The organism is Kribbella pratensis, assembly GCF_004366075.1.
GTDB classification, from domain to species: domain Bacteria; phylum Actinomycetota; class Actinomycetes; order Propionibacteriales; family Kribbellaceae; genus Kribbella; species Kribbella pratensis.
Window position 1 is genome coordinate 1,240,758 of sequence record NZ_SODU01000002.1, and the last position, 115,343, is coordinate 1,356,100.

Consider the following 115,343-nt stretch of genomic DNA (forward strand, 5'->3'; position numbering starts at 1 on the left):
ACCGCAGCGAGCGTGGCCTCGGAGCGGCCACGCCTGCGGAGCAGTTCGGTGAGCCGCCTGGGGCGGAACGGGATCGGCCTCACCCGCTCAGACTAGGCGATCAAGGTCCAGAACCGGTCCACAGTCCGTCCAGCGTCATCCACTGCAGGTGGCACCACGGATGGCCCTCGGCTCGCTCTCGAACTTGTCCACGCCGTCGGTGCCCTGCACGAGGAAGCAGTACTTCAGACCGCTGCTGACCTGTACGGTCAGCGAGGTCATCGTGCCCCGCAGCGTCGTCTGCGGCTGCTTGGCGCCCTGCTCCGCGACGATCACGGCGTACGTCAGCCTCGGCGGGCCCGACCAGGTCAGGACAACCGAGGTGCCCTTGTCCACCGGCGGATTCAGCTTGATCGTGGCCTGTTTCGGCGGTGTCGTAGGAGGCGATGCCGGCGTCGGGGTCGGCGTACCGACGGCAGGTGGTGGCGCGGCCGCCCGACCGGCCGGGTCGTCGCCGCCCGGCCGGAACACGACCGGTACGACGGCCACCAGCGCGACTGCCGCGCCCGCGCCGAGCAACAACGGTTTCCGGGATTTTCCGGGTACGGGTTTGGCGGCCTTCTGCTTCGCGGGCGGCTTCTTCTTCGGCGCCTCGACAACGGCCAGCGGAACGCTCCGGCCCGCGGCCAGTTCGTCGCGGAAGTCGTCGAAGTCCAGATCGTCCTCCGGCACCGCACCCGCCCCGGCCAGTAGCGCCTCGAACTCGCCGACGACGGCGGCCGCCTCCGGACGGGCCTCCGGTTCCTTCGCCATCATCCGCAGCAGCAGCGCCGACAACGCCGGCGGCACATCCCGGCCGGTCACCTCCGCGGGCGGTTCCCGCAGGACCCGCAGTACGACGCCGTCCGGCGGCTCACCGGTCCGCGCCGGGAACGGCGGTCGCCCGGTCAGGGCCAGATACAGTACGGCGCCCAGCCCGTAGACGTCGGCCGCCTCGGACAGCTCGCCTTCCCGCAGTACCTCGGGAGCCGTGTACGCCGCGTCGCTCATCAGATCGCGCGGGAACCGCAGCCGCAGCGCCATCCCGAAGTCCGACAGCGCGGGCTGCCCGCTGGACCGCTCGAGGACGTTCGCCGGCGTCACCCCGCCGTGCACCAGCCCGGCATCGTGCGCCTCCGCCAGTACCGAGCTGAGGATCTGCCCGAGGACGATGACGTCCCCGATCGGCAGGGGTCCTCCGTTCGCGACCAGATCCGGCAACGACTGCGGGCAGAACTCCATCCGCAGCGCGGTCCGCCCGTCCGGCAGGTCGTCCAGCGACTCCACCCGGACGATCGACGGCGCCGACCGCAACCCGGCCAGCTTCGCCTGCTCGACCTCGATCCCGTTGTAGGTCCGCCGATCGAGCGGCTGCGGATAGACCTTCACCGCGACCGTCCGCCCGCCGGGAGGCGCCAGCAGGTACACCGTCGCCACTGGCCCGGTGGCCCGCGGCACCAGCGCATCGGGGGAGATCTCAGCCATCAGGGTCATCTTGTCATCCCGCAACGTCCAGGTACGCGCATCCGCGTGCCACCAGGAACCGCAGGTCGCCGAGGATCTCGGCCAATGCAGCCTCCGGATCGGTCCGTCCGGACGGTTCCGCGGTCACCGTCGCGCGAACCTCGCAGCTGTGCCACAACGTCGGCGCCACCGAGCCCCATTGCCACAACTCGTAGCAGTCCGGGTCGAGGATCGCTGCGGTCCCGAGACCTGGAATCCCGACCGCATGCCCTTCCAGCCGGTCCGGAGCGTTGCCGAGGCCAACGAACATGATGTCCAGCCGGTGCCGCTGCGCGAACTGCCTCCCGTCCTCGACGACCACTATCAGCCCCGCGTCGGAGAGCCGCTCGACGTACTCGGCCGGTTCCGCGACCCCGGCCCGCTGAGCATGTAGGACGACATCGTCGACGGTCCACGCACCCTTGCCGACCTCGGGCAACCCGTGCGCCAGCACCCAGACCACGAACGCGTCCGCGTCGAGCCGGTGCTGACTCCACCCGACCCGAATCACCTGCTCCTCGTCCCGGACGCCGTTGTAGTGCCCGATCGGGAAAACCGTCACCGCACCCTCCGCCGGTCGAAGTACGCCGCCCGCACACAGAGCAGACCGTGAACCTGCCCGAGCACCCCGGCCAGCACCTGCCGCGGATCCGTCTCCTCCGGTGCCGTCACACCAGCCTGTACGGCGACCTTCGCGGCGTCGTTGCACCCGGTCCACAGCTCCGGTGCGAGCTGCGCCCACATCAGTACGTCGTACACGGCGACCGAGACCTGCGCCACCGGATGGTTCAGAAGCCCGACCGTCTGCATCCACGGCTGATCCGGATCCGGCCCGAGCCCCTGCAGCAACGGGAACAGCTGGTGCTCCTCGGCGAACCCGACCGCGTCGTCCGCCGCAGGATCTACCGCCACCAGCAGCCCGTCCCGGAGGAACCGCTCGACCACGTGCTCCGAATCCAGCCCGAGGCTTCCGGCCCGCTCCACCAACGACGACCGCGTCGGTCGGTCCTGGTCGTCAACCCCGTGCGCCAGCAGCCACACCGCGAACTCGCGGTCCGCCAACTCGGCCACCTCGACCCCCACCCGCACCTGCTGCCGCCGCTGGCCGGCCCCCGAGTACACAACCCCAAGATCGTGCCCCACCGGGATGAGCAGCTGTCGATCAGTCGTCACACCCAGCACGCTAGGTCGCCGCACCGCCCCCGATCCGCCGGCGGCAGGAACCTGTCGCGTCCCCTCCCGACCACGCCGGCGCCGCGACAGTTGCCCCATGAACATCACAGGTCTGGTCCGGGTGACGGTCGTGGCGCCCCAACGCCGCATCGACCTGGCTCTCCCGGAGCAAGCGGCGATCGCCGAGATCCTCCCCGGCCTGCTCACCAAGGCCGGCGAACACCTCGCCGACGAAGGCGTCGCGGACGGCGGCTGGATACTGCGACGGCTGGACGGCGCGGAGCTCGTCCTCGGACGCACACTCGCAGCGCATCGCATCCGGGACGGCGAGATCCTGCATCTGGTCCCACGGACGACGGAGTGGCCGGAGCTCGAGTACGACGACCTCGTCGACGCCGTCGCCCGTGGCTCGGGCCGCCTCGGCGCTGCGTGGTCCGCCTGGCACACCCGCGCCGCGGGGCTGACGATCGCCGTGGTGGCGGCCGTGGTCAGCGTCGTCACTGTCCTGCGTCTCGGTACGCCGTGGGCGAATCCGGCGGGGTGGCTGCTGTTCCTCGCGGGCCTGTTCATCGTGGCCGGTGTGACGCTCGCGAGGGCGGTCGGGGACTCGGGCGCCGGTGTCGTACTCGGCGGACTGTCCTTGGTCACCGGCGCTCTCGGCGGTGGACTCGTGCTGGCCGGGGACGCCGCGGCGCCGGAGATCGGAGCCCCGCAACTACTCGCGGCTTCGGCCGCACTGCTCGTGGCCGGCGTGGTCTGCTCAGTAGGCATCGTCGACGGTGCCACGCTGTTCGCCGCGGCCGCGACGCTCGGCGCGCTCGGCATCGCCGGCAGCTGGATCGGATCCGCCGAGCGGCTCGACGGTACCGATGCCGCGGCCATCACGGCGGCCGCGGCGATCGCGTTGTCGCCGGCGCTCGGCTCGTTGGCGATCCGGCTCGGGCGGGTACCGATGCCGATCCTGCCGCGCACCACGGCCGACCTCGTGCGAGACGATCCGCAGCCGCCGCGGCGGCAGGTGTACGGCGCGGTGGTCCGAGCCGACAGTCTGCTCACCGGCCTGTTGATCGGCACCGGGACGATCGTTGCCGTGGGCATCGTCATGCTCGCGCTCGCCGGCACCCGATCGGCCACGATCCTCGCCGTACTGCTGAGTGCGGGCGCGCTGATCCGCGCCCGGCTGTACCCGATCGTCAAGCAGCGACTGACGTTCCTGGTCGCCGGCGTCGTCGGTGTGGCCGCCCTGCTCCTCGGGCCGCTGAGCTCCGGCGGCACGAATCCACTGACACCGGTAGTCCCGGTCAGTCTGCTCGTCGCGGCCGGCGCCGTCCTGTTCGGTCTGCGATACGCCGTCCGGCCGCCGACGCCGTACTTCGGGCGCGCCGCGGAGATCCTGGAACTACTGCTGGTCCTCGCGCTGGTGCCGGTGACCTGCGCGGTGCTCGGGCTTTACGGTCTGCTGCGCGGATGGGGCGGATGAGATGGCGACCCGCAAGGATCAACTGCAGTCGCACCAGTTCCTCGGGCAGCGGATGGTGTCCGCGCTGGTCACCAGGGACTCCGATCCGGAACAGCCTCCGTTCCGGCGCCCGCTGAACGCCGCGATCGGAAGTTTCGTGATCGCGTTCCTCGCCCTTGCCGTGGTGGCTGTCTACGGGCTCGTCGTGCCCGGCGGGAACAAGGCCTGGCAGAGCGGTGAGGTGGTAATCGTCGAGAAGGAGACCGGGACCCGCTACGTGTACCTGGACGGGCGGCTGCACCCGGTGACGAACTACGTCTCCGCGTTGCTTGCTCTGGGCAAGAACTCGGCCACCAAGCAGGTGTCGCGGAAATCGCTCGCGGAAACGGCGCGCGGTCCGCGGATCGGCATTCCGGACGCGCCGGACGCGCTGGCGCCGGCCAGCCGGTTGCTGACCGGCGGATGGACGCTCTGCTCGCAACCGATCCGGACGTCCGCGGGTGAAGCGGACAGCGAGTCGGTGCTGCTCGTCGGCTCCCGGCCCGGCACCGCCCAGCCGCTCGGCACGAAAGCGCTGCTGGTCGAGGTGATCGAGACCGGCGACCGGTATCTGATCAGCGACGGTCTAAGGCACCGGATCGACAAGTCGGACGCGGTCGCGGTCGGGCTGGCGCTCCGCACCGAGCCCTGGGCCCGGGTCGGCAGCGCGTTCGTCGCGGCGCTTCCGGAAGGCCGGCCGATCGCGCCGATCAAACCGGCCGGGATCGGTACGCCGTCGACCGCGATCCCGGACCGCCCGGCGACGAAGGTCGGTCAGCTGTTCGTGGTGAAGACCTCCGGCGGCGGACGGCAGTACTACCTCGCCGCGAAGACCCGGCCGGTGCCGATCTCCGAGCTGCAGTACGACATCCAGACCGCCTACCGGCCACTGGCCGCGGCGTACGGCGGTAAGGCGCCGGTCGCGATCGAGCTCGGCCTGCTGTCGGTCGGACGCTCCGATCCGCTTCCGGACTCGACCGGCGACAGCAGCGTGCCACGCAGCCGGCCCGAGTTCGCGGCTCCGAACGGCGGCAACGGGACGGTCTGCGCGACGTTCGCGCCCGGTAGTACCCGGCCGGTCGTCGCCATCGACGCCGTACTGCCCGCTCGGGACCCGATGATGATCACGCCGAAACGCGGACCGCGGGGTACCGCCCTCGCCGACCGGATCGTCGTCCCGCCCGGCACGGCCGCGGTCGTTGAGGCGATGCCGTCGGGTCGCGCACCGGCCGGAACGGTGGCACTGGTCACCGACCTGGGTCGTGCCTATCCGCTCGCCGACCCGAAGCTTCTCGACACCCTCGGGTACGCCGGCACGCGGCCGGTCCGACTGCCCGCGGACCTGGTCGCGCGGATCCCGCAAGGCCCGGGCCTGAGCCCGGCGAGCGCGATGACCGCCGCGCCCTGACGACCCCTGGACACAGCAGATGTCCCCGGCCGGAAGATCCGGCCGGGGACATTCTGTGTGCGTCTCCGATCAGGTGGCGAGGCGCGGAGTGGACGGCTTGACGTCGGTCTCCGGCTCGACCGACCACAGTTCCTCGTCGAGGATCTGCAGCGTCTCCGGCCGGTCGTGGTCCCGCTTGGCGGTCGACTTCGCCGCCGGGGCCGCGGGGAACATGGGCTGCTTGCCCGCCCGGCCGCGAAGCCGGTCCGGTACGCCGGGAGCCGGGCCGCCGGTGCGACTCCGTTCCCGGCCCGCCGGGCGGATCGCGCCCGTGCCGGGTTTGCCGCCGCGACCAGCACCGGCGCCTGCGGCCGCACCGCCCATCGGCGGCATCATCGGCGGCACGCCCGAGCCCGCTCCGGCGGCTCCACCGGCCGGTGCCGCGCCGGTCGAGCCGGGGAGTGCGGGCGCCTGGCCGACGGACGATGCGGTCTGCGCCTGCCCGCCGCCCTTGACCACGGACGGGATCTGCTGGTCACCGACGCCGAGCGGCTTGATGCCACCTAGCTTCGACCGTCCGGCGGCACCGAGGCCGGCACCGCCGATCCCACCGCCGGAGCCGATACCGGAACCGATACCGCGCCCGGCGCCGCCGCCGATGTACCCGCCGGCTCCGGATCCGAGCCCGTGCGAACCGACCGGGCTGAGCGGACCGATCGAGGTTGCGGGGGTGGCCGCGTGATCGATCGGCAGCAACGGCGCGATCGGCTTCAACGGCGTCGGCGTCGCCGACGGCAGCCCGGTCAGGCCCATACCGCCGGAGCCGCCAGGTGTGCCGACGCCTCCCGTGCCTTCCGCGCCTTCGCCGGCCCCGCCGGCACCCGCCTCGCCACCGGCAGCACCGCCGGCGCCACCGCCCGCCTCGTCACCACCCGGAGCCCCACCGGGAGTTCCACCAGGAGCCCCACCCGGGCTGCCGGCCGGCACACTTCCGGGCGTACCAGGACCAGTACCAGGGGTGCCTTCAGGACCAGCGTCACTGTGCGGCCCCTGCCAGCGCACCCGGTCGGCCATGCCGCGGGCCTGCTGGCCGATCATGACGTACTGCTGTCCGACCTGGTCCAGCCCCTGGCCGACGGTGATCAGATCCTGCTTGAGCCCGTCGAGCGGGTTGAATCCCCCTGTCGCCTCGGCGATCGCAAGGCCCTGCTCAGCGCCGGACTCCTTCATCAGCGTCTGCTGGACGCGTGCCTGCGCCGCGACCCGCGTGGCGTTGGCGGCCGCTGTGTTGATGTTCTGGATGACGACCGGAATTTGCCGCCCGAGACTCGCGCCGTTGACCCGCCCGCTCAACTCGTCGGCGCTGTCGGCGAGTGACTTGGCACTCTGCTCGGCAGCCTGCTCGAAGACCTTGGACTCCACCTTGCTCCGCCAACCGGTGAGCAACGAGGCCGCGGCCTGACGGAACTGCGTGTGCGTGGTGCTGAGTGCCTGCGAGGCTTTCGCGAACCGCTCCGGCAGCTTCTCCAGGCCGGGTGCGGTTTCGCGTTGCTCGCCGAGCGCCAGTTGCTCGAACTTCTCGGCCAGTGTGACGATGGCCGCGATGCCGGTGCCCACACCGGACGCCTCGGCGGCGTAGCTTGCCTGACCATCAGTTGGCTCGGCCATCAGTTCCCTCCTGTCGTCTCGCCGGCGTCGTTGATCACGCCGCCCAGGACCTGCGTGGACAGCTCCCGGTGGCGCTTGTACAGCTTGCCGACCTGCGAGCTGACGGATCCGTAGGCCCCGACTCCCTGCGCGGCCTCCGTCATCTTCTGCCCGGCGGTCGTCAGCGCCGTGTTGATGTCGTTGGCCATCTGCGTCCGGCCGGTGAAGACACCCGGCGTCACCGGTCCTGGCTGACCCATCTCGGCGCCCGCGGTTCCGAGTTCGCCGGACTGGCGCCGGTAGCTTCCCGCCGTCGTCTCGAAGTCGTCGGGGTTGTCGGAATCGAGATCTGCCATGTGCTGCTCCTTTCTGCTGTCGGTGTTCGTCCTGCGCCGTACGGCGGTCAGGTCTGGGGTGGAAGGGTGAGCTGGACCAGCTGCGCCGTACCCTGACGGCTGATCAGGCGGCCGCGGCCCGGAGGCAACGGCTGCGGGCGGACGCCGCCCAGCAACGGGCCTTCCTCGCGGCTGCCGGACAGCATCAGGCCCGGGGACGCGATGTCCCGGAGGCGAGCAAGGACCGGCTCGAAGAACCCGCGGCCGGCGCCACCGGTACGGCGGGCCACCACGAACCGCAGCCCGATGTCCGCGGCCTGCGGGATGAACGGCAGCAACGGCATCAGCGGATGCCCCTCGGTGGTGGCGACCAGGTCGTAGTCGTCGACGAGCACGTACAGGTCGGGCCCCTGCCACCATGAGCGGTCGCGGAGTTGTTCGGCGGTCACGTCCGGGCCGGGCATCCGCTGCGTCAGGACCGCACACACCTGCTCGACCAGAGTCTCGGTCGCATGGTGGTTGCTGCCGTAGCCGACCAGATGCTCGCCCTCGAAACCACCGAGCAGACTCCGCCGATGGTCGATCACCAGGATCCGGGCCTGGTCCGGTGTGTACGCCTCCTGGATCCGCCGGCCGAGGGTGCGCAGGAATCCGCTCTTCCCGGAGGCGGTGTCGCCGAGCACGATGAAGCACGGGTCGGCGGAGAAGTCGATCCGGACCGGGGAGAGGTCCCGTTCCGCGACGGCGACGGCAAGGCCACGTTCGGGATCGCTCTCGCCGTCGAGGCGGTCGGCGGGAACCTCGGCGGGCAGCAACAGGACCGGTGGCGCGGATTCGCCGGTCCAGGCCGCCGCGATCTGCTCGACGAGCCGCCCCAGGCCGTCAGCGGTCCGCTCGCCCTGGTCGGCGGCCAGCAGCGGCCGCGCCGACAGGAACTGATGCCGGCTGCCGGTGATGCCGCGCCCGGGTGCGTTCTCCGGGACCAGCAGCGCCGTGCGGCGGTCCAGGAAGGAGTCGATCGGATCGCCGATCTTCAGTTCCAGCTTGGTACCGCACAGGTCGCGGATGTTCATCCGGATGTCGAACCAGCGCGCCGCGCTGATGATCAGGTGCACGCCGTACGCGAGACCGCGGGTGGCGATGTCGCCGAGCAGAATCTCCAGATCCTCGAAGTCGTTGCGGATCGTCAGCCAGCCGTCGATCACCAGGAAGACGTCACCGTACGGCGACGGCGGGACGGTCCCGGCCTGCCGGCGCTCCCGGTACGCGGCCATCCCGTCGATGCCGAGCTCGGCGAACTCGCGCTCGCGCTGGGAGATCAGGTTCATCACCTCGGCGATCGTCCGTCGTACCGAGTTGGTGTCCTGCCGGCCGGCCAGCCCGCCGACGTGGGGCAGGCCGCGCAGACCGGTCAGTACGCCGCCGCCGAAGTCCAGGCAGTAGAACTGCGCCTCTTCCGGCGTGTGGGTGAGTGCCAGCGACATGATGGTTGCTGCGAGCAAGGAGCTCTTGCCGCTGTGCGGGCGGCCGACGACGGCGACGTGCCCACCGCCGCCGGACAGGTCCAGTTGCAGCGGGTCGCGTCGCTGTTCGAGCGGCCGGTCCACGATGCCGGCGCGGGCGGTCAGGCTCCCGGCCAGACGCGGCTCGCCCGCGGTGAGACCGCGGCCCGGCTCGACCCGGACCGGTCCGAGGACGTCGTCGAGGGCCGGTGACGCGTCGAGCGGCGGCAGCCAGATCTGGTGCGCGGCGTCGCCGCGGCCCGTCATCCGATCCACCAGGATGTCGAGCAACGTCTCGCCGACGCTCTCGTCGAACGGGTCCTCGGACTGCTGCTCCTCGTCGTCGGTGGCCACCGGCGGGGCGACGTACCCGCTGATGTAGTCGTGCAGGACCAGCGAGTTGCCGGGTGTCATCGGCAACTGCCCGGCCGTCGGCCGCCGGTGGACGCCGGAGACGTACGCGGCCCGGAACCGGTCGAGCTGCTCGGTACCGACCCGCAGGAACCCGTGACCAGGTGCCCTGGGCAACAAGAACGCGTCGTTCACGCCGAGGACGGTGCGGCTGTCCATGTCCGAGAACGTCCGCAGGCCGACCCGGTACGAGAGGTGCGCCTCGAGACCGCGCAGCCGGCCCTCGTCCAGGCGCTGGCTGGCCAGCAGGAGGTGCACGCCGAGCGATCGCCCGACCCGGCCGATCTGCACGAACATGTCGATGAAGTCCGGCCGGTCGCTCAGCAGTTCGCTGAACTCGTCACACACCACGAGCAGTGTCGGTACTTCGGGAAGCGGCGCGCCGGCCATGCGCGCCTTCTCGTAGTCCCGCAACGAGGCGAAGTTGCCCGCGGCCCGCAGCAGCTCCTGCCGGCGGATCAGCTCGCCGTTGATCGCGTCCGTCATCCGGTCGACCAGATGCAACTCGTCGGCCAGGTTGGTGATCACCGCGCTGGTGTGCGGGAGCTTCTCCAGTGTCGCGAACGTCGCGCCGCCCTTGTAGTCGATCAGCGCGAAGTTCAGCGAGCGCGGCGGGTGGGTGATGGCGAGGGCAAGCACCAGCGTGCGCAGCAGCTCGCTCTTGCCGGAGCCGGTGGCGCCGATCAGCAACCCGTGCGGCCCCATGCCTTCCTGGGCGGACTCCTTCAGGTCGATCTCGATCGGCAGCCCGTCGGCGCGCAGACCGAACCGCACCCGCAGCCGGTCGCGGCTGGGCCGCTGCACCCAGGTGACCGCGGGATCGAAATCGTACGGATCGCCGAGTTCGAGCAGCTCACCGAGTCCGAGGTCCGCGCTCAGCGGCTGGTCGCTCTGCGCGCCGGCGGTGAGCCGCAGCGGTGCGAGTTGGCGCGCCAGGCCCTCGGCCGCCGCCCGGGACAGTTCGTCGGCGCGGCCGAGCCCGGCCTCGTCGTCCATCGTCTCGCTGGTCAGCGTGCCGTCACTGCCGACGTCGAGCACGATCGCGCTCGCGTCGAGCGCCCGCGGCGGCAGGGTGGCGAGGTCCAGGACCGTGACGCCTTCCAGTCCGCGATCGGCCAGGAGGTGATCCGAGCCGCTGGTATCGCCCCCGGCGAGTACCACGACGACGTGCGGGCCGGCCGCCGTACCGCCGCTGTCCGGATCGAACCGCGGCCGGCCGGTGAGCAGGTCGTCCAGCATCGCCTCGATCGAGATGATCGTTGGAGCAACCAACCGTAGTGGCCCGAGCGCATCGGTGCGCTCCGGGTGCAGTGCGTGCGGCAGCCACTTCACCCAGTCCCAGTCCGCCTCCTGATCGTGGTCGGTGACGACGGCGATCCGCAGGTTGTCCGGCGCCTGCAGGGTGGCGAGCTGGGCGAGCATCGCGCGGACCAGGCCGCCCGCCCGCTCGCGGTCCCCGGTGAAGTGGATCCTCGCGAACCCGGTGATCGCGATCGCGATCGGCAGGTCCGGCACGGTCGCGTACGTCGAGACGAAGCGGCGCAAGGCCAGCGCGGACAGGGGTTCCAGGCGCTCCAGCGGCTGCGTGTCCGGAGGTACGACCGAGATCGCCGGTGCCTGCGGTCCGACCCCGATCCGGGTGATGCCGAAGTCCTCGTCGTCGCGGCGACGTTCCCAGAGCCGGTGACTGGCGGCCAGCGTCCACAGGCTCTCGGGCTCGGGGTGGTGGTACTGCAGGGCTGCGCGCTGGTTGCCGACCGATCTGGTCAGCCGGATCCGTTGCTGCGCCAGCTCCCGCAGGTACCGGCGCCGGGCGTGGCCCATCTCCGACTTGCCCGCCCCGGAGCGCATCAGCAGGCCGGCGAAGATCATGCCGACGATCGCGACGCCGAACAGCGCGAAGACCGCGATCCGCAGTCCACCGCCCAGGCTGCCGGAGAACGACAGCAGCATCGCGCCCATCATCGCCACCATGGGCAGCACCATCAGCAGTTGCGCCCACTGCCGGCCGCCCGGCTCGGGGACCTCGGGCGGCGCCTCCAGCAGCAGTTCGCCGCCCGGCACGTCCGGGCCGGGTCTGCGGTCCGGCCGCCGCACCACCATCGTCGCCATCACGATCACCTCTCCTGGGAATCCACGCCGATCGTGGCCCGTCCGGACGGGGTGCCGGCGCCGATGGCAGGAACGTGCCGCGCGGATCTCCGGCAGCGGTGCCGGCTCCTAGCGTGGATCGTCAGGCAATCCACGAGAGAAAGGAGTCTGCCGATGTCGATGCCCTTCATCGAAGGTGTCGGTAGCGACATCTACACCGGGTTCGGTGTGCAGTCCGACCAGTACGGCGACCAGTCGGACTTCAACCTGCGCCGCAGTGACGAGACGATCAACGCCGACCTGTACGACGCTCTGGGCGGCTCGCCGTACCTGGCCGCGGTGCAGAGCAACCAGGCGATCGGCGATATCACCCGGAAGAACATCGAACACGCGCGGCTGCAGGCCGACACCGGTATGGCCATCGGTACCCGGTTCGACGCGACCCGGGACCAGGCCGCCAGCACGCTGACGATCGGCGACGTGACGGCCTGACCCACCGGTCCGGCCATCTCATTGCAGCAGGCAACGAACAGGAAGGAAGCAGATGGACAACAGGCTGTTCATGAACTTCGGGAACTTCGAGCAGAACATCGGGCTCCAGAACGCCAACGCGGACGGCAAGGTCACCGAGGTCGGCGATCATGTGGCCAACGTCTCGCGGCTGGAGGTGAGCTGGCGCAGCGACGACTTCCGCGGTGCGCTCGAAGCCCTCCGCCAGCACGAGAACCGGGTCGTCGAAAACGCCCAGATCCAGCACGACCTGGCTCGCCGGGGCGGAGTCACGCTGGGCGACGGCATGGAGACGGCCAAGTTCTCCCAGGCCGCGGTCCAGGGCCTGATGGGGGCCTGACCGCGGACGAGCTGAACCGCACGACAAGAGCCCCGGCCGCCGGCCGGGGCTCTTCTGCGTGTGCGCTAGGAGAAGAGATGTTCCGGCAGGGCGTCGGTCGGCGATTCCGTACGGCGGATGTTCGAGCGACCGGCCGCCCAGCGGCGTCGCCGTCCTGCCGCCAGCACGCCCGCAATGAGCAGCAGCACCAGAGCCGCGCCGACCGCGATCCCGGTCAGGCCGCGCGCTTCGAGTGCCGCCGTACGCCACCAGGCCTTCACGGCGAGCTGTTGCTGGTCCGGTGGTACGTGGGCTGCGGCCGGTACGGCGACGGCTTTGCTGGTCATCCCCTCGGTCACGGCGCGGTACGGGTCCACGATGCCGGCGCCGTACTCCCAACTGCCCTTGCCGCCGCGGGCCGGTGATGCGGTCGCCTGGAGGCGCTGGATCACCTGTGCGGCGGTCAGTTTCGGCCACGCCGACCGGACCAGTGCGGCCGCGGCCGAGACGAACGGTACGGCGAAGCTCGTCCCGCTGACGTACGCGTGACCGGTACGGCGGGTCGCGGCCAGCACGCCGTCACCCGGGCCGACGAGGTCGACGTACGGACCGATCTGGGAGGCTCCGAGCCGTGCGCCGTTGATGTCGATCGCGCCGACGCCGAGCACGCCGGCGTACGCGGCCGGGTACGACGGCAGCACGCCCGACCCGTCCGACTGGCTGTTCCCGACGGCCGCGACCACGACGACGTCCTTGCGCACCGCGTACGCGATCGCCTTCCGGACGGCGGCCTCGTTCCGGTCGCTGGTCATCGACAGGTTGATCACCTTCGCGCCCTGGTCGACGGCGTACACGATGCCGCGGGCAAGGACTCCCGGGTCGATGACCTGGCCGGTGTTCGAGTCGGTGGACTCGCGATCGGTGACCCGGACCGGCAGGATCCGGACGCCCGGTGCGATCCCGTGGAAGCCGATGCCGGTCGCCGGGTCGGCGGCGATGATGCTCGCGACGCCGGTGCCGTGCGAGATGCAGTCGTAGTTCCCGGGCAGCCGCCCGACCAGGAAGAAGTCGCGTCCGGGCAGCACCTTCCCGGTCCGCCGGAGCTGCGGATGGTCGGCGTCGACGCCCGAGTCGATCACCGCGACCGTCACGCCGGAGCCGGTGCTGTGCGGCCACGCCCGCTCGGCGCCGAGCAGATCCTGGGCCCAGGGCAACGGCCGCACGGCCGGACGCCCGGGCTCCGGATTGGTGCAGGCGCCGCGCGGCGGGGCCGCGGCAGCCGTCGTCGGCAGGCAGGTCGCGGCCAGGCTCGTCGCGATCACCGCAGCGAGGCCGGCGAGCCGCCGGCCGGTCCCACGTCCTCGTCCGTCCACCCCCCGATCCTTTCCGGCAGCGGACCTGGCGCCGGCGCGCTGGCCGGAACAGGACAGCGCGCGAGAACGGTCGCCGGCGGACCCGAAGGTTGGTGAACGCAGCGGGCCCAACGGAAGGAGCGTCATGGGGACAGGGATCGGGCGGCTGGCCGACGTCCAGCGACTGGAGAACGAGGTCCGGCAGGCCCAGCAGGCGGTCGATGCGGCCACCGGAACCGCGGAGGCCGGTGAACAGCTGATCGAGGCCACCGTGACGGGGAACGGCGAACTCCGCGAGCTGGTCCTCGATCCGCGCGTGTACCGCGAGTTCGCGCCGGAGGTGCTGGCCGCGGAGATCGTCACCGCCGTGAACGAGGCCCGCGCGGCCGCCCACCAGAACGCCCTCGACGCCTGGATCGAGATCCTGCCGGCGGACGCCGGGGACGACGTCACCTTCGAGCCGATGCTGGCCGAACTGCGCCGGATGCGGGAGACGGTCGCTGACGGAGGCCTGCGATGAGCCCGGCCGGCGATCTGGACATGGAGGCCGGGCCGACCTCGCAGGCGCTGGCCGGGATCGAACAGCCCATCGACGGCTGGGGTACGGCGTGGCCGGCGAAGCTGGCCGCGATCCACGCGGCGGAGCGCGCCGCGAGCACCGGATTCGACGACATCAGCGTCGCGTTCCGGGACGGGTACAACAAGGTCGAGCCGGACCTGAGCACCCGGGCGAGCGCGCTCGCCCCGCGCGTGAAGCTGGCGGTCGGGACCGGTCGCCGGATCCTCCGACGGTACGGCGTGACGTTCCAGAACGCCGCCGACAACCTGAACCTGCACTGAGACCGGACGCCGCCGGTGATCCCCGAACCCGACACGATCCTGTGGCCGCCGCTGCGCAAGGCGATCGACACCACGTTCCCGATCTGGGTCGACGAGGACGCCGCGTTCGAGCTGCGGGACCTGTGGAAGAGCGCTGCCGACGACCTCCAGACGGCCGTCACCCAGGCGAGTGCGGCGAACGGGCAGCTGCCCGGTGTCTGGCGGGATCCGCAGGGTATCGGGTTCCACCAGAAGATCGACCAGCTGCTCAACTCGCCGTACACCGGGACCGCCGAGCTGATCACGGCGATGCGGGAACTGTCGGCGATGGCGGGCGAGTACGGCCGGCAGATCGTCTGGGTGAAGGACCAGATCTACGCCGAACTGGCCGCGAACGTGATCGCGTTCGCGCTGAGCTTCGGGCTGCCGCCGGGGATCGGTGACTTCGTCCGCGCTCGCATCATCACCGGGATGGCGGGCCGGATCGCTACGTTCATCGCCGGCCGGGTCGCGCAGATGGCGGCCTTCGCGAGCCGCATCGGCCGGCTGACACCGGCGATCGTGAAGGAGACCGCCTGGGAGATGATCGAGGAGCCGGCGATCAACATCGGCGCCAACGTGATCGACATCTGGCGCGGACAGCGCGACAGCATCAGCTGGCGCGACACTGTCATCGCCGGTACGGCGGGTGGGGTCGGATCGATCGGGTCACGCGTGCTCGCCCCGGTCGGCTGGGTCGCGTCGGTTCCCGCCCGGGTGGCGTTCCGGTCGCCGGGCCGGCTCCGGGACGCGGCGATCAAAGGCTCGTCCGGCTTCGTCGTCAACGGCATCACGTCGCCGGTGTCCGGGACGTTCGTCCAAGCTGTTGCCGACGGCAAGAATCCGTGGACGCAGGACTACGGCAAGGCGCTCGTCGAACAGGGGCTCGGTGCCGGAACGCTGGCCGGCATGCGGATCGGTGCACATGAGCTCGGGCACGCGCTCGCCGGCAATCACAGCCAGACCCAAGCAGGTACGACGGACACCGGCAAGCCCACCGGCACCGCCGAGGGGCCGGCCGACAACCCTCCCGACGGGCCACCGCCCAACACCCCCGCCGAGGCCACCGGGAACTCGACATCGCCCTCCACCTCGGCGGCCGGACAGACCGCCACCGCCCAACAGACCGCCACCGCCCAACAGACCGCCACCGGCACCGACCCGTCGGCCGCCGCCGCGACGGACACCAGCCAGGCCGTCGATCAGTCCTCGGCCAAGGCCGACCAACCGTCCGCCCAAGCCGGCACCGACCAGTCCGGAGGCCAGTCCCTCGCCGGGACCCACCCGCCGCTAACAACGGCCGCAGCCGGACCTCCCGCGGCGACGCATGCACCCCCCACTGCCGCTCCCACCTCTACTCCGGACGTCACCAGCACCCCACCCGCACCCTCCGCGGCATCCACTCCCACGACCGCGCCCGCCGCATCCACGAACCAGCCGGCCTCGGCCCCAACCACCGCCACCAACCCCAACGCATCCGCCCAGCACCAGACCCCCGCCCAGAACCACCCGGCACCGAACCAATCCGCTCCGAATCAGTCCGTGCAGAACCAGCCGGGGCAGAACCAGTCCGCGCAGAACCAGCCGGGGCAGAACCAGTCTGCGCAGAGCCAGAATGGTCAGGGGCAGGCGGCCCAGAACCAGGTCGGGCGGGGCGAGTCCGCCGCCAGACCCGGCAACAGCCCATCGCAGCAAAACGCCGTACCCGAGGGCAAGAAGACCGGCTCACAGGACACGGCAGACGACGCGCCAACCACAGACACGACCGACGCGACCGACGCGACCGACCCGGTCGGCTCCGGGCGTGGGGAGGGTGGGCAGTCGGAGGTGCAGGGAGTGGGGCCAGTGCTGTTGGCAGGGTCGGCTGTCTCGGCGTCTGAGGCGAACACTGCGAGCGAGGCAACCACACGTCCACAACCACGCGAAGAGACAGCGCCGTCCGAGCCGGCGCTGCCAGTTCTGACCCGAGTGGACGGGCCGCCGGCCGAGGGGTCCGCGTCGAAGGGGAGTCCGGTGGGGCCGCGGTTGTTCCGCCCGGTGGAGGAGGCGGGTGAGGACTTCGGGCGGGTCGATCCGGATGCCTATGCGGCGCTCCGGGAATACGCGGACTCGCTTGTGCGGAAGGGATTCGAGGTTTCGCTGCGGGCGGTTCGGGTGCCTGGGTCGGCGGCGGGCGTGGTGCTCGAGGTTACGGCGGTGGACGGGACGACGGAGACGATCACCGGTACAGCCTGGGACGTTCTCGATCAGGTGAGTCCGATCCCGCCTGTGGTGGTCGACGCGGCGGCCGTCGCGGCTGCGGGCTCGGTTGCGGGTGCTGCCCAGCAGGAGCTGGTGAAGCAGCTGAACGAGCGGGCCGCCGACGGCTCGCTGACTGCGCTCGCCGGCAGGATGCGCAAGGCGTTCTACCAGGTCGGGCCGGACAGCAGGCCGCGGATCGGGATCCTGTCGCGGCGCGCTGGACGAACCGAGGCCGCGCCGGATCGCACGTTCAAGGTCCGGTTCGGCGACCAGGACCTGTCGGTGCGACTGCCCTGGGTCGAACAGCGGTCAATCGACAACCAGGAGGCCGGCCGGAACCACCGCCGTACCGATCTCGCACTCGCCGCGGTGATCGACGGTCACCCGATCGGCAGGGCCCGCGTCGACCTCTCCGACCCGATACTGGATGTCTCGCAGGCGGTACTGGACTCGCTGACAGCCACTGTCGAGGCCTGGCAGGACGGCGCATTCCACGTAGGACCGGAGCAGGTCGGCGACGAGTTCGCCCGGACCATCGAAGGCTGGCTGGCCGCCAGGCACGCCGGCGACCGTGTCTTCCGCGTGTACCTGACGCTGTCCGGCCGCGGCGGCTTCGACCAGATCTACGTCCGGCTGAGTGCCGACGGGACGGTGACCGGCTTCGCGGTCGTCGAGGCGAAAGGACCGAACGCGGACCTCGGCGCCGGCCTCGGTACCGACGGCGAAACCCGCTACGCGCAAGGCCACTGGGACTATGTGCGTGAACTCCTCGCGCAGTTGAGCGATCCGGCCCGCGAGGATCGTGCCGGGGTGCTGACGGCGGAGATCGTGGAGGTCCACACCTCGGCGGAGGAGCGCGCCGACCAGTACGCATCCCGTACGGTCGCCGAAACCGAGCACCGCATCGCCGAGTTGCGCGAGGCGTACGCCGAACACATGGCCGACGAAGCCGTCGCCGACCGGGAACTGTCCCACCGCGAGGCGCAAGTGCTTGCCAAGAAGGCGGCCCGCGACGCCGGCCTGACGGTCAAGGACGCGAAGAACGCGGGCTCGGCCGCCTATCGGGAGGCGAAGAACGCGACGCGCGAAGCGGCTCGTGCGAAGGCTCTGGAGGAGTTCGCGCGGCGCGACCTGGGCACCGTCGTGGAGGCTCTGGAAGCCCACGCCGCCGACCTCACCCGGAAGGAACCAGCCGCCCCGAACCCTCGGCCGAATGCAGCGAACGACGCGTGGAAGAAGTACGTGGACAGCGCGTGGAACGCGGGAAAGGCAAGGGCGCTGGCCGATTGGGCCGCCCGCAATACGGAGACCGTACGCGAGTTCCTGGCCGATCCCGACGCTGCCCGGCGAGCGTGGTACGACGCCGCGTACGAGGCCGCCTCCGCCGACGACGGAAACGCCGGTCCACGGACCAGGGTCCCGCTCAAGCCGGAGATCCGGACGCCTTTCCAGGACAGCGCCGCGCTGGCCGCCGCGCTCCTGCCTTTCCTGGACAACGGTTCGCTCGAGTACTTCGTCGTACGCGCCCTGATCGCTGCGGACGAGAGCGGTGTCGCTCGGCCGCAAGGGATCGAGATCACCGAGTACTCGATGGACCCGAACCGTACGGCCCAGCACGATCACACCGGCGGGCGGCGGATCAACCAGGAAGCTGTTGATCGCGGCGATGGGCTGGAGCGTACGGCGGGGACGGTCGAGGAGGTCGCGGCCGCGGCCGGTGTGGATCTGAGCGAGATCGATGTCGTTGTTCTCGACGACGCGGCCGATTACGCGTACCTCGACGACACGGGGGCGATGGCGAGTGCGCAGCAGTTGGACGACGGTACGGTCCGGGTCCTGCTCGGCCCTGCGAGTTTTGCCGACCGGGAGACGCTGGCGAAGACGCTGGCGCACGAGAAGACCCATGCGGACCAGTTCCGGGCCGGCCGGGTCGCCGACGGCAACGTGCCGGAGATGGAGCGCGAGGCGCACGCCAGTGAGGCGGCCGCGGTAGAAAGGTTGCGAGCACATGACCAGGTTCACGATCGAAGCGACGTACGACCTGCCGAGCCGGCCCGGCATCGTGACCCCTGGGAGGATCCACGACGGGGCGGTCCGGGCCGGCATGGTCCTCCGGATCGAGGGCACGAACCGGGACGTGCGGATCCGGGGCGTCGAACTGAGCTGTTCCGCCGGGACGACCCGGACGGCGCTGCTGATGGACCGCGAACACGCCCCGATGCTCCGGCCGGGGACGGTTCTCGTCAGTCCGGCCTGAGCCCGGACAGGCCCGGTACGCCGAAGCGCAACGAGGTCCTCGTCGGCGGAGACGGCGAGGTGACCGTCCGAATTCGCAGCCTCGGGTCGCCGCGTCCCACGTCCGCCGGTGGTGTGCGTCGACTGGTTGTCGAGGCGATGCTGGCGGGTTGGGGTGGCTTCCGGGGCACGGGCGAGGGTGTATTCCCGGCGGACGCGCGGGTGCCGTGGGAGGACTTCGTACGGCTCGAGGAGGCGGTCGACTCCGCCGTACGGCGCGGTCTCGAGGTCGACCTGACCCTCGTGATGAACCCGGAAACGAAGTGGCTGGAGGCAACTGCCCACGTCACCGACCCGGTCACCGACGAGAGCGTCACCTACCGCCGAGCACCCGTCGCCGAGATCGCCAACCGCCTCCACCCAACCGTCGCCCGCACCGCCGACCCGACCCAACCCCCACCACCCACCCCACTCGGGGCCGTGGGGGACAGCGTTCGTATTGGTGTTACTGAGCATGGACTGTCGGCAGTGTTGCCGGCTGAGCTTGTCGGCGATCCGGAGGCGTTGGCCCAGCTCGAGGCGCGGTGGGTCGCGCTCGTGCGGGCCGGCTACCAAGTCGAGGTCACGGTGACGAAGGTTGCCGGTCGGCATGCCGTGGTTGATGCGTTGGAGTTCACGGTTGCGGTGACGGATCCGCACAGCAGCGTGGCGGCTGAGGCGCGGGACGTGTACGGGCCGGCCGGCGTACGGGCGCTTGTCGAGCAGATGATCACCGAACAGCAGTCCCCAGGAGGGCGCCACCGCCAGCCCGACGGCGCGCCGACCGAAGACGGGCCGAGGTATCTCACGCCAGCGGCGTTCGATCCGACGGGCGGTCCGGTGGTGGGGGAGGTGCGGCCCAACGACTCGGCGAACCGGGCCAGGTGGAGTTTCGGTACGCCGGGACGCGCCGACGAGGTCGTACTGGAGCTGCACGAAGTCCGCCCGCCTGAACGCCTGCTGAACCCTGGGGGGAAGTCGGAGGCCCTGCCCCGGATCCCGCTCGACTGGGCGTTCGCGCGCGGTCGGGCCCGTGGTCTGATTCCGCCGGGCGTGCGGATCTCGGAGCAGGAGTTCGCGGCGTTGGAGCAACGCGTGCAGCGACTGATCGCGGACGGGCACGTTGTGAGCGTTCGGCTGCGGGTCCTGAACGGGCGGCTGGTCGTCGACGCGTACGTGCGGGAAACGGCGACCGGGCGCAGCGCGCTACACGAGGATCTGTCGCTCCCGGACCTGGTCGTTGCCCTGGACGACCAGGTGCTGGCAGCGCCGCCCGGAGTCGCTGAGGTCGCCGTACGCGCCGCTGCCGCGAACCTCGGCGCGATCCACCTCCAGGACGGCAGTCTCCGCGTGGCGACGGCCGATGGGCGGCAGGTGGTGATCCCCGCGGAGGTCCTCGCTCGCATCACCGCCGAGCTCGGTCAACCGGGAGCCACCCAGGAGGCCCTCGACGCCGAAGCAATACGCCGAGTTGGTGAGCACCTCGGCGTGGTGAACCCTGGACGTGCCGCGCGGTCTCCCGCGGACGTCCTTCGTGCCGCAGCCCACCGCGTAGCCGCCGCCGAAATCACCCGCCGCGCCCAGGAGCTGTCCGGTGGGCACCAGAACGAGCAGCCGCACAGGACGCAGGAGGGCAGCCCACGTGCCGATGGTGGGCGAGGGTTTGCCGCGCGGGCACTGGCGGCCCTCGAGAGTGTGCTCGGCTCGGATCTGGGTGGGTTGACTGTTGGGGATCCTTCTGTGGTGGGGCAGTTGGTTGTGGTTGATATGCAGCACTTCCGGGTCAGGGTGGGGCGTGTGCGGCGGGGGAAGGCGGCGTCGACCGAGGTGCGGGCGGGGACTGCGCAGGATCCGCATGTTGTGACGTTCGCGGCGGGTGTTGCGGACAGCCAGTTGGCTCGCGTCTGGGTGCATCAGCTCAGCCACACGCTGCAGGAATTGCGAGCGCCGGAAGGCGGACCGCTGCGTCGGCTGTGGAGCCGCCTCACCGGCACCGGGCGGAATGCCTGGGTCGACGCCAAGTTCAACGAGTTCCGCCACCTCCAGCGCCAGTGGACGAGGGGCGACCGGCCCGAACTTCGGCAAGACATCGAAAGGCTTGTCAATGCGATCCGTAAACGCGGCCACGTCCCGCCGACCCTGCCGTGGAACACGCCGATCCCGCTCGACGCGCGGGCGGACCTGAAGGCCGCGATCACCCGGCAGCTCGTCGGCCTCGACGAGACCATCGCATCTCTCCACGCTCTGATCGCCAGTAAGGACTCGGCCGCCGAGGAAGCGATCGACGCAGCCCGCAAGGAGGCCGAAAAGCGCCGTCAAGTTGCCAAGGACGACGGAGCGATCGCACGCCGTCGCGCGGCCGAGGCCGAGGGACGAAAGCAGATCGAGCTCGCCTACTGGCATCGTCAGATCGCCGCCCAGTACAAGCAGGCACTTGCCAAAGTGACCGCAGCACGCGCGGGCTACGCTCAACTCCTTCAGAGCGCCGCAAATGCCACGCCACGTCACCTCGTCGCCGAAGCGCACAAGTCCGCTGCCGAGGTCGCGGCGTACCAGACAGCGCTGGAGAACCTCGCCCCGCCGATCCCCGCGCTGCCGAGCATGCAGCCGACCGGTCGTCTCCCGCACCTCACCGCGCTCACCGAACGTATCAACGCCGCCTTGGTGGCGAACGGCATCGACCAAACGTTCACGGCCGACGAGCTGCAGCAGTTGCTCGGTGCGGAGTTCGGACGCATCCTGACCGACGACGGCGTCGTACTGCGCGTCGGTAGCAAACACCCCGCCGACCTCCGCATCAAACTCAGCGTCGACGAGCTGGTCGAGGTCCGCGATCCGAAGGTCAAGGCCTCGGAGATCATCAACGGCCTGTTCCCGCAGGGCGGCCGGCGTCTCGCCACGGCTGCGACGTCCCGCTTCGATGCGGCGATCACGGTGCCGTTGACGGCGCTCCTGAAGGTCCTCGGCGCGGTCATCCGCCAGCCCTGGCTCAGCGACCTCACGCTCAAGGTCGAGGTCGGCGGCGGACGCACCCGCGCCGTCACCGGGAACGCCGCCGAGTACGCCCAGACCGGCGCGGTCGAGGACAATCGCGGCGAGTCCGTCCTCTATACAGGCAAGGCGTCCTGGCAACTCGACGTGCGCACCGACCGGAGGTGGTCGGCCACCGAGACGGTTGCTGAGGGCAACCCGGAGGATGCGACCGAGCTCCGTGCCTGGGTGTCGCACGCGTATACCGTCGACCCTGCCCAGGAGACGCGGCGACTCGATCACGCGAACGGTCTGCTGCCCGCGCACCTCCTGACCTCGATCACCGGGCTGGAGCAGCTCACCGACGACGTGATCGAGTCGAACGAGGACCGCCTTGCCAAGCTCGGCTCCGGCCGCACGCAGGTCGAGGAACAGTTGCACGCGGTCCTGAACAACGATCTCCCGAGCCGGTTGGCCGAGTCCACCGACCATCCCGTACTGCGGCCGCTGACCGTGGACGGAAAACCGGTCGGGCATGTCGAGGTCACGACCCGGATCCGCTACGAGCAGGTCGAGCTGGTTGGCGCGCAAAGCACGACCCACTGGCAGGAGTCGGTCCGGATCGGCTTCAGTACCACCAGTGCGCAGCAGTCCTTCGGCGCCTCGGCATCGGTGTCCGCGAAGGCCGGGTACGACGGGGCCGCGGTGCACGACATCGACCCGGACGGCACCGATGTCGGCCCGACCGTGAGCGGCGGTCGTACGGCGACGCGGTCGGAGGCCCTGTCCGGCGGGGGTACGTCGATCCACGTCGGCGTACACCGCTTCACCGGGCCGACCCAGGCCTACAGCATGGTGCTGTCGCACGTCGTGAAAGTCGTTCTGGACGGCAAGGCGGCGACCACGCCCCGGGACAGCACGGTCGTGGCACGGGTGCGGGTCAAGGACGCGTACCGGTACGGGCTGCCGGTCGATCGCAGCGCGGTGCACAACGGCGGGCAGATCGTCGACGGAGAGGTCGACCCGAATGCCGTCGTACCCGGCCGGAAACTGGAGTTTCCTGCGTGGGCCAAGGACGCCGCCGGCCGGCTCAACACGGCCGGGCCGTGGAACGTGCAGGCCGTCACCGGTGGGAAGGCGGCCTTCGAGGCGATCATGGCGCGGCTGGCCGGTCGCGGATTCGTACCGCCGCTGGACCGCAACGGAAGTCCGGACCTCACCAAGCTCTCGACCGATCCGATGGAGCGGCACTCGCAGCTGCTCAACCTCGAAGAGCTGCGCGAACAACTGTCGACCGAGCGCCTGGAGGCCGGGTACGACATCGCTGTCCGGGACGGGATCCTGATCACGCTCACCCGGGCGCGGACCAGGCAGCCGACGGAAAACGTTGTACTTCGGATCGGCATCGAGCCGCACGCCTCGAGACCGCTCGGCGTCACCGACCACGAGTCCGTCGTACTGCTCAACATCGGCTCCGAGACCGCCGGCCGGACCTCGTCGCGGTCGAAGGTCTGGCCGTGGCGGGCCGATCCGCTGTCGATGAGCTCGACGTCCGGCCTCGACGGAAAGGCAGCGCTTTCCTACGGCCGGCAGGCGCTCGGTAGCGTCCTCGCCTGGTTCACCGGCGGCACCGTCAACCAGGTCACGCAGGTCGAGAGCACGTCGCCGGTCGCGGTCTTCGCGGTGCAGCACACGCTTTCCGTCGCGGAGGGCGAAGAGACGTTCTACACCAGTTCGCCGAGCGAGACCGCGCACATCCTGATCGACAGCGACCTCCTGCCGTACGACGACGCGCTGCCGCCGACCCCGCCCACGGGACCCGTGCGACCGTCCGTTCTCCAGCGGATGACCTTGCTCGCGCTCGGTGCTACGGAGTTCACCGCGAAGTTGCCCAAGGCAATCAGGAACGAGGCGACCGCGCTCCAGCAGCTCGGAGTCTTCCTCAATCCGCGGAACCTGCTCGCCCACCCGGAATGGATCGGCACCGGCTACCGCACCACCCTTCTGGTGCCCGGCATCGGTGGGATCTCGAGACGGATCGCGGTCTCGCTCACCTGCCGGTTGCAGAACCCGCAGCTGGTAGCCGTGACCGAAGGCGTCAGCGGCGACATCAACCTCGCGCTCGGAAACCACGGCTCGGGAACCGGACGCCCGTACGGCGGGAGCACCCAAGCGTCCGCTGGGGTTTCCGAGAATTCGGCCGGTGGCGGGTTCAACGCGTCACTCGGAACCAGCGGCTCCACGGGCCGGACCGATCAGGACATCTGGGGCGTCGAGCGACTGACGATCGAGACCGGGCGGCACTACGTCTTCACCGCCGACGCCGAGGTGTCGCTTACGGTGGGCAACCATCAGCCGACGGAGTCGAAGGTCGGCACCGTCTTCCAGCTCGCCGAGCGGGAAGCGCTCCGGTTCTACGCGCAGAACGAACTCGCGCTGCCGCTGCAGCAGGTCGCCGACGCCGTAGAACGTTTTCTGCACGGGCACCTGAAGCTCGACCGCCGGGCCGCGACCGGTGTGGTACGTCGCTACCGTGCGGAACTCGCCGCAGCCCGCGGACGTGGGACGCCCGTACCCGCGCTGTCCGCCGATCACACCGCGCAGGCTCTCGCCGCGAAGCTCCGTCCGAGCCCGCGACCGCAGCCGGGGACTCCCGAGCAGCGGTTGGCCGAGATCCTCCGCGATCAGCCGCCGCCCCGGATCGACCTGCCGGAGCACTACCGGCAGCACCTCGGGTTCAGCCTGATCGAGAGCACGGAGCTCGACGGGAACCACGAGCTACTGGCCGAGGTGTACGACGTACTGCGCAGTGAGTTCGATCTCGATCCGGCGCAGGACCTGGCGTTGGCTCAGGCGCTGTTCGTCGACCTCGCCGGGAAGCGGTGGTGGGGGCGGCTGGAGGACATGCTCGGGCGCAGCGGGTTCGCGCGGACCTATCCGGTGGGGCGTCCGGGACGACTGTCGGCGGAGCAGGTGACGCTGCGGATCCGGGCCGAGTTCGCCGACGAGGCGGAGAGGTTGGGCGAGGCGAAGGATGTCGTCGGGATCGTGCAGCGGTACCTGTACGGCGATCGGAGCCGGTCGCGGAGCAGCGGGCGGTCGACCGGCCTCGGGGCGGACGGTTCGGTCGATCCCACGCGGTCGGGGTCGGCGAGCACGGATCGGAGCGAGGGTACGTCGACGAGCGCCGGCGATCAGGTGACGCGGTTGGAACGGATCGCCGGGTTCGACGGGATGACGCGGGTCGGGCGGCGGATGCGGTTGCGGATCGAGGTGGAGCACGACGTGGCGGCGCCGACGCGGACTCCGCTCGGGCAGCGGTTGTCGCCACGGTTGTCGGTGACGCGGACGGCCCGGGAGCTGACCGGGAAGGTCGTGCAGCTGATGCCGACCGCTGCGATCGGGCGGAAGGTGCCGTCGGTGCCGGTTGTGCCGGGGGAGGTGGAGTTGCCGTCGATGTACCACGTCGAGGGTGTCGGGCCTGTTGACGGTCGGGCCGATCTGTTCGACGTGGTCGTCGACGAGTTGGCGGACGAGGAGCTGCTCGGGGTTGACGGCGTACGGGCGCAGCTCGCCGGACTCGAGAACAAGCTGTCGGCTTCGGCGCTGAACGCACAGTTCAGCCGGATGGCGTCGGAGGAGGGGTTCACCCTTGCTCCGTTGGAGGTTCCTGGTTCGAAGCAGGACACGGTCGAAGTGACGATTCGCGCGCGGGTTTCCACTGTCGAGGTCGTTTCGGCGCCGTTCGCCGGGGAGCTGGGTGAGGTCAACCGGCACCAGGAGACGGCCTCCACCACGACGACGACGGGCCGGATGCTCCCGGTCGCTGGGTCCGGGACGTACGCCGCTGTGGGCGCCGGCATCGGCGACCAGGTGTCGGACGCCACGACGGACCTCCGCGGCGCCCGCACCGAACGCAGCCACTTCGAGAAAGGCAACCTCGTCACGGTCCGCGTCCGGGTCGCCTACGACCTCACCATCACCCGCACCCACCACACCCCAACCGGCACCACCCGCCAACGCTCCATCAACCACGTCCCCGCCGCCACCACCGGCCGCGCCTACCTGACCCTCCACGAATCCGACCACCAGAACCTCGTCCCACCCACTCCACCAACCCCACCAACTCCACCAAGCCCACCCACGCCGACCCCACCAACCCAGCCCACCGTTCCGGTGCCGCCGGACCCTCCCACCGTGCCGATGCCGCCAACTCCTCCCTCCGCGCCGGCGAGTGTGGAGGACGGGAACGTTGAGGCGGGTGTGGTGTCTTCGCGGTGGCAGCCCATTCATACCGGGGCTTCTACGTTGCTGGCGTTTCAGCGGGCTCGGCGGTTGGCCGAGGAACGATGGAAAGCGGAATGATGTTGCCTGTAGCAAGAACTCGTGACGAGGCCCGGCTCTACCTCGATCTGACCCCGTGCGCCTGCGGCGAAGTGGACGCGGACTGGCAGCACGCAACCGGTCTGCTCGACGGCGAGCTGGTCAGCGTGTACGACGCGACCTGCCCGAACTGCGACGCCGAACGCGAGTACACCTTCGGCCTCCCCGAGCACGAGACCGCCGCCGAGTTCCCCAACTTCGGTGGGCCCGAGCCGTCACAGCTCATCGACCCGGGCCGCTGGATGGCGCTGGCCGATCACCTGGCCGGCAACCTCCCCGCCGACGACCCGGGAACAGTCACCCACGCCCTGCAGTTCGCTGCCGCCGCAGTCGCCGAGGTCATCAAGTTCATTCCCCCGGGTGAAACCGCCGTACCAGCCGACGCCTTCTGGACCCCCGAAGGTCGAGCCGCCTACGAAGCCGACCCGGGCCGCTTCCACCGCACTCGCCTCGGGATCACCCAACAGACCTACCGCACCACCTGAACCGTTGGCATGAAGCGGTCAACGGCCGATGCCGGCGCGCGCCCGTCGTCACGCTGTGGGGAAGGCGAGCTGAGGAGACGTCATGAGTGCCAGTCCGTACGTACCGCCGAGTCGGAGTGGAGCGATACCGACAGGCCGCTTCCGGCAGAATCACAACCTCGGGATCGCGGCGTCGGTGGCGGTGGGAGTTGTCGTCCCCGCAAGCGCCTTCACCTCGTACACCGACCTACACCTCGCCGCGGCGGTTCGGGATTACGCGTACACCGGCGGCGACGTGGCGGCGCTCAACGACGCGGACCGGCTGAGCCGCCTGGGCTCACTGGCCAATCTGGTGCTGTTTCTGGTGGCAGGCGTCCTGGTCATCGTCTGGCTGTGGCGGGCGCGGGCGAACGCGCAGTTCTTCTGCGATGCGCCGCACCGCCACCGCCGGGGCTGGGTCATCGGTGGCTGGATGGTTCCGATCATCAGCCTCTGGTTCCCCGTGCAGGTCGTCGACGACGTCGTCCGCGCGAGCAGTCCGTACGTCTGGCCGCGGGACGGTTCGCTTCAGGCTGCCCCACCGGCCAAGGTCGTCCGCAGGTGGTGGGGCACGTATCTGGGGATGAATCTGACCAGCCTGTTCGCGACCACCCAGCAGTCCAACGGGTTGGCCGCCCCGAGCGCCTCGGCAGCTCTGCGCGGTCTTGACACTGGAGCGTCTCTGTCGATCGTCAGCACCGTCCTGGCTGTTCTGTCGGCGATCTTCATGATCCAGTTGATCGCGCTCGTCGATCGCCTGCAGAGTTCGCGGCCGCCGATTCCGTGGTGGCAGACGCCGCTCAACCCGCCCGTCCCAGGGCCTGCGCCCTGGTGAGGAATGCGAACTGAGCCGTCTTGGTGCTGCCGTCCGGTTGGGTGATCTTGGCCTCGGGACCGAGGGTGAATCCGCTGCGTCGGAACCGGTCGATCGCCCGGGTGTTGCGTACGTCGGGCTCGACCACGATCCGCGGATTTCCGAGTTCCTCGAAGACGAATTGGGCGAGTGCGTCGACCAGTTGCCCCGTGAACCCGCTCCGCGTTTCGCCGGGTGCGATCAGCAGATGTACGCCGAGATCGCCCGCCGCGACGTCGTACGCGGAACCCGCGGGATCCGCCTGCGGGTCGTAGGTCTGCAGGAGAGCGACCGGTACGTCGTCCAGCCGCACGACGTACACGTGATGCGTCGGCACCGAGTCCAGGAACTGGTACGTGGCCGCGATCTCGTCCCGCGACAACGCGGCCATACCCCAGAACGCCGCCCGCTCCGCCGTCACCCACTCGTAGATCAGATCGAGGTCACGCGACGGATCCGCCTCCTCGATCCGCACGGTCCCGAACCCGTCGACGGCGACCGAGTACGTGCGATCCTCCCGGACCACCGCACCGTCGGCCGGCACGAGCGAACCGCGCAACCACGACGGCAACTGGTCGTGATGGTGCGGATCTCCGAGTACGCCGGACGCGCCGAGCGGCACCACCCACCGGCTGGCCGAGCGGTCGGCGAGGTCCCAGGCGTACCGGGCCGCGGATGCGCGGATGCAGACGTCGGCGAGCCCGGGCAGGCTCGACGTCGACATCACGCAATGGTGGTCCCCGGACAGGCTGAGGTCGTACGGCTGCTCACCGGGCGCGAACACCGCGCCGCGCAACGCATGCAGCGGTGTGAGCTGGTGGGTCTCGCCCCAAGGCGGGCGCGGGCTGTTGGCGGCCACCTCTTCCAAGGCCTCGCGGGCAAGCCATTGGATGTTGACGTGCGGGATCAGGTCGGTGGCGAGGAGGTTCTCGAGCGCATACGAGACATGCGTGAGCGGGTCCATCCACGGGATGAAGATCTCGGCGACGTCGGCGTTCTCGAGCATCGTGAAGTGGTCGGTGAGGCGGGAGACGAGCGCCTTGCGGACCGCGGCGTACGACGAGGCCGTCGTACTGGTGGCGTCCATGTGGCGGTCCCAGGCGAGCAGTTCGGTGCGGAGGGCAACTGCTTGGGTGGAAAGATCTTCGAGGTCGGTCAGTAGGTCCAGGACGGAGCCGGCCGAGCCGAGGTATGTGTCGCGGTGGATGGTCGGCATGTCGTCGAGCTTCCAGTCGTCGCGCGCTTCCACGAGTTCGCGGATGCGGTCGGCGCGGTGGGGTGCGGCGAACTCGACACCCAACGGCGTCGCCAGTCCCCGCGCGTTGGCCATCACCGCCGGGCCGTCCACGTCCGCCCGCGGCATCTCGTGCCAGCCGTCCCACGCGTGCTCAGCCTCCCAGGCCGGTACGACGCGCAACCTGTTCGCCCGCGCCCGTCGAGGCACGACCCCGGCTGTTCGATGGAGGAGCCCGCCTGCAGTATCAGCCGCGAGTACGACGTTCACCGGCTCAACCCAGTTTTCAAATGCCGAGTCGACATCCCTCACGGTGGTTGCTCCCAGCAACCGCCGCATCACCTCAAACCCGAGCCGCCCGGTGACACGCGGAGGGTAACGAAGAGAGGTCACCCGCTCCACCCCGCCGGCGCCCTCGGCGTCCGGCATGATCACCGGTCCGCGTTCGGTCTCGATCACTTCGATCTCGACGGGATCGGCGTCGGCGACCTCTACCACCTCGGTGTGGTGAGAAGCCGGTTCCCAGCCGGTCGGGCCGAGCGCTTCTACGCCCGACTCGGTTCGACGGAGTTGTTCGGCGTACAGGTCCTGGTAGTCAGCCATCGCGTTGGTGATGGACCAGGCGACGCTGCCGGTGTGCCCGAAGTGCGCGAGCCCCGGAATCCCAGGAACCGCAAGCCCGAGTACGTCGTACTCGGGGCACGTCAGCCGGATCTGCTGATACACACCAGGGCTCTCGATGTACCGATGCGGATCGCCAGCGACGATCGCCTGACCACTGGCGGTGTGCGATCCCGGGATCAACCATCCGTTGCTCCCCGCCCCATGAGGACCCTCTGACGAGAACAATTCCAGCGACGCCTCCCCGAGTCGCTGCGCGACATGGGTGCGCCAAAGCTTCGAAGGGAACCCGGCGAACAGGATGTGCACCGCCAACCAGATCCCGAGCGGCGCCCACGGCTCCCACTTCTGCAAAGTCAGCCCCGTCTGGGCGAACTCCGGCGCGCGCAACGCACCACCCGGCAGCGCGTGGTTCACCCCCTCGACGTACGCCGTGACCCACTCGCGCGTCTCGTCGTCGAGCGACTCGAAGCACCGCTGCGCCGTGTCCGCCAACCGCGCCTGCCGCGCGAACACGTCCCACCCGGTCGCCTCCGCCCCGAGGAACGCCGCGCTCGTCCCGAGGTACCGACGGCGCTCCAGCTCGATCTGCCAGGCGCGGTCCCGCGCGGCGTTCACGCCTTGCAGGTACACCAACGCGAGCGGATCCCCGGCCTGCAGGTGCGGTACGCCGTACGTGTCCCGGAACACCCTCGCGTTCACAAACAGTCCCCACTTCAGTTAGGTTAGGCTGCACTAACTTACGCGGCAGTGTCCTGCCGCCACAACCGCATTCTCGCTGGAGGTCCATCGTGAGGCATGGCTGGGAAGGCGTCGTGCTCAAGCTGTTCCGGGCGAAGGACTTCACCTTCACCGTGACCGGCGCCGAACAGGTCACCGAGCGCTACCGCCGCGTGCACTTCACCGACGGCGGTCTGCTGCAGACGCTCGGCGTCCACCCGACCATGTGGGTGCGGCTGTGGTTCGACAACGCAGGCAAGCCGCACCAGCGCGCGTACACGCTGGTCGATCCGGACGTCGGGGCCGGCACGTTCAGCCTGGAGTTCGCGCTGCACGACGGCTGTGCGAGCGACTGGTCCCGCAAGGCCGAGCCCGGCGACACCATCGAGGCGACGGTGCAGGGGACCGGGATCGACGTACCGGATCCGCTGCCGCCGCGGATGCTGGTGGTCGGCGACCCGGCCTCGCTGCCCGCGATCAACTCGCTGCTCGCCGTCGCCCCGAAGCTGCCGGCCACGATCTGGTTCGAGACCACACACGACTCCGACGACAAGCTCCCGTTCCGGATCGAGGACCACCACGACCTGCGGACGGTTCCGCGGCCGAAACTGGTCGAGCAGGTGAAGGCGGATCTCCAAGAGCTCGTCACCGCGGACACCTTCGTGTGGATCGCGTGCGACACCACGACCACGCGCGAACTCACGTCGTACGTCCTCAAAGATCTCGCCGTCCCCAAGCATCGAGTGAAGTCCCTCGGCTACTGGAAGGCCGCGTAATCTGACACCCGTGATCACGCCGCTCGACCTGACCGACCGCGCTCTCGCCGAGCGAGTGCTGACGATCCAGCACGCCGCGTACGCCGTGGAGGCCGAGCTGATCGGCTTCGACGGCATCCCGCCGCTCGAGGAAGACCTCGACGGCCTGATGTCCTCGACCGAACTCTGGCTCGGCCGGTACGACGGAACACACCTCGTCGGCGCGGTCGCGTATGAGCTGCCGGACGACCGCACTGTCGAGATCTCCCGCCTGATCGTCGACCCCGCGCGCGCCCGCCGCGGGCACGGCCGAGCCCTCCTCGACCACCTCGACCGGATCGAACCGCGACCGGTCAGCCTGGTCTCCACCGGCTCGGCCAACCTCCCGGCCGTCAACCTCTACAAGTCCCGCGGCTACGCGCCGGCCGGCGAGGTAGAAGTTGCCCCCGGCATCTACATTACGCAGTTCCGCCGCGCGTCCTGACCTGCTCGAACCCGTAGTACAGCGCCAGCAGGAACACGAGCAGCAGGGTCAGCTGGGCGGAGACGAACGAGATGCCGATGCAGGCTCCGTAGATGACGGTGCCCAGCGAGTAGCGGATCAGCGACTTGCGCATCTCCGCCTTGGACATGTCGTGGTCGACCAGGTGGTTGCGCAGCACGTACCACCAGATCAGGCTGAAGGCGATCGCCGCCAGCGTCAGGTTCGCGCTGTAGACGGCGGCCGCGACGTGCGCGTTGCTCGACTCGTCCTCGAGGTGCTCCGCGAACAGGCTGGTGGGGAACGGCAGCAGCGTCGCCCACAGCAGCAGCAACAGGTTGAGAAACATCAGCCCGCGGTCCGCGCGCTGGATCTGGCGGAACATCGAGTGGTGGTTGACCCACATGATGCCGAGGATCGCGAAGCTGGTCAGGTACGCCGCGAACTGCGGCCACTCGTGCAGCAGCGCCGGCCACAACCGCTCACCCTCCTCGAGCTCGGGGCTGCGGAGTTCGAGGACGAGGAGGGTGATCGCGATCGCGAAGACGCCGTCACTGAAAGCTTCGAGACGACTCGTCTCGGCAAGGTCGGACTGTGTGCTCACGGAGACACAGTCTGAGCCAGCGTCGTCAGTTCGTCGACAGAGAAAGCGCTGTCCAGCTGATCGCCGGTAGCGTAATCGTCAGTTTGCCGTCGACGAGCCGGGCGTCGGCCGGTTGGGGGGTGACGCGGTCCGGGTGGGCCGCGGTGTTCGTCGCCAGCCCGTCCTCGTCGTGCACGATCACCGCCTCGTCGACGGTCGTCACCCCGCTGCGGCTGACATCGACCGTGACCTCGATCGGACCGTCGGTCGACCGGTTGACCGCGAAGACCGCGAGCTTGCCGTCGTCGTACGTCGCGACCGCGTCGACAGCGGACACCTCGCCGTACTTCGCCGTGGTCACCACGGGCGAATCGGTCTCGACGCGGAGCACCTGGCCGGCCGCGAGCCGGGACGTGATCGCGAACGGGTGGAACGTCGGCTGCCGCCAGGACGCGCCGCCGGGCTCGGTCATGATCGGTGCGATCACGTTCGCGAGCTGCGCGAGACAGGCCACACCGACCCGGTCGCTGTGCCGCAGCAACGAGATCAGAAGGTTGCCGACCACCACCGCATCGGTGACGTTGTACTCGTCCTCGATCCGTCGCGGCGCCACCTCCCACTGATCGCCCGGTCCGTCGGTACGGCGGGAGCGTTCGCCGTACCAGACGTTCCACTCGTCGAACGAGATGCCGATCTTCTTGCTGCTCTTGAGCTCCGCTCCGACGTGGTCTGCGGTCGCCACCACGGACTCGATGAAGTGGTCCATGTCCACCGCGGACGCCAGGAACGAGGCGGTGTCACCGTCGTCGTTGCCGTAGTACGCGTGGCACGAGATGTACTCGACGAACTCGTACGTCTCCCGCAGTACGTCGCGCTCCCAGGTCCCGAACAGCGGCATCTTCGACGACGACGAGCCGCACGCGACCAACTGCAGGTCCCGGTCGATCATCCGCATCGCCCGGGCGGTCTCCGCCGCGAGCCGCCCGTACTCCGTCGGGGTCTTGTGCCCGACCTGCCACGGGCCGTCCATTTCGTTGCCGAGGCACCACAACTTGATCCCGTACGGCGACGCGCCGTGCTGCTCGCGCAGGTCGGACAGCGTCGTACCGCCCGGATGGTTCGTGTACTCGAGCAGTTCGAGCGCCTCCTGGACACCGCGGGTCCCGAGGTTGATCGCCATCATCGGCTCGACGCCGGCCTTGGCACACCAGCGGCTGAACTCGTCCAGCCCGAACTCGTTCGTCTCGACACTGTGCCAGGCGAGGTCGAGACGCCGGGGCCGGTCGGCGCGCGGGCCGACGCCGTCCTCCCAGCGGTAATTGGAAACGAAGTTTCCGCCGGGATAGCGGACCACGGAAACACCCAGCTCACGGGTCAGTTCCAGGACGTCCTTACGGAAACCGTCCTCGTCGGCGGTCGCGTGGCCGGGCTCGTAGATACCGGTGTAGACGCACCGGCCCATGTGCTCGACGAAGGTTCCGAAGGTTCGGCGATTCACGGGCGCGATCGTGAACGCGGGATCGATGGTCAGATTGGCAGCGGGCACCAGGTTGCTCCTGTCGTGTGGCTAGCCCTTGATTCCCGCGTCACCCACACCGCGGACGACGTGGCGCTGGAACAAGGCGTAGACGATCAGCAAGGGAAGGCCGCCCAGCACGGCGGAGGCCATGATCTGGGCGTAGCGCAGGCCGTACGAGCCCTGCACGTTGGCGAGGCCGACCGGGATCGTCATCATTGACGGGTCGGTGGTCACGATGAAGGGCCAGAGGAAGTTGTTCCAGGCCCCGATGAAGGTGAAGATGCTGACGGCAACGAGGATCGGCCGCGACATCGGAACCATCACGCTCCAGACGATCCGCCGGCGGGACGCGCCGTCGACCCGGGCGGCGTCCTCGTAGTCGCGGGAGATACCGTCGAAGAACTTCTTCAGTACGAACACCATCACCGGCGCGACCACCTGCGGCAGCACCATGCCCCAGTACGTGTCGACCAGGCCGAGCCCGGTCATCTCCTGGAACAACGGCACGATCAGCACCTGCGGCGGCACCAGGATGCCGGCGATGATCAGGCCGAACAGCACCTTGCGCCCCGGGAACTTGGTCCGGGAGAAGCCGTACGCCGCCAGCACCGACACGACCAGCGTCAGCGTCGTCACGAGGACCGACACGATCGTGCTGTTGAAGAACCAGCGGATCAGGTCGCCCTGGTCGATCACGCTCCGGTAGGCGTCGGCGGTCGGCGCTTCCGGCAACCAGGTGATCGGAGCGCGGGTGGTCTCCGGCTCCGGCTTGAGTGAGGTGTCGAGGGCCCAGAGCAACGGAACGAGCCAGACGACGGCCAGGATCACCGCCCCGACGGCGCTCGCAGCTTTCGGGAAGGTCCAGCGCACTGGACGGCTGGACTTGGTGGCCGCAGGCAACGTAGCGGTTGTCATTCCGCCTCCCCTCGGCCTGAGAACAGTTTGAATTGGGCGACTGCGACGATCACGATGATCGCGAAGAACAGGTACGAGATCGCGGACGCGTAGCCGATCCGATAGCTGGTGAAGCCGGATTCGTAGATGTACTGGATGATCGGCCGGGTCGCGTAGTTCGGGCCGCCGTTGGTCATCAGGTAGATCTGGTCGAAGATCTTCAGCGACGCCACCAACTGCAGTACGACGATCAGCCCGGTGGTGCGGCTCAGCAACGGCAGCGTGATCCGGAACAGTTGCTGCCGGCCGTTCGCTCCGTCGATCTGGGCCGCCTCGTACACCTGGGCCGGAATCCCTTGCAGGGCGGCCAGATAGAGCAGGAAGTTGAACCCGACCGTCCACCAGACGGTCGTGATCACCACGGCGAGCATCGCCCGGTTCTCGGTGTTCAGCCAGTCGATCTCGGCGAACCCGCCGGCCGTCAGCAGGCCGTTCACCAGGCCGAACCCGGGCTGGTAGATCCACACCCAGATCAGCGTCACGACGGTGGCCGGCAGGACGAACGGAGCGAAGTACGAGAAGCGCAGCAGCCAGCCGAGCAAGCCTTTGCGGTTGGCGAGCAGCGCCATGATGAGCGCGATGATCACCAGCGGTGGCGTACTCATCGCGGTGAAGACGAGGGTGTTCTTGAGCGACGACCAGACGGCCGGGTCGCCGAACAGGTCCTGCCAGTTCTGCAGGCCGAGGAACTCCTGCTTGACGCCGGCAAGGCTGGTGTTGAAGAAGCTGTTCCACAGGCCGGAGACGATCGGCCAGAGCATGAACAGCACGAACAGCAGCAGGAACGGAGCCACGAAGAACAGCCCGCCCCAGCGTTCCTTCCAGGGCTGTCCGGTCCCCGCCTTCGCCGCGGTCGGCGACGTACCGGGGGTGACGCGCGATGGTGTTTCTACGGCCATGACCGACCTCCTTAAACCGGTGACGGGGTGTCGAGGAGCTTCTGGGTGGCGGCCTTGAACTGCGCGAGCGCGGCCTTCGGCGTCGCCTGACCGGAGAAGACGCCGCTGAACGCCGCGGCGGCCTCGTTCTGCAGTTGCGCACCGGATCCGCTGAACCAGGCGTCCGGGTCGAACAGCACGTCCGGCGCGACGCTGCGGTACTCCGCTTGCGGCTTGAGGTTCAGGTACTCCTGACTCTTCGCCACGGGCTGGTATGCCGGAACGTGGCCACCGGCCGCCCATTCCGCGCTGTGCTTGAGCATCCAGGCGATGTACTCGACCGTCGCCTTCGTGTCGTCCTTGTTCCGGTTGCTCTGGTGCGGCAGCACGAACGTGTGCGCGTCACCGGCATACTTCGGTACGTCGTACACGACCGGGAACGGCGCCATACTGAACGGCATCTTCGCGGTCTGGTACGTCGTGACTTCCCACTCCCCGTTGAAACTCAGGCCGGCCTCACCGTTGCTGAACTGCGCAACCAGGGCCGAGTAGTTGGACGACCGCGGCGTGAGCCCGTCGGCGGCGAGTTTCGCCATCAGGCTCAGGGCTTCCAGCGCCTTGGCGTCGTCGAGGATCAGCCGCGTGCCGGTCTCGTCGAAGAACTTTCCTTCGAGCTGTCCGTACAGCGTCCACCAGAGCCGCCAAGGGTTGGTGGTCTCGACCGAAGCGCCGAACTTGCCGGTCACGTCCTTGACCGCCTTCAGCATGTCGAAGAACGCGTCGACGCCTTTGACGGTCTTGATCTTGCCGTCCGCACCGAGGAGCCCGGCCTTCTTGCAGATCTCCGTGTTGTAGTAGAGGACGAACGGATGCGTGTCGAGCGGTACGGCGTACAGCTTGCCGTCGACGATCGCGCGGTTCCAGGACGTCGGCAGGAAGTCCGACTCGGTGACGCCGGCATCGGCGAGCAGGTCCACCGGGATCGGGTCGAGCATCGTCGTCGGGCTGAAACCCTTCAGCCGGGACAGGTGCAGGGTCGCCACCTCGGGCGCCCGGCCACCGGCCGCCGACATCGCGAGCTTGGTGTAGAACGGCGGTCCCCAGGCGAGCGTGTGCGCCTCGAACGCGACGTCCGGGTGCTCGGCGACGTACTGCTGGTGGATCTGCAGCAGGCGGGCACCGTCGCCGCCGCCGAACAGGTTCCACTCGCGGACTTTGGGCTTGGAGCCGAGGGTGCCGCAACCGGTGAGGGCGAGAGCGCCGAGCAGGCCACCAAGTACTGCTCGACGCCCGGGACGGAACAGGGCGGGGTCAGGGGGCATCTGTCCTCCAGGCGGAATGGAGCACCGATTTACATCGGTGTACTACATCGGTGTAGAAGATCGCACGGGCCGTCTGGAGCCGTCAAGACCTCAGGGCTGCGTTAGTGGAGACCTAGCGTCGATTCGCGGGTGTGCAGCTCGTAGCGGGCGGCGATCTCCTCGTGGTCGGAGTCGTCGCCGGCCATCCGCCGGACCAGCAGGTCGACGGCCTTCTTCGCGATCTCCGTGCGCCCCGGATCGACCGTGGTCAGGCTCGGCGTGCTGTAACTGGCCTCGTCGATGTTGTCGAAACCCGCCACCGCGACGTCGTCCGGGACCCGGATGCCGTGCTGGGCGAGCACCCGCAGCGCGCCGAGCGCGAGGGTGTCGTTCAGGCCGAGGAGGGCGTCGAACTCCAGGCCCGACGCGAGTAGTCGCTCGGTGGCCTCGGCTCCGGTCGAGCGGTGCCAGCGGCCGGCCGGAAACGCCAGCTCCTCCGGTACCGGGAGGCCGTGCGCGGAGAGGGTTTCGGCATACGCGCCGTACCGGATGGCCGCGGTGCCGACCTTCTCGCCGGGGTGGACGCCGAGGACCGCGATCCGCCGGCGTCCGAGGGTCAGCAGGTGCTCGACCACGGCCTTCGTGGCGGGGAAGTTGTCGATCATCACGTGGTCGACCGGGCTGTGGAAGATGCGCTCGCCGAGCAGCACCATCGGCGTGTTCACCTTCAGCTGATCGATGTCGTCCTGCCCGAGTCCGAGCGGGCTGTACAGCAGGCCGTCCACGAGGTGGCCGCGGGGCCGGTGCAGGACGGTCAGCTCGCGGTCGCGGTCCGCGCCGGTCTGCTCGATCATCACGGTCAGGCCGTGCTCGTCGGCCGCCTCGATCACCTGGTCGGCGAGTTCACCGAAGTACGGCAGGCTGAGTTCCGGGACGGCCAGCCCGATGACGCCGGTCCGGCCGGACTTGAGGTGCCGGGCGGAGAGGTTCATCCGGTAGCCGAGGGCATCGATCGCGGCGAGCACCTTGGTCCGGGTCTCCTCGCGGATGTACGGGTACCCGTTCATCACGTTCGAGACCGTCTTCGGGGACACGCCGGCCTTGCGCGCGACATCGCGCATCGTCACCGCCATGGCGTCATCCCCATCATGAGCAGCCACGGTAATGCACCGGACCGGGACAAGCTGCCGGTTGCAAATGACATGAGTGAGTCATATGAATGAATCATGTCCGAAGCGAACATCTGGGCCGCCTGGACCCTGCACAGCCATGACGCGCTGACAGCTGCCGTGGACCGGGTGACACCGCCGGGACTCGGGCCGCGCGACCTCGCCGCGCTGACGCTGCTCGGCAGTCACGAAGGGTGTTCGGCCGATTGGTTGTTCGCCCGGATCGGCCTCACGCAGTCCGGCACCGTCCGGCTGATCGATCGCCTCGAGAGCCTTGGGTACGTCGACCGCGCGCGCCGCGGGCGGGTGCTCGCGCTCGGACTGACCGAGGCGGGGCGCGGTCTGCTCGCGGCCTGGACCGCCGCGCGGGATGCGGCGAGTGGAGAGGTGCTCGGCGCACTGGCGCCGGCCGAACGGCGGCAGTTGAACGAGCTGCTCTCGACGGCATTGCGCCGTACCTCGCGGGCTCGCGATGCCGCGGACGTGACGTGCCGCTTCTGTGACTGGCCGGCCTGCGCGGCGTGTCCGGTGGACCAATCGGTGGGTGGATCGCCATGAACCGCCCGGGCCCGGTCGCCGGGTTGGCCGTCGCGTGGACGCTGGCGTCGACCGCGGACAACTTCGTGATGTTCGTCCTGCTGTGGATCGCGGGACCCCAGGGCTGGTCCGGAGCAGAGACGGCCCTGCTGGTCGTCGCCGCGAGGGTGCCGACGGTTGCCGGCGGCCTGATCGGCGGCCGGGCGGTGGATCGGTTCGGGCCGGTGCCGATGCTGATCGTCGACGCGCTCGCTCGAGCGGGGCTGATGGGTGCCTTGGCCGTTGCCGGATGGGGTCAGCACCCGTCGATCTGGGTGGTGCTCGGTCTTTGCGCCGCCGCCGGTACGACGCCTCCGCTGGCCTACTCGGCTTCGCGGACGCTGGTGCCGCGGTTGGTCGACGACGAGTTCCTGCCGCGGGCCAACGCCTGGCTCGGCATCGGCGATCAGCTGCCGATGGTTCTCGGTGCCTTGCTGGCGGGCCCGGCGCTCGGTCTGCTCGGTCCGGGCCGGGCGTTCCTGGTGCCGTTCGTGATGATGCTCGTCGTGGCCGCCATCGCCGTACGCCTGCCACGCCGCCGTACGGCCGGTCCGCGGCGGGTCTCCTCGTCGCGCACCGGTTGGGCCTCCGGGCCGGTGGTCGGCCTGATCGCGCTGTCGGCCGTGTACTACTTCACGTACGGGCCGTTCGAGAGCGTGCTGCCGCATTTCACTCGGCAACAGCTGGGCAGCGACGTGGCGGGTTACACCGTCCTGTGGGTGGTGTTCGGGGTCGCTGCGTTGTCGACGGTGCCACTGGCGTCGTGGCTCGGGCAGCGACGGCCGGGGTTGGTGAATGCGGTCGGCGCGCTGGTGTGGGGACTCGTCACGCTGCCGGTCGTCGCGGTTCAGAGTCTCCCGCCGGCGGTGGCGATCTTCGCGATGTCGGGAGCGGTGTGGGGCCCGTACTCCGCGATCGAGACGACCGCGCTGCAACGGTGGGCCGATCCCGCGGGACACGGGTCGATGTTCGGGACGCAGCGCGCCCTCCTCGCGATCGCTTCACCGCTCGGCGCGGCGGCAGGGGCGCTGGCGGTCGATCACGCGAGTCCGGCGAGCATTCTCGCCGTCTCGGCGCTGAGCTGCAGTGTGGCCGGCGCAGTGGCCGCGTGGCCACTGCGCCGGGATCGGTCCGTCACCTGGACGTCGCTCCAAGCAGGCAAGTAGTCAGCGGTCGGACAGGGGGCGGCGGCGCTGAGTGACGTCGACGAGGGACTGCGGTTGCCAGGCGGCGTCCGCGCGGTACACGTCGGTGCCGGGCGGGACGATCTCGTCGATCCGGTCGAGGGTCTTGTCGTCGAGCGTCAGGTCCGCGGCGGTGATCAGGCCCTCGAGTTGCTCCATCGTGCGCGGACCGGAGATCACCGACGTGACCGCCGGATGCGTGGTGACGAAGGCCATCGCCAGCTGAGGCAACGTCGTACCGATGCCGTCGGCAACTTCCACCAGTTGCTCGACGGCGTCGTACTTCGCCGCGTTCGCGGGCAGCGCCGGGTCGAAGCGGTCGGGAGCGAGCGCGGCCCGGGCGGACAGGTCGAGCGGCTGGTTCTTGCGGACCTTCCCGGACAGGAATCCGAAGGCGAGCGGGCTGTACGTCAGCACGCCCATCCCCAGCCGCCGGCAGGTCGGCAGCACGGAGCGTTCGATGCCGCGGGCCATCATCGAGTACGGCGGCTGGTTCGTCCGGAACCGCCCGTACCCGCGCCGGTCGGCGACGTGGTACGCCTCGACGATGTCCTCCGCCGGGAACGCCGAGCAGCCGAACGCGCGGATCTTGCCCGCACTGACCAGGTCACTCAGCACCCACAGCGTCTCCTCGATGTCGGTGGTGTGGTCCGGCCGATGGATCTGATAGAGGTCGATCCAGTCCGTGCCGAGTCGGCGCAGGCTGTCCTCGACCGCGCGGGTGATCCAGCGCCGGGAGTTCCCGCTCCGGTTCCGGCCCTCGGTGAACGGGAAGTGCACCTTGGTCGCGAGGACGACGTCGTCGCGGCGGTCCTTCAGCGCCTTGCCGACGATCGTCTCGGACTCGCCCGCGGAGTACATGTCCGCGGTGTCGACGAAGTTGATCCCCTGGTCCAGGGCGGCGTGGATGATCCGGACGCACTCGTCGTGATCCGGATTCCCGACCGCCCCGAACATCATCGCCCCGAGACAGTGCGTACTGACCTCGATCCCGGTCCCACCCAGCATCCGATAACGCATGAACAGCTCCTCTGTAGTCGCTGCCCTGCACGCTAGAAGCTAGAGCGCTCTCTAGGTCAACCCCGCACTTTGAGCCCCCACCAATCAAATCGGGGCCCCGAAAACGGTTGGTGAGGGCTCAAGGTGGAGTCCGTAGGGTGGGGGAGTGGACATTGCGGAGCTTTGGGATGCGGAGCCGGGGTGGTTGAACACTGCGTCGTACGGGCTGCCGCCGCGGCCGGCGTGGGAGGCGTTGCAGGCTGCGCTTGCTGATTGGCGGGTCGGCGCGACCAGTTGGGAGCCGTGGGACGCGTCGACGACGCGGACCCGGGAATCGTTCGCGCGGCTGGTCGGGGCGGCGGCGGAAAACGTGTTCGTCGGCAGCACGGTGTCCGCGGCGCTGGCGCCCGTCGCGGCCGCGTTGCCGGACGGTGCGAAGGTGCTGACCGACGACGTCGAGTTCACGTCGAACGTGTTCCCGTGGCAGGTGCACGCGGACCGGGGCGTCGAGGTGATCGCCGTACCGGGCGACGAGGTGGTCGCCGCGATCACGCCGGGAATCGATCTGGTCGCGGTGAGTGCGGTGCAGTCGTCGACCGGTGCCGTCCTGGACCTTCCCGCGGTAGTTGCCGCCAGCAAGCAGATCGATGCGCTCGTGGTGATCGACGCGACCCAGGCGGTCGGCTGGCATCCGATCACGGTCGACGGTGTCGACGCGCTGATCGCGCACAGCTACAAGTGGTTGATGTCACCGCGCGGCGCGACGCTCGGGTACCTCTCGCCGCGGTTGCAGGAGCGCTGCCGGCCGTCGGCAGCGGGCTGGTACGCCGCACGCGACATCCACGGGTCGTACTACGGGCCGGTGATGGAGCTCGATCCGGCCGCGCGGAGGTTCGACCAGTCGCCGGCCTGGTTCAGCTTCGTCGGCGCGGCGCCGGCGCTCGAGCTGATCGAGGAGATCGGCATCGAGACGATCAACCGGCACAACCTCGCGCTCGCGAACGAGTTCCGTGCCGGGCTCGGGCTCGCGCCGTCGAACAGTGCGATCGTCAGCACGAGCCTGCCCGGGGCGCAGGAGGCGTTCGCGTCGGCCGGGATCCGGGCCGCCGTACGGGACGGGAAGCTGCGTGCGTCGTTCCACATCTACTCGACGCAGGACGACGTACAGCGGGCTCTGTCCGCGCTGAAGCCTTTGATCCGGGGTTAAGGTGCCGACATGGGTGGACTGAGCATCGGGCAGGTCGCGGAGCGGACCGGGTTGAGCGTGCACGCGCTGCGGTTCTACGAGCGTGAGGGCCTGCTGGCAGACCCGGTACGGCGGGAGTCGAACGGCCGGCGCGTCTACACCGAGGAGGACGTCGACTGGCTGAACATGTGCATCAAGTTCCGCTCGTCCGGCATGCCGCTCGACACCATCCGCAAGTACACGGACCTGGTCCGGCAGGGGGCCGGCAACGAGGCGGACCGGCTGGCCCTGCTCAAGAGCCATCAGGACCACGTGCGCGCGCAGATCGAGGAACTCAACGAGTGCCTCAACGTGATCACCTGGAAGGTCGACATCTACCAGGAACATGTGAACGCCGGCACCGCCGACTGCCTGTGGGTCACGCCGTCCACACAGACAGCCAGCGAGGCGTCCTGATCACCTGATTGCCGACTCCATGGCTGCGAGCGTGGACCGCATGTTCGCCGCCAGCTGGTCGAGCCGGCCCTGGATGGACTCGGCTGCGCGGTCCGGATCCTGTACGACGCCCAGACGCATCCCGCTGACGCCTGGGCCGTGCGTGAAGGTCTGCCGCACCAGCGTCGCGGCGCCGCGGTCCTCCAGTTCGTACTCCCAGTGTGCGAACGGGACCGATTCGTCGCCGTACACGTCCCAGCCGAAGCGCTTCTGCTCCTCGGAGACGGTGACCGTGCAGGTCACGTACGTCTCGAACCCGTCCGGGAATCGGTTCCGCGCCTCGAAGCGGACATCTTTCTCGAGCCACGCGCCATAGATGCACTCCGGGCTCCACTCGCCGTACCGCTCGATCGCGGTGATGCCGGACCAGACCTCGTGGACCGGCAGCTTGATCAGTACCTCGACGCCGGTGGTCGCACCGGTCACTCCGTAGTCGTTCATGCCCGGTACGTCGTACGCACCTCAGCCGACTCGACATTTACGCGTTCCGGGTGGCTGTACAGGTTCAGGTTGCCGTTGCGGATGAAGCCGGCGAGGGTCAGGCCGGATTCGGCGGCGAGGTCGATGGCGAGTGAACTGGGGGCGGAGACCGCGCCGAGGATCGGGATGCCGGCCATCACCGCCTTCTGGGCGAGCTCGAACGAGGTCCGGCCGGACACGATCAGGATCAGTCCGCGGGCGGGAATCCGCCCGTTGAGCAAGGCCCAGCCGACGACCTTGTCGACCGCGTTGTGGCGGCCCACGTCCTCGCGGACGACGAGCAGTTCGCCGGTCGGGGTGAACAGACCGGCCGCATGCAGGCCGCCGGTGCGGTCGAAGACCTGCTGCCGGGCGCGGAGTGCGTCGGGGAGCGTCGCGAGTACGTCGTACCTGATGGTGACGTCGTCGGCGGCCGGGGAGTGACGGGTCTTGGTACGGACCGCGTCCAGGGACGCCTTGCCGCAGACGCCGCAGGACGAGGTGGTGTAGAAGTTGCGCTCGACGCCGGTGACGGGCGCGGGTACGCCGGGCGCGAGGCCGAGGTCGAGGACGTTGTAGGTGTTGCGGCCCTCGTCGTCGCGGGAGTCGCAGTACCGCGCGTCACGGATGTCGTCGGCGTTTCCGATCACGCCCTCGGTGTGCAGGAAACCGTGTGCGAGTTCGACGTCGTGGCCCGGCGTACGCATTGTCACGGCCAGCGGCTTCCCGTCGACCCGCAACTCGAGCGGCTCCTCGACCGCGATCGAGTCGGGCCGGGATCGGCTGCCGGCCGGGGTGACGCGCACCACCGGCCGCCGCGCGATCAACCGCCCCATGGCCGGGACCCGGGGTCGAGGGGGAGGAGACGGGCGGCGATGGCTTCGGCGGGGCCGGGAGCTACTACGGCCAGGGCGTCGGCGGTGGCAGGGCCGCGGAGCATGGCGGCGCCGCCGTGGCCGACGGGTACGGCGCCTTGCGCGGTGAGGCGAACCGGGACCAGTCGAGTGCTGGTGGGATGGCAGGGGATCCCGCCGGGGACCGCGATGTTGGTGAGCTCGGGGAGCGGGAGACCACGCATCCGGGTGATGGCTGCGACGCCGAGCGTCAGGAACGCGACGAGGGCGGCGAACGGGTTGCCGGGGAGGCCGACTACGAGGCGTCCGTCCGGTAGCTGTGCGAGCGCTTGTGGATGCCCGGGGCGGCAGGCCACTCCGTCGACGATCAGGTCGGCACCCAGCGCCTTGAGGGCCGGCCGGAGGTGATCGGCCGGCCCAGAGGCGGAAGAGCCGGAGACGAGGACCAGATCGGCTTCGGTTTCCCGCAGCGCGCTCAGCAACTGATCAAGCGAGTCCGGCAGATGCCGCACCGACGCGACCGGTTTGGCGCCGGAGCGTGTGATGAGGCCGGGGAGCATGGGGCCGATGGCGTCGCGGACCCGGCCAGGGGTCGAGTGCCCTTGGCGGACCAGTTCGTCGCCGGTGATCAGGGCGGCGACCGTGGGTGGGGAGATGACCGTGAGACGGTTCAGGCCGACGGTTGCCGCGAGGCCGAGAACGGCTGGGTCGATGACAACTCCGGCCCGCAGCAGCTGGTCGCCGGGGCGGCATTCCTCGCCCGCGCGCCGGATGTGCCGCCCGTCCTCGGACGGTCCGTCCAGCCGGTCACCCGTCACAACAGCGTCTTCCGACCGCACTACGGACGTCGCCCCGGCCGGGACCGCCGCACCGGTGACGATCCCGGTCGCCTGACCGTCCGCCAGCTCACCCGGATCCGCGGTCCCGGCCTTCACCTGCCCGACCACGCACCACGGCCCGGAGCCACGTACGACGTACCCGTCCATCGCCGCCCGATCCACCGGCGGCACCGCAACCGGCGACACCAGCGGCGTGGCCAGTACGCACCCGTCAGCCTCGTCCAATGCGCGCCGTACGACGGCTCCCGGCCGCGCCACAGCATGAGCCAAGGCCCGAGCCACGTCCCACGGCACCACGTCCCGCCGTGGCCGACGTTCAGCAGTTGTACGCCCAGGCCCGTCCTCCACAGGCCCACCCTCTCCGACCCGCCCCCGCTTGTCGAACCGATCCCGCACGCCGGACGGTATCCCCGCCTTGGTCGCGCCGGACTGGGTCATGCGGGGGCCTGGAGCTGCTGGGCGGCGAGCGCCGCGGCCGGGTCGAGGTCGGTGGCTCCGGAGGCGACGTGCGCGATCAGCGCCTGCTTCATCCGGGGGTCCCACACGGCGTTCATGTGGTTCGCGATCGCGGTGGCGGCGTCCGCGGGCGGACGGTGCGCGAACTGGGCCGCGATCTCGTTCGCCAGCCGCACGTACGGCGGTACGCCGCCGCTCATCGATTGCCGCCGGCAACGACAGGCTCGCGGGTGGACTCGTCGGCGACCGGCTCCGGGATCAGGTCGACCTGGACCGCGGTCACCTTGTACTCGGGGCAGTTGGTGGCCCAGTCGGAGTTCTCCGTGGTGACCACGTTCGCGCCGCTGACCGGATGGTGGAACGTGGTGTAGCAGACGCCCACCGGCATCCGGTCCGAGATGGTCGCACGCAGCTCGGTCCGCCCGACCCGGCTCGACAACGCCACCGTGTCCCCGTCCGTGATGCCACGGACCTCGGCGTCGTGCGGATGGATCTCCAGCACGTCCTCGGCATGCCATGCGACGTTCGCCGTACGCCGGGTCTGCGCCCCCACGTTGTACTGCGACAGGATCCGCCCGGTCGTCAGGATCAACGGGAACTTCCGCGTCGACCGCTCCGACGTCGGCACGTACACGGTCTCCATGAACCGGCCCTTGCCGCGGGTGAACTCGTCCTCGTGCATGATCGGCGTACCCGACGGATGCTCGAGGTTGCACGGCCACTGGATCGAACCGAGCTCGTCGAGCTTGCCGAACGACACCCCCATGAACGTCGGCGTCGTCATCGCGATCTCGTCCATGATCTGCGCGGCCGAGTCGTAGTGCATCGGGTACCCCATCGCCTGCGCGATCTCGCAGATGATCTCCCACTCCTGCTTCCCGGTCCGCGGCGCCATGATCGGCCGCACCCGGTTGATCCGTCGTTCCGCGTTCGTGAACGTGCCGTCCTTCTCCAGGAACGATGTCCCGGGCAACAACACGTGCGCGAACTTGGCCGTCTCGTTGACGAACAGGTCCTGGACGACGAGCAACTCGAGTGCACCCAGTGCCGCGAACACGTGCTGCGTGTTCGGATCGGACTGCGCGATGTCCTCGCCCTGTACGAACAGCGCCTTGAACGAGCCCTCGATCGCCGCGTCGAACATGTTCGGGATCCGCAGCCCGGGCTCGTCGAGGATCGGCGTACCCCACAACTTCTCGTAGATGTCGCGGACGTCCTCGTTCGACACGTGCCGGTACCCGGGCAGCTCGTGCGGGAACGAACCCATGTCGCACGAGCCCTGCACGTTGTTCTGCCCGCGCATCGGGTTCACCCCGACGCCCGGCCGGCCGATGTTGCCGGTCGCCATCGCGAGGTTCGCCATCCCCATCACCATGGTCGAGCCCTGGCTGTGCTCGGTGACGCCGAGACCGTAGTAGATCGCGGCGTTCCCGCCGGTCGCGTACAGCCGGGCCGCTTCGCGGATCTTCTCCGCCGGTACGCCGGCGATCCCGGCGACCGCCTCCGGGCTGTGCTCGGGCCGCGCGATGAACGTCTCCCAGGCCTCGAAGTCCTCACACCGGCTCGCGACGAACTCGCGATCGACGAGACCCTCGGTCACCACGACGTGCGCGAGTGCATTGATGATCGCGACGTTCGTCCCCGGGCTGAGCTCGAGGTGGTACGCCGCCTCGATGTGCGGTGACCGGACCAGGTCGATCCGTCGCGGGTCGATCACGATCAGCTTGGCGCCCTGCCGGATCCGCCGCTTCATCCGGGAGGCGAACACCGGGTGCGCGTCGGTCGGGTTCGACCCGATCACCAGGATCACGTCGGACTCGTCGACGGAACGGAAATCCTGCGTTCCGGCGGATTCCCCGAAGGTCTGCTTCAACCCGTACCCGGTCGGCGAGTGGCAGACCCGCGCGCAGGTGTCGACGTTGTTGTTTCCGAAAACCGCGCGGACCATTTTCTGGACCGCGTACACCTCCTCGTTCGTGGTCCGCGACGAGGTGATCGCGCCGATCGAGCCCTGCCCGTGCGCGGCCTGGATCTCCCGGAGCCGGCTCGCCGTGAACGAGATCGCGTCTTCCCAGGAAACTTTCCGCCACGGTTCCGAAATCGTGTTCCGTACCATCGGCTCCAGCACCCGGTCCGGGTGCGAGGCGTAGCCGAACGCGAACCGGCCCTTCACGCACGAGTGCCCCTCGTTCGCGCCGCCGTTCTTGTACGGCACCATCCGGACCAGTTCGTCGCCCCGGAGCTCGGCCTTGAACGAGCACCCGACACCGCAGTACGCGCAGGTCGTCAGTACGGTCCGGGTCGGCATCCCGAGCTCGACCACCGACTTCTCCTGCAACGTCGCGGTCGGACAGGCCTGCACGCACGCGCCGCAGGACACACAGTCCGACTCGAAGAACGACACCCCGGCACCGGCCGCGACCTTGGAATCGAACCCACGCCCCTCGATCGTCAGCGCCAGCGTTCCCTGTACCTCGTCACACGCGCGGACACACCGCGAGCACGCGATGCACTTGGACGCCTCGAAGTCGAAGTACGGATTGGAGGAATCGGTCGGCAGGTCCATGTGGTTGGCACCGGCCTCCACGCCGGAGCCGTAGCGGACCTCGCGAAGTCCGGTCACGCCGGCCATGTCCTGCAGTTCGCAGTCACCGTTCGCGGAGCAAGTCAGGCAGTCGAGCGGGTGGTCGGAGATGTACAGCTCCATCACGCCGCGGCGGAGCTTCCCGAGACGCTCGTTCTGCGTCCGGACGACCATGCCGTCCCGGCACGGCGTCGTACAGGAAGCCGGCGTACCTTTCACGCCGTCGATCTCCACCACGCACAGCCGGCACGACCCGAATGCCTCCAGGTTGTCGGTCGCGCACAGCTTCGGTACGTCGACGCCCGCCTCCTTCGCCGCCCGCATCACCGACGTACCGGGTGGCACCTTGACGGGAACGCCGTCGACGGTCAGCTCGATCGTTGCCGCACCGGCGCGTGCCGGCGTACCGAAGTCTGGCTCTTTCAACAGAGTCATGCGTGGAAGTCCTCTCCGAAATGGCGGACGGCGCTGCGTACTGGCATCGGGGTGAGGCCGCCCATGGCGCAGAGCGAGCCGTCGGTCATGAGTTCGCACAGGTCCTCGAGAACGACCAGATTCTTGGCGCGGTCGGTGCCGGAAACGATCCGGTCGATGGTCTCGACGCCGCGGACCGCGCCGACCCGGCACGGTGTGCACTTGCCGCACGACTCGGCGGCGCAGAACTCGAACGCGAACCGCGCCATCGCCGCCATGTCCACGGTCTCGTCGAACACCACGATCCCGCCGTGCCCGACCATCGCGCCGGCTGCCGCGAACGCCTCGTAGTCCATCGGCAGGTCGAACTGCTCGACCGGGAGATAGGCGCCGAGCGGCCCGCCGACCTGGACCGCGCGCACCGGCCGTCCGGACGACGTACCGCCGCCGAAGTCGTTCACCAGTTCGCCGAGCGTGATCCCGAACGCGGTCTCCACGATCCCGCCGCGGGCGACGTTCCCGCCGAGCTGGAAGACGCTGGTGCCTCGTGAGCGTCCGGTGCCGTGCGCTGTGTAGTGTGCGGCGCCGTCCGCGAGGATGATCGGCACCGTTGCCAACGACAACACGTTGTTGACGACGGTCGGGCGCCCGAAAAGCCCTTCCAGGGCAGGGATCGGGGGTTTCGCGCGGACCATGCCGCGCTTGCCCTCCAGGCTCTCGAGCATCGAGGTCTCTTCGCCGCAGATGTACGCACCCGCGCCGACCCGGACATGCAGGTCGAAGCCGAACCCTGAGCCGAGAATGTCCGGCCCCAACCAGCCCTCGTCACGCGCTCGCTCGATCGCGTCCTTGAGGGTCGCGACCGCGTCCGGGTACTCCGAGCGCAGATAGACATACCCCTCCGCGGCGCCGACGGCGTACGCCGCGATCGTCATTCCCTCGATCAGGGTGAACGGGTCACCCTCGATCAGCATGCGGTCCGCGTAGGTGCCGGAGTCACCCTCGTCCGCGTTGCAGCACACGAACTTGAGATCCGCCTCGGCGCCGAGCACGGTCCGCCACTTGATTCCGGTCGGGAACCCGGCCCCACCACGTCCCCGCAGACCCGAGTCCACGACGGTCTCGACCACGTCGGCCGGCGGCATCGCTAGCGCTGCTAGCAATCCGCGCGTCCCGCCGTGCGCCACGTAGTCCGCGGTCGACAACGGGTCAACCACACCCACTCGCTGAAAGGTCAATCGCTGCTGCCGCTTCATCCACGGCAGCTCCTCCACAAGCCCGAGAGAGTCGCCGCCACCGGACAGCATCCCGGAGGCGATCAGCCCATCCACATCCTCCGGCGCCACAGGCCCGTACCCCACCCGTCCCGCGGCCGTCTCCACTTCCACCAACGGCTCCAGCCACAACATCCCGCGAGACCCGGTGCGGACAACCTCAACTCCAGCCGCCGACACCGCGATCCGCTCCGCGACCTCATCCGCTCCGACGGAACGGGCCGCGGAGTCGCGCGGTACGTACACGCGGGGGACTCCCCGAGTTGGAAGGTCGGACGCCGTTGTTGTCATCGGGCCTCCCCGAGGAGCGCGTTCAGGCGGGTGGTGGTGACCCGCCCGTGGAGTTTGCCGGCGACTTGGACTGCGGGCCCCAGGGCGCAGTTGCCGAAGCAGTAGATCTCTTCGAGGGTGACGCGACCGTCGTACGTCGTCTCGCCGAACCCACAGCCGATCGTGCGTTTCGCGTGCTCGGCGAGCTCGACCGCGCCGACCGAGCGGCACGCTTCCGCCTGGCAGATCGCGACGGTCGTGCGGCCCGCCGCAGTACGCCGGAAGTCCTTGTAGAACGTGACGACGCCGTGCACCTCGGCGACCGCGAGGTTCAGTACGTCGGCGATCACCGCGACATCGGGCTGGTCGACGTACCCGAACTCCTCCTGCACCGCGTGCAGGATCGGCATCAGCGCACCACGGAGACCGCGCAGTTCCTCGGCGATCTCCCGCACTCGCTGGGCACGCCCGGGAACCGGGACGGGGGCGGCGGCCACGACCTCACTCGTCATGTATACAACATTCCGTCGCCAATCCACCCTGGTCAAAGCAATGCTGCCTATGAGCTGATAGCCGGCACCTATCAACTCAGGCTGTGCGCCGGGCGATCGTGTGCAGTTCGACAGGTAGAGCACCAGCGAGACACCGTACGCACGACCACATTCCCGCTCAGGTGCACTACCCAGCCACCCGACACCTCCTGTCGAAATGCGCACCGGCAGCCGCATGTCCGGCGTGGGTGCGGGCGTTAGGTCAGGCAGTACGCCCCATCGCCGTGCGGATCAGGGTGTCGACGACCTCGGCGTACGACATGCCGGCCGCGGCCCACATTCGCGGGAACCGTGACGCCGGTGTGAAGCCGGGGAAGGTGTTGATCTCGTTGACGACCGGCTCGCCGTCGCGGGGGATGAAGAAGTCCACCCGGGCCAGCCCTGCGCAGCCGAGCGCCTCGAACACGTCGATCGCCGTACGCTGCAGTCGCACTGCGAGTTCGGGGTCGATGCGGGCCGGTACGACGAACCGCGTGCCGCTGCTGTCGTACTTCGCGGTCGCGTTGAAGAATTCCGGATCCGCATGGATCTCCAGCGCCGGCGCCGTCTCCACCCGCCCGTCCGGGAACTCCAGCACCGCGAGGTCGATCTCGCGACCGTCCATCTCGCGCTCGACCAGAACCCGCGGACCGAACGCGGTGGCTTCCGCGATCGCAGCCAGCAGGGTCGGCAGGTTCGTCGCGCGGGTCACACCCGAACTCGAGCCGCCGGCCGCCGGCTTCACGAACAGTGGGAAGTCCAGGCCGGCTGCTTTCAGCTTCTGCAGCGTCGCTTCGGTGTCGGTCAGCTCGGTGCCGCGCAGCGTGACACCCGGCGTCACTGGGATCCCATGTGCTTTCAGGATTGCCTTGGTCAAGTGCTTGTCCAGTCCGACCGCGCCGGCGGCGATCCCGCTGCCGACGTACGGGATGTGCAGCTGTTCGAGAAAGCCCTGCAGGCGCCCGCCTTCGTCGTGCAACGCCGGGATCGTGACATCGCACGCCTGCAGGAGCTCGATCGCTTCGTGCTGCCCGTCCAGCCAGTTGCCCTCGGCATCGATCACCAGCGGGATCGCCATGTGGCCCAGTAGTTCGACGGCCTTCAGGATCCCCTTGCCACTGGCGAGCGACACGTCGCGCTCCGGACCCGCCCCACCCATCACCACCGCGACCTTCATACCCGTCATTGTTGTTTCTGGCAACGGTCGGGATCATCGGAGTGCGGGCGGATGTCTGCCTACGACCCTGGTATGACGCACCTCCTCCACAAGAATGAGCGATACTGGAGGTGTGCAAGCCACCGATCATCTGCAGGCGTCCTTGCAGGCCGCGATCGCGCTGGCCAACACCTTCGGGTCAGCCGAGCGGCAGGGGCGCCCGGCGATTCCTCCGGACGCGGCGGCGGTCGACGCCGTACTGCGCCTGACCACCAACCAACCGCCCGCCGTCGATCCCGCCGACTACGCAGCCGGCGGAAAAACGCTGTACGACGCCCTCGGCAGCCTCCCCGCGGTCGATCGCGCTGTTGAACTGGTGAACGCACTGCTCAAGGAAACCAAGGCCGCGCCGCAGTTGACCCGCGACGGGGGCGCGCCCTGGCACCTGCACTTCGGCAGTCCCGACGACGCGAACGGCTGGCTGGCCGAATTCGCCACCGCCGTGGCGATGCTGCTCGGGAGCGACGAGGCGGAGCGGCTCCGCCGGTGCGAGGCGGGCCGGTGCGACGACCTGTTCCTGGACTCGACGCGGAACGGGAACCAGCGGTTCTGCTCAACCGCCTGTCAGAACCGCGCCAAGGTCGCCGCTCATCGGGCGCGGGTCCGCAACTCCTGAGGCCGTGACCATGGTGGCCTCCGGCGACCAACCGAGCTTGCGGTACAGGTGAAAGCCGTCGGTCGTGGCCATCAACAGCCCGGTCCGGGCGCCGCGCTCGAGCGCTCGTGCGGCCAGGGCGCCCATCACGACGCTGCCGAGTCCCCGTCTCCGGTACGCCGGTTCGGTCTGGATGTCGTGCATGACGGCGTCGTCGCCGACGATCGCCACCATGCCGTGCGCCGCGACGGTGCCGTCCACCAGGACGTTCACGTACTCCAGGGGGCCGTCCGTCTCGATCTCGGCCGTCGCGCGGGGATGCGCGAGGAGGTCGATCGACATCAACGTCTTCTGTTCTTCGAACGGCCGGGTCCCGGCAGCGGCCAGCCGGCGGGCGATCTCCGCGCCGTGCTGCGTGGTGACGGTCAGCCAGGTGTCCGCGGGCAGGGCACGGGCGAGCGGGTCCACAGTCGTCGGGTCATCGGTGCGGGTGAACAGTTCGCGGTCGCGCCCGGGGAGTCCCAGTACGGCGGCGTACGCGTCGTCGTACCCGATCACCGGCCCCAGGCCGCGGCACAGCCGCCAGCCTTCCAGCCATCGCCTCATCATGGCGCTAGTGTAACTGCCTATTGATAAATAGCCAGTTACAGCCAGTTACTCGGTTCCGAGGACGAAGGTCTGGATCGCGACCACGGCGGCGCCGCGGGCCCACTCGCTGAAGTCGGCCGGCTGCAGGACCATCGGCACTTCGGCGGCCGACGGATGCCGGTCGGCGTGCAGACCTGCCAGCAGTTCGTCGTGCGCGACCTCTGCCAGCCGGACGCCTTCGCCACCGAGGACGACCAGCTCAGGCATGGTGAAGTTCGCGGAGGCCGCGATCAACTTCCCCAGCGCGCGACCGGCCCGGTCCACGATCTCGCGCGCCGCGGGATCGCCTTTCGCCGCGAGATCGAGCGCTTCGTCGTACCCGACCTCCCGGCCGATCGCGGCGCCGACCTGGCTCGTGACGGCGCTGACCGTCAGCAGACCGAGCGCACAGCCGCGGTGGCCGCGGTTGCAGCGCGGGCCGTCGGGAAGCAACGGGTGATGGCTGACCAGTCCGAGCGTGACGTCCGGACTGTCGACCACCCGGTTGTGGGCGACCAGCCCGTACCCGACACCGGCCCCGATCGTGAGCAGCACGAAGCGGTGTGCGTTCCGCCCGGCGCCGAACCAGTGGGTGGCTTCGACCAGGGAGGTCAGGTCGTTCGCGATCACGATCGGCACGCTCGTGTGCGCGGCGAGCAGGTCTCCGAACGGTACGTCGACCCAGTTCAGGTACGGCGCCCAGCGGACCTCGGTACGGTCGGCGACACGACCGCCGAGGGAGACGCCGACGCCGGTGATCGCCGTACCTCCCGGAACCTGGACGGTCAGTTCGTCGATGAGCTGGACGACGAGGTCGGCGACCGCGGACGGCGTGGGATCGGTGATCGGGCGCTCGACGCTCGCGAGCACGTCCGCGCGCAGCGTCGTGAGGACGCCGATCGCGGAGTCGGCGGTGAGCTTGACGCCGACGAAGTGGTGGGCGTCGGCGTCCAGGTCGAGCGGCTGCGAGGGCCGGCCGACGCGGGCGTCCGTGGGGCCGCCCTCGACCTCGACCAGCAGTCCGGACTCGACCATCGGTTTCGTCAGCCGGGTCAGGCTGCCGGGCGACAGGCCGACCCGGCGGGACAATTCGGCGCGCGACAACGGCCCGTCCAGCAGGATCTCCAGCGCCACCTGCCGCGAGGGCCCCGCCAACGGCCGCCACGCACCCATTGCGTCAGACTAGCCTGGGCTCGAGAGGGTGTCTGAGGACCCTCGGAGACGCCGGGACGTGACCCGGTCCGCGGTACTGGCCGCACAAGTCCCGGCGTCAGGCTCATTCCGAATTATGCAGGCGTTTGAGGCAGGTGGCGCCGGGACAACGGTGTCAGATTCTGGTCAGTGTGGAAGCTTGCGCGTATCGATGAGTTGCTGGGCAACGTCGCGCAGTTTGGTGTTGGTGTCCTGCGAGTACCGCTTGAGGATCGCGAACGCCCGGTCGCCGTCCACGTCGAAGCGTTCCATCAGGATTCCCATCGCCTGACCGACCAGCTTCCGCGCGTCGACCGCCTGGGCCATCGTCTCCTCGTGCCGCGCCGACGCCACCGCCACGGACGCGTGCCGCGCGAGGATATGCGCGATCGCCTCGTCGTCGGTGGAGAACGCCTCCGGCTCCGAGCTGTACAGCCCGAGGACGCCGACCGTACGTCGCGGCGCGTCACCGGTCGCCAGCGGTACGTCGAGAACGCTGCGGATCCCGAACGCCGCGACCTTCGTGCTCCACTCGGGCCAGCGGTCGTCGGAGGTGGTGTCGCGGATCAGGACCGTGGCGCGTTCGCGGAGCGCCGTGATCAGGGGACCACTCTCCGCAGCGATCTGCAGCTCGGAGATGTCGGTGACGACCTGATCCGTGACCGCGGCGATCTCGGCCCGCGAACCACGTGTGTAGAGAGCCACGCCGGCGTACGTGCAGTTCACCGCCTGCAAGGCGAACTGCACCACGGCATCGATCGTCTCCTCGACTCCAGGCGCATCGTGCAACTCGATCGCCAGCCGGGCAAACGTATCCGCCGAACGGGCAAGCTCAGGCTCAGTCACTGGAAACTCCAGGGCATGTCACGCAGTAGGGCAAGGTAATAATGCAGCCCAACCGCCCCCCAGCGTTAGCCGTGACCAAAACCCGCCACAACGCGCTCCCGATCCCACCGGAGCCTGTCTCACGGGCCTTCAGATGGCCGCGTGGTGGAGCTGTGCGGATTACAGTGTGCGGCATGGCGGAGTTGGTCGGTCTTCTGAGTGGGCGGACTGACTGGCGACGGGGATTTGCGGCGCCCATGCGGGCGTTCTTGCGGACCGAGTCGGGTAGTTCGGGCGTGCTCGCGGCCGCGATCGTGCTGGCGTTGGTGTGGGCGAACGTGTCGCCGGGGACGTACGACGAGGTGTGGCGGACCGACCTGTCGATCGGGCTCGGGCACGACGTACTGAGTCTGGATCTGCAGGAGTGGATCAACAGCGGACTGATGACGCTGTTCTTCCTGGTCGTCGGGCTCGAGGCGCGTCGCGAGTTCGATCTCGGGGATCTGCGGGATCGCAGCCGGTTCGTGCTGCCGATGCTGGCCGGGATCGCGGGGATGATCGCGCCGGTCCTGATCTACCTGGCGTTCAACGCCGGCGGTCCGGGGTCGCACGGCTGGGGTGTCGCGATGTCGACCGACACCGCACTCGCGCTCGGTCTGCTCGCGTTGGTCGGCCGTGGTGTGCCGGATCGCGTGCGGGTGTTCCTGCTGACGGTGTTCGTGGTCGACGATCTGCTCGCGCTGGCGGTGATCGCGGTCGTCTACAGCGAGGACATCAGGATGATGCCGCTCGTGCTGGCGATCGTCGCGTTCGCGGTCGTACTGGTGTTGTCGCTGTTCCACGTCCGCAAGGCCTGGATGTACGCGATCCTCGGCGTACTCATGTGGGCCGCCCTCCTGAAGAGCGGCGTGGACCCGGTGGTCGCAGGTCTCGCGATCGGGCTGACGGCGCCGGCGTACTCGCCCGGTCGTGAGGAGCTCGAGGAGGCGACCGGCCGGTTCCGGCTGTTCCGCGAGCAACCGACGCCGGAGCTGGCGCGGTCCGCGACCGTCGGTCTGACCACGACGATCTCGCCGAACGAGCGCCTGCAGTACCTGTACCACCCGTGGACCAGTTACCTGATCGTCCCGCTGTTCGGGCTCGCGAACGCCGGCGTCACGATCGACGCGGCGTTTCTCGGGCGGGCGTTCACGTCGCCGATCACGCTCGGCATCCTGCTCGGGTACGTCGTCGGCAAGCCGCTCGCGGTGACGACGGTGTCCTGGTTGCTCGAACGTTTGAGTGGTGGGCGGATCCGGCCGGGGGTCGGCTGGGCCGCGGTCGTCGGCAGCGGGACGATCGCCGGAATCGGGTTCACGGTGTCGTTGCTGATCGCAACGATCGCGTTCGACGGGCCGCAGCTGGCCGAGGCGAAGGTCGGGCTGCTGTCCGCGGTGATCGTCGCCTCGGCGCTGACCTGGGCGGTGTTCCGCGCGGCGAAGCTGCTGTCTCCTCCGAAGAAGGCGCTAGCACTGCTAGGAAACGCGGAGCAGTTGGTCGATCTGACCGATCCGGTGGATCCGGAGCGGGACCACATCCGCGGCCCGGAGACGGCGTCGGTGACGCTGGTGGAGTACGGCGACTTCGAGTGCCCGTACTGCGGGATGGCCGAGCCCGTCGTACGGGATCTGCTGCAGGACGACGATCTGCGGTACGTGTGGCGGCACCTGCCGCTGTCCGACGTACACCCGCGCGCTCAGATCGCGGCCGAGGTGGCGGAGGCCGCGGCCGCGCAGGGGGCGTTCTGGGAGATGCACGACCTGCTGCTCGCGAACCAGCAGAACCTCCAGCCGAAGGACCTGATCGGCTACGCGGAACAGCTCGGTCTGGACATCGATCGGCTGCACGACGACGTGAAGCGGCATGTGGCGGCGGCGCGGGTCGCGCAGGATGTGGAGTCGGCGGACACCAGCGGGGTGTCGGGTACGCCGACGTTCTTCGTGAACGGGCAGCGGCACTACGGGGCGTACGACGTGGAGACCCTGAAGCAGGCGATCAAGGTGGCGCGGGCGCGGGCGAAGATCACCGCGCGGCACAGCTGAAGACAGGTGGCGGAATCTTGATGCACTAGGGCATTTCTGCCACTGTTGTCGGGTTGCCGGATCCTTGACGCTTGGCTGCATGACGCACTCCATGACCGACTCCATGACCAACTCCACGACCAAGCAGATCGACCAGGCTGCCGTCGCGCACTTCGCCGGACGGCTGGCGTACGAGACGGACGTGTCCGATGTCGCCGCCGACATCGGGGCCGGGGTGACCGGGTGGGTTCTGATCGACAGCCGTAGCCAGGAGAGCTGGGACCAGGGGCACGTGCCGGGAGCCGTGCACCTGCCGACGCGGGAGATCGCGGCGCGGGCGGCGAGCGTCGTACCGGACGACGTCGCGGTCGTGACGTACTGCTGGGGGCCAGGGTGCAACGGTGCGACGCGGGCGGCTCTGGAGTTCGCCAAGCTGGGGTATCCGGTGAAAGAGATGATCGGCGGGTTCGAGTACTGGGTCCGTGAAGGGCTGCCGGTGGAGACGGCCGACGGCATCGAGCGGCGCCTCGCCGACCCGCTGACCGCGCCGCGCGGGGTGGCGTGCGCGTGCTGAAATCCCTGTGAGCGTTGAGGTTTAACACAGATCGAACTCGCCGTGGTGAAACGCTGACTCTCCGTGCGTTACGCTCGTCGCAGCGCCGACGCGAGGAGACAGTGTGACCGATCAGCCGAGGTACGACGGTGGGCTGATCGCGCGCGGGATCGACACCACGCGCCCGAGCGTCGCCCGCGTCTACGACTACGCCCTCGGCGGCAAGGACAACTACGAGTCCGACCGCGAGCTGTACCGGCAGATCATGAAGATCGCGCCGGAGACGCCTCTGTGGGCGCGGGCGAACCGCCGCTGGCTCCACCACGCGGTCACCTGGCTGGCCGAGGAGGGCGGCGTACGGCGGTTCATCGACGCGGGCTCCGGCCTGCCGACCGTCGAGAACACGCACCAGATCGCCCAGAAGGTGAGTCCGGACGCCTCGGTGCTGTACATCGACAACGACCCGTCCGTGGTCGCCCACGGACGGGCGCTCCTGCTGGACAACGACCGGACACAGTTCACCGCGGCGGACCTGACCAAGCCTGACGAGGTGCTGGCGGACCCGGCGGTCGCGGGGATGCTGGCCGACGGTCAGCCGGTTGCGCTGGTGATGGCGCTGATGCTGCACCATATCGCCGACTACGACGAGACACTGGCGATCGCCGGCCAGTACGTCGACGCGCTGCCGCCGGGCTCCTATCTGGCGATCACGCACGCGTGCAACCCGGGTGACGGCGGTCCGGTCGACGTACTCGTGACCGAGCTCCTCGAGAAGGTCAAGGATGCTTTCCCGACCTTGGCGTTCCGTTCGGTCGAGCAGATCTCGTCCCTGTTCCACGGGCTGGAGATCCTCGATCCGGGGGTCGTCCGACTGGCCGATTGGCATGTTCCGGGCGGCCGCGTCGAGGAGGACCCGCCGGTCGACATCCGCGACGCCATCTACGGCGGCATCGCGCACAAGCCTTAGGTCCTAGCTCAGGCCCGCCAGGTAGTCGGCGTTCCCGCGGATCGCGGCCTCGTAGCGCTTGATCTCGGCGGAGTCGACCTTGTCGGCGATCACCAGCAGGAGCGTCGCGAGCGCCTTGTCCTTCGCCCCGGCGGCATGCAGCGTCAGCGCCTTGAAGACCCGCAGCGAGTCCGACTCGGGGAACTCCGCGCACGCGCCCTTGAACACCGCGAGCGACTCGTCGAAGCGTTCGAGGTTGCGCAGCGTGCTGCCGTACTGCAGCAGGCACTTGCGGCGGGTCTCCCCGGTCAGTCCCGGCAGCGCGCGCTCGTAGTACCTGACGGCCGTCTCCTCGTCGCCGGCGGTGTCGTACGACCCGCCGACCTCGTACAGCACGTACGGATTGTCCGGATGCTCGGTCAGCAGCTTCTCGAAGAAGGCGATCGTCGGGCCCATGTTCGCCCGGTCGCGCCGCGCGAACGCCTCGTCGATCGTCGCCGCCAGTTCCGGCGTCAGCTCAGTCGTCACAGTTCCATCATGCCGCGTCGGTCCGGCGGGCCTGCCACGGCCATGATCCGGAGATCTCCACTTCGAGCGCGAAGCTGAGCACGGTCCGGATCACCACGATCAGTCCCAGCACCAGCACGCTCTGCACCGACGTCTCGACGATGATCGTCCGGATGATGTCCCCGACGATCAGGATCTCCAGCCCTAGCAGGATCACCCGCCCGAGATTCACCCGCAGCTGCTGGTAGCTCCCGGTGCCCTTGCGGACGACGTCGTAGCAGTACCGCATCAGGACGACGGCGAGTCCGATCGCCATGATGACCACGCCGGCGCCCTCGATCGTCCGGGCGACGCCGGCGAAGACCCGCTCGAAGTCCATCCCTCACAGTTACCAGTCAGGCAGCGGACTCGCTGGTCGGCTCGCCGGGCCGGATGTTCTGGTTCAGGTGGAACACGTTGGCCGGGTCGTACGCCGTTTTCAGCGCGACCAGCCGCTCCAGTGTCGCGGGCGGGAACGCCCGGTGGATCGGGTCGTCGTTCAGCGTGTTCACGTAGGCCCCGCTCGCGTACGGCGCCAGCGCCGCCGCGTACCCGCGCAGGCGGCCGATCCGGTCCTCGTCCTCGGCCGGGTCCTCCCAGCGTGTCGCGGTGACGAACTCGAACAACGTGTCCCGGTGACTGAATGCAGCGTTTTCCGTGGGGACGTCGGCGATCGCGCCGCCGTACGCCTGCAGACTCGCCGAGACCCCCGGGTTGTCCAGCAATGCCCGGATCGCCGCGTCCGGCAGCGACTTGAAGTAGTGACCCTTCCAGTACCGCCGAAAACGGTGTCCTTGGACGTTGTCGTCGCGCGTCTGCAGCTTCAGGTACGTCGTCTCCTCGACCAGCTCGTCGCTCACCGGCCCGAGCGCCCGGAACGCCGGCAGCAGCTCGTGCCCACCCTCGCCGACCCACACGTACCCGACCGTCACCGACTCGGCCGTGATGTTGGCGGTGAACGTCGCCTCGCGCGGCGCATCGGCGTTCAACTCCCGCCACCCCCGCAGTACCTCGAATCCCGCCGACACCGGGTAGCTGAACTCGACGATCAGCGCCCGCGTCCCCACCTGGTGCAGCTGGAACTCGAACGACGTCACGATCCCGAAGTTGCCGCCGCCGCCACGCAACCCCCAGAACAGCTCGGGGTTCTCGTCCGCACTCGCCCGTACGACGTCACCGTCTGCCGTCACGACCTCGTACGAGATGACGTTGTCGCAGGCCAGGCCGAACCGCCGTGCCAGCCAACCCATCCCGCCGCCGAGCGTCAGCCCGCCGACCCCGGTGTGCGACACGTTCCCGGCCGTCGTCGCCAGCCCGTATTCCTGCGCCGCCCTGTCCAGTTCGCCCAGCAGCGCGCCACCCTGTACCCAGGCCCGCTTGGCGGCAGGATCCACGTGGACCGCGCTCATCGGCGTCAGGTCGATCATCAGCCCACCGTCCGGGACCGCGAGACCGGCGATGTTGTGCCCGCCGCAGCGGACCGCGATCTCCAGACCGGCCGCACGCCCGAACCGGACCGCCTCGGCGACGTCCTCGGTCGAAGCGCAGCGGGCGATCACGGCGGGGCGGCGGTCGATCATCGCGTTCCAGACGGTGCGGGCCTCGTCGTACCCGGCGTCTCCGGTGCGCAGCATCACGGTCATCGCTCTCAGCTCCCTGGATGAGTTGGTCTGTCCACAACCCTGACAGCGGAGCGGTCCGTCGATAAGGTCCAGTTCTGTGAGCCGAATGAGGACCAGTTCCGGAGCCGGTGAGCTCCTGGTCGAGCTGCAGCGCGACAGTGGCGTCCCGCTGCACCAGCAGCTCGAGAGCGGGATCCGGACCAGGATCCGGGCAGGACTGCTGCGCGCCGAGACCGTGATGCCGTCGACGCGCGCCCTCGCGCACGACCTCGGCCTGTCCCGCGGGGTGGTCGTCGAGGCGTATCAGCAGCTCGTCGCCGAGGGATACCTGATCAGTCGCGCCGGCGGATACACGCAGGTCGCCGACATCGCCGTGACCGAGGCGGCGACCGCTCTGAAGCCCGGCGCAGGTCCCCCGCGGATCGACTTCCGCTACAGCCGCCCGGACGTGTCCGAGTTCCCCCGCGCCGCGTGGCTGCGATCGGTACGGCGAGTGCTCAACGAGACGCCGTACCGCAGCCTGGCCTACATCGACGGGCGCGGAACGATCGAACTCCGCACGGCGCTGTCCGACTATCTCAACCGGGTCCGCGGTACGGCGGCGCGCCCGGAGAACATGCTGATCTGCAACGGGTTCGCGCAGGGCTCACGGCTACTCCTGCAGGTGCTGGCCGCACAGGGACGTCGGCGGCTCGCGGTCGAGGACCCGTCCGACAACGACCTGCGGGAGGTCGCACAGGCGGCCGGGCTCGAGGTGGTCGGCGTACCGATGCTGGAGACGGGCATCGACGTCAACGCGTTGGAGCGGTCGGGTGCGGACGTCGTACTCGTGACGGCTGCACATCAGTTCCCCACCGGAGCGGTGGCGTCGGCGGAAACGCGGGCCGCGCTGGTCGCGTGGGGCGGGCTGGTGATCGAGGACGACTACGACGCGGAGTACCGCTACGACCGGGAGCCGATCGGCGCGATGCAGGGGCTCGCGCCCGACCGCGTCGCGTACGCCGGGACCGCGAGCAAGACGCTGGCGCCCGGGTTGCGGCTGGGGTGGCTGATCCTGCCGACGTGGCTGGTCGAGCCGATGGCGCAGGCGAAGCTGATGGACGATCGCGGGTCGCCGGTGTTCGACCAACTGGCGTTCGCCGACTTCGTGGCGAGGGGTGAGTTCGACCGGCATCTGCGGCGGATGCGGCCGCGGTACCGGACGCTGCGGGACACGCTGGTCGAACGGTTGGCGGCGCGGCTGCCGGAGCTCGAGCCGGTCGGGGTGTCGGCTGGTCTGCACGTGATGACGTGGCTGCCACCCGACCTCGGCGAGGACGCGCTGCGTGACGCGGCCCGGCAGCGCGGGCTCGGCGTGTACGGGCTGGCGCCGTACTGGGTGTCGGGAGAAGGGCCCGCCGGGCTGGTGTTCGGGTACGGGTCGCTCTCCCAGAAGGAAGTTGTCGAGGGCATCGAGTTGCTCGCGGACGTGGTCGCGACGATCCGGAAGCGATGAATAATTATCCACTTCGTTGCAATTCGATCCGGACGGTTCTAATCTTGGCGAGGTGATCGCCACAGCTGGTATCGACGCCCTCATGAACAAAGGCTGGCCTGCCGCGGACAGCACCGAGCTGGACGGCTGGCTGGTCCGCCGCAACGCAGGCGTCACCATGCGAGCCAACTCCGTCCTGCCCGCGAGCGCGCCGTTCGACCTCGACAGGGCCTTGGACTACGTGGAAAACCTGTACGCCGCGCACCAGATCGCACCGTCCTTCCAGGTGGGTCCGGCGGCGCAGCCCGGCGACCTCGACGAGTACCTGGCGGCTCGCGGGTACGAGGTTCGCACTCCGACGCTGGTGATGTGCGCCGAGGTCGCAGATGTGCTCGCGAAGCTGCCCGAACCGACGACGGCAGTGAATATTTCCTCGACGCCCGGTGACGACTGGATGGCCCTGTGGTGGGTCGTCGACGGCCACGGCGGATCCGACGCGCAGCCCGCCGCCCGGCAGATTCTCAACCGCGGCCGCGCGCTGTACGCCACGATCTCGTCCGGCCGGCAGGCCCAGGCCGTCGGCCGCCTGGCTCTGGTCGACGACTGGGCCGGCATCTACTGCCTCGCCGTCGATCCGGCCTACCGCCGCCAGGGTCTCGCCCAGGCGACCATCCACGGCTTGTTGCAGAAGGCAACGACCGTCGGCGTCAACCACGTCTGGCTCCAGGTGGTCGAGGCCAACGCCCCGGCCCGCGCCCTGTACGACAGCCTCGGTTTCCAGACTGTCTCGCGCTACCACTACCGCGTCCGCCCTCAGCCCTGAGCAGAAGCCTCCGGTATCGCCCCGCGATCGGAGAAGATGTCGGCGTGCTGACTCTCGCGGATCACCGGACCGGTCTGTTGCAACGCGGTACGAGCGGACCGCCGGTGGTGCTCCTGCACTCGCTCGGCCTCGACAAACACATGTGGGAACCGATCATCGATCAACTCGCGGTCGGGCGCCGGGTGTTCGCTTACGACCTGCGAGGTCACGGCGAGGCAGCCGGATCGCCCCGCCCGTTCACGTTGGGCGACACGGCCGCGGACCTGATCGGCGTACTCGACGAGCTCGGACTGGAGAGCGCGCATGTCGTCGGGTTGTCGTACGGCGGAGCGATCGCCCAGACCGCGGCGATCGAGTCGCCCGATCGGTTCGCCTCCCTGTCACTGCTGGCGACGACCGACCGGGCGTTCCCGGAGATCTTCGAGGGGCGCGCGGCCGGCGCCGAGGTGGACGGGATGGCGGCCCAGGTCGACGAGACGCTGTCCCGGTGGTTCACTCCGGAAGCCCTCGCCGCCGAGACCGCGGGCGTGCGCTACGCGCGGGGTTGTCTGCAGGCGATGAAGTCCGAGGACTGGGCAGCGGCGTGGCGTTCGATGAAGGAGCTCGATGCCCAGGGCAAGCTCGGAGACTTCGCCGCGCCGGCGCTGGTAGTCGCCGGCAGTGCGGACGTGTCCGGGCCGACTGCCGTCCTGCGCCAGGTTGCCGACGGCATTCCCGGCGCTGCGTTCCGCGAGCTACCCGGCGTACCGCATATGCAGACGCTGGAGCGTGCCGATCTGATCGCGGGCGTTCTGGACGACTTCCTGCCTAGAGGTTGAGTTGCTGCAGGTGATCGAGGACGACGAACTCGGCACCCGTCTTCTCGACCGACGTGCGGAGCGGGGTCAGGTCGGTCCACGGGATGCCGGGATCGTCGAGAGGCTTGTCGAAGTCGTCCCAGTGCGTGGCGATCACCTTCCGGACCGGCTTGATCGTCTGCAGCAGGCGGTCGGTGATGCCCGGCTCGCCGCCCGGAGCGGCCAGTACGATGTCGACCTGGAGACCGCGCAGCGCGTTCGGGTCGAAGTTCGCCGTACTGAGGCTGAGGATGCGCAGGCCGCCGATCGTGATGACGAACGCGAGCGTGCCGCCCTCGACCAGGTCCTCGATCACGCGCGGGCGCGGTGGGACCTCGTACCGGTAGCCCGGGTACGCGTAGGTGTGCCGCTTGCCGCCGCAGGAGTGCAGCGACGGGAACACCTCGATCGTGAAGCCTTCGAACGGCAGGTACTCGCCGCCGCGGACAGGTGACAGCAGGTCGTTCGGCGTCTTCATCGCGCGCAGCATGTTCGCGTGCGTCTCGGTGCAGAGCACGGTGGCCCGCGTCTTCTTCGCGACGTACGGTACGTCGGCCATGTGGTCGTAGTGGCCGTGGTGGACCAGGATCGCGTCGGCGGTGCTCAGGTGCCGGTCGATCACGTCGGGCTTGATCACCAGCTTCGTCTTAGGGTCGGCGCCCTCCGGCGTGAACGTCCCGGTGTGGAACCGCGTCAGCCACGGATCGGTCAGTACGACGCTCTTGCCGCACCGGATCTGCCACGCATGCGTCCCGAACCAGGTCAGCTCCAACGGCTCTCGCGTCGCCTGGCTCGTGGACGTCGTTGCCGCCTCGCTGTGGTTCTCGAGCGCGACCGCCCCGACCACACCCGCGGCACCGGCCGCCGCCGCGCCCGCCAGCATCCCTCTCCGACTCACCTTCACGCTGTTTCCTCTCGTCGTCTGAAACCTCAGTCAAGGCGAGGGCTCGCGGGCATGTCGAATATGCTCTTGCGCATGGACCGATTGGCTGGAGATATCACCGCAGGTCAAACAGGTCATGATCACTGAACGGCATCTGCAGATCTTCATCGCCCTCGCCGAGGAGCAGCACTTCGGGGACGCGGCGCGGGCCGTCGGCATCACCCAGCCGCCGTTGTCCCAGGGCCTGCGGCGCCTGGAAGCGCTGATCGGCTCGAAGCTCTTCGAACGCGGCGCCGGTCGCGTCGAACTCACGCCCGCGGGCGTCGCGCTGCTGCCGTACGCACGGCGCGCGCTGACCTCGATCGAGGAGCTCCACCAGGCGGCGATCGCGCGTGATCCGGAGGGACCCGAGATCCGGCTCGGCCTGGCGCCCGAAGTTCCGCCGTCGGCGGGTGCGGCGGTGGCCGCGGCCTGCGGCTCGGTGATCCCGGGCAGTCGGGTGACGGTGGTGACCGCGCCGACGAGTTCGCTGGTCAATCAGGTCGGGACGGGCCGGTTGACGTTGGCCGCCGTACTGCATCCCGCCGTTCTGGACGGCCTGGAGGCCGGACCTGTATCGCTTCTGCCGACCTGGGCGCTGGTGCCGGCCGCGACCGTCGACACTGAGGTTGTGGCATTGCGGCAGTTGAAAGGGCTGCCGATCGCGGTGCGGCCGCGCGCCGAAGCGCCGGCGGCGCGGGACCTGTTCCTGGACACGTTTGCGTTGCACCGGCCTGACGGTGGGACGGTCGTGGTGACCGACGAGCGCGCCGGACTCGCGATGGCGGCGGCCGGCCAGGCGATCGTGGTGACCGCCGATCCGGCACTGATCGCGCCAGGCGTCGGGCGGCATCGACTGGCCGACGATCCGCTGCCGTTGCGACTCCGGCTCGTCTGGTCGAGGACGCGTACGCCGTTCCTCCGCCCGAACGACGTGATGGCTCAGCTCACGGAAGCGCTGGCATCGTGAACGCCCGGATCCGTGGGATCTTCGAGGACGCCGGTGTCCGCGGCTGGATGCACGCGATCTCACTCGAGGATCCTCAGGCGAGCGTCGAGCTGGATGCGGACGTCGTCGTACCGCTGGCATCGGTCTACAAGTTGCCGCTGCTCGCCGGGTTCTGCCGGCTGGTGGACCTGGGCGAGCTCGATCCGCGCGAGCGGGTGACGCTGGAGCCTTCGGCGCGAACCGCCGGACCGACCGGGCTGTCCGCGTTCGCGGATCCGGTGACGGTGTCGCTGCGCGATCTGGCCCTGTCGATGGCGACGGTGTCGGACAACGCGTCGGCCGATGCGCTGCTGGACATCGTCGGGCTGCGTCGACTGGCCGAGATCCTGGAGTCGTTCGGCCTGCGCCGCACCTGGGTCCGCCGCGGTACGGCGGCCAACCTGCGTGACCTGCAGCGCCGTACGGGTGCGGACGATGCGGACGCGGCCCTCGCCGTACTCGCGGACAACGACCGGACCGATCCGGTCGGCGTGTACGAGGCGGCGAACGGGTCAGCCGCGAGCGCGCGCGACCTGACCCTGCTGCTGCGGCGGTTGTGGGCGGGGGAGTTGCTGTCGGCGTCGCAGACCGAGTTCGTGAAGACGACGATGCACCGGCAGATCTTCCTGCACCGGTTGGCGTCCGGTTTCCCGCACGACGGCGTACGTGTCGCGGGGAAGACCGGAACGTTCGGCGCGTTGCGGCACGAGGCCGGCGTGGTCACCCTGCCCGGCGGAGCGGCGTTCGCGATCGCGGTCCTCACGCTCGCCGCCCGCGGCGACTTCCGCCAGCCCCGCGTCGACGCCGCCATCGGCGAGGCCGCCCGGGTAGCGGTCGACCTGCTGCGTTAGACGATCGCGTACGCCTCGATCTCGAGCAGGGCGTCCGGGCTGAACAGCGCGGCCACCTGGACCGCCGTACTCGCGGGCTTGGTGCCCGGGATGTACTCGTCGCGGACCGTACGGATGGCCGGCAGGAACCCGATGTCGGTGACGAAGTACGTCAGCTTCACGACGTCCTCGAACGTCGCGCCGACCGCCGACAGGCAACGTCGCAGGTTCTCGAAGACCTGGCGTGCCTGCGCCTCGGGATCCCCGATCCCGACGAACTGCCCGTCCGGATCCAGCGCCACCTGCCCGGAGATCGCCACCCACTGCCCCCGGCCGGTGACGACGTGGCTGTAACCGTTGCCCGGGGCCACTCCGACGGCGCGCGGGTACTCCAGCTTGCTCACATGCTCCTCCAACCGATCTCAACCCCATCCGACCACATGAGTGGGTGAACTACGCCGGGAGCAGGCGCTCCGCGAAGAAGTTCTTCACGAGATCCTGCATCTCGCGGTCGAAGCGGTGCGGGCCGGGGAGGAAGGTGCCCGTGTAGCTGCCGGGACCGTCGAGGAAGAGTTCGGTGAGCTCGCGGTCGGCGGCGACCATGCCTCGCGACGGGAAGAGCTCGTCGTCCTCGGCATAGACGACGAGCTGATGGTGGCGGCCCCGGCCCGCGGTCAGCGTGGGGTGGTCGAGCTCCCGAGCCAAGCCGGGCGTCGTGAACAACCAGGAGTGGGCGTCGACGTACGCCGGGACGAGCGCCTCGAAGGTGGTCATCATGCACACCACCGCCGAGGCCCGGATGCCCGGATCCAGCGCGGTCAGTGCCGCCGCCCTCGCACCCCCGCCGGAGAATCCGAAGACGCCGACGTCATCCACTTCGTCGACTCCACGCAAGACACTGAGTGCGACCAGGTCGTCGTACGCGACCATCCCGGCGAACGACGTACCGAGGATGCCGGCCGCCTTCGCGATCGTGTGCTCGTGGTGCACGGCCGCGACGTCGTACCACTCGTGGTCATCGGGTGAGTGGTCCGCTGCGAGCCAGGCGGCCTCGTACGCCGCCATCAGGTCGCGCAAGCCCCGCGGCAGTGGATCGAAGCCGAACCGCCGGGAGCCCCACGCAAAGGTGTCGTGGCACAGCACCACGAAACCGGCGCGGGCGAGCTCGTTCGCGACGGCTCGGTCCTCGTACAGGTCCGCACGCACCCGGAGGGCCCTCGTGCTCGGCCGAGGCGTGTCGACCATCCGCTCCGCGCCGATCGACTTCACGCCGGCGTGGCAGTGCAACCCCAGCAGACCGGGTCCGAGCGGGCCGTCCGCGGGACGCAGCAGCCACGCGCGAGTCGGCGGACCGAAGCCGGTCGACCACTCGAGCTCACTCCCGTGGACGCCGTCCGCGCGCCACTCGCCGACGGTCCGCACGGCCGGTCGTTGCGGAGGCTCCGGCACGCCGAGGAGGGCGGCGACCCTCGTGGTCAGTTCGTCACCGGTCAGTGGCGACGCGTCGCGGACGAAGTCCGGCCAGTCCTCGTAGCCGCCCAACGCACTCGGTCTCAACCCTTCACCGCGCCGACCGATGCCAAGGAGCGCTCCAGGTTCGCGACCCGTTGGCCAGTTCCGGTCACCACCTGGGTGTACCCGTTGCCCGGCGCAACGCCCTCGACCTGCGGATACTCCAACTCGCTCACAGTTCCTCCGGTTGTGGTGTCGGTCCATCATGCGTGGCCCGAGGGTTGAGAAACCGGTTTCCATCGGGAGAGGATACGGAGGTGGGACGGACACCGAAGGACTCGATCACGATTGCCGACGTCGCGCGGGCGGCGGAGGTGTCACGCGCGACCGTGTCCCGGGTGATGAACGGGCGCCTCAGTGTCGCACCCGAGATCGTCGCCCGGGTGCGCGCCGCGGCGGAGCGCCTCAACTACCGGCCGAGCGACCTGGCCCGCAGCCTGTCGCTGGGCCGGACGAACATGGTCGCGTTGGTCGTCCCGGACCTCGGCAACCCGCTGTTCCAGCAGATCCTGCGCGGCATCACGAACGCGTCCGCGGCGGCCGGGTACAAGGTGCTGGTCGCCGAGACCGACGAGGACCCGAACGCCGAGGCGGCGATCGCCATCGAGGCCCGGCGGCGCTGCGACGCACTGATCATGGTCTCGCCGCGGATCGACGAGGAGCGGCTGCTCGAACTCCTCCCGCAGGTGCAACCGGTGATCCTGGTCAACCGTCAGGGGCCGGCGGAGGTGACGTCGGTGGTGGTCGACTACGGTCGCGCCGTACGGATCGTCGTCGATCACCTGGTCGGTCTCGGCCACCGGCGGCTCGCGTTCCTGTCCGGCCCGGCGGCGAGTACGTCCAACGTCCTGCGGCTGCAGGCGCTCGCGGTCGCCGAGCGGGAGATCCCGGGGCTGGAGCTCGTCCGGCTCGAATGTGGCCGGTCGATCGAGGACGGGTACGCCGCGGTGGAGCGGGTGCTCGAATCGCAGGTCACCGCGGTCGTCGCGTTCAACGATCTGGTGGCGTTCGGGCTGCTCGCGCGGCTCAACGAGGTCGGGGTCGCCGTACCGGCTGATCTGTCGGTGACGGGGATGGACGACATCGGGCTCGCGCGCTTCGCCGTACCGTCGCTGACGACTGTGCGGGTGCCGCAGAAGGATCTCGGTGAACTCGCGTGGCAGCGGTTGCACGCGTCGATCACGGGGCTTTCGGACGAGGTGGGCGGCGTACCGGAGTTGCGGCTGGCGGTGCGGGCGAGTACGGGCCCGGTGCCTCAGGAGCCGCGTTCCGAGGGGTCAGCCGACCAGGTCGGGTGGCAGCAGCAGGGGGACATCTTTGCGCTGGGGAGCTCGTCGGGGTTGCTCGCGCGGTACGAGTTCGGACGGCGGATGCCGCAGGTCCACGCACCGCGTCCTTATCTGCACCCAGTCCGAACGCTCGGCGGGCACCCGCTGACCGAGGTCAGCCCGGTCGACCATAGGCATCACTACGGTGTCTCGCTCGCCGTCGCGCAAGTCAACGGCACCTCGCACTGGGGCGGCCGGACGTACGTGCGCGGTCAGGGCCCGACCCTTCTCACGAACCACGGCCAGCAACGCAGCCGCGGAGTCACCGTCAACAACCGCGAGCTCGTCGACGACATCACCTGGTACGACGAGCAAGGGCGGCCGCAACTGGTCGAACGTCGCCGCCTGACCGGCGATCTCGCCTTCGGTGGTTGGCGACTCGACTGGCGCAGCATCCTCACCGCCCGCTACGGCTCGATCCGGATCGACAGCCCGGCCACCAACGGTCGCGAGGGAGCGGCGTACGGCGGTCTCTTCTGGCGACTGCCTGCCGCGGAGACGACTGTGCTCAGTGCCGACGGCGAAGGGCTGGATGCCGCCTTCGGGTCTCGTAGCCCATGGCTCGCGTTCGTCCAAGGCGATGTCAGCCTGCTGTTGCTGCAGCCGGATCAGGTCTGGCCGTGGTTCTTGCGATCCGAGGAGTACGTCGGCGCGTGCCCGGCACTCGCGTGGGAGCAGCCGTTGGTGCTGCAACCCAACCAGGACCTGACGTTGTCGCTCACCGCACTCCTGCTGGACCGGGCGGTCGACGCGGCCGAGGCTAAAACGTTGGCAGGCCAGTTGTAGGCGACGACGCCAGCGCCGACTGCCATCTCTTCGGCACCCGGCCGGCGAGGCGTGCGTTCCGGCCGGCCGAGACGGCGTCGCGCATCGCGGCGGCCATCAGAGCGGGTTTCTCCGCACGGGTCACCGGGGTGGCGAGCATGACCGCGTCGCATCCGAGTTCCATCGCCAGCGCGGCGTCACTCGCCGTACCGATGCCCGCATCCACGATCACCGGGACGTTCGCCGCCTCGGCGATCAGCGCGATGTTGTGCGGGTTGCGGATCCCCAGCGCCGAACCGATGGGTGCGGCCAACGGCATCACGGCCGCGCAGCCGGCCTGCTCGAGGCGGCGGGCGAGGATCGGGTCGTCGTTCGTGTACGGCAACACCGTGAAACCGTCGGCCACCAACGCCTCCACGGCATCGAGCAGCTCGAACGGGTCCGGCAGCAGCAGGTGGTCGTCGGCAACGACCTCGACCTTGATCAGGTCGGTCCCGAGCGCCTCGCGGGCCAGCTTGGCGGTCAGCACGGCCTCGGCCGCGGTGTGGCAGCCGGCCGTGTTCGGCAGTACGTCGATGTTGTGCTTCTTCAGCACGTCGAGCACCGAGCCTTCGTGACCCGTGCCGAGCCGGCGCATCGCGACCGTGGTGAGTTGGGTGCCGGAGGCAATCAATGCCTCCTCCATCACTTCCAGGTTGGCCGAACCGCCGGTCCCCATGATGAGGCGCGACGTGTACGTGCGCCCGCCGAGCTCCAGTGGATCATCCATGGTCAGCCTCCCTGCGTCGCGCTGACGATCTCGACCCGGTCGCCCGGCCGCAGGGTGGTCTGCGCCCATTCGGCCTTGGTCAGCACGTTCTGGTTCACCGCGACCGCGATCCCGGTGGCGCGATCGGAGTACTCCGCGATCAACTCGGCCACGGATTTGCCGGCCGGTACGTCGACCGCCGTACCGTTCACCCAGACGGATTCCATCGCTTCCTCCCTACGCCGGAATTACCCGATTCAGGTTCAGCGGTCGGTGACGGTCCGGTCACCCTCTCAGCCCACTCCCTGCGAGCTCCCGCGGACGTTTCGACTCTAACTCACGTCTCAACTAGGACGCGAGTCCGTCTCGCAACAGCGGAAGCACCTGCTCCCGCACGGCCGGTGCGACGTTCAGACCGTCTTCGGAAGTGATCCAGCGGAGGTCGGCGAGCTCCGCGGCGGGCTGCGGGACCTGCTGCAGCTCGACGGCGTACACAGTCATCTGCATCCATTGGTTCTCGAGCGCCGCCTGGTTCTCCACGGTGGCAAGGAACTTCGGTTTGTACGGCGTGACGCCCAGCTCCTCGTGCATCTCCCGGGCCAACGTCTCCAGCGGCGCCTCGCCCGGCTCCGGTTTCCCGCCCGGAAGATAGAAGACGTCCGGCGCGGCCTGCTTGCTCACCACCAGGAGCCGTCCGTCCTGCACAACTGCCGCCGCGATCACGATCAGCACATCGGTCGTCACTGTGCTTCTCCAATACCAGTCAGGAGCGCCGCGAGTTCGGTCGGGCGGTAGAGGACCTGTTTGCCGGTGCGTTGCGGTTCGACGAGCCCGGTACGGCGCAGTAGCTGCAGGTGCTGGCTCACCGCGGACGGCGTCACCTTCAGTTCGCCGGCCAGGTCGGTCGTCGTACGGGGATAGGAGAGGAGCGCGAGGATGTGCGCTCTCGGCGTACCGATCAATTGCGCGAGGTCGTGGCGCGACGGTGGCTCGACGACGGACCACAGGTTGGCCTGACCGCGTGGCGGGTAGCCGAGCAGCGGTTCGGCGCCGGGGTCGAACGGGATGACGGCGTGCGGTCCGAAGAGGGTCGGTTGTAGTACGAGCCCCCGACCGTCGATGTGTTCGGTGCGGCTCTGCTCGGCCACGCGGTCCACCTTGAGCAGGCCATCGGCGTACGTGATTGCCGGGCCCAGACCGTTGAGCATCGCGCCCGTTCCTTGCTGGGTGACGACGTGGCCGCGGTAGCTGATGTCGGCGGAGAGAAGGGTGCGCATGCGGCTCCAGTACGGCGCCATCACGGCGTCCCAGTACTCGCTGAGTGCCTCGACCACCTTGTCCACGGTCAGGTCTTCCGGCAGCTCGCCGTTGACCGCTACGAGTTGTCGCTCGAAGGTTTCGGGGTTGACGGTCGCGATCAGGTCGAGCTCGTCGGAGAGCTGAGTGAGCGGCGAGGTCGGTCGTGGCGTCAGGAAGTCCGGACTGCCCATGGTGTCGTTGACGAGCCACCGCAGTACGGACCAATCCAGGGCGGCCACCTGCGGCTGTACGGTGCGAACCCAGCCGAGCTGCAGCGGGAAGCGGCCGGGATCCCGGAGCGCCCGCAACGACAGCACCATCTCCGCCACCGGCGACACCGCGAACCGGACGTCGGCCAGATCCTGCGAGTTCAGGACGTAGGTGAGCACGGCGCCTCGCTTTCAGTCACGACCTGAAGTATGGCGGAATTGTCGGTGGCTGGTGGGAGCGTGGTTTCCATGGGATTTCGAGCGATGGACGAGGACGAAATTGCAGAGTTCCTGGCGCGGCCGCTGGTGGCCGTGCTGGCAGTCGACGAACCGGGCTGGTCGCCACATGTGACGCCGGTGTGGTTCCGCCACTTGCCCGACGACAACAGATTTCAGGTGATGACGCCGGCCAAGTCGAAGAAGACCAGACTGCACCGGACCGGCACAGGGGAGCTGTCACTCTCGATCCAGACGGTCGACGGGGCGACGGCGAAGTACGTCAACATGCAGGGCGTGGCGCGATTCCTTCCACTCGAGCCCGACCTGCTGAACGCGATGGTGGAGAAGTACCTGCCGGAGGAGAACCGCGCGGCGTACCTGGCCAACCCACCCGAGGACTCGATGTTCGACATCACCCCACGCCGCATCACCTCAGCCGTCATCGACTGACAGTTCACCGCGCTGCCTCGTCGTACCCCGTATGAGCGACTATTACGTACTCGACGGGGAGCGGACCCAGATCGGGTTTGTGGCCGCACACCGCGTGGGCGGCAAGGTCCACGGCCGATTCACGGCCTTCGAGGGCGCGTTCCGAGTGGACACCGCGGACCCGGCGGCCTCCACCGGCTGGCTGAGCGTCCAGATGGACAGCGTCGACACCGGCAACGACCGCCGCGACGCCCACCTGCGCCGCGACTTCTTCGGTACGCCGACCTACCCGGCAATGACCTTCGTCGCGACCGCCGTCGTACCGACCGGACCCCAACGCGTCGACGTCACCGGCAACCTGACGATCCGGGGCACCACCCACCCCGTCACCATCCCGTTCGCCCTCACCGAAGCCCCCGACGAACTCCACCTGCAGACGTCCCACCCCATCAACCGCCACACCTGGAACGCCAACTCGAACCGTCTGACGACAGCCCTCGTCCACCCCGACGTAGCCCTGGCTCTGTCCCTCACCGCCACCCGGACCTACTCGCAGGCGATCCCGTCGTCGTCGGCGTCGAGGCGGTAGATGTCGGAGCCGACAACATCGATCGGACCATCGACGTACTCAGGTCCGTTCCCGCTCCCACCCGAGCAGTCGACGTCACTGGCAATCGGAACGCAACCGGAGTAGTTCGGGTCGCACCCACCGGACTGCTCCGGCTCCTCGACCTTCGTACCCACCGCGGTCACCTGCGAACGCGGCTCCTTCGCCACCTCCTGCCGAACCAGGCGCCTACCCGTCTGTACGCCGTTCACGTAGGTAACCCGGTACACGAGCCGCCGCGTCCCGTCGACCCCCGCCGTACGGATCGTCCGCTCACCCTTCGCCAACGAGTCATCCGTCACCGTCTTCTTCTTGAACGGAATCACCCGAAGCTCCACGACCTCCTTCGTCGTGGCGACACTCGTCTTGGGTGAGCGGGACCTGGTCGGCGTCACAACCGGAGCGGATGTGGCACCCGGCCCGGCCGTGCTGGCCGGCGTGGGCGTCACGCTGACCTGCACACTCGCGATCGCAGCCGGCTCACCCGCCCCCGACGTACCCGAATCCGCCCCACACGCCCCCACGAGCGCCACCACCGCAACCGACCCCAACGCAGCACGAACCAACAACACGACCCATCCCCCAAACCCGCCGTCGGTTCCCCCCGCGGCAGGACTTGTCAGCACCCGGACAACCCGAGCGAATTCCGATCTGTACCATCAGCCAGGCCCGCCACGCAACCCCTCACCCCAACCCCCCACCAAGCAAACCCCCACCAAACCTGACACACTGTTCCCCTCACCAGATGAGGGCCTCTAGCTCAATTGGCAGAGCAGCGGACTTTTAATCCGCGGGTTGTGGGTTCGAGTCCCACGGGGCCTACCGCTTTCCGCAGGTCAGGCGCCGATCTGCGCCTCGGCCGACGCCATCAGGTCTGCTTTTACTCTGCCAATACGCAGAGTTACCACAGGCAGCTGGCGTCGCGATGTTGAGCGACGTATCGCATCCTGTCGCGCTGCTCTCGTTTCGCCCGATCTCCGGCCCGCCCAGCCGTTGAGCTTCCACGCGCAGCTGGACTGTGGAGGGCCGAGATGAGCAGACCGCACCTTCCGATCGGAACGTGGGGCAACGTCCGATCCCGTGCGGAGAGGAAGGACAACAAGGGCAAAGTGGTGGCCTGGCGCGCCGCCGCGTACTTCCGTGACCACGACGGGCGTACCCGTGAAGTCACCGCGTCCGCCAAGACCAAGACCGCAGCCGAGCACCGCCTACTCACGAAGCTGCGAGACCGCGCAAAGATCACGCAGTCCGGCGAGCTGAGCCCGACGGACAAGATCAACGACCTGATCGACCTCTGGATCGAGAAGTTCGAGGAACGCATCGAAGACGGCCGTCGATCACCGACGACGCTGACGACGTACCGCACGGCCATCAAGAATCACGTACGCCCTGCCCTGGGCGAGCTCCTGATCGGTGAGGCAACCACGCCCCGCATCGACAGAGTGATCGGAACCATCAAGCGCAACGCCGGTCGATCCACGGCGAAGACCTGCCGCGCTGTCGTCTCCGGCATGATGCAACTCGCCGTCCGGTACGGCGCTCTGACCGTCAACCCGGTCCGCGAGGTCGAAGCGATCGAGGCCCGCCCGAAGGACCCGCCCCGAGCACTCACCAACGAAGAGATCGCCGGCCTAAGGCAACTCCTGACCACCGACGAAGCCGCCGTACGCGCCGACCTTCCTGACCTGGTGATCTTCATGCTCGGCACAGGAGTCCGAATCGGCGAGTCGCTCGCAGTCCTCTGGTCACAGGTCAACCTCGAGTCCGGCGCAGTCGAGATCACTCACACCATGGTTCGCGTCCCAGGCCAAGGCTTGATCCGCAAGGCCCCGAAGTCCAAGGCCGGCGTACGCGCCCTACCCCTCCCAGACTGGGCCGTCACCATGCTCCGCCGACGCCAGGCAGCCGGCGTCCTCCCCGACGAACCCATCTTCGCGGACTCCCTCGGAGGCTTCCGAGACCCGTCCAACGTCCGCCGAGCCCTCCGCCGCGCTTTGTCCCCCGTAGCCAGCACCGCCCGCCGCGACCTAGGCAATACCCTCCGATCCGCCCGCCTCCAAGCCGGCCTCACCCGCAAACAGGTCGTCACGAAGCTCGGCTGGCCAAAGACCAGACTCGAACTCATCGAGAACGGCCGCATCAAGCTCGACCGCGAACTCGTAGCCATCCTCGTCAAGACCTACCGCATAAACCTCGACGCATCCCCCACCCTCAGCGCCCAAGTAGACCAAGCAGCCCAACCCTCACCCTCAGACGCCCTCACCTGGATCCGCTCCCACACGTTCCGCAAAACCACCGCCACCGCCCTAGACCGCCGAGGCCAATCCGCCCGCCAGATAGCCGACCACCTAGGCCAAGCCCAAGTCTCCATAACCCAAGACGTCTACATGGGCCGCCGAATCCACAACCCCTCCGCAGCAACCGCGCTCGACGAAGAGCTCACCGACCTCAACCTCTGGTGAAACGGCACCGCGCGGTTGGTCGCTGGAGGTCGTGTCGAGCTCGCGCGGGCCACAGTCGTGCTGACGGCGGCCTGGCTGAGGAGATCAGCGGGGCGATGGAGGCCCACCGTGGTCTGGACTACGAGCTGCCCCGCGGTCGAGCGGGTCCAGCAGCGGGAGCTCGTCGACGAGTTCGTCTCCCTCTTCGGGCTGACGCGGTCTGGACCACCAGGCACGTCAAGCGCCTGTTCGGTCGGTACACGATCGCTGAGTTCACGCACGCTGGCTGCGGAGGTTTCGTCCGACACCGCTTGTTGGCGAGTTCTGACACCGCCGGGCACGTGTCGGTGCCGCGGATGTTGGTTTGCGTCGACACCGCTTCCTCGACCGACGGGTGTCAGGTTGTCCGCTGCTTTGTGGCTTGGGCCAGACGGTAGGAGTCGGTGCCGGTCTCGAGGATGGTGCCGCCGAAGGTGAGTCGGTCGACGATGGCTGCGCATAGCCGGGGGTCGGTGAAGGTGTTGGTCCAGCCGCCGAAGGAGTCATTGGACGCGATCGCGACCGAGGCCTTCTCCTCACGCTCGGTGAGGACCTGGAAGAGGAGTTCCGCGCCGCGGCGGTCGAGTTGCATGTAGCCGAGTTCGTCGATGCACAGCAGGTCGACGCGGCCGTAGCGGGCCAGTCGTCGATCACCACTCGGTACGCGTCAAGCCGTGAGCCGCGTTTGGGCGGTTGCGTTCTCTCCTTCGGCCATGCAGATTCCAGCGCCGCTGTCACGGTTCGGAAGCCGACGCCGTGCTTGCGCTGCAGCGCGCGGTTGGACATCCCAGATCGGGCATCCCGTCGGATCGCCGCGTACAGGTCGACCCGGGAACGCGGCTGCGTCATCGGTGGCACTCCTGACGTGAGCACGCCGTGGGCACGACTTTCGGCACCGGGCCACCGCCCGGGAACGGTGACCGCATGCGACCACAGCCCGGAATCACTGGCCCTACCGAGGTGCCTGGTCATGTGCTGCGCAGGGCTTCGGTGGGCGGTACTGAGTCGGCCCGGAGTGCGGGGTACGACCGACGACGGAGCCGATGAGCAGCGAGTAGGCCAGGTCGAGTCCCACTGAAGCCCAGGTCAGTACGACGGCCCGGCCTTGCGTGGTGACGAAGACGTTGGTGACGAGCACGCCCTGGATCAGGCCTGTGATGCCGCCGACGACATCAACCTCGACACCACCTGTCCGCCCGTGTCCCTGGCGCGACGAAGATCTGCTTGCGCGGTGCCTAATCGGTCTTCCCGCAACACCTCGCGGGCCCCTCAGTGTTCGCTGCTGAAGAACCGTAGCAACAGCGGGCCGACGATCTGTGGGTCGACGACGTGATCCGGCCCCTCGAGGGTCTCCCGTTGAGCGTGGGGTAGGAGGTCTGCAAGCTCGTCGGCTGCGCGGTCGAAGAAGTCCGAGGGCAGGCCTGCCATGTAGGGGACCGTGATCGGTCCTCCGGTGGTGACCAGGACCGGTTGGGTGACCGTTGCCAGTCGATCGGCCGGCAACTGGTAGCGGTTGAGGAAGAGGCTGTCGTGGACCAGCGTGGGCGCGAGGGCGACCGAATCCGCCCAATGCGCCGTCTGCTTGCCTGCCGCTTTCCTGGCCGCGATGTTGTCGTCGGAGGCGCCGGTCATGCGCATGAACAGTTCGAGAACCTCCTCGTCTCGCCCGGCGTCGAAGGCGCGTCGGGTGTCCGCGACGTACTCCTCGAATCGCGGGCGTATGTCGTCCCCGACCGCGTAGGGCACCTCCCACACGGCGATCGTGTCGATGGCTGACCCGGCCGCGGCGGCTTCCAGCGCCAGAGCGCCACCAGAGGACGCCCCGAACAGGTGCGCCGAGCCGCCCGCCTCCGCGATCAACGCATCCAGGTCCTCGATCTCCCTTTCCACGGCGTAGGGCTCGGTGAAGCCGCTCGCGCCGCGTCCCCGACGGGCATAGTTGTAAACCGTGAAGTGCTCGGCGAGAGCAGGTATCAACGGAGCGTTCTCGGCTCCGTCGTCCTGTGCGCCGCCTACCAGGACGACAGCCGGGCCGCTTCCCTTCCGGTCGTAGGCGATGGTGGTGCCATCGTTTGATGTCACGCGAAAGGCCATCTCGTTCATCTCACATCTCCGTTCGAGAGGTTTGTCTCAGCGCCTGAGCAGCGTGCCGACGACGGCCTCGGTGCGCGACCACCGCGCCCTTGCGATCACGGCCGCCACGACGAGAAGGGCGAGCGGCAGCCAAGGGCTCTGCTCGAGCACGAACTGATCGGTGATGACAGCACCGGTCAGCAATGCCGCCAACCCCAGACTGGCCAGGCCCGCCAGAGCCGGGATCAGAAGTCCAACCCCTCCCGCGACCTCCAGCGCTCCGACCAGGTACCGGAGCCACTGGCCAGCCCCGATGTCGGCGAACATGTCCACCATGACCGGGTCGCCGGCGAGCTTCGAGATTCCGCCGCCGGCGATTATCGCCGCCAGCACGACTTGCAGAATCCAGACCCCGATGCTGCTCGCCCGCCCGGGCGTGTGCGCAACGGTTTCCGAGTTGTTCTTGGGGATGGTGCTCATTCGGCTCTCCTTGTCGTGTCCGGGCCTGGTACCGGTGATGGCGTTGGCCGAGTGGGCCGGGTTGTCGGAGTTGATTTCGACCAAGTGCTCGCGGTAGCGGCATCTACTTCTTGTTGCGGTAGAGGACCATGGTGATGGGACCGAACACCGCGACGAGAAGTACGGACGAGACGAGCACCCAGCCGATTTCCCCGGCCGGGACCGAGCCGTCCATCAGGCCGCGTACCACGGTCGCCAGGTGGGTGATCGGGTTGACCTCGACGACCGCCTGCATCCACCCGGGCATCGTCTTCGGGTCCACGAAGATGTTGCTCACGAACGTGAGCGGGAACATCACCATCATGCTGACCCCCGCCACCGAGTTCGGCGTGCGCAGGATCAGGCTGAGCATCGTCCACAGCCACGACAGGCAGAACGAGAACACCAGTAGCAGCACCACCGAGAGCACTACCCCGACGGCGCCACCCTCCGGCCGGAACCCTAGGACCAGTCCGAGCGTGATCACGATCGCCGACCCGATCGAGTAGCGCACCAGATCGCCGAGCAGGGCGCCGACCAGCGGCGACGGTCGCCACACCGGAAGTGACCTGAACCTGTCGAACACCCCCTTCTGGATGTCGGTGTTCAGCGTGATGCCAGTGTTCATGGTGATCATGACGTTCGCCTGCACCAGGATGCCGGGCAGCAGGAACTGCAGGTACTCCTGAGTCGACCCGGCGAGCGCGCCACCGAACAGGTAGGTGAACATCAGCGTGAACATGATCGGGAACATGGTCACGTCGACGAGCTGCTCCGGGACGTGTTTGATCTTCAGCAAAGCGCGCCAGCCGAATGTCAACGAGGTGAGCACCGGACCGGGGCGCGACGGCCGCTCGCCAGCCAACAGCACACTGCGGAGCGCGTCCTCGGTGACCGGCGCCGACGCCTGCTCTGCGGACGTGGCATTCATGCGGCATCCTCCTCGGGTGTCTCCTCGGCGGCGTGCCCGGTCAGGGCGAGGAACACCTCGTCCAGGCTCGGCTGACCGAGCGCGAACTCGGTGACGTCGATGCCGCTGCGGGACAGCTCGGCCAGGGAACGGGCGACCCGCTCGGGGTCGGAGATCCGCGCGGACAGCGCAGCCGGGTCAGCGGACGGCTCGGCCGGCACCTCGAGGACGCCGGCGAGGACCCGCTCTGCCTCGGCCCGCTGCTCGGGCGCACGTAGCCGTACGTGCAGCGAGCCGGCGCCGACCGATGCCTTGAGCTCGCCGCTCGTGCCCTCGGCGATCACCTTCCCGTGGTCGATCACCGCTATCCGGTCGGCCAGCTGGTCGGCCTCGTCGAGGTACTGCGTGGTCAGCAACACGGTGGCGCCCTCGGCGACCATGCCCCTGACGATCTCCCAGACCTGGTTCCTGCTGCGCGGGTCGAGCCCGGTCGTGGGCTCGTCGAGGAAGATCAGTTCGGGGGTGACGACCAGGCTCGCCGCGATGTCGATGCGCCGGCGCATCCCGCCGGAGTACTTCTTCACCTGCCGGTCGGCCGCCTCGGCAAGACCGAACGCGTCGAGCAGGTCGGTCGCCCGCTCCCTGCCTAGGCGGCGTGAGTAGCCGAGCAGCCTGGCGAGCAGCAACAGGTTCTCCACCCCGGTGAGGTCCTCGTCGACCGACGCGAACTGCCCGGTGAGGCCCACCCTGCTCCGCACCGCCTGGGCGTCACGCACGACGTCGTAGCCGAGCACTTGCGCCTCTCCGGCGTCGGGGTGCAGGAGCGTGGCCAGCATGCGGATCGTGGTGGTCTTGCCCGCCCCGTTCGGACCGAGCACGCCGTACACGCCCCCGGCGCTCACGGCCAGGTCCACACCGGCGACCGCGTGGGTCTTGCCGAAGCTCTTCTTCAACCCTCTCGTCTCGATCGCGCGCTTTCCCATAGGTTCGATTCCTTCTCTCGGTGTTGCGAACGGATTGGTTGAGCACTAGTCAAGTTTGGCTACTTGGCCAGAGTGCACGAAGAGGAACGTCTAGTCAAGTTTGATTAGAAGCGCATCTTGAGGTGATCGGGGACCGTTCGCCACGAACCCGGATCATCGGCCATGGTGTAGGCGCCCTCAGCCAGTCGTTTGCTCAGGCTCTTCGCCCACTCCAGTTCGGTGCGTGCGTGTCCCGCCCACAGCTCGGCCTGATCGCGGACGTGCTCGGGGGTGTCCCGATTGGGGTGCTCCCGCCACTTGGCCTGCTCTACGAGCTCCGCTTCCAGGCGCGCGACTCGCTCGTTGACGTGCGCGATGGCATCTGTCCTGGTCAGCATGGGCAACATGGCGATGGCCGCGTTGAGCATGGCCGGGTCGTGGGTGCGCCGCAGACCGTCGCGGACAAGTTCAACTATCTCGTCACGTCCCCGAGCTGTCGCGCGGTACAGAACGCGCTCCGGCCCGGAGTTGCCCGGCTCGGGGTGTTCGGTGAGGAGGCCATCAGCCGCCGCCTTCTTCAGCGCGTGATAAATCGAGCCGGGCTTGATCTTGGCCCAAATCTCCACACCCCAGCTCTGCAGTTCGGACCGCACCTGGTAGCCATGCGCGCCGCCGGAGAGGTGCACGACACCGAGTACCAGGAGCTTCGTCGCCGACATGCGCCCACCTCCGCTCAATCTGCTCGGACTCGCTCCGCTTGCGCGCCCGCCAGGGTGTTGTCAACTCCCACCAACACTAAGGTGCCCTCCTGGTCCGGGTGGTGTCAGCACTGACCTACAAACGGTGCTGGTGGAGACCTCCAAAGCCAAGAGGGAAAGGATCTCAGGCAGATAGATCCGCGAGCGAGGACTGGATCAGGCCGCGGGCGGTTGATCCGTACACGGCGAGCTTGCCGAGTGCCGTAAATGTTTCGGCATACATGGCGATCTCGCGCGGGTGGGTGATCGTCAGGAAGCCCGATACCAGCTCCACGTTGGCCTGAGCATTGTCGAAGATGTAGAAGTCTTCGACCGGCCAGCGTGGCGATCGGTCGACGTCGGCAGGAATCACACCGAGGCTCACCGACGGCAGTTGCATAACGTCGAGCAAATGCCGCAACTGTCCGGTCAACACCCCTGGGCCGCCGACTTGGTAGCGCAGCGCCGCTTCTTCGAGGACGAAGGCGAAGGTGTGCCCGCCTTGGGTGAGGATGCGCTGGCGATCCATCCGCTCGGCCAAGGTTGCGGCGATGTCGTCGATCGCGACGTGCCGGCGAGCCCGGATCGAGGTGAGTACGGCCGTCGTGTAGTCCGCGGTCTGCAGGAGTCCGGGCACCATGGTCTGGCAGTAGGAGCGGTACTGCCTGGTGCGGTCGTAGAGGTCGCGAACGGAGGCGTTGAGATGGCGCAACCCGGTCCGATCGACGCGTCGCCAGTCCAGCCACATCGAGTCGACGGACCGCAGCTCGGCGATGAGCTCGGGCAGGAGTGCCGTCGCGGAGCAAACTGCGCACCAGGTGCGCAGATCGGCTTCGGATGGTTGTTGCTTGCCGTGCTCGATCTTGGAGGTCTTGGCCTCGTGCCAACCGGCCGCAGTGGCCAGCGCCCGCGCGGAGAGTCCCGCGTCGAGTCTGATGTCCCGCAGCCGATCAGCGAGCGCCTGACGGGCGCTCTGGGCACTTGAGGATTGCGAAGGAGGCATCCAGATCGGTAACGACGTAGAGGCAGGACCGCTAAAGCGTAACGGAGTACTGCTCGTGGTCGATGCCGCGTTCCCACGCGGCCTCGAAGGCCGAGAGGCACAGCTTCACTGCGTCTGGATCGGTGCTGACCTCGTTCCCGACAAACTGCCCGTCACCAGCGAACAGACCGAACTGCAGTGTTGCCTCGTCGAAGATCCAGACATCGTTGCCAGGCAGGGCAATCGCCGACACTCGTGGGCGAGGTACCCAGCGAATCGCCTCGCCCGCAACCACGTTGACCCGTGAGGTCACAGCATGTTCGAACGCGATGTACTCCGACGCGGGTTCGCTGATGACCCGGACCCGCTTGAACGCGACGCCTCGTGCTGTTGCAGAGCTGGCGATCTCTGTCCAGCCGGCGTACTCGCGGACCGCTTGGTCGAGATCGCCTGCCTTCCATGCCGCGAAGGCGGGATCGTCGAGCATGTACTGGTCGCGGAGCTCCAGCTTCAGCACACTCCGCGTGCTGCTCGCGAGCAGTTCATCAAACGACGGCTCCGGCACGACACGCCTCCACAATCATCTCCGCCATCCTGGCGGGTAGCTTCACGACCGACTCCGAGTCCGAGAGACCGCTGTCCTCGGACAGCCTGGCCAGCAGAGTCGGATCGACGACCGTCTCACCCTGGAAGTAGACGTCTCCAGTCTCCTCGTCACGGAAGACCGCAGGACAGTTGTTGCCTGGGCAGTCTGGGTCCTTGCCGTAGAACTGTAGTGCCACGATGACCTCCCGGGTTGAGTACTGCGTTGTGGGTGAGTGCCCGGCCAAATCATCGAGCGGGCGTCCACTCGTGGCCAAGCTTTTGGCGAGTACCTCGCAAGTTCGCGCAAGGTGCTTGCCAGATCTGGGGGTGCGACGATGGTTGTCTGCTTCCTCTGATACCGAGTTCAGCTGACGCCTTCGGGCCAGTCGCGCCACTCGAAGGACCGCGGTCGGGCACCGTCGCCGCTTACGAACTCCCGCACCGCTTGGCGTACCTGATCGATGCTGACTTCGGAGTCCTGCGGCCAGCCCTGGTCGTGACTGGCGTAGTTGTAGAAGACCTCCTCGCGCAGGCTGACCTGTCCAGGGACGTACCAGCTGCCTTCGTGAGTGCCGTCGTCGCCGACGTAGCGGATGCCGCCGACTTTGGCCTCGGCGTGAAGGGCGACCCGCAGTTCGTGATCAGGTACGCCGGACTCCATCAGAGGGCGGGCCGTGCTGTAGAGCGTGATAACGGAGTTGTCGAACGACTCGGCCAAGACGGAATCGATGAGGGCGTCGACGTCGTCGGCGGACTCGATAAGCGTCGGTTCATCGTTCTTGTAGAAGGCTTCCACCGTGTTCGGCATCGTCACTTATCCGTTCTGTTGGCTGGCGTACGTCTTCTTGAATCCGTTGGGACCGACGATGGTCAAGGTACTGCCTGGTGGCAGGAACAGTTTCAGCAACTGGTCACAGCCGAATCGACCGGGGCAAGGGATCTTGTTGACCACGATCGTCTCGTGCCTCAGGCCACGTTCACGCATGAGCAACGCGAACTTGGCTTCCACATGTGAGGCAACCATCGGATCCGCGTCTTGGCGGCCGATCCGCTGCTCGCGCATGAACTCCTTGACTTGCTGGTAGTACGGGTCAACCCCCTGCCCGTCGCTGCTCCGCTGGCCGCTAACAAGCGGGTGTTCCTTGCCATCGGCGTCCTTCCACAGGCCCCGCGTCTTCGGTCGGCTGACGACTGATCCGTCACGGATCGGCAGCGTCCCGAACAGACGCCAGGCCTCCTCGTCGCTGATTCGCGGTGCCGGCGGCACCTCCTCTGGAGTCCCGTCGCCGCCGGCTCCCGCGATCTTTTCTGACTCGCTAGCTTCCGGCGCTTCTTTGTTCTCGTTCGGCCGACGTTCAGCGAGTGGTGTGCTTCCGCCCGGGCCGAGCCTTCGCCGACCTGCGGAGCCATCGCCCGGTTCGGCGGTCCGTACGCCGCTGACCATCTGATCCACCCACGCCCTCGCACGGGACTCAGCTTGCGATAGGTAGTGGGCAGCTTCTTCGCAGCGCCTCGCTGCCTCGTCGAGCTGCGTGGCGGCCATGCGGGCACTCGGGTTGTTGCTCGAGCTGCCGATCCATGCCGCCGCTTCGCGGCTCTTCCTGGCTCGGTCGTGCAGGTAGGTAACCGCTCGCGTCGACTCGTCCAGGCATGCGAGCAGCTGTACGGCGATCCGCTGCAGCTCGGATGGCATATGTGCCGTGGCCGGCTAGATCTGGTCGGCGTAGCTGCGACAGCCAGCCTCGGCGATCTGCAACGACTGCACGGCTTGGTCGACGGACTTCGCAGCTGCATCGAGCATCGTCGCGATGTCCTGGTCGGCCCGCGTTGCCGTACCGCGGATCAGGGCGTGAACTTGCTGGCTGGATTGTTCGAAGCGCTGCTTGAACCCGGCCAAGCTGGCCGCGCCCTGCCGCGACTGGTCGGCCAGACCGTGCAGCTGCATCTTCATCTGTTCGACTTGGGACATATGTCGGCCTCACTTCCGAGGGGCGCTGAGAAGAGGGTGGAACGGCTGGCGCAGGACGGACTCGCCTCCGCGTCCCGCGCCAGCCGGCTGTCGGGCGATCCTTGGCCGAGTCCTCCACAGGGGATAGGACGACTCGGACAAGGACCGCAGATGGCGGGACCGGTGGGTGTGCAGCGATCTTCTGCACGTGCGGGCTGAGGACGACGACTCCCCACCGATCCCGCCGGTTCATGGGGCGACCCCGTGCAGAACGATGCGAGCCCCCGTGACGCGCTCGAACTGGACTTGTACCTCTGCCGGATTTCCGACCAATGCAAGGTGCCGAAGACTTGGCAGGACTACTGCCGTGATCTGGTAGCGGTTGACCGAGGCCACCAACGCCTCGAACGTCGCCGGAGCGGTATCGGGGTCTTCGACGTAGACCGAGCCCATGGCAAGGCCTTCGAGTTTGGCGAACGCTTCGAGTTCACACTTCAGGTCGTCGACGTGTCGGTCGGACAAGTACAGGTCACGCCGGGCATAGCCAAGCAGCAGTGGCCGGGCGTCGTCGGTCACCGCTCCTCGTCCATCCACTGGCGGAACGTCGCGACCAAACGCTCCCAAAGTCGGGACCACCAGCCGCGTCGGTGTAGGCCGTTCACGAGTTAGCAGCATCTTCGTCCACCGCCACAGTCACTGGCTCGATGGTGATGCGAAGACTGGCGAAGCGCCGAGTCATCGCGGCTTGGTACTGGATGGCCGTCGTCGGCTCGGCGGTGTAATCCGCGATGACATGCTCACCAAACCAGACCCGGACTCGGCGGTCGGTCGGGCTTTGGTCGTCGACGAGGGCATTCACTCGCCACGCACCTCCTCCGAGATGTCTCGGATCATGAACCCGTACAGCACAACTGCGACGAGCGTGAGGACCCACGTACCGGTCATGGCGCTTCCAACTCCTACGTCGAGATGAGGGGCGACAATCTGAGGCGGCGGGCGCGGGATGTCGAGCGACACCGCTGGTCCGGCCTAGACCCAATTGCATCCCTTACGCTGGGTACACGACAGCGCACGTTTGTGGCATCTCTGGCGCATCCTTGACCAACGCTGCACACGCGCGGCACTCTGCCAAGCAGCCGGTGGGAGGTGGAGATACGACGGTGGCAGGCAAGCGGACCCGATTGGCCGAGTGGCGACGCGCGGCTGGGTACAGCCAAGAGCGTCTGGCCGAGCATCTCGGCGTGGACCGCTCGACCGTGGCGCGCTGGGAGGCTGGCGGTACCGTGCCAGTGCCGTTTGCCCGCCCGCGGCTCGCGGAGGCGTTGGGAGTCTCGAGTGCGCAGCTCAACGCTGTCTTAGGTGGAAGTGGACCGTCAGAATCGCGGCCGGCCGCCGAGACGGTGGCCTCTGGAAAACTAACAGAGACCGACTTGCCGCGCCGAGGCTTGCTGCGACTCCTCAGCCTGGCGGGCACCGTTATTGCGGGAGCCGAGCTGGTCGGCGATCGGAGCGAGTTCGTCGCCGACGGGCCTCTGAACGCTGGGTCGGTTGCGGAGCTGGCGAACTTCAACCAGCAGCTGTGGCAGATCTTCGCGATGGCAACTGCCAAGCAGGCGGTGTATCCACTGGTGACGCAACAACTCGCTCAGTTGGTCGACCGACTGAAACGGACACATCGAGCAGCTACGCGCCAAGCCCTCTGCGAGCTGACCTGTGACCTGTTTCAGCTGGCCGGCGAGGTCTTCTTCGACAACGACCAATACACCTCGGCGGCCCACTGCTACACCCTGGCCGCACAGGCTGCCCGCGAGGCGGATGCCCGCGACATGTGGGCCTGTTCCCTGACTCGGCATGCCTTCATTAGCGTGTATGAACAGCAGTTCGCGGACACGGTCCCGATGCTGGCCTCGGCAGCTGATCTGGCCGCTAAAGGCGATAGCGCCCTCTCCACGCGCTACTGGGTGAGTGCCGTGCAGGCCGAGGCCGCCGCTGGACTGGGTGATCTGAGTGCTAGCGAGCGAGCACTGGAACAGGCCGAACAGGTGAGAGGGCTAGGCCGCGAGAGTCAGACCGGAGGATGGCTGCGCTTCGACGGCTCGCGGCTGCCCGAGCAACGCGGTACCTGCTACACCCTGCTCGGCAAACCGGACCAGGCGGAGAGGTCTTTGCAAGAAGCACTGAGTACGCCGGTCTCGCTGCGCCGGCGCGGTAGTGTGCTCGTGGACCTGGCAAACGTAGGAGTGATGCGCCGAGATGTCGAGCAGACGGTGAGTTACGCAACCGCCGCCATGGACCTGACGAAGCAGTCTGGTTCGGGCGTGATCGCTCGCAAGCTCTCCGGCCTGAACGAGCAGCTCGCCAGCCACCGCCACGATGCGCGGCTGTTGCGCTTGAGCGAAGACATCTCGGCATGCCTGTCCGTCGAGCGCTCGCCGCTGTAGGAATCTCACCCGTCCAAAGGAGCCACGCTGTTGTCAAACGAACAGGGCCGCATCTTCCGTGACGCATGGATCGCAGGCGTGACGAAGCACTACCCCGGCGAACCAAAGCCCGGATACGTCGCACCGTGGGAAGAGACACCCGATTGGGAGCGGGAGAGCGCGGCGGCGGTCTACGAGCAGGTGCGGGCGTTCGTCGAGTTCTCTGAAGGAAACACGAGCAAGCTCAGCCGGGAGCAGAAGGGCCGGTTTGTGGCGCTGTGCTGGATCGCGCAGATCTACCGTCACATCCCCGACCCCAAACCCAGCTACGTAGCCGACTGGGACGACCTGCCGGCCTGGCAGCAAGAAACTGACGCAGACATCTTCGAGCGGATCGAAGGCGTGAGCTGACGCCCGCTGGCATCTGTGCAGGCCGTGCTGCCTACGAACGCGGTCTGCACTGCTCGTCGCGGCTAGTTCATGACAGCTCGACTGCGCCGTCCGCGTGGACCCACCAGACGTCAATCTGCGCGGCGCTGAGCGACGCGGCCACTTCGCCATATCAGTCTCGGTAGCGTTGAAACTCGGGGAGTGCGATGGCGCTCTGCCAGTCGGGCTGCTTGCCGCGGAGTCGCATAGCGGCCAGGACTGCTGCTGCGAACCAATGACCGGCCTGCGTGCTTGGGCTCGTGCGCTTGATCTCATGGGCGCGCCTGGAGTCGGCGTAGCTGCGACTAGGAAAGCCCTTCACCTCGATCCCGACAGTTCCGCGGTCCCCCCTCGCGATCACGTCGATACCATGTTCCCGCGCGGCGGTGTTCGCTACCGAGAGGATGCGCCAGCCTCTGTGTGCCAACTCCGTGACGACTGCGGCCTGGACGTTGGCCTCGGTATGCCACTCTTCTTCGGGGCTGGCAATCGTCGTTGACTCCTCTGGGCCAGGCGTTCCGACGTCTTGGGTGGGGGCAGTGTCGGTGGCCGATCCGCGCGCTTCGATCTCGCCCCGGAGATCGAACCCCAAGGCAGCCAGATGTCGCCGCGCCGTATGGGAGATGAACTCGGACCGTGGCACGCCGACGGCCGCTTCGAAGGCCTGGACTGCCGGGAACCAGATGTTGTTGACGCGAACAGCGTGCTTGTGGATGGCCTCGGGCGCGGCGTCGGCCAGCCGAGCCTCTACCTGGGCCCGAGAGAGCTCGTAGGGCCGCCCGTTCAGAGTGAAGCGAATCGGCGCGTCGTCGAGGCGACTCATAGGCCAAAACTACGCCATGCGATGCGCTGCCACGAGCATTGCGAATCCTCCAGTCCTGTCGACGGCAGGGCGAATGACGGCACTTGCAGACGTCCCAGGACCGGCCACCGGCGTATCCGCGTCCAGTTCGATGAGCATGTCATCGCGGATCACGCCGGCCAGCCGTCGACGCCCTCCGGTACCAAGCCGGCATGACGTGGCGCTTCGCAATCCTGCGTATCACCATCGAGCCGTACGCGGCGGTGGATGGAGATGCCGCCGACTCGTGAACGGCCAGCACAGACGCGGGCGGGTGGGCCGCGAATCTGGGGATCTTTGATCACGAGGTTCCGCCGGTAGATGGACGAGGAGCGTGAACCGACTACAGCCGGCCGAGACAGCGCATGCATTCCGAGCTGCAGCGCGTCGCCGGGCAAATGCTGGCCTGTCTTGACGACGTCCCCTCGGGCGGTCGATGACGAGCCAGGAAGTGCCGCGAAGCCGCGGCATGGATCGGGAGCACCAGTAACAACGCAAGCGGCCGAATGGCAACTCGGCCTGCGGGAGCGAGCCGTTCCAATCCCGAGTCAGCCGGGTTCTGCTGGCCTGCCCGCCCCGAGCGAAAAGGAAGCAAATGACCGGCCTCACGACCGCCGCCTGGCGGAATGCTACCCGCAGCAACAACAGCAACAACTGCGTCGACGTCGCGCTCATGCCGGACAGCGGTGCGGCGGTCCGCGACAGCAGGGAACGGGGCCGCGGCCAGATCCTGCACTTCACCCGCCGGCGGGTGGGCGGCATTCACAGAAGGCATGAAGGCGGGGGAGTTTGACGCTCGTGCCTGACAGCTCGATCGCAGGCTTGTTAATCCGTACGGCGATCGCTGCCCCCGTTTGGGCCAGCGACGGCTACTGTTCGTGATGGTTCTGCTATGTCGGGTTGCGTAGCGGGGATGGGAGATGGCTGTGTCCGAGCTGAGAAGCCGTCGTGGCGGCGACGACCTGAGCGAGGGCAACATGCCAGGGATCAGGCTGGCGAGACCAGGCGCCCTGAGTACGACATGTCTCAGCCGTCCGACGGCGGTGTACGTGATCAACAGGCAAGCCGAAGATGCTCCGGCGCGCGACCGGGATTGACAATTGAACTCGATTCGCCATCCTGGCGGCGCGGACAAAGCACTGCATGGCATAGCTTTGGTCACAATCTGCAACCTATGCTTGGCAGGACTAGTCCAGTCGGGCATAGTGCCGGAGGCTGGTACAGCCGTGACGAGGGCCGATTCCTGTGGGGGGACAAGTGGCCGAGAAGTACAGCTATCGGGATTACACAGCTGACGGTACGTACTGGACCGTGCGGAAGCGCGGGAAGACCTTCTGGGTGCTCCGGCTCAAGAGTGGGTCGCAGGAGCAGTGCGACGTGTGGGGCGGGTACACCAGTCCGGGCGCGGCTGCGAGCGCGGCCGCACAACTCGCCTATGGGCAAGCTGTGGACGAGGTGCGTGATCGCCTCCGCGTGACCTTGCACGGTGCGCTCGAGGAGATCGGGCTCGGGGCGGAGCCCCAGCAGCCTCCGGTAGCTGCGTCTAGTGCGCCGGCCAACCTGGGGGCCGGACCGGACGACTGACGGTCTGATCAGTGGCCCAACCTGCCTCGCCCAATGCAGACCGCGAGCCGCTGTCCCGGAGGGCGAGACGTGACGATTACGGATAAGTTTGGTTGCTGCCTGTTTCAGGCAGCTGATCGCAAACTCCAATGGACTGGACGTGCTGGTGACTTTGACGGGATCTGCTCTGGCTGACGTGACTCGCGATGAGGGTCTTCCTCGAGACGTCATGACCGAGTCTCAGGTTCATCATCTCGACGAGGGCTATCTCGTCGACTTCCTCACCGACAAGCCCATTAAGGACACGCCGAAGGAGCAGGTCCGGCAGCGAATCGTGCGCGTGCTCTTTCATGAGTACCAGTTCGCTCCCGAGGACATGCAGCTCGACTTCGCGGTGAAGGTGCAGACGGAGCAGGGGCGGCGCACCAAGAGGGTTGACATTGCGATCTTCGCCCCTGGCAGCGATCACATCGAGGACAACCTTCGTCGTGTAGTGGTCTGCAACAAGGAGCCCAAGCGCGGCAAGAATGTGGTCAAACTGCGCACGTACGACCAGATGAGGTCGGAGATGTCCGACCTCCAAGACCTCCTGGGAGCCGAGGACTGCCCCGAGCGCAGCTGGGGCCTGTGGACCGACAACGTCGACTTCTTCTTCGTTGAGAAGGAGACCACCCGCTGGGGCGCCGACTTTCACGAGCGTGCCGACTGGCCGATTGCCGACGGTGCCGTCGGCAGCGGCCAGGTGGTCTCCGCTCAGCAGTTGCGCCGCGCCGAGCCGGAGATGCTCAAGATCACCTTCCGGCGCTGCCACAACTACGTCCACGGCAACGAAGGCATGCCCAAGGACGCCGCCTTCTGGCAGTTCCTCTACCTGCTTTTCGCGAAGATGTACGACGAGCGTGCCGCCCGCACGGGCAGCCCGCGGCGGTTCTACACCTCCATGTCCGAGCCCTACAGCGACGCCGGACGCACCGCGATCCGGAAGCGGATCACAGACCTCTTCGAGGACGTGAAGAAGCGGTACGCCGCATCGGGGCTCTTCAAGCCCAGCGATGAGATTACCCTCTCGGACCGCGCCCTGGCCTTCATCGTCTCCGAGCTTGCTCCCTACAACCTCGGCCTGACCGACATCGACGCCAAGGGGCTCGCCTACCAGGAACTGGTCGGCACCAACCTGCGCGGCGATAGGGGGCAGTACTTCACCCCGCGCGGCGCGGTGAAGCTGATGATCGACATCCTCGACCCGCGGGAGGACGAGACGGTCCTCGACCCCACCTGTGGCACCGGTGGGTTCCTCCATGCCACGCTGACGCACCTGCACCACAAGATGCAGGACGAGGACGGCACACGCGGCCTGCCGGACTCTCCGGAGCAGGCCGAGCGCTACCGGGATCGACTCCGCAGGTACGCCGACGAGCACCTCTTCGGCGCAGACTTCGACCCGTTTCTGGTGCGCGCCACTTCGATGAACATCATGACCTTGGCCGATACTCCGGGCAACGTCTTCCATATGGACTCCCTTGCCTTCCCGAAGGGACACCTCAGCGGTCTTGCCGAGGCCGCCAAGCGGATCCCGCTCGCGAAGGACGGCCGCAGCGGGGCCGTCGACGTCCTGCTCACTAACCCGCCCTTCGGTGCTGACATCCCGATCAGCGATGAGTCTGTCCTCGGCGACTTCCGCGAAGGCGTGGCCAAGACCTGGTCGCGCGACAAGGGCACCGGCGACCTCGTCGTCAGCCCGAACTGGCCAAACTCGATGGCGCCTGAGCAGCTCTTTGTGCAACGCGCGATCGAGTGGATCAAGCCCGGCGGTCGTCTCGGCATCGTCCTTCCCAACGGAATCCTCTCCAACCCCGGGCCGGCCGACGAGGGCATCCGCCGGTTCATCCTGCAGGAGTGCTGGGTGTTGGCCAGCGTCGAGCTCCCAGTGGAGACATTTATCGTCGAGGCCGGCGTCAACATCCTTACGACATTGCTTTTCCTCAAGCGCAAGACCTTCGATGAGAAGGCCGCGGAGAGGTTGAATGGACCGGTCTCCTACCCGGTCTTCATGGCCGTCGCTGAGAAGGTCGGCGTCGACCGCCGCGGCAATGACCTCCACAAGCGTTCGGCCAACGGCGAGCTGATCGCAGAGGAATACGAGGAAACTGAATACCTCACCATCGGTGGCGAGCGGCGCGCGCGGGTTGTCAAGCGGACCCGCCCCGTCATTGATAACGACCTGCCTATGATCGCCAAGAAGTATTGGGAGTTTCGGGAGAAGTATCCGACGCCTGGCTACGACCCGCACGAGGGCACTGGAGTAGGGGAGTGAAGATTGCGGGGGTCGACAATCCAGTACGAGTTGACTGGTTCTACGATCAGGGATTTCGTCTCGACGCCAAGCCATACCTGTCCGGGTCGCTAGCAGCAAGAAAGCGCATTGAGTCGCTCCCCGGCACCGTAACGCTCGGAAGTGTTACAGCAGGCCACGGAGGTGGCATCTTCAAGGGGCCGATGTTTCGGCGGGTCTATCTGACGGATCCAGCGCACAGTGTCCCGTTCCTCGGCAGCAAAGACATGATGGCTGCCGATCTGACTAACCTTCCTCGGCTGAGGAAGTCCGATGCCGTGTCGCGCAATCTGGCGTATCTTCGGCTCAAGCCTGGGATGACGCTCATTTCGCGTTCGGGGTTCTACGCGGGCCGGAGGTCGTACGTTCGACCTGACATGGGCGACGTCTGGGCTTCAGATGATGTCTTGAGGGTTGAGCCTTCTCCAGAGCGGATCCGCTCCGGGTACCTGTACGCATTCCTTGTTAGCAGGTTCGGGGAGGCACTCGTTCGGGGTACGGTCTACGGCTCCGCAGTGAAGCACATCGAACCCCACCACCTCACCGGACTTCCCGTGCCTCGGTTTGCGGACGCTCTGGAGGAGCGTGTCCATCAGTTGGTTGAGGAAAGCGCTCGTCTTCGGGCGGCGTTCCAGTCCGGGCTGGAGAGGGCCACCGAGGACCTATTCCGAAGCGTTGGGCTCCCGGAGCTAGTGAACTACCGCTGGCACCAAGAATCGCCGGACTTGGGGTTCGAGGTCGCCGACTTTGGTGTGCAGTCGATCCGCGCGCTCAACTTTGCTCCGCGAGCTCGACGAATCGTCGGCAAGCTCTCCTCGGTCGAGCACAGGACTTTGGGTGAGATCTGTGAGGGAGGTCTGCTCTCGCGTGGAGTTCGCTTCAAACGGGTCGATAGCGAGGCTGAGTTCGGCGCGAAGCTCGTCGGGCAGCGACAGGCGTTCTGGATACGTCCTGAAGGCCGCATGCTTGCGTCGGGCTCGCTGCCAGCTGAGGTCTTTGCGGATGACGAGACGATCATGGTCGCGTCGCAGGGAACGCTCGGAGAGCAAGAGGTCTTCTGCAGGGCCTTTCTTGCAACTGGAAGTTGGCTTGGCAACGCGTACTCCGAACACTTCTTGCGGATAAAGAGCGGCGACGAAGGGGTGTCCGGCGCATATCTATTCGCCTTCCTCCGGTCCGAGATTGCTTTCCGGGTGTTCCGTTCGATGAGCGCTGGCGGCAAGCAGCAGGACATCCACGAGGGTCTGCGACGTAAAGTTCCAGTTCCGTTGGCATCCCCAGCTGATCGGGAGCGGATCGCTGAGACGGTTCGTCAGGCGTACCGGGACCGTGACCAAGCAGACCTGCTGGAGGACGAGGCGTTGGTGTTGCTGACGGCGGCGGTCGAGGGGGCCGAGAGCTGATGGCGAAGATCGTTCCGATCGGGCCGCCCGTGAACGACGCGGAGCGGCGAGTCATCGCGCATCTGCGTGACCACGGGCCGGACGATTGGACGGTCCTGCATTCCCTGGAAATCCCGGACTCCCGGGGCCGGCTTTTCGAGGTCGACCTGGTGATCGTCACACCGCACATGGTCTACGTGATCGATGTAAAGGGCACGTTCGGCCGGATCGACGTGCAAGGGTCGCGATGGATGCCGGCGGGGCGTTCGCCGTTCCACACGCCGCTGCCAAAGCTGCGCGAGAATGCCAAGCGCCTCAAGGGCCTCCTCGAGGACGCTCACCGGGAACTGTCACGGGTCTACGTCGACGCGGTCGTCGTGCTCCCGGCTACCGACGCGCGCCTAGTGGATCACAACACCCCGCAGCGCGACGCTGCCTCGACGGTGAATCTGCAGCATCTGGTGGCGCTGCTCTCAGACGTCTCCCAGGTCCCGACCGGATCGTTCTCAGTAGACGCTGACATCGCGCGTCACCACGAGACGATCGTCGAGGAAATCAAGGCGATCGGACAGGTTCCCACCGGGCCGCTGCAGTTCGGCAACTGGCTGGTGCTCGACACGCTCAGCGAGACGATCCACGCCGCCGGGATCGACGTGGTGGGGGAGTACCGGGCGAAGAACGCCAACGCGGTGCAGGGCTCAGGCACGGTGCGGCTTGTCGTGCGCCAGGCCGACCTGTATGCGCCCTCCGCCGAGCGGGAGAGGAAGCAAAGGCAGATCGGGGTCGCCTACGAGGCGCTCGGCAAGCTTCCGCCGCACCCATCGATCGTCGGGGTGCGGGACTTCTTTCCGGACCCGGAGGACGGCGGATTCGTCACGGTCTACGACGATATCCCGGGCCATGCGTTGCGGCTACACCTGGGGGAGAAGCCGGTTGAGCCTCTCACCCGCGACCGGAAACTGCTGATCCTGCGCCAGGTTCTCGCCGGCCTGGCGCACGCGCAGTCGCGCCGGATCGTCCACCGGGCACTGACCCCCGCCACGATCCTGCTCACGCAGGACGGCCGGGCCATGATCACCGGCTTCGACTACGCGAAGACTGCGCAGATGCGGGCCCACACGGTTGCCCTCGACGCGCACTCGGCGGCAGATCAGGCGTATCTGGCTCCCGAGGCTCTCGCCGACCCAGCCAAGATGACTGACAAGGCCGACATCTACGCCCTCGGCGTGATCGGGTTCGAGATGCTCACCGGGCATTTGCCGTTCGACTCGGTCACAGCTCAGGTGAAGGCAAATGGGCTGCTACCGGAGAAGGATCTGGAGCAGGCCGACGTGCCGGCGCCTCTGCGGCACTGGCTCTCGCTCCTGTGCGCGGCTAAGCCGGATGACCGTCCTGATGCGCGGGAGGCGATCCGGCGCTTCGAGCTGGCGGTCGGTGAGGTGCAGCGGCCGAAGCGCCGTGTGACCGGTGGCACCGGCGGGCAGCCGCCGAGGCCACCCGAGCAGGCTGGGGCCAGCGAGGACGACAAGCGGAGGGATCCGTCGTTCTGGAAGAACCTGCCGCGCGACTTCGCGTTGGGGACCAAGTACATCGTGCAGCAGCGGCTCGGGAAGCCGGGCGCGAGCGGTGTGGCGTACAAGGTCTTCGACACGATGCGCAACGTCGACAGGGTGATCAAGCTGATCCTGCGAGACGAGGAGGGTGCCAAGGAACGAGCTCGTCGTGAAGGGATGGTGCTGACCCGGCTTCAGGACGCGACTCCGCATCCGAACGTGGTCCGGATGCTCGACGTGGACGTGTTGCCCAAGCCGTACCCCTATCCGTTCCTTGTCTTCGAGTTCGTGACCGGCGAGGACCTGGGCGAGGTAATCAGGACCCTCACTCTGACCCCGAGCGACGTGCTGAGGATCGGGCTCGACGTCGCCGAGGGGCTGGAGTACCTCCATAGCCTCGACGTGTGGCATTGCGACATCAAGCCGGGCAACCTGCTGTGGGCCGAGGGAGGACTGAAAATCCTCGACTTCGGGATTGCCAAGACCCCCGAGTCCACCCAGGGACACACGGCCAGCACGCCGCGGTACACGCCGCCGGATCTCGACCAGGTGCCGGCGAGCGCCGCCGGTTATGTCGACCGGGACCTCTACGCGCTCGGGATCACGCTGTATGAGGCGTTGACCGGCGCCTATCCGTGGGAGGGGGCGAGCACGCCGCCGCCAGCGGTCGCGGCCGAAGACCCTCGCGACCGGTTCACACTGCCCGGCCTGCCTGTCAAACTGGTCGAGACGATCCTGAAGGCGATCTCGCCGGAGCGGGGTAGCCGGTTCACCAGCGCCGAGGAGCTTCTCGCTGCGCTGCAGATGGCCGCCCGACCACCGAAGCCGCTCGCGCATGTGACGCCGCCCGTCGTTCCGGTGACGCCCGGCGGTGACGGCGGAGACACCGGGGATCACAACCCGTTCATCTCCTACCTGCAGACCCTCTACAGCCAGAGCCGGCGCAGCAACCGCGGTACCCGCGGCATGGACGCCGCCGACGTACGTGTCTATGTGCCCACCGCGCTCGACCTGGACCTGACCCCCAGTGTCCTCGACGGAACGCACTCGCTGGTTATCGTGACCGGCAACGCCGGTGACGGCAAGACCGCCTTCCTGGAGAACCTCGCGGCCACCGCGCGGGAGCGTGGTGCGGTGTTCACCTCGGAACGGGCCAACGGTGCCGACTTCGAGCTGAACGGGCGCCGGTTCCACACCAACTACGACGGCAGTCAGGACGAGGACGGCGTCGTCAGCGATGAGGTGCTCACCGAGTTCTTCCGTCCCTTTGCGGGCGACGACCAGATCGGCACGCTGGCTGGTGAAACCCGCCTAATCGCGGTCAACGAGGGGCGACTCGTCGACTTTCTCAGCCACCACACCGATGAGTTCGGGGCCTTAACCAAGATCGTCGAGGTAGGCCTGCGTGGTGAGGACGACGAGCCCGGCCCGGTAGCGGTGGTGAACCTCAACCTGCGTGACGTCACCGTCCGTCCGGCCGAGACGCTCAACGGTGGGGGGGCGAAAGGCTCGATCTTGGAGCGAATGCTCGACTCGATGGTGCGGCCCGAGGTCTGGGCGGCGTGTGAGGGATGCGCGCTCTTCGATGGTTGCTATGCCCGGCAGAACGCCGTCACGATCGCTCACCCTGTCGTCGGACAGCAGGTCAAGGAGCGGATACGGCGCATTTACGAGATCGCCCAGCTCCGCGGCCGGCTGCACATCACCTTGCGCGACCTGCGCTCGGCGCTCGCGTACACGCTGACCTCGGGGCGGGACTGCGTCGAGATCCATGAGCTCTATGCCGCCTCCAAGTCGGCGGCGGTCCTGGCTAGCCACTACTTCAACGCATATCGCGGCGGCCCGGCGACCACCGAGCGCGACCGGCTGCTGATCCAGCTGCGCCTGGTTGATGTCGCCCGCCCGCCGCAGCCGGTTCTCGACCGGCGGCTGGCCGGCGAGGGGCTACTGGAGCACTACCTGATCAATGCCGCCGATCGCGCCACGCCGGAGCGGGTGCTACTCCGTGACCTGCATGCGGCGGTGTCTTCCGCTGATGCAAGCCCGGACGAGGTCATCGACTTCGTCGCGGCAGCTCGGCGGCTGTCGTATTTCGAGATGCGGGACCCGGGCGAGGCGGTCAAGATGCTGCCATATGCCTCCGTCCAGCGCTTCCTGGAGCTGCTGGACGGGCAGCGACCGGTCCCGACTGATCTCTTCCTCACTGCTCTCAACCGCAGCGAGGGGATTGTCTCGCCCGAGCTCGCCGACGGTGGCCTTGTCATCCGTGTCCGTGACGTGGTGCGGGGAACCGTCCGCAGCCTGCGGCGCTTCCCGGGAGAGGGTTTTCACGCCAGCCGGGTCGGCACCGACGCGCACCCATACCTGGAGACCCGGCCGACCGCGCTGCGGCTCACCTACACGGACATGTCGCGGGACGGCGTGCCGCCCGCGGAGCTGCGGGTCGGGCTCGACCTCTTTGAGCTGGTCGAGCGGTTCCGCCGCGGTTACCAGGCCAGCATCGACGATGACCAGGGGTATGCCCTGGCACTGACCGTGTTCAAGAATCAGCTCGCCGCCGTGCCGTACCGGGAGGTTCTGCTGACAGTCGACGGGTCCTCGATGCATACCGTTCGCCGCGACGACGACGGCGTTCTCCGCTTGATCACACAGGGGGCGCTCGTGCCCGAGAACGAGGAGGCGGAATGGCGCTAGAGAGTAAGGACCGCGCCTTCCGGTGCGACGCGATCAGCCGGATCGACTACAAGACCCTCACCATGGATCGCGTCCTGACCGCGTTCCTCGCCCGCCTGTGGCATGGGGGAGTGACCAGCCGGATGCGCCGGGCCACCGACCTCGACGTCGATGCCTACGTACAGCTGCTCGTCGACGACGAGACCGGCAAATTCGTGGGGTTCGCTGTCAACGAGGACATCAGCCGTCGTTGGGTCGCTACCCATGTGCTGGACCTGGTCAACCGTGGGCGGGCCACCGAGGCCGTGGCCGGCCCACGGCCCCTGCACGGGTTCGCCTACCGGCTCCGCAACGCGGCCCGGTCGCGTCCGTACGGTGCCGACGAGCAGCTCTACGAGCTCGTGGCCATCAATGACATCGCCCTGCAAGGGCTCAAGGAGTTCTTTTTCTCCGACATCGACCCCACTACCGGCGAGGCCGTCCCCGGCCCGGACATCGACGTGGAGTCCCAGGCTCTGCTCAACATGGTCGAGGCGACCCAGGGCAAGGCCCAGGACCGTGCGGGTGACGCCAGCCGGCGTGAGCAGAGGCAGCTGTGCCGCCAGCCAGCCAGCCTTCTCGGTGAGGATGTCCTGCGGCTCCTGCTACACCGCGAATTCATGCCCCGCACCGTGCTGGTCGAGCACCTCAAGATCCTGCTCTCCTTCCACCTCGCTCTATACCACCTGCGGATGTTCAAGCTCGTGCCCGCCGCCGTCCGCGGCGGTGCCGTAGACCGTGCCTGCACCGCCGGTCACCAGCACGGCGAGGAATGCCGTTACCGGCCGCACCTCTTCGTCGACCTCGTCGGCTCTGAGGCCGGGTTGCCGGCGGCGTACGCGACCAAGAGCGCCGCCACGTGGTACGGCAGGCTGCCGCAGTTCGTCCGCGGCACCTTCTCGGTACTCAAACTCACCGACTTCGCGAAGGACCTCCACCGGCAGGGCAAGTTCTCGATGCCTCCCGGCAAGGAGGATCTGCCCGCAGCCGACGCGATCGGTCTGCTCGACGACAAGTACAAAGCTGATCGGGAGATCTTCTTCGACATGCGGGTACGGCGCATCCTCGATGACGAGGAGGAGCCGCTCGCCCCGGAGCTGCAGACCATCATCGACTTGGGGCTCTCGAGGTTCGAGACGTACCTCGAGCTGATCATGCACTACCGAGGGGCCTTCCAGCGCAAGTACCTGGTTGACTGCCTCGACTCGATGTTCCTCAAGGGCCGCCCAGGGGAGCTGCTGACCCAGCCGCGCGGCAAGTCCGGTGTACGCCGCTTCGTGCTCGACTCCCGGCTCCTCGAGGTATTGCTCCAGGTGTGCCTGGTGCAGCACGACAAGGATGGTCGACCGCGGACCCGGCCGATGCGGGTCGACGAGGTGCTCGACACGCTCCGGACCCGGTACGGGCTCTACATCGACACTCTCCCGATCGAGGACGGCTTCCACGGACCTGACCTGCCCGACCAGGCCGCGTTGCGGATCAACACTGCCGCCTTCGTGGACCGGCTCCGGGAGATCGGCTACTACCGCGACCTCTCAGACGCCTACCTGACCCAAACCGTCACCCCGCGCTTCACCATCGGCGCCAACCCGGAGAGGACCAGGCGTTGACGGTCACCGCGGTCGGACTGACGGAACCCACTGCCGCCGAGGTACGCAGCGCCCTGGAGGAGGTGCTCGTCCCACATCTGCTCGGCCTGTTGTCGGCCCGTCAGGCCGGGCACTGCATGCGCGTTACCGAGCTCGACGGTGACCTCGCCTCACGGCTGGTCATCCGCTTGCGCAGTGCCACCACGCCCGGCACCGTGGTCTGCCTACTGGCCACCGACGAGGATGTCGCCAACGGCGATGACACGCTGGTGACCAGCACTCAGCTCGTCGAGCTGCGCAACCGTCCGGTCGAGGAGGCGTCCGGGCCGCTCCTGGTCTTCGTACCGCCCGGGCTGCGGGCGAGTGCTGAGGACTCCTTCGGAGTCGCGACCTTTGAGGAGATCGAGCTCGGTAACGCTTACGCGATGTTGCGCGAGGAGCTGATGGGGCGGATCCCGGCCGCGCTGCGGGACAAGATCGGGAAGCTCGCCGCCGTATTGGGCGGCAAAAGGGACGGTCGCTCCACTGACCAGGCCTGGGTGCGCTACCTGCTCACCGTCGCCGCCAACGAGTACGAGGTCGATGCGGCCGGAGCCGCGGTCTACTGCTTCGGACTCGTCCCCGACCTCGCCCTGTTCACGTCGGTTGACGAGGTGCCCGAGCGCGTCGGCCGCAATCGTGTCCATGTCGACGACCTCAGCCGCGGTGAGCTCGACGAACGTCAGCGCGTGCTTTCCCTCGGGTTGTCCGACCCGTCCTTCACCGCCAGTCTGGCTCGGTTCGCAGGAAAGGTCGGGCTCGAGGACCGCAACGTATGGACCCGACGAATCATCATCGACCGGGACAGCCGCGGACTCACCTTCGACAAGTGGCCGGCGCCCAGCGAGCGGGAGATCGTGCTCAAGATCGACGTCCACACCGTCGACCTGCCCGTCGTCGGCGACGACCCCGGGCAGCTCAAGCGCTACCCCTCCCTGGAGCGCCTCGCCGGCCAGCCGTATCTCGTCGCCGGCCCGACCGGGTCAAAGGATGTCGCGGCTGCTTTCACTGTCGACCCCGCACTCACACCCACGGACGGACTTCTGAAGCTGCGGGTCGAGCTGCTCTCCGAGGACGGCACACCTACTGGCAAGGCCGTCAATGTCGCCGCCGGAGCGCGGCCGAAGAGCGCCTACAAGGGCACCATCCGCAATCTGCGCAAGGCCCAGCTCGACGAGGGCTGGCACCGGCTCATTGTCACCCCCATCGCCGAGACCGATCGTCGGATCGTTGTTGCGACGGGTTCGGGGCAGAGTGAGCTCTTCTATGTCGTAAACGCCGACGAGGATGAGGAACCGCCAGAGACCCGCGCCCAGCGCCACGAGAGCCTCATGCATGCGATCGAGCGGCTCTCCTTCGGCCGGCTCGTCGAGGGTCGCTCGGCGCGTGAGCTCGCTCCAGGGGAGGTCTCGTGGGTCAACGGGTCCCGCTCCTCGTCGTACGCCAGTGCCAACATCCACGTCGCTGGCGGCGGCAGCGCCGAGATCAGACTGTCGCGGCTGCTGACCCAGATCGAGCGCGACACCCTAATCAGCCCCCGCGAGTTGGGGATGTGGCAGCTCGCGATCGGCCATGAGGGACCCCCGTCGGCGCCGGTACGCGACGAGACCCCGTGGGTCGAGGCGCTCGGGCCTGCGGCCGAAGCCGCGTTCGCCGAGTTCATCGACATCCGGGACACCCTCTTCGCCGCCATCGCCAATGTCGACGGTCCCGACGAGAGTGAAGCGGTCGGCGTTGTTGAGACCGTCCACGTCCAAGCCCTGAGTGCCGAGATGACCGCCTACGCGGCCAATTTCCAGAAGATGATCGCCGCACAGGCCGCGTATGTGAGCTCAGTCGCGGCAAGCGAGCGAGGTGCAGCGCTGCGCGCGTTGGCGGGGCTGCAGCAGATCGACGCGGTTGCGGTGCGCTATTTCGACGCCCTCGGGAACTTCTACCGGGTCTTGCTAGTCGGCCCGACCCATCCGCTGAGGCTGCTGTGGGTCTCCGGCTGGTGCGGCGTCGGGGACACTTGGCGCAAGGAGCTCGCCGAGCACACCAAGGCGGCCGCGGCCGACGCAGAAGCCAGCTTCTTCGACCGGTTAGACCCGCTCGGCTTTCCCTTCGCAGTGCCCCGCCAGGACAACCGGGCCCTGCTCGTTGCCATCGGCAATCTGACCCCGTTCTGGACCGCGCTCGTCCCCCCGCGAACCGACGACGCCGTCGGGCTCCTCAACAGGGTCGGCGCCGCTCTCGGCGTACCGGACGCACCTCGCACTGGCGGGAGCGGTGCCCAAGCCGCCGTGGTGCTCGCCGAGCGCGTCGAGCGGTACGTGCGCCAGCACTCCTACGTCCGCACGTTGGTCATGAATGTGATCAATCCCGGAGACGCCGGCCTGATCGTCGAGATGCTCCTCGACCTCCAGCGCCGCGCCGCGACCAAGGAGCTCACCTACGATCTGCGGCTGTGCACCCCCCAAACCGCGATGCCCGGCATCGGCGAGCAGTTGGCTGAGCTGACCCGATCCGACAGCCGCTTCAACAGCGACGAGGCCGACGCCTTCAGCGCACGTGGGGACAGCAGCGTGCCCAAGCTCGCCTACTCCATCCGCTCAATGGAGGAGTTCGAGGACCGACCCAGCGAGTTCGAGGCCCACCTAACCATCTTCGTCGACGCCTTCTCCGGCGAGGAGCACGAAACGGTCCCTCTGAAGGAGCTCGCCCACCCGCCGGCGTATGGACTCATTCAGCAGGCCACCACCACCTTCGACGTCAACGATGACGGAACCAGCGTCACCTGGCGCAAGACTCCCGTCTTCGCCCGCCCCGGATCGGCCGGGAACTCGCCAGGCGACCTGCTCGCCGAACTCCCCCGGACGCTCGCCCTCGCGTCGGCGTTGGTGGCTACCGACGGCACCGCCTCCGACCATGTCCCCACTACTACGCTCAACCTTGACGGTCAGCAGCGCTCCTTGCTCCACCAAGCCCATGACGTCAGCGATTGGGTGGTCATCATCGACCGTACCCTTGGTCTGGAGTACTTCGACCGCGCCTCTGACCCCAGCCGCGGCAGCGACTTCGTGATCGACTACATCGCCGGCCGAGTTGGGCTCGGTCGCCAGGTGCTCGTCAGCTCGCGCAAGATCGAGGAGCTCCGAGGGCTGCTGACCCCGGTGATCAGCGACCACGGCATCGCGGTCGAGGACCGGCACCTGCAGACCTTCTTCGAGCAGCTCCGGCTGCTCTCGGGAAGCCTCGCATTCAAGCTATCGTCGGCGGCCCGCAACCAGCGGTCCGAGGTGCTCGGCCTCGCGTTGGCCCGACTCTACCTCGAGGGCCAGCGGGTCCTCGGAGACCAGATCGTCATTCCCCTCGATGCCCATCAGGAGCTGTACGCCGAGGCACGTCGCCGGTCCGGGGTGGAAAGGTCGCTGCGGCGTACAGACCTCGCGTTGTTCTCGTTCGACGCGAAGGCACGGACCATCACCTGCCGACTGGTGGAGGTCAAGGCGTACTCGTCGATCCGCAGCGTCACCGAGTACGAGGCGTTGCAGCGGTCGATCATCGAGCAGGTCGAGACCTCCCGGGCGGTGCTGGCTGCGCAGTTCGACCCGAACCTGCACGACCCCGACCGGGTCGACCGCGCAGTGAAGAATGTCGAGTTCGGTGCGCTGTTGCGCTTCTACTTGGAGCGCGCCGAGCGTTACAAGATGGTCGGCCGCTCCGTCAGCACGCACGCTCGCCGTCTCCTGCAGACCCTCGACGACGGCTTTACACTCTCGTTCGAGCGGATCGGGCTCATCTTCGAGCTCGCGGGGGACAGTAGCGAACCGGAGCTCGTCGACGGGGTCGAGTTCCACCACATCGGCCGCGACGAGATCGACGAACTACTCGACGCGGTCCCGACGAACCTCGACCGCCCCGGCGACCGCACCGAGCAGTATGCCGTCACTGTTCCAGCCCTCACCCGTACGCGACGGGAAGGCGCCGCCTTCCGGGCGGCGACCCTCGAGCCGATCGATGATGTGGCCCCAGATGAGGCCGATGAAGGGCAGCCGACTCGTAGCGGGCAGGCTTCGCACGAGGAGGAGCAGCCCCTTGAAGGGACGCCGCCAGTGCCCGCTTCGATCACCACAGGGTCCACTGCTGAGCCGGTTTCCGCGTCAGTTGCGTCCACTACCAGCAGCGAACAAGCAACGGATTCGGAGCGACGAGAGGTGGAGCAGCCCCGCACTGCAGCGCCGTCGATCGTGGTCGGCACCAACGGGATCTCGCCCCAATGGGCAATGCTCGGCGAGGTCGCTGGCGGGCGGAAGACCGGCCTCGACCTCAACGAGACCCATACGATCAGCCTCTTCGGCGTTCAAGGGGGCGGCAAGAGCTACACCCTGGGGTCGCTTATTGAGGGTGCCACACTGCCTGCCTCAGGAATCAACGAACTGCCCCGCCCGCTGGCGACCATCGTGTTCCATTACAGCCGCACTCAGGACTACGCACCCGAGTTCACGTCGGTGATCGAAGCCAACGATCAGGATGCGCAGCTGGCGATCTTGCGGCAGCGGTACGGCGCCGAACCAAAGGCCCTGGACGATGTAGTGCTCCTCACCCCGGTCGCCCAAGTGGCGGAACGACGCGCTGAGCTTCCGGGCATTGACGTGCAGCCACTGCTCTTCGGGTCCGGGGAGCTTCAGGCTGCACACTGGTCATTCCTACTCGGCGCGGTTGGGAATCAGGCGATGTACATACGACAGCTCAAGCAGATCTTCCGCGCCAACCGGACGTCGCTGAGCCTCGACACGATCCGCCGCGGCGTCGACGCCTCGACGATGGCCGACAACATGAAGGACCTCGCCTTCCAGCGCCTCGATCTGGCGGCCGAGTACATCGACGACTCGGTGCGGATCTCTGACTACGTCCATCCCGGGCGGCTGATCATTGTCGACCTGCGCGACGAGTACATCGAGAAAGACGAGAGCCTCGGTCTCTTCGTCGTCCTCATGCAGCTTTTCGCCGAGGCAACCGACACGGATGGCCGATTCAACAAGCTTGTCGTCTTCGACGAGGCTCATAAGTACATCGATAGTCCTGACCTCGTTGACGTGCTCGTCGAATCAGTCCGGGAGATGCGGCACAAAGGTATGAGCATTCTGGTCGCCAGCCAGGACCCGCCATCGGTCCCAATCTCGCTGATAGAGCTCTCCGACGTTGTCATCATGCACAAGATGACGTCGCCCGCCTGGCTGAAGCACATCCAGAGGGCCAACTCCGCCTTGACGGCGCTCCGCCCCGAACAGCTCGCGCGCTTACAACCAGGTGAAGCCTATGTGTGGGCCGGAAAGGCCTCGGAGCCGGCCATCACACACTCGGCAGTTCGGATGACCTTGCGACCTCGAATCACCAAGCATGGAGGCCAGACAAAGACAGCGACCGACTGATCTGAACGCCCCAGCTGCAAGGGCAGGCGAAGCACTCGCCTTGGTGTCAGGGCGACGCCGATGCCGACGGCCGCCCGACGGCGCGCCTCGAACGAGCGACAGCGGCCACCGGAGTGGGCGTTGCGCCTCAACTGCCGAGAGATTGTCGACGGCGCGCGCCCAGGCGATCCACGATCTCTCGGACGCTCGCACCTGCCTGCCGCAGATCAGGGATTTTGATCCGCTCCTCCGCGGAAAGGAACCGCGTGCTGATCTCGCGTACCGCCAGCCGTCGAGCGGAGCAACGACGCCGACCATCTCGCTCTTGCGGTAGGCCTTGTAGCCACGAAACTAGTTCGCGCCAGTCGTCCTCGACCCCGGACCTCGCGCGCCGCCATCATGCTCCAACCACGTGCTCCGCAGCTCCACGGACCGCTGCCGAGCCGACGACGACGGACGGCGCTCGGGACCTTCTTCACACGACGAGACAACAACACAACGTCCCAATCCAGGACGAAGTGTTGCAACCGTCAGTAGAAACCACGCCGAAACCAGGGGGTTGGTATTCAGCCGTGACCGAGACCGATGCGTCCTACCGGATCAGCCGACATCAAGATGGCGTTCGTGGCGATGAACTAGCTCGCGCCTGCGGCTCGGGCGCAGTACGGGTCGTTTGATCGGCTGGCTGAGCGCCTGCCTATTCGTTGGGATGGTTCGCGGCCGTCCCTCGGAGCCGAACTCGAAGCGCGCAGATAGAGCGGCCGTGTATGCCTCGAGCAGTCGTTGCGATGAGTGGCCAAAGCTCGGGGACACCTTGGTACTCACTGCCGGATCCTCGCCGAGGTCGGGACAGTGTCCCACTTGGCCGTGGACCTTCAAGAGAAGCAGCCCGCAGTGGTCGCAGTCGGTCCACACACCACCACGAATTCGTTCGTGGCGTTCCGGTGTCGTCAGGACTGAACATGAACGCAGTCGGGGAGAAGTTGGTCGCCCACCGCATCGGTCCACCGGGGAGAGAGAACCATCCGTCCTGGTTATCCCAGTGCCACAGTTCTTCGCGAGTCGTGAATTCGTCAGCTGGCATCGATTTCAAGCTGTCGGGGGCGGGCAGGCCGAGCGGGGCGTAGTAGATGAAGGCTCGGATCCCTATTCCGGCGCTGAGTGCCTGGCCCTTGCGGATTTCGTCCGAGCGCGGGAAGCCGCCCTTCACCTCGAACCACACCGCATCTGTGGTGTCTGGGTAGAGAAGGAAGTCCGGCAGGTAGGCGCCGGCGTCGCCAAGGTGGTAGCCCTCCGGCTCGTATAGCCACGGGATGTCGAGACTGTCGAAGAAGACTGCCCAGCGTGCCTCAAGTCGGGAACGGAAGTGGCAGCCAGCGTAGTGCGTTTCGATCGGGGCGATGCGGCTCAACCAAGGCTCCTGTTTGAGAGAAGGTCAATCGATGGGCTCAGGGGTTCGTCGTCGGGCTGCGTTCGCCGGTATCACGTTTGATGCTTGCGGCTACGTCAATGGCAGCTTGCTCCCGGACGCAGACTTCGGTCGTGCGCTGATGATCTCCAGACATATCCCGGGCCGTGCCGGCCTAGCATCTCCTGCACGGCACCCAGACCACCTCGAGCCGGCGACCCGTAGGTTCGTGCTCGGCGCCCTCGGGATGCCGGTGATCATGATCACGCGTCAGCTGTTGTCAGATACGTGTGATCGGGCTTGACTCGCATGCCCGTCTAGCTCTCCATCCGTGTCTCAGTCGGCCGGCAGACTTATCTCGAGCTACTGCTCGAGATGGCCCTTGAGCGCGGACGTCAGCTGTGTGCGGGTAAGGACCGTTCCCTCTGGCCAGTCTTTGGCGATGAGCGCGAGGAGGTCGTGATTGAATCCCTCGTTGCCAACCGGGGCAGCGGCCGTGATGTCGTCCAATAGGTGCTCGAGCAAGATCGCTAAGTTGCTCGGCCCGCCGCCGGAGTACCCGTAGCTGAGCCCGGCGCCCCATCGGTGAGGCGCTGGATAGAGCTCCCCTTCGTCGGTCCGGATCCAGATGTTGTTGTTCGCGCCGAGGATGACCTCGCTCAGGGCCGACCGTGCGGGAAGCCGGAGGGGTGCGGCCACCTTGTAGGGCTGATCTTCATCGTCGAATCGGACAACCGGCACGTCGGTGCGTGGGTCCACCAAGTGAGCCAATGCTTGATCGGCGTCGTCGAAGAGCGCGTAGGCCGCCATCTCGGAATCGCCTGGTTCAAGGGTTGTGACCCACTCTGCTGCGCTCCTGTCTTCCTGGGGGTTGATTGAGGTGATCGCGGCGTAAGGAAAGTCTCCGCCACCATTCCAGGCGATCATCTCGCGAACGCTGTCGCGCGCTGCCGTGTCCGTGCGTTTCAGCATCTCGATCCAAGCCGCACGACGGACAACCTCGGGTACCTCGGCTTCGGTGTCGTCGGCCTGGATCGGCACCGCAGCGATCTGAAGGTGTCCGTTCTTGTATGCGAGGCACTCCGAGACCAGAGCAACATCGTGTTCGCAGAGGCGCCGCGATCCCCGGCGCATCTCACGGGTGAATGCCGTCAGAGTCCGCGCGATCGGTGAGTCCGCCGGCTCGTCCAGAGCAGCATTGGAGAAGACGTCGACATCGACATCATCCAGTGGTGCCGACGTCACTTGCTTTGCCCCGGGCCGCCATCGGATGATCTCCTTCGGCTTCCGCAGAGCTGTCGGCCACCATGGAACTGGGTTGCCGAAAATCTCGGCCAGATCCTCCCAGTTTGGCGAGTACTCTCGGTCCGGCGTTTGAGTATCAACAGCGATCAGTTCAGGCCCGTATGCGTCGTAGCCGTCCCTCACAACCACTGCAGCATCCAACTGACGCGTGTCATCGAGCACCCGCCGAACCAGACGCTGACCGGGTAGCCCGGACGCCGCGTAGGACGGATAGATCAGCCCTAGCCGCCCCAGGCTCGTATCCCAGATCAGTACGGTGTTCCCGCTGGAAACGAGGGCGTTCTGGAACGTCGACGTTTGTCCCCCCGCAGGGCGCTGAAACAGCAACGGCGCGCGCCCCTGCAGATCCCGTCCAGCCTGTGCAGCCCACCGCAGAATCGCTGTCTCATAGTAGTAGTCCCGGCCGCCGTCGCGACCCGCAGGCTCCGGAAAGTCATCCCTCTTCCGCAGCTGCCAGACCCGAGGGCGCGACACTCCAAGCACCCGAGCGACATCGGCCATAAAGACTCGGTCGTCCACCCGCAACCTCCGCTCTTACGGTTCCGTTAGCAACGACTCTAACGCATCCGTAAGGGCAAGCCAAGGGGGTGCGGCGTGTCGTCGAGTTGCCGAGTGCGTCACCCGTGGGTGCCCGCGTGATTGCAGGCTCAGCTCGATTGGCGGTGCGACGATCAACGGCTGCTGCGCTGTCCGTCGAAGCGGGTGCTTGTCCAGCTGAGCGTCATCAAGGTTGAGCAGCCTGGAGCGCGACAGTGGCGATCGGCGGAGTCCTTCATTGATATGACTGCGGACAGGTGCGCTGTAGCTGGGAAGGTTAAGGAGGGTGGGCGTTCATTGAGCCGCGATCCCGCGTTGACAGGGTTGTGCGCATCGAGATGATGGCCAGGCTGAGCGACCTTCAACGCATCGTGTAGGCGAGCGGCCGTCGAGTTTGGTGATCTTCGGCTGGCGTCGCCCGCCCTCAGGGCTGTCGGACCCGTAGGATAGAAATGGCGTAAGTCGCCAACGTCAGGAGGAGGCCTGTGGCTGGGCTGGGGGAGCACATCACTGCGATGGTGCGCAGCCATGCTTCGGGTGACGACTCAGCGTTCTACGCGGTCGCCCTGCAGATTGCCGCCCGTGAGGCGAAGCAGGGCCACCATACTCTCGCCGCGGACATCAAGAAGGCTGTCGATGCGTCGCGGCAGGCTACCCCGCGCAGCAACGTCACCAAGCTTGCGCAGCCGCGCGGTGATCTGGCTGAGCTCATCCAGACCTCGCACCCGGACATCAGTCTTCGAGACCTGGTTGTGCCACTGGGGTTGGCGACGCAGATCAAGCAGGTCATCGCAGAGCAGAGGCAGCGCAAGCGTCTACTGGACAGCGGGTTCTCGCCGGTGCACAGGCTCTTGCTTGAAGGTCCACCGGGCACGGGGAAGACCATGACCGCTTCAGTGCTCGCTCATGAACTGGCTCTGCCGATGCATACGGTTCGCCTGGATGCACTCATGAGCAAGTACATGGGTGAGACGGCGAGCAAGCTCCGCCTGGTCTTCGACGAGGTCGAGACTCGTCGCGGGGTCTATCTCTTCGACGAGTTCGATGCCTTGGGGGCCGACCGCGCAGGCAATGACGTCGGCGAGGCCCGGCGCATTCTGAACTCTTTTCTCGTCTTCCTGGAGAATGCCGGACCTGAGTCCCTAGTCGTTGCCGCTACCAACCATCGCGCCATCCTCGACCGTGCGTTGTTCCGTCGATTCGACCTGGTGCTCACCTACGACCGACCGGACGCGCGGCAGGCCGTAGCAGTGATGCGGGCGCGGCTCGGATCTCTGGTCAAAGGCACCAGCCTCGCCAAGCTCGGCGAGTATTGCGATGGCCTGAGCCATGCTGATTTGGTGAAGGCCGCCGAGGCCGCAGCGAAGTCAGCGCTGATGCGCGGCGATGCCCAAGTGGACAGAGAAGATCTGGTCGCGGCCTTGGCCGCCCGACGCTCGTCCAGCGTTGGCTGAGGATCTGCGGCACCTCGATCACCTCCTCGTCATCGAGCACGCCGCCGACGAGGGTTTCCATCGCCCGGGCGGTGGAAATCCACGCATCCGTCCGGTCGAACGGCGAGCCCACGGGCTCGCGCTGCAGAGCCAGTTCGACCAGGCGTTCCGCGAGGGTAGCCAGGCGCGACGCGACGCAGGACTCGATATCGAGGAGCTGCGCGCAGTCGGCACCATCATCGTGCTCGAGGGGGCAGAGGCTTCCTACCCGCTCCGGCTCGACTCACTGACGGCCATGAGCAAGCACCGGAAGACACCGAAACGTCCGCAGTGGTTGCTGTTGTCCGTGCATGCCGCGTCCGGTGACCAGCCCGAACGCGCCACTGTCTGGGTGTCCGACGACTACCGGTCCCAGTTCCTGAAGCTCTTCGAGGACTATCTCGATAAGAGCAGCACGGGCGGCAATCCCCGCAATCAGGCCCTTGTGGCCAACATCGCCCGGATCCGCCGGGTTCTCCTCGACGACCTGTGGACCTCGGAGGGCGAGCCGCCGCGCGACGGAAGGCGGTGGTGGGAGCTGTGGCTGGACACTACGCGCCCGGACCACGAGAACATCGAGGGATTCGTCCGCACCTATGACCTTCGTTTGATCCCGCGGTCGATCGTCCTGCGCGACCGTCGCGTCTTGTGGATCGAATCCACATGGGCCCAACTCGAAATCCTTCCCGTGACCAAGATCCCGATCGCGGAGATCCGGCGCCCCGAGTTCGTCGACACCATCGAAGACCTGTCAGCTGTCGAGCAGGGCGAATACGTCGAAGATCTCGCCGCCAGGCTGGTGCCTGCGCCCGATCATGCGCCCGCCGTCTGCCACCTCGACAGTGGGGTCAACCGTAATCACCTGCTGCTGACCGACTCGCTCGATGAGGCCGACCACCACACCATCATCGGCGCTTCCGGCAACGATCTTCAGGGCCATGGCACGTCGATGGCCGGCCTAGCTCTGTTCGGCGAATCATTGGACGAGCTGCTGATCGGCAACGATGTCGTCGAGCTGAACCACCGCCTGGAATCGGTCAAGATGCTCCCAGCCAAGGGCGAGCCGCAGCATGATCCGCGCGACTACGGTTCCGCCACGGTCGAGGCGGTCATGCTGCCCGAGATCACCGCTCGTCGGCGGCGTGTGTTCTGCCTACCGGTCAGCGCACCGCCGGATCGCGCGGGGGAGCCGACCCTCTGGTCGGCCACAGTCGACGCGTTAGCGGCCGGTACGGCGGTGACGCGCGACGGTGAGGACCTTCAGCTGATCACGGTTCCGGACCCTGACGTGGCCAAGCTGATCCTGGTTGCCACCGGCAACGTCGACAGCTGTCAGGCGGACTTTCGGACCGAGTCCGATACGTCAGCGGTCGAAGATCCGGCGCAAGCCTGGAACGTGCTGACAGTCGGTGCCCATACGAACCTCGTCGACGTCCCGGACGATCCGCAGTACCAGGGCTGGAAGCCTCAGGCCGGCGCAGGCGAGCTTTCGCCACACAGCCGGACGTCGGTGCTGTTCGACCAGCGCAAGTGGCCAATCAAGCCCGACATCTGCATGGAGGGCGGGAACGTCCTAACCGACGGTGCGACTGGCTTCGAGAATCGGCATCCGCTGTTGTCGCTTCGCAGTACCGGCATCGCGAACGACATCGCGCTCACCTCCGCGAACGCCACCAGTGCGGCCACCGCCCAGGCTGCCCGGCTGGCGGCAAAGGCGATCGCGCGGTACCCGGACTACTGGCCGGAGACTATCCGAGGCCTGCTCACTCACGCCGCCGATTGGACGCCTGTCATGCGCGGTGAGATCGACGCGGCCGGCCGGAAGCGGGACAAGCTCCAGTTGCTGCGTCGCTATGGATGGGGCGTCCCGTCCGAGGGCTCAGTTCTGGCCTCGAGCGGCCAGGCGGTCACGATGGTCAGCCAGGACCAATTCGTCCCCTTCGAGGGCGACGAACTTCGCGTACGGCGCTTCCGTCTCCATACCCTGCCGTGGCCGAGCGACGTACTGCTCGCACTGGGTGAAGCCGACGTACGACTGCGCGTCACGCTCTCGTACTTCATCGAGCCGTCGGCATCGCGGCGGGGTTGGCGCCAGCGCTACGCCTACGCTTCGCACGGCCTGCGGTTCGACCTGCAGGGGACGCTGGAGACCCAGCAGGAGTTCATCCAGCGGGTTAACCGCGATGCCCAGTCGGAGGAGGGCAACGGTGCGGGAGCAGCAACGACCTCCGATCGTTGGCTGGTCGGCGCCAACCAGCGGCACCTCGGCTCGCTACATCAGGACGACTGGTACGGCACGGGCGCCGAGCTCGCTCGCTGCAACTCGATCGCCGTCTATCCAGTCGGCGGGTGGTGGAAGAACAGCCGGCGGCGAGACCGATCCGACCTCCCGATCCGATACGCGCTCCTCGTATCGCTGCGCACCTCCGCGGAGAACGTCGATCTGTACACGCCGATCGCCAACCTGCTGTCGATCCCAGTGCCGATCCAGGCGGAGTAACAGAGCGTTCCAGACGGATCGGCGCCGCCGACCCGCCTGGCAGGTCAGTTCAGTGATCCTATGGCAGGTTGGAACGGGGTTCTGCGCCCGCCAACAATGACTGAAAGTTGAGTCCAGGCGTCTGGTTTGTCGACGGCGGGTGAAGACTGACCCTTTAACGACGGCTGAAAGTGGACCCTTGCGTGACCCTGTGAAGGGTGATGACAGTGGAGGACTGGGCTGAGATCCGTCGGCTGCACAGGTCGGAGGGGATGGCGATCAAGGCGATCGCGCGGGAGCTGGGGATCTCGCGGAATGCTGTTCGTCGTGCGTTGGCGCGGGACACGGCGCCGAAGTATGTCCGGGTCTCGAGGGGTTCGCGGGTTGATGCGGTCGAGCCTCAGATCAGGGAGTTGTTGCAGGCGACTCCGACGATGCCGGCAACGGTGATCGCGGAGCGGATCGGCTGGGCGCATGGTTTGACGGTGCTCAAGGATCGAGTTCGGGTGCTGCGGCCGTACTATCTGCCGCCGGATCCGGCGTCTCGGACTGAGTACGACGCGGGGCATCGGGTGCAGTGTGATCTGTGGTTCCCGCCGGTGCTGGTGCCGTTGGGGGCTGGGCAGGCAGGGTCGCCGCCGGTGCTGGTGATGACGTCTGGCTACTCGCGGATGCGGTGGGCGGTGATGATCGCGTCGCGGCAGGCGCCGGACCTGATTGCCGGGCATTGGCAGTTGCTGGAAGCGATCGGCGCGGTGCCACGGGAGCTGGTCTGGGACAACGAGTCGGCGGTGGGGTGTTGGCGGCGCGGGAAGCCGACGCTGGCAGCTGAGTTCGAGACGTTCCGCGGCAGTCTGGGCATCGGGGGTGCATCTGTGTCGGCCGCGCGATCCGGAAGCCAAGGGCCTGGTCGAGCGGAACAACGGCTACTTCGAGACCTCGTTCCTGCCCGGGCGGACCTTCACCGGGCACCAGGACTTCAACGCTCAGCTCACCGACTGGCTGGTGCTGGCCAACGCCCGGCATTCGCGCCGGATCGGGTGCGCCCCGACGGCGCGGTGGGCCACTGACCGGGCGGCGATGCTGGCGATGCCGCCGACGGCTCCATCGGTCGGATGGTCGGCCCGGGTCCGGCTGCCGCGGGACTACTACGTGCGGATCGCGTCCAACGACTACTCCGTCGATCCCGTCGTGGTCGGCCGGTTCGTCGACGTTGCCGCGGACCTGACCACGGTCACGATCACCTGCGGCGGCCTGATCGTGGGCAGGCACAGGCGGTGCTGGGCCAGGCACCAGACCATCACCGACGCGGCCCATCGAGAAACCGCGAAGCGTCTTGCCCACCACGCCGCCGCGGCCAGGGATCAAGCCACCGGCACCGGTCGGCCTACCGAGGTCATGGTGGAACGCCGAGACCTGTCGGTCTATGACGCCACGTTCGGCCTGACCAGCCCGACCGGGACGCGCGCCGACGGTGAGGTGGCCTGATGGCGACCCGCGCGAGTTCGCCTGGCAAGACCAGCACGGTCACCAAGACCGAACGCGATCTGAGCAGTGAACTGGCGTTCCTGACCAGGGCGTTGAAGGCACCGACCCTGCGCGAAGCCGTCCCGCGCTGGCCGAACGCGCCCGGACCGAGTCGTGGACGCATGAGGAATTCCTTGCCGCCGTGTCTGCAACGCGAAGTCTCAGCCCGTGAATCCCACGGCGGCGAGGGCCGGATCCGCGCCGCCAGGTTTCCCGCCCGCAAGAGCCTCGAGGAGTTCGACTTCGACCACGCCCGCGGACTCAAACGCGACATCATCGCCCACCTGGGCACCCTGGACTTCATCACAGGCAAAGACAATGTGGTCTTCCTCGGACCGCCCGGCACCGGCAAGACTCACCTCGCCACCGGCATCGCCATCCGCGCCTGCCAAGCCGGCCACCGCGTCCTGTTCGCCACCGCCGCCGAATGGGTCGACCGGCTAGCCGAAGCCCACACCGCAGGCCGGCTCCAAGACGAACTGCGCCGCCTGGGCCGCTACCCGCTACTGGTCATCGACGAAGTCGGCTACATCCCCCTTCGAGCACGAAGCCGCGAACCTGTTCCTCCAGCTCGTCTCATCCCGCTACGAACGAGCATCCCTGATCGTGACCAGCAACAAAGAGTTCGGCCGCTGGGGCGAAGTCTTCGGAGACGACACCGTCGCCGCCGCGATGATCGACCGACTCGTCCACCACGCCGACGTCATCGCCCTCAAAGGCGACTCCTACCGCCTCAAGAACCACAACCTCGGCCGGATCCCCACACCGACCGACGACCAACCATGACAACCAGCAGGGGGTTCACTTTCAACCGCCGCAAAGGGGTCCGTTTTCAACCGTCGTTGACATGGTTGCGCGCAGTTCATCGACAGGCGACGAATCTTGACTCGGTCGCACGTGGGGAAGGCCCTGCCCTCCTGGACACATGGTGGCAAGGATTTTCAAGGCGCGACCTGCACCCTTACACCGGCCGGTTTTGGCGCACGGTTCCGCCTAGATGCGCTCAGCTGATTTCGAACCTGCTCCACCTTCAGCAAACAAAGCTGGCTGAGTGGCACCCTGCGCCAGTCCCTGTCCGAGCGAAAGCCAGCGTTTGCGGTCCCGTGGCGTCATCCGCCGAGCGACTGAACCCAGCTCAGCCTCCCACGGCTCTACCCCTGTCCTGAGTTCGAACCCCGGCGCCGATGCTCAAGTGAAGCTTGCTGACGGACTGGAGGCGTTCCGGACAGTCTTCTGCGGAGAAGCCTCGGCGATCGCGCGCAAGGGCTGTGATCCCCGCTGATCGGCCCAGTCGTTCCTAGTTCGCCGGCCGCAAGGTGCGGCTCAGAAATACGGCATCCACGACGTGGCCGACGAGAAACTCTCCCGCCGTAGAGAGGTGTCGCGTCTCTCGGGGGTTGAGGCGGTGCGCCACGTTGATCACAGTGGGTTGCGCTGCCAGGAGGCCTGGGAGATCACGGGACCATCCATCGCTCCCATCGCGACACGCGCCGACATTAGGTGTGCTGAAGATCACACGATTGCGTGCACCTGCTTAGCGAGTCGCGGGCGTTTCACGCTCGCGAGTGGCGATGTCCGAGGTGTCCGGCTAGTGCCTGAATGAGTGCTCTGACGACTGCTGCGTGGCGGAAGGCGGCTTATGACTGCAAACAGCGTTTCGGGCCTGACCTGGGGTTTAACAACTGCCCGTCTGTACACCGAGTCATGAAGCGTATAGGGGCTTAGCGAGTGGCGGCAGTGTCCAAACATGTGTTCGGGTCGCTGGCCCGGAAGCGGTGTCTGACCTGCATGTTTTGAACGGGCCCGTAGTCCGTTGCTGACCTGTCAGCGGCCCGCTCGGAGGGCGGTGGCCGA

At 67.9% G+C, this 115,343-nt stretch carries 92 protein-coding genes, 1 tRNA gene, 3 pseudogenes and 1 riboswitch; of the genes and pseudogenes, 42 read left to right on the forward strand and 54 right to left on the reverse strand.

Going from position 1 to position 115,343, the window contains the following annotated elements; genetic code table 11:
• Positions 1–135 precede the first annotated feature (135 nt).
• The 3 genes from EV137_RS20985 to EV137_RS20995 are packed head-to-tail and all read right to left on the reverse strand — an operon-like array spanning position 136 to position 2,694.
• The gene (locus EV137_RS20985) at positions 136–1,512 is read right to left on the reverse strand and encodes a serine/threonine-protein kinase (protein WP_134130424.1); all 1,377 of its coding nucleotides are present in this window, start codon (positions 1,510–1,512) and stop codon (positions 136–138) included.
• A 4-nt stretch (positions 1,513–1,516) separates the two neighbouring features.
• Positions 1,517–2,083: a hypothetical protein gene (locus EV137_RS20990; RefSeq protein ID WP_134130425.1), complete on the reverse strand. Its 567-nt coding sequence runs from the start codon at positions 2,081–2,083 to the stop codon at positions 1,517–1,519.
• Positions 2,080–2,694 (reverse strand): hypothetical protein, encoded by a 615-nt coding sequence (locus tag EV137_RS20995; RefSeq protein WP_134130426.1) that lies wholly within the window; start codon positions 2,692–2,694, stop codon positions 2,080–2,082. Before EV137_RS20995 ends, EV137_RS20990 begins: the two co-directional genes overlap by 4 nt.
• A 97-nt stretch (positions 2,695–2,791) precedes the next feature.
• Here EV137_RS20995 and eccD point away from each other — a divergent pair, with 97 nt between their 5' ends.
• Positions 2,792–4,174 carry a type VII secretion integral membrane protein EccD gene (gene eccD / locus EV137_RS21000; RefSeq protein ID WP_134130427.1) on the forward strand — a complete coding sequence of 461 codons (1,383 nt, stop codon included), beginning with the start codon at positions 2,792–2,794 and terminating at the stop codon, positions 4,172–4,174.
• A 1-nt stretch (position 4,175) separates the two neighbouring features.
• A complete protein-coding gene (gene eccB / locus EV137_RS21005) occupies positions 4,176–5,600 on the forward strand; it encodes a type VII secretion protein EccB (RefSeq protein ID WP_134130428.1) in 1,425 nt (474 codons plus the stop codon).
• A gap of 69 nt (positions 5,601–5,669) precedes the next feature.
• On the opposite strand, the gene EV137_RS21010 is transcribed toward eccB, so the two are convergent.
• Genes EV137_RS21010 through eccCa form a run of 3 tightly spaced genes read right to left on the reverse strand, consistent with a single transcriptional unit; the run spans position 5,670 to position 11,586 of the window.
• Positions 5,670–7,247 (reverse strand): hypothetical protein, encoded by a 1,578-nt coding sequence (locus EV137_RS21010; RefSeq protein WP_134130429.1) that lies wholly within the window; start codon positions 7,245–7,247, stop codon positions 5,670–5,672.
• Positions 7,247–7,582, reverse strand: coding sequence for a hypothetical protein (locus EV137_RS21015; protein WP_134002859.1), 336 nt, complete (start codon positions 7,580–7,582; stop codon positions 7,247–7,249). The genes EV137_RS21010 and EV137_RS21015 overlap by 1 nt, the downstream gene beginning before the upstream one ends.
• Before the next feature lie 47 nt (positions 7,583–7,629).
• Positions 7,630–11,586: a type VII secretion protein EccCa gene (gene eccCa / locus EV137_RS21020; protein ID WP_134130430.1), complete on the reverse strand. Its 3,957-nt coding sequence runs from the start codon at positions 11,584–11,586 to the stop codon at positions 7,630–7,632.
• Positions 11,587–11,739: 153 nt separating this feature from the next.
• Here eccCa and EV137_RS21025 point away from each other — a divergent pair, with 153 nt between their 5' ends.
• Both EV137_RS21025 and EV137_RS21030 read left to right on the forward strand, forming a co-directional pair.
• On the forward strand, positions 11,740–12,057 hold the full coding sequence (locus tag EV137_RS21025) for a hypothetical protein (RefSeq protein WP_134002863.1): 318 nt from the start codon (positions 11,740–11,742) through the stop codon (positions 12,055–12,057).
• Between the two features lie 52 nt (positions 12,058–12,109).
• Positions 12,110–12,415, forward strand: a complete 306-nt coding sequence (locus tag EV137_RS21030) for a hypothetical protein (protein WP_134002865.1) — start codon at positions 12,110–12,112, stop codon at positions 12,413–12,415.
• A 65-nt stretch (positions 12,416–12,480) separates the two neighbouring features.
• Here the strand turns inward: EV137_RS21030 and mycP are convergent, their stop codons facing one another.
• On the reverse strand, positions 12,481–13,767 hold the full coding sequence (gene mycP, locus EV137_RS21035; RefSeq protein ID WP_238175462.1) for a type VII secretion-associated serine protease mycosin: 1,287 nt from the start codon (positions 13,765–13,767) through the stop codon (positions 12,481–12,483).
• Positions 13,768–13,891: 124 nt separating this feature from the next.
• On the opposite strand from mycP, the gene EV137_RS21040 reads away from it, so the two are divergent.
• From EV137_RS21040 to EV137_RS21060, 5 genes are all read left to right on the forward strand, one after another.
• Positions 13,892–14,266 carry a YbaB/EbfC family nucleoid-associated protein gene (locus EV137_RS21040; protein WP_134130432.1) on the forward strand — a complete coding sequence of 125 codons (375 nt, stop codon included), beginning with the start codon at positions 13,892–13,894 and terminating at the stop codon, positions 14,264–14,266.
• Positions 14,263–14,586 carry a hypothetical protein gene (locus tag EV137_RS21045; RefSeq protein WP_134002871.1) on the forward strand — a complete coding sequence of 108 codons (324 nt, stop codon included), beginning with the start codon at positions 14,263–14,265 and terminating at the stop codon, positions 14,584–14,586. The genes EV137_RS21040 and EV137_RS21045 overlap by 4 nt, the downstream gene beginning before the upstream one ends.
• A 15-nt stretch (positions 14,587–14,601) precedes the next feature.
• A complete protein-coding gene (locus EV137_RS21050) occupies positions 14,602–26,454 on the forward strand; it encodes a WXG100-like domain-containing protein (protein ID WP_134130433.1) in 11,853 nt (3,950 codons plus the stop codon).
• The gene (locus EV137_RS21055; protein ID WP_134130434.1) at positions 26,451–26,957 is read left to right on the forward strand and encodes a hypothetical protein; all 507 of its coding nucleotides are present in this window, start codon (positions 26,451–26,453) and stop codon (positions 26,955–26,957) included. The genes EV137_RS21050 and EV137_RS21055 overlap by 4 nt, the downstream gene beginning before the upstream one ends.
• 82 nt (positions 26,958–27,039) lie before the next feature.
• A complete protein-coding gene (locus EV137_RS21060) occupies positions 27,040–27,810 on the forward strand; it encodes a DUF4328 domain-containing protein (RefSeq protein ID WP_134130435.1) in 771 nt (256 codons plus the stop codon).
• Here the strand turns inward: EV137_RS21060 and EV137_RS21065 are convergent.
• On the reverse strand, positions 27,776–30,385 hold the full coding sequence (locus EV137_RS21065; protein ID WP_134130436.1) for a GNAT family N-acetyltransferase: 2,610 nt from the start codon (positions 30,383–30,385) through the stop codon (positions 27,776–27,778). The two genes, EV137_RS21060 and EV137_RS21065, sit on opposite strands and share 35 nt — an antisense overlap.
• 89 nt (positions 30,386–30,474) lie before the next feature.
• Here EV137_RS21065 and EV137_RS21070 point away from each other — a divergent pair, with 89 nt between their 5' ends.
• The gene (locus EV137_RS21070) at positions 30,475–31,179 is read left to right on the forward strand and encodes a siderophore-interacting protein (protein WP_134130437.1); all 705 of its coding nucleotides are present in this window, start codon (positions 30,475–30,477) and stop codon (positions 31,177–31,179) included.
• Between the two features lie 10 nt (positions 31,180–31,189).
• Complete coding sequence (locus tag EV137_RS21075; RefSeq protein WP_134130438.1) at positions 31,190–31,642, forward strand: GNAT family N-acetyltransferase; 453 nt, start codon at positions 31,190–31,192, stop codon at positions 31,640–31,642.
• On the opposite strand, the gene EV137_RS21080 is transcribed toward EV137_RS21075, so the two are convergent.
• The 6 genes from EV137_RS21080 to EV137_RS21105 all read right to left on the reverse strand — a co-directional run bounded on the left by EV137_RS21080 (position 31,617) and on the right by EV137_RS21105 (position 38,007).
• On the reverse strand, positions 31,617–32,243 hold the full coding sequence (locus EV137_RS21080) for a TMEM175 family protein (RefSeq protein WP_134002883.1): 627 nt from the start codon (positions 32,241–32,243) through the stop codon (positions 31,617–31,619). The genes EV137_RS21075 and EV137_RS21080 overlap by 26 nt on opposite strands.
• A 25-nt stretch (positions 32,244–32,268) precedes the next feature.
• On the reverse strand, positions 32,269–33,768 hold the full coding sequence (gene arfA / locus EV137_RS21085; RefSeq protein WP_134130439.1) for an arabinosylfuranosidase ArfA: 1,500 nt from the start codon (positions 33,766–33,768) through the stop codon (positions 32,269–32,271).
• A 21-nt stretch (positions 33,769–33,789) separates the two neighbouring features.
• Positions 33,790–34,656, reverse strand: coding sequence for a carbohydrate ABC transporter permease (locus EV137_RS21090; RefSeq protein WP_134130440.1), 867 nt, complete (start codon positions 34,654–34,656; stop codon positions 33,790–33,792).
• Positions 34,653–35,594 carry a carbohydrate ABC transporter permease gene (locus EV137_RS21095; RefSeq protein ID WP_134130441.1) on the reverse strand — a complete coding sequence of 314 codons (942 nt, stop codon included), beginning with the start codon at positions 35,592–35,594 and terminating at the stop codon, positions 34,653–34,655. The genes EV137_RS21090 and EV137_RS21095 overlap by 4 nt, the downstream gene beginning before the upstream one ends.
• An 11-nt stretch (positions 35,595–35,605) precedes the next feature.
• Positions 35,606–36,895 carry an extracellular solute-binding protein gene (locus tag EV137_RS21100; protein WP_134002891.1) on the reverse strand — a complete coding sequence of 430 codons (1,290 nt, stop codon included), beginning with the start codon at positions 36,893–36,895 and terminating at the stop codon, positions 35,606–35,608.
• A 101-nt stretch (positions 36,896–36,996) separates the two neighbouring features.
• Positions 36,997–38,007 (reverse strand): LacI family DNA-binding transcriptional regulator, encoded by a 1,011-nt coding sequence (locus EV137_RS21105; protein WP_134130442.1) that lies wholly within the window; start codon positions 38,005–38,007, stop codon positions 36,997–36,999.
• 93 nt (positions 38,008–38,100) lie between these two features.
• Here EV137_RS21105 and EV137_RS21110 point away from each other — a divergent pair, with 93 nt between their 5' ends.
• On the forward strand, positions 38,101–38,601 hold the full coding sequence (locus tag EV137_RS21110) for a MarR family winged helix-turn-helix transcriptional regulator (protein WP_134130443.1): 501 nt from the start codon (positions 38,101–38,103) through the stop codon (positions 38,599–38,601).
• On the forward strand, positions 38,598–39,785 hold the full coding sequence (locus EV137_RS21115) for an MFS transporter (protein WP_134130444.1): 1,188 nt from the start codon (positions 38,598–38,600) through the stop codon (positions 39,783–39,785). Before EV137_RS21110 ends, EV137_RS21115 begins: the two co-directional genes overlap by 4 nt.
• Here EV137_RS21115 and EV137_RS21120 read toward each other — a convergent pair whose 3' ends face one another.
• Positions 39,786–40,823, reverse strand: a complete 1,038-nt coding sequence (locus EV137_RS21120; RefSeq protein WP_134130445.1) for an aldo/keto reductase — start codon at positions 40,821–40,823, stop codon at positions 39,786–39,788.
• A gap of 145 nt (positions 40,824–40,968) precedes the next feature.
• On the opposite strand from EV137_RS21120, the gene EV137_RS21125 reads away from it, so the two are divergent.
• Both EV137_RS21125 and EV137_RS21130 read left to right on the forward strand, forming a co-directional pair.
• Positions 40,969–42,009 (forward strand): aminotransferase class V-fold PLP-dependent enzyme, encoded by a 1,041-nt coding sequence (locus tag EV137_RS21125; protein WP_134130446.1) that lies wholly within the window; start codon positions 40,969–40,971, stop codon positions 42,007–42,009.
• 9 nt (positions 42,010–42,018) lie between these two features.
• On the forward strand, positions 42,019–42,444 hold the full coding sequence (locus EV137_RS21130; RefSeq protein ID WP_134002901.1) for a MerR family transcriptional regulator: 426 nt from the start codon (positions 42,019–42,021) through the stop codon (positions 42,442–42,444).
• Here EV137_RS21130 and EV137_RS21135 read toward each other — a convergent pair whose 3' ends face one another.
• The 8 genes from EV137_RS21135 to EV137_RS21170 form a co-directional block, all read right to left on the reverse strand.
• Positions 42,445–42,924 carry an SRPBCC family protein gene (locus EV137_RS21135; protein WP_134130447.1) on the reverse strand — a complete coding sequence of 160 codons (480 nt, stop codon included), beginning with the start codon at positions 42,922–42,924 and terminating at the stop codon, positions 42,445–42,447.
• Positions 42,921–43,778, reverse strand: a complete 858-nt coding sequence (fdhD, locus tag EV137_RS21140) for a formate dehydrogenase accessory sulfurtransferase FdhD (RefSeq protein ID WP_134002905.1) — start codon at positions 43,776–43,778, stop codon at positions 42,921–42,923. Before fdhD ends, EV137_RS21135 begins: the two co-directional genes overlap by 4 nt.
• The gene (locus EV137_RS21145) at positions 43,766–44,893 is read right to left on the reverse strand and encodes a molybdopterin molybdotransferase MoeA (RefSeq protein ID WP_202871057.1); all 1,128 of its coding nucleotides are present in this window, start codon (positions 44,891–44,893) and stop codon (positions 43,766–43,768) included. Before EV137_RS21145 ends, fdhD begins: the two co-directional genes overlap by 13 nt.
• Positions 44,894–45,069: 176 nt before the next feature.
• Positions 45,070–45,291: a formate dehydrogenase subunit delta gene (locus EV137_RS21150; protein ID WP_134130449.1), complete on the reverse strand. Its 222-nt coding sequence runs from the start codon at positions 45,289–45,291 to the stop codon at positions 45,070–45,072.
• Positions 45,288–48,110 (reverse strand): formate dehydrogenase subunit alpha, encoded by a 2,823-nt coding sequence (gene fdhF / locus EV137_RS21155; RefSeq protein WP_134130450.1) that lies wholly within the window; start codon positions 48,108–48,110, stop codon positions 45,288–45,290. Before fdhF ends, EV137_RS21150 begins: the two co-directional genes overlap by 4 nt.
• Entirely contained in the window at positions 48,107–49,654 is a 1,548-nt protein-coding gene (locus tag EV137_RS21160) for a formate dehydrogenase beta subunit (protein WP_134130451.1), read from the reverse strand. Before EV137_RS21160 ends, fdhF begins: the two co-directional genes overlap by 4 nt.
• Positions 49,651–50,145 (reverse strand): NAD(P)H-dependent oxidoreductase subunit E, encoded by a 495-nt coding sequence (locus EV137_RS21165; RefSeq protein ID WP_166679959.1) that lies wholly within the window; start codon positions 50,143–50,145, stop codon positions 49,651–49,653. The genes EV137_RS21160 and EV137_RS21165 overlap by 4 nt, the downstream gene beginning before the upstream one ends.
• Before the next feature lie 241 nt (positions 50,146–50,386).
• Positions 50,387–51,340, reverse strand: a complete 954-nt coding sequence (locus EV137_RS21170) for a D-alanine--D-alanine ligase family protein (RefSeq protein ID WP_166679960.1) — start codon at positions 51,338–51,340, stop codon at positions 50,387–50,389.
• A 112-nt stretch (positions 51,341–51,452) separates the two neighbouring features.
• On the opposite strand from EV137_RS21170, the gene EV137_RS21175 reads away from it, so the two are divergent.
• A complete protein-coding gene (locus EV137_RS21175; RefSeq protein ID WP_166679961.1) occupies positions 51,453–51,995 on the forward strand; it encodes a CGNR zinc finger domain-containing protein in 543 nt (180 codons plus the stop codon).
• Here the strand turns inward: EV137_RS21175 and EV137_RS21180 are convergent.
• From EV137_RS21180 to EV137_RS21190, 3 genes are all read right to left on the reverse strand, one after another.
• Positions 51,933–52,583 (reverse strand): GNAT family N-acetyltransferase, encoded by a 651-nt coding sequence (locus EV137_RS21180; protein WP_134130454.1) that lies wholly within the window; start codon positions 52,581–52,583, stop codon positions 51,933–51,935. The two genes, EV137_RS21175 and EV137_RS21180, sit on opposite strands and share 63 nt — an antisense overlap.
• Positions 52,584–52,628: 45 nt before the next feature.
• Positions 52,629–53,774 (reverse strand): ROK family transcriptional regulator, encoded by a 1,146-nt coding sequence (locus EV137_RS21185; RefSeq protein WP_134130455.1) that lies wholly within the window; start codon positions 53,772–53,774, stop codon positions 52,629–52,631.
• Positions 53,775–53,939: 165 nt separating this feature from the next.
• A complete protein-coding gene (locus EV137_RS21190) occupies positions 53,940–54,638 on the reverse strand; it encodes a GAF and ANTAR domain-containing protein (RefSeq protein WP_134130456.1) in 699 nt (232 codons plus the stop codon).
• A 236-nt stretch (positions 54,639–54,874) separates the two neighbouring features.
• Between EV137_RS21190 and nhaA the strand changes: the two genes are divergently transcribed.
• From nhaA to EV137_RS21205, 3 genes are all read left to right on the forward strand, one after another.
• Entirely contained in the window at positions 54,875–56,698 is a 1,824-nt protein-coding gene (gene nhaA, locus EV137_RS21195; RefSeq protein WP_202871058.1) for a Na+/H+ antiporter NhaA, read from the forward strand.
• A 79-nt stretch (positions 56,699–56,777) separates the two neighbouring features.
• Positions 56,778–57,251, forward strand: coding sequence for a rhodanese-like domain-containing protein (locus tag EV137_RS21200; protein WP_238175463.1), 474 nt, complete (start codon positions 56,778–56,780; stop codon positions 57,249–57,251).
• Between the two features lie 103 nt (positions 57,252–57,354).
• The gene (locus tag EV137_RS21205; RefSeq protein ID WP_134130458.1) at positions 57,355–58,197 is read left to right on the forward strand and encodes an SAM-dependent methyltransferase; all 843 of its coding nucleotides are present in this window, start codon (positions 57,355–57,357) and stop codon (positions 58,195–58,197) included.
• Positions 58,198–58,200: 3 nt separating this feature from the next.
• On the opposite strand, the gene EV137_RS21210 is transcribed toward EV137_RS21205, so the two are convergent.
• From EV137_RS21210 to EV137_RS21220, 3 genes are read right to left on the reverse strand one after another with little or no spacing between them, the layout of a single operon-like run.
• Positions 58,201–58,704, reverse strand: coding sequence for a tetratricopeptide repeat protein (locus tag EV137_RS21210; RefSeq protein WP_238157154.1), 504 nt, complete (start codon positions 58,702–58,704; stop codon positions 58,201–58,203).
• Positions 58,705–58,711: 7 nt separating this feature from the next.
• Positions 58,712–59,062 (reverse strand): DUF1622 domain-containing protein, encoded by a 351-nt coding sequence (locus EV137_RS21215; protein ID WP_134002929.1) that lies wholly within the window; start codon positions 59,060–59,062, stop codon positions 58,712–58,714.
• Positions 59,063–59,078: 16 nt separating this feature from the next.
• Entirely contained in the window at positions 59,079–60,365 is a 1,287-nt protein-coding gene (locus EV137_RS21220; protein WP_134130459.1) for an FAD-binding oxidoreductase, read from the reverse strand.
• A gap of 85 nt (positions 60,366–60,450) precedes the next feature.
• On the opposite strand from EV137_RS21220, the gene pdxR reads away from it, so the two are divergent.
• The 3 genes from pdxR to EV137_RS21235 are packed head-to-tail and all read left to right on the forward strand — an operon-like array spanning position 60,451 to position 63,459.
• A complete protein-coding gene (gene pdxR / locus EV137_RS21225; RefSeq protein ID WP_238175464.1) occupies positions 60,451–61,839 on the forward strand; it encodes a MocR-like pyridoxine biosynthesis transcription factor PdxR in 1,389 nt (462 codons plus the stop codon).
• A 52-nt stretch (positions 61,840–61,891) separates the two neighbouring features.
• Positions 61,892–62,641: a GNAT family N-acetyltransferase gene (locus EV137_RS21230; protein ID WP_134130461.1), complete on the forward strand. Its 750-nt coding sequence runs from the start codon at positions 61,892–61,894 to the stop codon at positions 62,639–62,641.
• 44 nt (positions 62,642–62,685) lie between these two features.
• Positions 62,686–63,459 carry an alpha/beta fold hydrolase gene (locus EV137_RS21235; protein ID WP_134130462.1) on the forward strand — a complete coding sequence of 258 codons (774 nt, stop codon included), beginning with the start codon at positions 62,686–62,688 and terminating at the stop codon, positions 63,457–63,459.
• Here EV137_RS21235 and EV137_RS21240 read toward each other — a convergent pair.
• Positions 63,449–64,381, reverse strand: a complete 933-nt coding sequence (locus EV137_RS21240) for an MBL fold metallo-hydrolase (protein WP_238175465.1) — start codon at positions 64,379–64,381, stop codon at positions 63,449–63,451. The two genes, EV137_RS21235 and EV137_RS21240, sit on opposite strands and share 11 nt — an antisense overlap.
• A gap of 115 nt (positions 64,382–64,496) precedes the next feature.
• Between EV137_RS21240 and EV137_RS21245 the strand changes: the two genes are divergently transcribed.
• Positions 64,497–65,369: a LysR family transcriptional regulator gene (locus EV137_RS21245; protein WP_134130463.1), complete on the forward strand. Its 873-nt coding sequence runs from the start codon at positions 64,497–64,499 to the stop codon at positions 65,367–65,369.
• A complete protein-coding gene (locus EV137_RS21250; RefSeq protein ID WP_134130464.1) occupies positions 65,366–66,238 on the forward strand; it encodes a serine hydrolase in 873 nt (290 codons plus the stop codon). Before EV137_RS21245 ends, EV137_RS21250 begins: the two co-directional genes overlap by 4 nt.
• Here the strand turns inward: EV137_RS21250 and EV137_RS21255 are convergent.
• Genes EV137_RS21255 through EV137_RS41785 form a run of 3 tightly spaced genes read right to left on the reverse strand, consistent with a single transcriptional unit; the run spans position 66,235 to position 67,905 of the window.
• Positions 66,235–66,621 carry a RidA family protein gene (locus EV137_RS21255; RefSeq protein ID WP_134002943.1) on the reverse strand — a complete coding sequence of 129 codons (387 nt, stop codon included), beginning with the start codon at positions 66,619–66,621 and terminating at the stop codon, positions 66,235–66,237. The two genes, EV137_RS21250 and EV137_RS21255, sit on opposite strands and share 4 nt — an antisense overlap.
• A gap of 49 nt (positions 66,622–66,670) precedes the next feature.
• The gene (locus EV137_RS21260) at positions 66,671–67,774 is read right to left on the reverse strand and encodes an acetylesterase (protein ID WP_134130465.1); all 1,104 of its coding nucleotides are present in this window, start codon (positions 67,772–67,774) and stop codon (positions 66,671–66,673) included.
• The gene (locus tag EV137_RS41785; RefSeq protein WP_255517818.1) at positions 67,771–67,905 is read right to left on the reverse strand and encodes a hypothetical protein; all 135 of its coding nucleotides are present in this window, start codon (positions 67,903–67,905) and stop codon (positions 67,771–67,773) included. The genes EV137_RS21260 and EV137_RS41785 overlap by 4 nt, the downstream gene beginning before the upstream one ends.
• A gap of 81 nt (positions 67,906–67,986) precedes the next feature.
• Between EV137_RS41785 and EV137_RS21265 the strand changes: the two genes are divergently transcribed.
• Positions 67,987–69,843: a DUF6807 family protein gene (locus tag EV137_RS21265; protein ID WP_202871059.1), complete on the forward strand. Its 1,857-nt coding sequence runs from the start codon at positions 67,987–67,989 to the stop codon at positions 69,841–69,843.
• Here the strand turns inward: EV137_RS21265 and EV137_RS21270 are convergent.
• The 4 genes from EV137_RS21270 to EV137_RS21285 all read right to left on the reverse strand — a co-directional run bounded on the left by EV137_RS21270 (position 69,818) and on the right by EV137_RS21285 (position 72,258).
• Positions 69,818–70,591, reverse strand: coding sequence for a thiazole synthase (locus EV137_RS21270; protein WP_131345372.1), 774 nt, complete (start codon positions 70,589–70,591; stop codon positions 69,818–69,820). The genes EV137_RS21265 and EV137_RS21270 overlap by 26 nt on opposite strands.
• Positions 70,592–70,593: 2 nt before the next feature.
• Positions 70,594–70,797 carry a sulfur carrier protein ThiS gene (gene thiS, locus EV137_RS21275; protein ID WP_134002947.1) on the reverse strand — a complete coding sequence of 68 codons (204 nt, stop codon included), beginning with the start codon at positions 70,795–70,797 and terminating at the stop codon, positions 70,594–70,596.
• A riboswitch (TPP riboswitch) is annotated at positions 70,788–70,899 on the reverse strand. Its footprint overlaps the gene before it by 10 nt.
• Before the next feature lie 19 nt (positions 70,900–70,918).
• A complete protein-coding gene (locus EV137_RS21280; RefSeq protein WP_202871060.1) occupies positions 70,919–71,314 on the reverse strand; it encodes an NUDIX hydrolase in 396 nt (131 codons plus the stop codon).
• Positions 71,311–72,258, reverse strand: a complete 948-nt coding sequence (locus EV137_RS21285) for an ArsR/SmtB family transcription factor (RefSeq protein WP_134130466.1) — start codon at positions 72,256–72,258, stop codon at positions 71,311–71,313. The genes EV137_RS21280 and EV137_RS21285 overlap by 4 nt, the downstream gene beginning before the upstream one ends.
• A 69-nt stretch (positions 72,259–72,327) precedes the next feature.
• Between EV137_RS21285 and EV137_RS21290 the strand changes: the two genes are divergently transcribed.
• A complete protein-coding gene (locus EV137_RS21290; RefSeq protein ID WP_166679962.1) occupies positions 72,328–72,747 on the forward strand; it encodes a pyridoxamine 5'-phosphate oxidase family protein in 420 nt (139 codons plus the stop codon).
• 31 nt (positions 72,748–72,778) lie between these two features.
• Complete coding sequence (locus EV137_RS21295) at positions 72,779–73,315, forward strand: YceI family protein (RefSeq protein WP_134130468.1); 537 nt, start codon at positions 72,779–72,781, stop codon at positions 73,313–73,315.
• Here EV137_RS21295 and EV137_RS41100 read toward each other — a convergent pair.
• Positions 73,273–73,905, reverse strand: a complete 633-nt coding sequence (locus EV137_RS41100) for a G5 domain-containing protein (protein WP_202871061.1) — start codon at positions 73,903–73,905, stop codon at positions 73,273–73,275. The two genes, EV137_RS21295 and EV137_RS41100, sit on opposite strands and share 43 nt — an antisense overlap.
• A 177-nt stretch (positions 73,906–74,082) precedes the next feature.
• Here EV137_RS41100 and EV137_RS21305 point away from each other — a divergent pair.
• Together EV137_RS21305 and EV137_RS21310 are read left to right on the forward strand one after the other, a co-directional pair.
• A tRNA-Lys gene (locus EV137_RS21305) sits at positions 74,083–74,155 on the forward strand.
• Between the two features lie 209 nt (positions 74,156–74,364).
• Positions 74,365–75,795, forward strand: coding sequence for a helix-turn-helix domain-containing protein (locus tag EV137_RS21310; RefSeq protein WP_134130469.1), 1,431 nt, complete (start codon positions 74,365–74,367; stop codon positions 75,793–75,795).
• Positions 75,796–76,171: 376 nt separating this feature from the next.
• Here the strand turns inward: EV137_RS21310 and EV137_RS21315 are convergent.
• The 14 genes and pseudogenes from EV137_RS21315 to EV137_RS21385 all read right to left on the reverse strand — a co-directional run.
• A pseudogene (locus tag EV137_RS21315) lies at positions 76,172–76,462 on the reverse strand (ATP-binding protein); the annotation flags it as partial.
• A 620-nt stretch (positions 76,463–77,082) separates the two neighbouring features.
• Positions 77,083–77,895, reverse strand: a complete 813-nt coding sequence (locus tag EV137_RS21325; RefSeq protein WP_238175466.1) for an alpha/beta fold hydrolase — start codon at positions 77,893–77,895, stop codon at positions 77,083–77,085.
• A 48-nt stretch (positions 77,896–77,943) separates the two neighbouring features.
• The gene (locus EV137_RS21330; protein ID WP_238175467.1) at positions 77,944–78,450 is read right to left on the reverse strand and encodes a DoxX family protein; all 507 of its coding nucleotides are present in this window, start codon (positions 78,448–78,450) and stop codon (positions 77,944–77,946) included.
• A 19-nt stretch (positions 78,451–78,469) separates the two neighbouring features.
• Complete coding sequence (locus tag EV137_RS21335; protein ID WP_134130471.1) at positions 78,470–79,315, reverse strand: ABC transporter permease; 846 nt, start codon at positions 79,313–79,315, stop codon at positions 78,470–78,472.
• Positions 79,312–80,277, reverse strand: coding sequence for an ATP-binding cassette domain-containing protein (locus EV137_RS21340; protein ID WP_134130472.1), 966 nt, complete (start codon positions 80,275–80,277; stop codon positions 79,312–79,314). Before EV137_RS21340 ends, EV137_RS21335 begins: the two co-directional genes overlap by 4 nt.
• A 104-nt stretch (positions 80,278–80,381) precedes the next feature.
• Positions 80,382–80,975, reverse strand: coding sequence for a PadR family transcriptional regulator (locus EV137_RS21345; RefSeq protein ID WP_134130473.1), 594 nt, complete (start codon positions 80,973–80,975; stop codon positions 80,382–80,384).
• A 163-nt stretch (positions 80,976–81,138) separates the two neighbouring features.
• On the reverse strand, positions 81,139–81,996 hold the full coding sequence (locus EV137_RS21350) for a helix-turn-helix domain-containing protein (protein ID WP_134130474.1): 858 nt from the start codon (positions 81,994–81,996) through the stop codon (positions 81,139–81,141).
• Between the two features lie 31 nt (positions 81,997–82,027).
• Positions 82,028–82,540, reverse strand: a complete 513-nt coding sequence (locus EV137_RS21355) for a DUF6879 family protein (RefSeq protein ID WP_134130475.1) — start codon at positions 82,538–82,540, stop codon at positions 82,028–82,030.
• The gene (locus EV137_RS21360) at positions 82,521–82,757 is read right to left on the reverse strand and encodes a hypothetical protein (protein ID WP_134130476.1); all 237 of its coding nucleotides are present in this window, start codon (positions 82,755–82,757) and stop codon (positions 82,521–82,523) included. The genes EV137_RS21355 and EV137_RS21360 overlap by 20 nt, the downstream gene beginning before the upstream one ends.
• A 167-nt stretch (positions 82,758–82,924) precedes the next feature.
• Positions 82,925–83,368, reverse strand: a complete 444-nt coding sequence (locus EV137_RS21365) for an Imm1 family immunity protein (protein ID WP_134130477.1) — start codon at positions 83,366–83,368, stop codon at positions 82,925–82,927.
• Positions 83,369–83,374: 6 nt separating this feature from the next.
• Positions 83,375–84,253, reverse strand: coding sequence for a DddA-like double-stranded DNA deaminase toxin (locus EV137_RS21370; RefSeq protein WP_134130478.1), 879 nt, complete (start codon positions 84,251–84,253; stop codon positions 83,375–83,377).
• A 15-nt stretch (positions 84,254–84,268) separates the two neighbouring features.
• Positions 84,269–84,529, reverse strand: coding sequence for a hypothetical protein (locus tag EV137_RS21375; RefSeq protein WP_132407017.1), 261 nt, complete (start codon positions 84,527–84,529; stop codon positions 84,269–84,271).
• Positions 84,530–84,757: 228 nt separating this feature from the next.
• Positions 84,758–85,084, reverse strand: coding sequence for a hypothetical protein (locus tag EV137_RS21380; RefSeq protein ID WP_134130479.1), 327 nt, complete (start codon positions 85,082–85,084; stop codon positions 84,758–84,760).
• A gap of 82 nt (positions 85,085–85,166) precedes the next feature.
• Positions 85,167–85,367 carry a hypothetical protein gene (locus EV137_RS21385; protein WP_134130480.1) on the reverse strand — a complete coding sequence of 67 codons (201 nt, stop codon included), beginning with the start codon at positions 85,365–85,367 and terminating at the stop codon, positions 85,167–85,169.
• Between the two features lie 301 nt (positions 85,368–85,668).
• Here EV137_RS21385 and EV137_RS21390 point away from each other — a divergent pair, with 301 nt between their 5' ends.
• Both EV137_RS21390 and EV137_RS21395 read left to right on the forward strand, forming a co-directional pair.
• Complete coding sequence (locus EV137_RS21390; protein WP_166679963.1) at positions 85,669–86,949, forward strand: helix-turn-helix domain-containing protein; 1,281 nt, start codon at positions 85,669–85,671, stop codon at positions 86,947–86,949.
• A 30-nt stretch (positions 86,950–86,979) separates the two neighbouring features.
• Complete coding sequence (locus EV137_RS21395) at positions 86,980–87,339, forward strand: hypothetical protein (RefSeq protein WP_134130482.1); 360 nt, start codon at positions 86,980–86,982, stop codon at positions 87,337–87,339.
• 151 nt (positions 87,340–87,490) lie between these two features.
• On the opposite strand, the gene EV137_RS21400 is transcribed toward EV137_RS21395, so the two are convergent.
• Positions 87,491–88,180 (reverse strand): hypothetical protein, encoded by a 690-nt coding sequence (locus EV137_RS21400; RefSeq protein ID WP_202871062.1) that lies wholly within the window; start codon positions 88,178–88,180, stop codon positions 87,491–87,493.
• A 613-nt stretch (positions 88,181–88,793) separates the two neighbouring features.
• Here EV137_RS21400 and EV137_RS21405 point away from each other — a divergent pair.
• The 7 genes from EV137_RS21405 (at position 88,794) to mads8 (ending at position 104,782) form a co-directional block, all read left to right on the forward strand.
• Complete coding sequence (locus EV137_RS21405) at positions 88,794–88,991, forward strand: DUF397 domain-containing protein (RefSeq protein WP_202871063.1); 198 nt, start codon at positions 88,794–88,796, stop codon at positions 88,989–88,991.
• A gap of 464 nt (positions 88,992–89,455) precedes the next feature.
• Positions 89,456–89,782 carry a hypothetical protein gene (locus EV137_RS21410; protein ID WP_134130483.1) on the forward strand — a complete coding sequence of 109 codons (327 nt, stop codon included), beginning with the start codon at positions 89,456–89,458 and terminating at the stop codon, positions 89,780–89,782.
• A gap of 208 nt (positions 89,783–89,990) precedes the next feature.
• Positions 89,991–92,075, forward strand: a complete 2,085-nt coding sequence (gene mads2 / locus EV137_RS21415; protein ID WP_134130484.1) for a methylation-associated defense system DNA methyltransferase MAD2 — start codon at positions 89,991–89,993, stop codon at positions 92,073–92,075.
• Entirely contained in the window at positions 92,072–93,496 is a 1,425-nt protein-coding gene (mads5, locus tag EV137_RS21420; RefSeq protein WP_134130485.1) for a methylation-associated defense system restriction endonuclease subunit S MAD5, read from the forward strand. The genes mads2 and mads5 overlap by 4 nt, the downstream gene beginning before the upstream one ends.
• Positions 93,496–97,722, forward strand: coding sequence for a methylation-associated defense system protein kinase MAD6 (gene mads6 / locus EV137_RS21425; protein WP_134130486.1), 4,227 nt, complete (start codon positions 93,496–93,498; stop codon positions 97,720–97,722). Before mads5 ends, mads6 begins: the two co-directional genes overlap by 1 nt.
• Positions 97,713–99,350, forward strand: coding sequence for a methylation-associated defense system protein MAD7 (mads7, locus tag EV137_RS21430; protein ID WP_134130487.1), 1,638 nt, complete (start codon positions 97,713–97,715; stop codon positions 99,348–99,350). Before mads6 ends, mads7 begins: the two co-directional genes overlap by 10 nt.
• Positions 99,347–104,782, forward strand: coding sequence for a methylation-associated defense system ATP-binding protein MAD8 (mads8, locus tag EV137_RS21435; protein ID WP_134130488.1), 5,436 nt, complete (start codon positions 99,347–99,349; stop codon positions 104,780–104,782). The genes mads7 and mads8 overlap by 4 nt, the downstream gene beginning before the upstream one ends.
• 1,750 nt (positions 104,783–106,532) lie before the next feature.
• Here the strand turns inward: mads8 and EV137_RS21440 are convergent.
• Positions 106,533–107,993 carry a helix-turn-helix transcriptional regulator gene (locus EV137_RS21440; protein ID WP_134130489.1) on the reverse strand — a complete coding sequence of 487 codons (1,461 nt, stop codon included), beginning with the start codon at positions 107,991–107,993 and terminating at the stop codon, positions 106,533–106,535.
• 503 nt (positions 107,994–108,496) lie between these two features.
• On the opposite strand from EV137_RS21440, the gene EV137_RS21445 reads away from it, so the two are divergent.
• From EV137_RS21445 to istB, 4 genes and pseudogenes are all read left to right on the forward strand, one after another.
• Positions 108,497–109,465, forward strand: a complete 969-nt coding sequence (locus EV137_RS21445) for an AAA family ATPase (protein WP_134130490.1) — start codon at positions 108,497–108,499, stop codon at positions 109,463–109,465.
• Complete coding sequence (locus EV137_RS21450) at positions 109,458–111,983, forward strand: S8 family peptidase (RefSeq protein ID WP_238175468.1); 2,526 nt, start codon at positions 109,458–109,460, stop codon at positions 111,981–111,983. Before EV137_RS21445 ends, EV137_RS21450 begins: the two co-directional genes overlap by 8 nt.
• A gap of 197 nt (positions 111,984–112,180) precedes the next feature.
• Positions 112,181–113,450 (forward strand): annotated as a pseudogene (gene istA, locus EV137_RS21455) (IS21 family transposase).
• A pseudogene (gene istB, locus EV137_RS21460) lies at positions 113,450–114,275 on the forward strand (IS21-like element helper ATPase IstB). The pseudogenes istA and istB overlap by 1 nt, the downstream one beginning before the upstream one ends.
• Positions 114,276–115,343: the final 1,068 nt, after the last annotated feature.

Coding starts and splice junctions, on each gene's coding strand:
- mads7 (WP_134130487.1), top strand. CDS start 97,713: ATGGCGCTAGAGAGTAAGGACCGCGCCTTCCGGTGCGACGCGATCAGC.
- EV137_RS21200 (WP_238175463.1), top strand. CDS start 56,778: ATGACGCACTCCATGACCGACTCCATGACCAACTCCACGACCAAGCAG.
- EV137_RS21105 (WP_134130442.1), bottom strand. CDS start 38,007: ATGGCGGTGACGATGCGCGATGTCGCGCGCAAGGCCGGCGTGTCCCCG.
- eccD (WP_134130427.1), top strand. CDS start 2,792: ATGAACATCACAGGTCTGGTCCGGGTGACGGTCGTGGCGCCCCAACGC.
- EV137_RS21150 (WP_134130449.1), bottom strand. CDS start 45,291: ATGAGCGGCGGCGTACCGCCGTACGTGCGGCTGGCGAACGAGATCGCG.
- EV137_RS21245 (WP_134130463.1), top strand. CDS start 64,497: ATGATCACTGAACGGCATCTGCAGATCTTCATCGCCCTCGCCGAGGAG.
- nhaA (WP_202871058.1), top strand. CDS start 54,875: ATGCGGGCGTTCTTGCGGACCGAGTCGGGTAGTTCGGGCGTGCTCGCG.
- EV137_RS21375 (WP_132407017.1), bottom strand. CDS start 84,529: ATGTCCCAAGTCGAACAGATGAAGATGCAGCTGCACGGTCTGGCCGAC.
- EV137_RS21120 (WP_134130445.1), bottom strand. CDS start 40,823: ATGCGTTATCGGATGCTGGGTGGGACCGGGATCGAGGTCAGTACGCAC.
- EV137_RS21405 (WP_202871063.1), top strand. CDS start 88,794: ATGACCGGCCTCACGACCGCCGCCTGGCGGAATGCTACCCGCAGCAAC.
- eccCa (WP_134130430.1), bottom strand. CDS start 11,586: ATGGCGACGATGGTGGTGCGGCGGCCGGACCGCAGACCCGGCCCGGAC.
- EV137_RS21170 (WP_166679960.1), bottom strand. CDS start 51,340: ATGAAGGTCGCGGTGGTGATGGGTGGGGCGGGTCCGGAGCGCGACGTG.
- EV137_RS21130 (WP_134002901.1), top strand. CDS start 42,019: ATGGGTGGACTGAGCATCGGGCAGGTCGCGGAGCGGACCGGGTTGAGC.
- EV137_RS21310 (WP_134130469.1), top strand. CDS start 74,365: ATGAGCAGACCGCACCTTCCGATCGGAACGTGGGGCAACGTCCGATCC.
- EV137_RS21090 (WP_134130440.1), bottom strand. CDS start 34,656: ATGACAACCGCTACGTTGCCTGCGGCCACCAAGTCCAGCCGTCCAGTG.
- EV137_RS21270 (WP_131345372.1), bottom strand. CDS start 70,591: ATGGATGATCCACTGGAGCTCGGCGGGCGCACGTACACGTCGCGCCTC.
- mads2 (WP_134130484.1), top strand. CDS start 89,991: ATGACCGAGTCTCAGGTTCATCATCTCGACGAGGGCTATCTCGTCGAC.
- EV137_RS21025 (WP_134002863.1), top strand. CDS start 11,740: ATGTCGATGCCCTTCATCGAAGGTGTCGGTAGCGACATCTACACCGGG.
- EV137_RS20985 (WP_134130424.1), bottom strand. CDS start 1,512: ATGACCCTGATGGCTGAGATCTCCCCCGATGCGCTGGTGCCGCGGGCC.
- EV137_RS21055 (WP_134130434.1), top strand. CDS start 26,451: ATGATGTTGCCTGTAGCAAGAACTCGTGACGAGGCCCGGCTCTACCTC.
- EV137_RS21015 (WP_134002859.1), bottom strand. CDS start 7,582: ATGGCAGATCTCGATTCCGACAACCCCGACGACTTCGAGACGACGGCG.
- EV137_RS21400 (WP_202871062.1), bottom strand. CDS start 88,180: ATGAGTCGCCTCGACGACGCGCCGATTCGCTTCACTCTGAACGGGCGG.
- EV137_RS21110 (WP_134130443.1), top strand. CDS start 38,101: ATGTCCGAAGCGAACATCTGGGCCGCCTGGACCCTGCACAGCCATGAC.
- EV137_RS21290 (WP_166679962.1), top strand. CDS start 72,328: ATGGGATTTCGAGCGATGGACGAGGACGAAATTGCAGAGTTCCTGGCG.
- EV137_RS21365 (WP_134130477.1), bottom strand. CDS start 83,368: ATGCCGAACACGGTGGAAGCCTTCTACAAGAACGATGAACCGACGCTT.
- EV137_RS21350 (WP_134130474.1), bottom strand. CDS start 81,996: ATGCCTCCTTCGCAATCCTCAAGTGCCCAGAGCGCCCGTCAGGCGCTC.
- EV137_RS21370 (WP_134130478.1), bottom strand. CDS start 84,253: ATGCCATCCGAGCTGCAGCGGATCGCCGTACAGCTGCTCGCATGCCTG.
- EV137_RS21335 (WP_134130471.1), bottom strand. CDS start 79,315: ATGAATGCCACGTCCGCAGAGCAGGCGTCGGCGCCGGTCACCGAGGAC.
- EV137_RS21295 (WP_134130468.1), top strand. CDS start 72,779: ATGAGCGACTATTACGTACTCGACGGGGAGCGGACCCAGATCGGGTTT.
- EV137_RS21095 (WP_134130441.1), bottom strand. CDS start 35,594: ATGGCCGTAGAAACACCATCGCGCGTCACCCCCGGTACGTCGCCGACC.
- EV137_RS21345 (WP_134130473.1), bottom strand. CDS start 80,975: ATGTCGGCGACGAAGCTCCTGGTACTCGGTGTCGTGCACCTCTCCGGC.
- EV137_RS21040 (WP_134130432.1), top strand. CDS start 13,892: ATGGGGACAGGGATCGGGCGGCTGGCCGACGTCCAGCGACTGGAGAAC.
- EV137_RS21180 (WP_134130454.1), bottom strand. CDS start 52,583: ATGATGAGGCGATGGCTGGAAGGCTGGCGGCTGTGCCGCGGCCTGGGG.
- EV137_RS21100 (WP_134002891.1), bottom strand. CDS start 36,895: ATGCCCCCTGACCCCGCCCTGTTCCGTCCCGGGCGTCGAGCAGTACTT.
- eccB (WP_134130428.1), top strand. CDS start 4,176: ATGGCGACCCGCAAGGATCAACTGCAGTCGCACCAGTTCCTCGGGCAG.
- EV137_RS21220 (WP_134130459.1), bottom strand. CDS start 60,365: ATGACCGTGATGCTGCGCACCGGAGACGCCGGGTACGACGAGGCCCGC.
- mads6 (WP_134130486.1), top strand. CDS start 93,496: ATGGCGAAGATCGTTCCGATCGGGCCGCCCGTGAACGACGCGGAGCGG.
- EV137_RS21115 (WP_134130444.1), top strand. CDS start 38,598: ATGAACCGCCCGGGCCCGGTCGCCGGGTTGGCCGTCGCGTGGACGCTG.
- EV137_RS21165 (WP_166679959.1), bottom strand. CDS start 50,145: ATGACGAGTGAGGTCGTGGCCGCCGCCCCCGTCCCGGTTCCCGGGCGT.
- EV137_RS21060 (WP_134130435.1), top strand. CDS start 27,040: ATGAGTGCCAGTCCGTACGTACCGCCGAGTCGGAGTGGAGCGATACCG.
- fdhD (WP_134002905.1), bottom strand. CDS start 43,778: ATGGGGCGGTTGATCGCGCGGCGGCCGGTGGTGCGCGTCACCCCGGCC.
- EV137_RS21045 (WP_134002871.1), top strand. CDS start 14,263: ATGAGCCCGGCCGGCGATCTGGACATGGAGGCCGGGCCGACCTCGCAG.
- EV137_RS21215 (WP_134002929.1), bottom strand. CDS start 59,062: ATGGACTTCGAGCGGGTCTTCGCCGGCGTCGCCCGGACGATCGAGGGC.
- EV137_RS21135 (WP_134130447.1), bottom strand. CDS start 42,924: ATGAACGACTACGGAGTGACCGGTGCGACCACCGGCGTCGAGGTACTG.
- fdhF (WP_134130450.1), bottom strand. CDS start 48,110: ATGACTCTGTTGAAAGAGCCAGACTTCGGTACGCCGGCACGCGCCGGT.
- EV137_RS21160 (WP_134130451.1), bottom strand. CDS start 49,654: ATGACAACAACGGCGTCCGACCTTCCAACTCGGGGAGTCCCCCGCGTG.
- pdxR (WP_238175464.1), top strand. CDS start 60,451: ATGAGGACCAGTTCCGGAGCCGGTGAGCTCCTGGTCGAGCTGCAGCGC.
- EV137_RS21340 (WP_134130472.1), bottom strand. CDS start 80,277: ATGGGAAAGCGCGCGATCGAGACGAGAGGGTTGAAGAAGAGCTTCGGC.
- EV137_RS21030 (WP_134002865.1), top strand. CDS start 12,110: ATGGACAACAGGCTGTTCATGAACTTCGGGAACTTCGAGCAGAACATC.
- EV137_RS21185 (WP_134130455.1), bottom strand. CDS start 53,774: ATGGGTGCGTGGCGGCCGTTGGCGGGGCCCTCGCGGCAGGTGGCGCTG.
- thiS (WP_134002947.1), bottom strand. CDS start 70,797: ATGGAATCCGTCTGGGTGAACGGTACGGCGGTCGACGTACCGGCCGGC.
- EV137_RS21010 (WP_134130429.1), bottom strand. CDS start 7,247: ATGGCCGAGCCAACTGATGGTCAGGCAAGCTACGCCGCCGAGGCGTCC.